Genomic DNA, 112,808 nt, shown 5'->3' with positions numbered 1-112,808 from the left:
ATCGGCCGCATCCCGGTCGACTCGATCTACAGCCCGGTGCTGAAGGTCACCTACAAGGTCGAGGCCACCCGTGTCGAGCAGCGGACCGACTTCGACAAGCTGATCGTCGACGTCGAGACCAAGCCCGCCATGCGTCCGCGCGACGCCATGGCCTCGGCCGGCAAGACCCTGGTGGAGCTGTTCGGCCTCGCCCGCGAGCTGAACATCGACGCCGAGGGCATCGACATGGGCCCGTCCCCGACGGACGCCGCCCTGGCCGCCGACCTGGCGCTGCCGATCGAGGAGCTGGAGCTCACCGTCCGCTCCTACAACTGCCTCAAGCGCGAGGGCATCCACACCGTGGGTGAGCTCGTCGCCCGCTCCGAGGCCGACCTGCTCGACATCCGCAACTTCGGCGCGAAGTCGATCGACGAGGTCAAGGCGAAGCTGGCCGGCATGGGCCTGGCCCTCAAGGACAGCCCGCCCGGGTTCGACCCGACCGCGGCCGCCGACGCCTTCGGCGCCGACGACCTGGACGACGCGGGTTACGCCGAGACCGAGCAGTACTAAGAGATTTGGCCGCGGGGGCGGTTCTTGCGAGGACCGTCCCCGTCGTCGTGAAAGTCGTGCGGGCACCGTGCCCGTACGCCCGCTGCGGTACCTGGTACGGCCGCAGTCGGAGATCCAAGGAGTAATTCCATGCCGCGTCCCACCAAGGGTGCCCGCCTCGGCGGCGGCCCGCACCACGAGCCGCTGCTGCTCGCCGGTCTGGCCCGTGAGCTGTTCCAGTACGGCCGCATCACCACCACCGAGGCCAAGGCCCGCCGCCTGCGCCCGCTGGCGGAGAAGCTGATCACCAAGGCGAAGAAGGGCGACATCCACAACCGTCGCCTGGTGCGCAAGACGATCACCGACATCGCCGTGCTGCACACCCTCTTCACCGAGATCGCGCCGCGCTACGAGAACCGCCCGGGTGGCTACACCCGTATCACCAAGATCGGTCCCCGTCGTGGCGACAACGCCCCGATGGCCGTGATCGAGCTGGTCGAGGCGCTGACCGTCGCGCAGACCGCCGTCGGCGAGGCCGAGGCCGCCACCAAGCGCGCCTCGAAGGAGGCTGCCGCTGAGAGCGCAGCCGCTGCCGTCGAGACCAAGGCCGACGAGGCCGAGGCCGCCGAGCAGGCCTGACACCTCTAGGTGTGTTGCGGGCCCGTTCTCCCAGCGATGGGGGAGCGGGCCCGTTCCTTGTTCTTCGAGGTCCACAGGAGAAGAGAAGCAGTGGTCAACGATTGCGCCGAGCAGCCGCCGGTGAAGGACGGCCCGGCCGACGGGTACGTCCGCGTCCGGCTCGATCTCGCCTACCACGGCGCCGAGTTCTCCGGCTGGGCCCGCCAGAAGGGCGGCCGCCGGACGGTCCAGGAGGAGATCGAGACCGCGCTGCAGATCGTCACCCGCAGCAGCGAGCTGTTCCCGCTGACCGTGGCCGGCCGCACCGACGCCGGTGTCCACGCGCGCGGCCAGGTCGCGCACGTCGACCTGCCGGCCGAGCTGTGGGAGGCGCACCGCGAGAAGCTGCTGCGCAGGCTGGCCGGGCGGCTGCCGGGGGACGTCCGGATCTACCGGGTCGGCGAGGCGCCGGCCGGGTTCGACGCGCGCTTCTCGGCGATCTGGCGCCGCTACGCCTACCGCGTGGCCGACCACCCGGGCGGGGTGGACCCGCTGCTGCGCGGGCACGTGCTCTGGCACGACCGGCCGCTCGACCTCGACCGGATGAACGAGGCCGCGAAGCTGCTGCTCGGCGAGCACGACTTCGCCGCGTACTGCAAGAAGCGCGAGGGCGCGACCACCATCCGCACCCTGCTGGAGCTGCACTGGGACCGCGTCCCGGTGGACACCTACGCGGCCCAGGAGGGCTCGCTCGCGGTCGCCACCGTCCGCGCCGACGCGTTCTGCCACAACATGGTCCGGGCGCTGGTCGGCGCGATGCTGCTGGTCGGCGACGGGCACCGGCCGGTGGAGTTCCCCGGCGAGGTGCTGGCCGGCGGGGTGCGCAACTCGGCCGTCAACGTGATCCGGCCGTACGGGCTCACCCTGGAGGAGGTCGGCTATCCGCCGGACGACCGGCTCGCCGAGCGCAACCGCCAGGCCCGGCGGCTGCGGACCCTGCCCGGGCAGCCGGCCGCCGGGTAATCCGTTTGGGCCAGGGGCGTCCGCTTGCGACAATCGCTCCCATGGGACACGTCGAGATTTCGCACCTTGAGTACTACCTGCCGGACGGGCGGGTGCTGTTCGACGACGCGTCCTTCCGGGTCGGCGAGGGCGCCGCGGTCGCCCTCGTGGGGGCCAACGGCGCCGGCAAGACGACGCTGCTGCGCATGATCGCGGGCGACCTCCAGCCGCACGGCGGCTCGGTGACGATCAGCGGCGGGCTCGGCGTGATGCGCCAGTTCGTCGGCACCACCGGCCGCGAGGACCAGGCGTCCACCCCCGGCGCGCTGCCGGCCGACGCCTCCGTCCGGGACCTGCTGGTGTCCGTCGCCCCCGAGCGGATAGCGGTGGCCGCCCGCGCGGTGGACGCCGCCGAGCTCGCGATGATCGCGCAGGACGACGAGAAGACCCAGATGGCCTACGCCCAGGCGCTCTCCGACTGGGCCGACGTCGGCGGCTACGACTACGAGACCGACTGGGACGTCTGCACCATGGCGGCTCTCGGCGTGCCCTTCGACAAGGCCCAGTGGCGCGGCCTGAACACCCTCTCCGGCGGCGAGCAGAAGCGGCTCGTCCTTGAGGCGCTGCTGCGCGGCCCGGAGGAGGTGCTCCTCCTCGACGAGCCGGACAACTACCTGGACGTCCCCGGCAAGCGCTGGCTGGAGGAGGCCATCAAGGCCACCTCGAAGACCGTCCTGTACATCTCGCACGACCGCGAGCTGCTCTCCAGGACCGCCAACAAGATCATCGCCGTCGAGTCCGGCGCGGCCGGCAGCAGCGTCTGGGTGCACGGCGGCGGCTTCGACACCTTCCACGAGGCCCGCAAGGCCCGCTTCGAGCGCTTCGAGGAGCTGCGCCGCCGCTGGGACGAGGAGCACGCCAAGCTCAAGAAGCTGGTCGTCACCCTGCGTCAGGCCGCCGCCGTCAGCCACGAGATGGCCTCCCGCTACGCCGCCGCCCAGACCCGGCTGAAGAAGTTCGAGGACGCCGGCCCGCCGGAGGCGCCGCCGCGCGAGCAGACCATCACCATGCGGCTCAAGGGCGGGCGCACCGGCGTGCGCGCGTTCACCATGGAGCAGCTGGAGCTCACCGGCCTGATGCAGCCCTTCGACCTGGAGGTCTACTACGGCGAGCGGATCGGGGTGCTCGGCGCCAACGGCGCGGGCAAGTCGCACCTCCTGCGGCTGCTGGCCGGCGACGAGACGGTCGCGCACACGGGGGCGTGGAAGCTCGGCGCCCGGGTCGTACCGGGCCACTTCCGGCAGACGCACGCCCATCCGGAGCTGTTCGGCCGCACCGTGCGCTCGATCGTCGAGGAGGAGCACGCGCTCAGCCGCGGCGCGGCGATGGGCGCGCTGCGCCGCTACGAGCTGGACCGTCAGGAGGAGCAGAAGTTCGAGTCGCTGTCCGGCGGCCAGCAAGCCCGGCTGATGATCCTCAAGCTCGAACTCTCCGGTGTGACGGCCCTGTTGCTCGACGAGCCGACCGACAACCTGGACCTGGAGAGCGCCGAGGCGCTGCAGGCCGGGCTGGAGGCCTTCGACGGCACGGTGCTGTGCGTCACCCACGACCGCTGGTTCGCCAGGACCTTCGACCGCTTCCTGGTGTTCGGGGCCGACGGCCGGGTGTACGAGTCGCCCGAGCCGGTCTGGGACGTCACGCGGGTCGAGCGCGAACGCTGAGTGATGGGCGGGCGGGTGCCGAGGGATTTTTGACCCCTTCCCGCCCGCCCGGTAACCTGGACGCTTGATGTGCGTATTGGCTCGCTCTATCTCACGTGAGAGGTCGGTACGCCGGAGACATCAGGTCGACGACCAGCGGTCCCCCTTGAATTGCGTCCAAGGTTGGCCAGGCTGCTCTTCCGTCCGGGTGCTCCTGTCAGGACTCACTCACTGAAAAGCGAAGGCTACGACCGTGCGTACGTACAGCCCCAAGCCCGGCGACGTCCAGCGTCAGTGGCACGTCATCGACGCGACCGACGTCGTGCTCGGCCGCCTGGCTTCCCAGGCCGCCAACCTCCTCCGGGGCAAGCACAAGGCGATCTACGCGCCGCACGTTGACACTGGTGACTTCGTCATCATCATCAACGCCGACAAGGTGCACCTGTCCGGTAACAAGAAGACCCAGAAGCTGGCCTACCGCCACTCGGGCTTCCCGGGCGGTCTGCGCTCGGTGCGCTACGACGACCTGCTGGCGAACAACCCCGAGAAGGCCGTCGAGAAGGCCATCAAGGGCATGATCCCCAAGAACAGCCTGGGCCGTCAGATGCTCTCGAAGCTGAAGGTCTACTCGGGCGACCAGCACCCGCACGCTGCCCAGCAGCCGGTGCCGTTCGAGATCACCCAGGTCGCGCAGTAATTCGGCCACCAAGCCCCCCAACACTGAAAAGAGCTGAGGAACACCGTGGCCGAGACCACTGAAACCCTTGAGGTCGACTTCGACGAGACCGTCGAGGGCGAGTACACCTCCGAGGAGAGCTACACCTCCGAGTCGCTGGCCGGCCGCTTCGGCGAGGCCATCCCGGGCGCCGGCCTCGGCCGTCGCAAGGAGGCGATCGCCCGCGTGCGCATCGTCCCCGGCACCGGCCAGTGGAAGATCAACGGTCGCACCCTGGAGAACTACTTCCCCAACAAGGTGCACCAGCAGACCGTGAACGAGCCCTTCAAGCTCCTGGAGCTTGACGGCCGTTACGACGTCATCGCCCGCATCACCGGCGGTGGCGTCTCCGGCCAGGCCTACGCGCTGCGCCTCGGCGTGGCCCGTGCCCTGAACGAGGCCGACGTGGACAACAACCGCGGCGCGCTGAAGAAGGCCGGCTTCCTGACCCGTGACGCCCGCGCCGTCGAGCGCAAGAAGGCCGGTCTGAAGAAGGCCCGCAAGGCGCCGCAGTACAGCAAGCGCTAATCGCGTCCCAGGGGGGTGCGTTCCGCTCTGGCGGCGCCGCCCCCTTGGTTGCGCAACCGTCGCCCCGGAGTACCACGTGTACTCCGGGGCGACGCGTTCCCCGGCTACTGTGCGGCGGCCGGGGACCGAGTGGACTTCCGGGACTGGTTGATGGAGGACGGGACAGTGGGACGACTCTTCGGTACGGACGGCGTGCGCGGGGTGGCCAACGAGGGCCTGACGGCGGAGCTCGCGCTCGGCCTGTCGGTCGCGGCGGCCCACGTGCTCGGCGAGGCCGGCGCCTTCGACGGCCACCGGCCGGTCGCGGTGGTCGGCCGCGACCCGCGGGCGTCGGGCGAGTTCCTGGAGGCCGCGGTCATCGCGGGCCTGGCCAGCTCCGGCGTCGACGTGCTGCGCGTCGGCGTGCTGCCCACCCCGGCCGTGGCGTACCTGACCGGGGCGCTCGGCGCCGACTTCGGCGTGATGCTCTCCGCCAGCCACAACGCGATGCCGGACAACGGCATCAAGTTCCTCGCCCGCGGCGGCCACAAGCTGGACGACACGATCGAGGACGCGATCGAGGCCCACTACCGCGCCCACGCCCTCGGCGGCGAGGAGTGGAACCGTCCGACCGGCGCGGCCGTCGGCCGGGTGCGCGAGTACACCGAGGGCTTCGACAAGTACGTCGCCCACCTGATCGGCGTCCTGCCCAACCGGCTGGACGGCATCAAGGTGGTCATCGACGGCGCCCACGGCGCCGCCGCCTACGTCGCCCCCGAGGCCTTCGCCCGGGCCGGCGCCGAGGTCGTCCACACCCTGGGGGCGGAGCCCACCGGTCTCAACATCAACGACGGCGTCGGCTCCACCCACCTGGACCGGCTGCGCACCGCGATGAAGGAGTACAAGGCCGACCTCGGCATCGCCCTCGACGGCGACGCCGACCGTTGCCTGGCCGCCGACGCCGACGGCAACGAGGTGGACGGCGACCAGATCATCGCCATCCTCGCCGTCGCCATGAAGGAGGCCGGCACCCTGCGCCGCAACACCGCGGTCGCCACCGTGATGTCCAACCTCGGCTTCAAGCTGGCGATGGAGCGCGAGGGCGTCGACCTGGTGGAGACCGCCGTCGGCGACCGCTACGTGCTGGAGGCGATGAAGGAGCACGGCTTCGCGCTGGGCGGCGAGCAGTCCGGCCACGTCATCCTGCTGGACCACGCCACCACCGGCGACGGCACCCTGACCGGCCTGATGCTGGGCGCCCGCCTGGCCGCCACCAAGCAGCCGCTGGCCGACCTGGCCGCCGTGATGACCCGGCTGCCGCAGGTGCTGATCAACGTCAAGGGCGTCGACAAGAGCCGAGTGAGGACCAGCGCCGAGCTGGCCGCCGCGGTCGCCGAGGCCGAGGCCGAGCTGGGCTCCACCGGCCGGGTGCTGCTGCGCCCGTCGGGCACCGAGCCGCTGGTCCGCGTCATGGTCGAGGCCGCGGACGCCGTCCAGGCCGAGGGCGTCGCGGCGCGGCTGGCCGAGGCCGTGCGGACGCACCTGGGCTGAGCCCGGACGTGACGATGGCCCCCGCCGCCCCTTGAACTCAAGGGGGCGGTGGGGGCCATCGGGCGTTTCGGGGTTCCCGGGTTCCGGGGTTTCGGGGGGTCAGAGCTTCCGCAGCAGTGCCCGTCGGACCTTGTGGTCCGGGCCCTTCTGCAGGACCAGGGTGGCCCGGCCCCGGGTCGGAAGCACGTTCTCCAGCAGGTTGGGCTTGTTGATGGTGCGCCAGACCTGCCGGCCGTACTCCATCGCCTCCTCCTCCGGCACCTCGGTGAAGCGGCGGAAGTAGGAGTTCGGGTCCTGGAAGGCGGTCTCGCGCAGCTTGCGGAAGCGGTCCAGGTACCAGTGCTCGATGTCGTCGGTGCGGGCGTCGACGTAGATCGAGAAGTCGAAGTAGTCGGCCACCGCCAGGCGGGTCCGGCCGTCGTTGCCGGGCAGGGCGGGCTGGAGCACGTTCAGGCCCTCGACGATCAGGATGTCCGGGCGCTCCACCGTGAGCCGCTCGTCGGGCACGATGTCGTACACCAGGTGCGAGTAGACCGGGGCGCTGACGCGGTCCTTGCCCGCCTTCACGTCCGCGACGAAACGCATCAGCGCGCGGCGGTCGTACGACTCGGGAAAGCCCTTGCGGGCCATCAGGCCGCGCCGGCGCAGCTCGGCGTTGCGCAGCAGGAAGCCGTCGGTGGTGACCAGCTCGACCCGCGGGTGCTCGGGCCAGCGGGCCAGCAGGGCCTGGAGCAGTCGGGCGGTGGTCGACTTGCCGACCGCGACGGAGCCGGCCACGCCGATGATGAACGGCGTGCGGGTGCGCTCGGTGTCCGGCGTGTCGAGGAAGGTGCCCAGCGCGCCGCGCAGCTCGTGCGTGGCGTGGATGTACAGGTTCAGCAGCCGGGACAGCGGCAGGTAGACGTCGCGCACCTCGTCCAGGTCGAGCGCGGTGCCGAGGCCGCGTAGCCGTTCGACCTCCTCGGCGGTCAGCGGCAGCGGCGTACGCTCGCGCAGGGCGCTCCACTCGGCCCGGCTGAGGTCCACGTAGGGGGACGGTGACGGGCCGGGAGTGGTGGCGCCCCGCGTACAGAGTTCGGTCAGCACATGCTCCATTGTGAGCCGTTGCGGCGTTCACGGTGGTTGTGGTGTCGGTCACGCAGTGTTCGCGAAAGGTGGGAAAACGGCCCCAGACCCGCCCTTATGCTGGCACGCATGTGCGGAATTGTTGGATACGTGGGCGCGCAGTCCGCCCTCGACGTAGTAATCGCAGGCCTGCAGCGGCTGGAGTACCGGGGCTACGACTCGGCCGGCGTCGCTGTGCAGGTCCAGGACTCCGCCGGGCAGTGGAGCCTGGCCACCGACAAGCGGGCCGGCAAGCTCGCCAACCTGGAGAAGTCGCTCGCCGAGACCCCTCTGCCCGGCGGCACCACCGGCATCGGTCACACCCGCTGGGCCACCCACGGGGGTCCGACGGACGCCAACGCCCACCCCCACCTGGACGACGACGGCCGCGTGGCCGTCGTGCACAACGGCATCATCGAGAACTTCGCCCAGCTGCGCGCCGAGATCGCCGAGCGCGGCCACACCCTGCGCTCCGAGACCGACACCGAGGTCGTGGCGCACCTGCTCGGCGAGGCGTACCAGGGCGACCTCGCGGAGGCCATGCGGGTGGTCTGCCGCCGGCTGGACGGCGCCTTCACCCTCGTCGCCGTGCACGCCGACGCGCCGGAGGTCGTCGTCGGCGCACGCCGCAACTCGCCGCTGGTCGTCGGGCGCGGCGAGGGCGAGAACTTCCTCGCCTCGGACGTCGCCGCGTTCATCGCGCACACCCGCGAGGCCGTCGAGCTCGGCCAGGACCAGGTCGTCGAGCTGCGCCGGGACGGCGTGACCGTCACGAACTTCGACGGCACGCCGGCCGAGGTGCGCGAGTACCACGTCGACTGGGACGCCTCCGCCGCCGAGAAGGGCGGCTACGACTACTTCATGCTCAAGGAGATCGCCGAGCAGCCGAAGGCCGTCGCCGACACCCTCCTCGGCCGGATCGGCACCGACGGCCGGCTGACCCTCGACGAGCTGCGCATCTCCGACGCCGACCTGCGCTCCGTCGACAAGGTCGTCATCGTCGCGTGCGGCACCGCCTTCCACGCCGGCATGATCGCCAAGTACGCGATCGAGCACTGGACCCGCATCCCCTGCGAGGTCGAGGTCGCCTCGGAGTTCCGCTACCGCGACCCGATCATGGGCCCGGGCACGCTGGTCATCGCGATCTCGCAGTCCGGCGAGACCATGGACACCCTGATGGCCCTGCGGCACGCCCGCGAGCAGGGCGCCAAGGTGCTGGCGATCTGCAACACCAACGGCTCGACGATCCCGCGCGAGTCGGACGCGGTGCTGTACACGCACGCCGGGCCGGAGGTCGCCGTCGCGTCCACCAAGGCGTTCCTCACCCAGCTGGTCGCCTGCTACCTGGTCGCCCTGTACCTGGGTCAGGTCCGCGGCACCAAGTGGGGCGACGAGATCTTCACGATCATCCGCGAGCTCGGCGACGCGCCGAAGCAGGTCGAGCAGGTGCTGGAGACGATGGAGCCGGTGCGCGAGCTGGCCCGGTCGCTGGCCGACGCCCGCTCGGTGCTGTTCCTCGGCCGCCACGTCGGCTTCCCGGTGGCCCTGGAGGGCGCGCTCAAGCTCAAGGAGCTCGCCTACATGCACGCCGAGGGCTTCGCGGCCGGCGAGCTGAAGCACGGGCCGATCGCGCTCATCGAGGAGGGGCTGCCGGTCGTGGTGGTCGTGCCCTCGCCGCGCGGGCGTTCGATCCTGCACGACAAGATCGTGTCCAACATCCAGGAGATCCGCGCCCGTGGCGCCCGGACCATCGTGATCGCCGAGGAGGGCGACGAGGCGGTCGTGCCGTACGCCGACCACCTGATCCGCATCCCGGTCACCCCCACGCTGCTCCAGCCGCTGGTGTCCACCGTCCCGCTGCAGGTCTTCGCCTGCGAGCTGGCCACGGCCAAGGGCCACGAGGTCGACCAGCCGCGCAACCTGGCGAAGTCGGTCACCGTCGAGTAGTGGCGGCGTGGTGCCCCTGCGGTGGCTGTGCCCTACCGCAGGGGCGCCGTGTCGAGCGTGAAGGAGAAGGGGGCGGGCAGGTCGATCGACTTGCCGAAGGGGACCTCGTTGCGGGCCACGTAGTCGTCCCCCTTGGGTTCAGTGAACAGCGTGACCATGCCTTTGCCGCGGTCGATCAGGAGGTAGCAGGGGATGCCGGCAGAGGCGTAGCCCCGGCGCTTTTGCTCGCGGTCCTTGATCGGGTTGGTCGATGTCACCTCGAAGACCAGCAGCACGCCGGACGGGTCCGCCCAGGAATCGGCGTTCAGGAAGTGACCGACCGGGCTGATGGTGCCGTCGGGAATGAACCGGCCGGTCGGCACGATCAGGCCCTTATTGCCGGAAAGGTCGAACTCGACCTCGGCCTTGCGCATGAACTGCCGATTGAGCAGCGAGAACGCGGTCTCGTGCTCTCCGTCCGGCGGCGGTGTCACGACAATGTCCCCTTCGATGAGCTCGGCCTTGAAGCCCGGCGGAGTGTCCAGCCGCAGGAATGCCTGGAGGACTTCCTCCGGGTTCGCTGAGCGCTCGACTGCTGGCATGGCGACCATGGCCCTTCTCCCTCCTGTGGGTCCCGAGCCACACGGTAGGCGTACGGACCGACACCGGCGGGGGATCGAAGTGGTTGTCACCCGAAAGTGTGCCGCAGACCGGGCCGGGGCGGGCGTAGCGTCGGCGGTAGCCGACTGCTGAAGGAGCCCCCGTATGCGTCACGCCCATCGTGTTGAAGTGGTCCGGGCCGCCGAAGGCGAGCTGATGGCCCGGCTGCCCGAGGGGACGCTGATGCAGCGCGCGGCCGCGGGGCTCGCGGCGACGTGCGCGCGGCTGCTGACGGGGCGCCGGGGGCGGGTGTACGGCAGCCGGGTGGTGGTGCTCGCGGGCAGTGGGGACAACGGGGGTGACGCCCTGTACGCCGCGGCCGCGCTGGCCCGGCGCGGTGCGCGGGTGACGGCGGTGCTGCTCGCGCCCGAGCGGGCGCACGCGGGCGGGCTGGCCGCGGTGCGGGCGGCGCGCGGGCGGGTGGTCGTGGAGCAGGAAGTCGGCCTGGCCGACTTCTCGCGCGCGGACCTGGTGCTGGACGGGATCGTCGGCATCGGCGGCCGCGGCGGGCTGCGGGCCGAGGCCCGGCCCTACGCGGAGGCCGCGCGGCGCGGGCTCGTGGTGGCCGTGGACCTGCCGAGCGGGGTGGACGCCGACACCGGCGCGGTGCCGGGGGCCGCGCTGCGGGCTGACGTCACGGTCTGCTTCGGGACGTACAAGCCGGGCCTGCTGGTCGATCCGGGTGCCTCGTACGCGGGGACCGTCCAGCTCGTCGGGATCGGGCTGGAGCTGCCGGCGCCGGACGTGTCCGCCCTGCAGCACGCGGACGTGGCGGCGCTGCTGCCCGAACCGGGCGTCGAGAGCGACAAGTACCGGCGCGGAGTCGTCGGCGTGGCGGCCGGCTCCGCGACGTACCCCGGTGCGGCGGTGCTGGCCGTCGCCGGGGCGCTGCGCGGTGGCGCGGGGGCCGTCCGGTACGTCGGCGCGGCGGCCGAGGAGGTGGTGCGGCGCTTCCCGGAGACGCTGGTGACCGAGGGCGGGCCGCACGGGGCCGGGCGGGTGCAGGCCTGGGTGGTCGGCCCGGGCGGCGGCGAGACCGCACGGCAGGCACTGGCCGAGGCGCTGGCGAGCGACGTCCCGGTGCTGGTGGACGCGGACGGGCTGACCGAGCTGGGCCGCCTCGGCCCGGACGCCCTGGCCGGCCGGACGGCGCCCACCCTGCTCACCCCGCACACCGGCGAGGCCGCCCGGCTGCTCGCGGGCGCCGACGGCACGCCGCCCCCGGCGGCCGACGACCTGGCCGCCACCCGCCTGGCCACCGCGCGCCGACTGGCCGGCGCGTACCGCGCGACGGTCCTGCTCAAGGGCTCCACGACGGTGGTCGCCGACCCGGGTGGCGCGGTCCGGGTCAACCCGACCGGCACCTCCTGGCTGGCGACCGCGGGCAGCGGCGACGTCCTGGCGGGCCTCGCCGGCTCGCTGCTCGCCACCGGCCTCGCGCCCCTGGACGCCGCGTCGGTCGCGGCCTACCTGCACGGCCTGGCGGGCCGCCACGCGGCCGGCGAGCCCGGCGCGCCGGTGACGGCGGTGGCGGTGGCGCAGGCGCTGCCGGCGGTGTGGCGGGACGTGCGGGCGGGGTAGCCGGGGGCGGTTCGGTGGGTTTGCGGCCGGCGGGTGTCTGAAGGGAGGCGGCCCGGGGGCGGTGGGAAGCGGAACCGGGAGCGCCGGGGTGGGCGTCCGGAACAGCGGAGAGCCGGTCCGGCGCAGGTCGGAGCAGCGGGTGGACGGCGGCCGTGGGGCGCCGCGCCGACGGCCCGTTCGGCGAGGACTCCGGGACGTCTGGGAGACTGACCCTGATGACAACTGCGAAGACGGCCGGCTCGGCCACCCTCACCGACGGCGTACGGGCCGAGGCGACCATCGATCTGGGCGCCCTGCGCGGCAACCTCGCCGCGCTGCGCGAACGCGTCGCAAGCGCGGCGGTGATGCTCGCGGTCAAGGCGGACGCCTACGGCCACGGCGCGGTCGCGTGTGCCCGGGAGGCGGTCGCGAACGGGGTCGGCTGGCTGGGCTGCGCGACGCCCGAGGAGGCGCTGGCGCTGCGGGCCGCGGGCATCGGCCCCGAGCAGGCCCGCATCCTGTGCTGGCTGTGGACCCCGGGCGGTCCGTGGCGGCAGGCGCTCCTCTCCGACCTGGACATCTCGGTCAGCGGCCGGTGGGCGCTCGACGAGCTGCTCCCCGTGGTCCGCGAGACCGGCGTCCCCGCCCGCGTGCACCTGAAGGCGGACACCGGCCTCGGCCGCAACGGCTGCCAGCCGCAGGACTGGCCGGCCCTGGTCGACGCCGCCCGCCGCGCCGAGGCCGAGGGGCTGCTCACGGTCGTCGGCATCTGGTCGCACTTCGCCGCCGCGGACGAACCCGGGCACCCGTCGATCCAGGCCCAGTTGGACGCCTTCCACACCGCGCTCGCGTACGCGGAGGCCGCCGGGCTGCGCCCCGAGGTGCGGCACCTGGCGAACTCGCCGGCCACGCTGCTGCTGCCGCAGACGCACTTCGACCTGGTCCGTACCGGCCTGGCCGCGTACGGGCTGTCGCCGGTGCCCGAGGTGGGCTCGCCGGCCGACTTCGGGCTGCGCCCGGTGATGGCGCTGACGGCGCGGCTCGCACTGGTGAAGCACGTGCCGGGCGGGCACGGGGTCAGCTACGGCCACCACTACACCACCCCCGGGCCGACCACGCTGGGGCTCGTCCCGGTGGGCTACGGCGACGGTGTCCCGCGGCACGCGAGCGGCACCGGGCCGGTGCAGATCGGCGGCAAGTGGCGCACGGTGGCGGGCCGGGTCGCGATGGACCAGTTCGTCGTGGACCTCGGCGGCGACACCCCGGCGGTCGGCGACGAGGTGCTGCTGTTCGGCAACGGCGAGCGTGGCGAGCCGACCGCGGAGGACTGGGCCCGGGCCTGCGGCACCATCTCGTACGAGATCGTGACCCGGATCGGCGCTCGGGTGCCGCGCCGCCACCTCGACGGTACGGGCGCCGCATGAGCGAGTGCAGCGAGGTCATCGTTGAGGGGTGCGGGTTTCGCGAAGTGACCGTCGAGCGAAGCGAGGCGGGCGCATGAGCGAGGACGGCCCGGTCGAGGCGGTCGCGAAGGCGGCGTCCGGGGTGAGCCGGGCGGGTGTGATCGGGATCTCGGTCGGCGTGCTGGCGGCCGGGGCCGCGGCCGGTGTGGCGATCGAACGGCTGACGGTCGGCCGGGCGACCCGCCGCCGGGCCCGGGCCGAGCTGGATGCCGGCGCCCCGTACGGCTCGCTGCGCGGGCGCTCGCGGACGGTGGCCGCGCCGGACGGCACCGAGCTCTACGTCGAGCTGGACGGCACCGGCTGGGACGGTCCGGACGGGAACGTCCCCGGGGCCGAGCCGCTGACCGTGGTGTTCAGTCACGGCTACTGCCTGAACCAGGACAGCTGGCACTTCCAGCGCGCCGCGCTGCAGGAGGGCGTGCGGCTGGTCTTCTGGGACCATCGCAGCCACGGCCGTTCGGAGCGTTCCCGCTCCTACCTGGCGGGGGAGCCCGCCAGCATCGACCAGTTGGGCGGGGACCTCAAGGCGGTGATCGACGCCGTCGCGCCGACCGGGCCGCTGGTGCTGGTCGGCCACTCGATGGGCGGCATGACGGTGATGGCGCTGGCCGACCAGCACCCGGAGCTGTTCCGCGACCGCGTGGCCGGGGTGGCGCTGGTGGGCACGCTGGCCGGGAACTGGGACCAGGTCAGCCTGGGCCTGCCGTCGGCGGGCGCGAAGCTGTTCAAGCGGGTCGCGCCCGGGGTGGTGAAGCTGCTGGGCCGCCAGGTGGAGCTGGTGGAGGCGACCCGGCGGTTCGGTTCGGACGTCACGGCGGTCTTCTACCGGAGGTTCTCGTTCGGTTCGAAGGACGTCGACCCGGGCGTGGTGCGCTTCGCCGAGCAGCTGCTGGACGCCACGCCGATCGACGTCGTCGCCGAGTTCTACCCGGTGTTCGGCGCGCACGAGAAGACCGCCGCGCTGGCGGTCCTGAGCGGCCTGCCGGCGCTGGTGCTGGCCGGCGCCAGGGACCTCCTGACCCCGCCCGGGCACAGCGAGGCGATGGCCGAGCAGCTGCCCGGCGCCGAGCTGGTCCTGGTCGAGGGCGCCGGCCACCTGGTGATGCTGGAGCGCCCGGAGCTGGTGGACCGCCACCTGGCCGCGCTGCTCAGACAGGCCGCGGCCTTCGGCGGGGCCGCGGAGCCGCCGTCCTCCGCCGTCGATCCGGCCTGAGGGACCGGGCCCGGCACCGCGGCGCACGCCGCTGCGCGGATGTGGCACGGTAGCGGGGGCGGCCGGTGGTCGGCGCGCCCGGTACGGACCGAAGGGCAAGACACGCGCATGGGCTCGCACGCCACTCTCACCGTCCCCACCCCGGAGCGGATGGGCCGGCTCGGCCGGGAGCTGGCCGCGCTGCTGCGGCCGGGGGACCTGGTGCTCCTTTCGGGCGAGCTGGGCGCGGGCAAGACGACGCTGACCCGGGGCCTGGGGGAGGGGCTGCAGGTGCGCGGCGCGGTGACCTCGCCGACCTTCGTGATCGCCCGGGTGCACCCGTCGCTCGTGGGCGGCCCGGCGCTGGTGCACGTGGACGCGTACCGGCTGGGCGGGGACCTGGACGAGATGGAGGACCTCGACCTCGACGTCTCGCTGCCGGAGTCGGTGATCGTGGTCGAGTGGGGCGAGGGCAAGGTGGAGCGGCTGTCCGAGGACCGTCTGGAGGTGCGGATCGAGCGGGCGGTCGGGGACACCGCCGGCGAGGACCACGACCCGCGCCGGGTGCTGCTGACCGGCATCGGACCGCGCTGGGAGGGCGTCGAGCTGGCGAAGCTCGGGTAGGAGCTTCTCCGACACTTTCCCGACAGGCTGTCGGGAAAGTGTTGCGAGGGGGGCACCGGGCGTGATGGGATGGGTGCTGCGGTTAGGTCTGCCTAACTAGGGAGGCGCCATGTCGAGCACCACCCCCGCCCCGGAGCGCGCCGTGCGCGGCACCGGGGCCGGAGAGTCCGCCCGCTGCGCTCCGGGGGAGCCGATGCGGGCCCTGCTGGCCGCGTGTGCCGCGGCCGAGGCGGTGTCCACCCCGCCCGAACCGGAGCCGGGCCGGGCCGACGACGCCGGGACGGACGCGCCCCGCGCGGCCTGACCGGCGCGCCTCAGGCGACCACGACCACCTTGGTGTCCTTCGACGCGAAGTCCCACAGCAGCTGGCCGTCCTGGCGGGAGCTGCGGATGCCGCCGGTCTTGGCCTTCGGGTCGACGGTCGGCGTCGCGCCGTCCACCGCCGCGCTGAAGCCGAACACCACGCCGTTCTGCTGTGCGAAACGCACCACGTGCTCGATCTGCTTGCCGTCCGTCCCGGTGGTGCTCGGCGTGCGGCTGTACACCGGGTAGGCGCCGGGGGCCGGCTCGACCGTGCCCGGCGCGACCGGGAAGGCGGCGACCACCTGCGGGTTCTTCTTCGGATCGACCAGCCAGACGTAGTGGCCGGAGAGCGAGTAGACCACCCGCGTGCCGGTGCCCGAGGAGGCCGGCAGCGCCGGCGCCGTCGGGGTCGGGGTGGCGCTCGGCGCCGCGGACGTGGACGTGGCCGGTCCGCCGGCCGTCGCGGTGGCGGTCGGACGGGCGGCGCCCGCGCGGTCCTGAGCGCCGTTCGCCTGGAAGGCGAGCAGGCTCACGACCGCCAGGGCCCCCAGGGTCAGCCCCGTGACCACCACTCCAGGACCCATCTTCGCCACTGCCGCTCCCGCTGCCGTCCGCTGTACGTATCGCCCTAATCGTGCCAGGTCCCCGGCGCCGGTCGGCAGCGGCTCGGACGTGTGTTCCGTGTTGGTACGCCCTCTCGGTCAGCCGGTCGGCCCAACGTCGGTCTAACCTTGACCCCGTGCTGCTGCTCGCGTTCGACACCGCCACCCCCGCCGTCACCGCCGCCGTCCACGACGGCACGGCCGTCCTCGCCGAGACCGACCAGGTCGACGCCCGGCGCCACGGCGAACTGCTCCTGCCCGCCATCGACCGGGTGCTGCGGACGGCCGGCATCGACAAGCACCGGCTCACCGGCATCGCGGTCGGCGTCGGCCCGGGCCCGTACACCGGCCTGCGGGTCGGCCTGGTGACCGCCGCCGCGCTCGGCCACGCGCTCGGCCTGCCGGTGCACGGCGTCTGCACCCTGGACGCGATCGCCTTCCAGGCGCGCGCCGAGGGCCTGGCCGGGCAGCCGTTCACGGTGGCCACCGACGCGCGCCGCAAGGAGGTCTACTGGGCCTCGTACGACGCCGACGGCCACCGCACCGAGGGCCCCGGCGTGGACCGCCCGGCCGAGCTGTCGCCGCAGCCGCGTTCGGTCGGCGCCGGCGCGCTGCTCTACCCCGACTCCTTCCCGGGCGCGCACGGCCCCGAGCACGTCTCCGCCGGCGCCCTGGCCGGCTTCGCCGCCGCCGAGCTGGCCGCCGGGCGCGAACTGCTGCCGAACGTGCCGCTGTACCTGCGCCGCCCGGACGCCCAGGTGCCGGCCGCCTACAAGACCGTTCTGGGGGGCAAGGCGGTGCTCCCGGCGTGAACCACGGCACCACCCTGCGCCCGATGCGCTGGTGGGACATCGAGCCGGTGATGGAACTGGAGCTGCGGCTCTTCCCCGAGGACGCCTGGTCCCACGGGATGTACTGGTCCGAACTGGCCGAGGCCCACCCCGGCGGCACCCGCCACTACACCGTGGCCACCGCCGCGGACGGCGCGATCGTCGGCTACGCCGGACTGATGGTGATCGCCGGCGAGGGCGACGTCCAGACCATCGCCGTCGACGAGCGCCACCAGGGCGCCGGCCTCGGCGCGGCGCTGCTCACCGACCTCATCCGGGAGGCCGCCCGGCGCGACTGCGCCGAACTGCTGCTGGAGGTGCGGGTGGACAATCCGCGTGCCCAGCGGCTGTACGAGCGCTTCGGCTTCCAGCCGGTGGGCATCCGACGCGGCTACTACCAGCCCGCCAACGTCGACGCGCTGGTGATGCGCCTCGACCACCCGAGCACTGACAGCACCGACCCGAAGAACATTGAGGACACCCGCCATGGCTGACGAACCGCTCGTCCTCGGCATCGAGACCTCCTGCGACGAGACCGGCGTCGGCATCGTGCGCGGCACCACGCTGCTGGCCGACGCGGTCGCCTCCAGCGTCAACGACCACGCCCGCTTCGGCGGCGTCGTCCCGGAGATCGCCAGCCGGGCCCACCTGGAGGCGATGGTCCCGACCATCCAGCGGGCCCTGGACACCGCCGGGATCAAGGCGAGCGACCTGGACGGCATCGCGGTCACCGCGGGGCCGGGCCTGGCCGGCGCGCTGCTGGTCGGCGTCAGCGCCGCGAAGGCGTACGCCTGGGCGCTGGACAAGCCGCTGTACGGGGTCAACCACCTCGCCTCGCACATCTGCGTCGACCAGCTGGAGCACGGCCGGCTGCCCTCGCCCACGATGGCGCTGCTGGTCTCCGGCGGGCACTCCTCGCTGCTGCTCAGCGAGGACATCACGAGCGACGTCCGCCCGCTCGGCGCGACCATCGACGACGCGGCCGGCGAGGCCTTCGACAAGGTCGCCCGGGTGCTCGGCCTGGGCTTCCCCGGCGGCCCGGTCGTCGACCGCACGGCCCGCGAGGGCGACCGCAGGGCGATCAACTTCCCGCGCGGCCTGAGCGGCAGGAACGACCCCGAGTACGACTTCTCCTTCTCCGGCCTGAAGACCGCCGTCGCCCGCTGGGTGGAGGCCAAGCGCCGGGCCGGCGAGGAGGTGCCGATCGCCGACGTGGCGGCGTCCTTCCAGGAGGCGGTCACCGACGTGCTCACCCGCAAGGCCGTCAAGGCGTGCAAGGACAACGGCGTCGACCACCTGATGATCGGCGGCGGGGTCGCGGCCAACTCGCGGCTGCGCGAGATGGCCCAGCAGCGCTGCGAACGGGCCGGGATCCGGCTGCGGGTGCCGCGTCCGGGCCTGTGCACCGACAACGGTGCGATGGTGGCCGCGCTGGGCGCCGAGATGGTGTGGCGCGACCGCAGGCCCTCCGCGTTCGACCTGTCCGCCGACTCCTCGCTGCCCGTCACCGACGTGCACGTGCCTGCTGCGGCCATCGGGCATGGCGATGTCCACGGCCAGGCGTACGACGCCCTCGGCGGCGGCGCCGCATGACCGTCGCCGTGATGTGGGAGGCCCGCGCCGCCGACCGGCGCGGGGCCGAACTCGCCTCCTGGGTACGGGAGACGGCGATCCCGGCGCTGCGCGGATCGGCGGGCCTGGAGCGCCTCGAACTGCTCGGCGCCCCGGGTGAGCGCGTCCTGCTGGTCACCTGGTGGAGCGGCGAGCCGGTGCCCGTCGCCGACCCGCCGGCCGAGCTGCTCGGCCGGCCGGTGCACCGCTGGTCCTTCACCAGCGAGCACGTCGAGTAGGCCGGTCCGGGAACCGCCCGCCGACCGCTACCGTGCATAGCTGAGAAACGGCGGACGGACCAGGAGCGCGGTGCGGTGAAGCAGGACGGGCGGAACAGGACCAAGGCGTACGCGGCGGGGGCGCTGGCCCTGCTGGCCCTCGCCACTGGGTGCGGCGGCAACGGGGACGGCGCCGGCGCGGCCCCGGCGCCCACGAGCGCGGCCCCGGCCGCGGCCCAGCCCTCCGGCGGCGGCGCGCCGACCGCGGCGGCCACCACGCCGGCCGCGGGCGATGCCGCGTGGGCGAAGTGGAACCTCAAGCCGCTGGCCCCGGCCCCCGCGGCGCCCGCCGACAAGCCCATCAAGCTCGAACGGACCGGCACCGTACCGGTGTTCAGCGACGTGAAGACGAGCGACAAGGTCGTCTTCATCACCATCGACGACGGCGCCGAGAAGGACCCGAAGTTCGTCGAGATGCTGACCGACCTCAAGGTGCCGATCTCGATGTTCCTGACCAAGGACATCGTCAAGAACGACTACGGCTACTTCAAGCCGCTCCAGGCGCTCGGCAACCACATCCAGAACCACACCGTCACCCACCCGGTGATGAGCAAGATCACGCCGGACAAGCAGAAGTCCGAGGTCTGCGACGACCAGGCCGCGCTCACCCAGCAGTACGGCACCGCGCCGCTGCTGTTCCGCCCGCCGTTCGGGGACGGTGCCAACACCCCGACGCTCAACAACTCGGTGCAGCAGTGCGGTCCGCGCGCGATCGTGCTGTGGCGCGAGTCGATGCAGATCCACGACATGCAGTACCAGGCGGGGGACAAGAAGCTGCAGCCGGGCGACATCATCCTGGCCCACTTCCGCGGCCCGAAGGAGCTCAAGGGCGCGACGATGACCCAGATGTTCGGCGAGCTGCTGGCCCGGATCCAGGAGCAGGGATTCTCGGTGGCCCGGCTGGAGGACTACATCCAGGCCCCCGCCTCGTAGGCGCCGCGCAGGGCTCAGACCGGCCGGCCGAGCATCATGAGCGGCCCGTGGTCGGTGCGGCTGAGGATCACCGTGACGGTGTTCGGCCCGGAGGGCTTGAGCTGGCGGCGCAGCTCCTCCGGGGTGATCGCCATCCCGCGCTTCTTGATCACCACCGTGCCGACGCCGCGCTCGCGCAGCAGGGCCTTCAGCTTCTTGATGTGGAAGGGCATGACGTCGGTCAGCTCGAAGGCGTGCGCGTACGGCGTCGGGACCAGCTCGTCCGAGGTCAGGTAGGCGATCTTCGGGTCGATCAGCCGCCCGCCCACCTGCTGGGCCACCTCGGCCACCAGGTGGGCGCGGATCACGGCGCCGTCCGGCTCGTACAGGTAGCGGCCGACCGGTCCGGCCGCGGGGTCGGGCAGGTCGCCGCCGGTGAGGCTCGCGCCGTGCGGCAGGAGGGTCGCGCGGTGCGGGTGGGCCGCCTTGGTGCCGAACCAGAGCACCGCCTCCTTCACGTCCCCGTGGTCGGAGACCCACTCGGCCTCGGCGTCCTCGGGGACGGCCTCGTGCGGGATGCCCGGCGCCACCTTCAGCGCGCCGATCGGGGTCCGGCGGCCGGCCTCGATCGCCCAGGAGAGCGGCGGGGCGTACGCCTCCGGGTCGAACACCCGGCCGCGCGCCGTCCGGCGCGCCGGGTCGGTGAACACCGCGTCGTAGCCGGTGACGTCCACCTCGGCGACGTCCGCGCAGCACACCTCGACCAGGTCGGCGAGGCCCAGCGCGGCGGCGTTGGCGGCGGTGGCCGCGCAGGCGGCCGGGTCCCGGTCAACGGCCAGCACCTCGATCCCGGCCCGGGCCAGCGCCAGGACGTCCCCGCCGATCCCGCAGCACAGGTCGGCCAGCCGGCGCACCCCGAGCTCGGCGAAGCGCCGCGCGCGCCACTCGGCGACGCTGCGCCGGGTGGACTGCTCGACGCCGTTGGGCGTGAAGTACATCAGGTCGGCGTCCGTCCCGAACTTCGCGCGGGCGCGCTGGCGCAGCCGCGCCTGCCCGAACGCCGCCGACACGAGGTCGGCCGGGTGCTCGCGGCGCAGCCGGGTGGCCAGCGCGAGCTCCTCCTCGGGCGTGAACTCGCGCAGTGCGGCGAGCAGGTCCTGCCCCTCGGGGGTCAGCAGCGGCTGGAGGTTCTCGGTGTCCACGGGGCCATTCTCGCCGGTCGGAGCGTGCGGTGACCGGTCCGCCCGGCCGCACGCGGGTTCGGCCGCGCGTCCGCGGGCCGGGACGGCCGGGCGCGCCGTTGGCACTCTGGTTGACTGAGTGCTAACACGGGCCTATGGTCGTCCTTGGCACTCTCCACCAGGGGAGTGCTAATGCGATCACGCATGTCTGACCCCCGCGACGGCAGGCACGCAGGTTCGCCCCTACCCGTTAGAAAACCCCGTAATCTCCGAAGGGGAGCTCGGACGTGACCACCAGCAGCAAGGTTGCCATCAAGCCGCTCGAGGACCGCATCGTGGTCCAGCCGCTCGACGCCGAGACCACCACGGCCTCCGGCCTGGTTATCCCGGACACCGCCAAGGAGAAGCCCCAGGAGGGCGTCGTCCTGGCCGTCGGCCCGGGCCGCTTCGAGGACGGCCAGCGTCTGCCGCTCGACGTCGCCGTCGGTGACATCGTCCTGTACTCGAAGTACGGCGGCACCGAGGTGAAGTACCAGGGCGAGGAGTACCTGGTGCTCTCCGCCCGCGACGTTCTCGCGATCATCGAGAAGTAAAGACGTCCCGACCCGCCCCGGATCCGTGTCCTTTGCGACAGTGGCCCGGGGCGTGGTCGTTGGTTCACGCAGTTCGGCGGCCGGTGGGCCGGCCGCAGCCCCGAGGGAATAGGGAACATGGCGAAGATCCTGCAGTTCGACGAGGACGCCCGCCGCTCGCTGGAGCGCGGTGTCAACAAGCTGGCCGACACCGTCAAGGTGACCATCGGCCCCAAGGGCCGCAACGTCGTGATCGACAAGAAGTTCGGCGCCCCGACCATCACCAACGACGGTGTCACCATCGCCCGTGAGGTCGAGCTGGACGACCCGTACGAGAACCTTGGCGCGCAGCTCGTCAAGGAGGTCGCCACCAAGACCAACGACGTCGCGGGTGACGGCACCACCACCGCCACCGTGCTGGCCCAGGCCCTGGTCAACGAGGGTCTGCGCAACGTCGCCGCCGGCGCCGGCCCGGCCGCCCTGAAGAAGGGCATCGACAAGGCCGTCGCCGCCGTGTCCGAGCACCTGCTGTCGGTGGCCCGCGAGATCGAGGGCAAGGACGACGTCGCCGCCGTCGCGTCCCTCTCCGCCCAGGACGTCCAGGTCGGCGAGCTGATCGCCGAGGCGATCGACAAGGTCGGCAAGGACGGTGTCATCACCGTCGAGGAGTCGAACACCTTCGGCGTGGAGCTCGAGTTCACCGAGGGCATGCAGTTCGACAAGGGCTACCTGTCGCCGTACTTCGTCACCGACGCGGAGCGGCAGGAGGCGGTCCTGGAGGACCCGTACATCCTGATCCACCAGGGCAAGATCTCCTCGATCCAGGAGCTCCTCCCGCTGCTGGAGAAGATCCTGCAGGGCGGTGCCTCCAAGCCGCTGCTGATCATCGCCGAGGACGTCGACGGCGAGGCGCTGTCCACCCTCGTGCTGAACAAGATCCGCGGCATCTTCAACGCCGTCGCCGTCAAGGCCCCGGGCTTCGGCGACCGCCGCAAGGCGATCCTCGGTGACCTGGCCACCCTGACCGGCGGCACCGTGATCTCCGAGGAGGTCGGCCTCAAGCTCGACCAGGCCGGCCTGGACGTGCTGGGCACCGCCCGCCGCGTGACCATCACCAAGGACGAGACCACCATCGTCGAGGGTGCCGGCGACGCCGAGGCCGTGGCCGGCCGCGTCGCCCAGATCAAGGGCGAGATCGCGGGCACCGACTCCGACTGGGACCGCGAGAAGCTGCAGGAGCGCCTGGCCAAGCTGGCCGGCGGCGTCTGCGTCATCAAGGTCGGTGCCGCCACCGAGGTGGAGCTGAAGGAGCGCAAGCACCGCCTCGAGGACGCCATCTCCGCGACCCGCGCCGCGGTCGAGGAGGGCATCGTCGCCGGTGGTGGCGCCTCCCTGGTGCACGCCGCCAAGGTGCTGAACGACGGCCTGGGCCTGTCGGGCGACGAGGCCACCGGTGTCGCCGTGGTCCGCAAGGCGCTGCACGAGCCGCTGCGCTGGATCGCCCAGAACGCCGGCCTGGAGGGCTACGTCATCACCTCCAAGGTCGCCGAGCTGGAGGCCGGCCAGGGCTACAACGCGGCCACCGGCGAGTACGGCGACCTGGTGAAGGCCGGCGTCATCGACCCGGTCAAGGTCACCCGCTCCGCCCTGGAGAACGCCGCCTCGATCGCCTCCCTGCTGCTCACCACCGAGACCCTCGTGGTGGAGAAGAAGGAGGAGGCCGCCGACAACGGTCACGGCCACTCGCACGGCCACGGCCACTCGCACTGAGGCCCTGAAGTAGACCGGAGGCCCGGTCCCGCTCCCGTCCCGGGGGCAGGGCCGGGCCTCCGGCGTTCGGGGCCCGGGATCCGCTTGAAGACTCAACTATCAGCGTAATTTTGCGCATGGCAAAGATTGCCTTATAACTGAGGCATGATCGAGGCCCGCCACCTGCGCGTCCTGCGTGCCGTCGCCCGCACCGGCTCCTTCTCCGCCGCCGCCCGCGAGCTGGGCTGCACGCAGCCCGCCATCAGCCAGCAGATGAAGGCCCTGGAGAAGTCCGTGGACACCCCGCTGGTGGTCCGCTCGGGCCGGGGCATGCAGCTGAGCGAGGCCGGACGGGTGCTCCTCAAGCATGCCACCGGGATCCTGGCCGGGCTGTCGGCGGCCGAGGAGGAGGTCGCGGCGATCGCCGGGCTGCGGGCCGGGCGGGTGCGGCTGGTGTCCTTCCCGACCGCGAGTTCCACCCTGGTGCCGCCCGCCGTCGCCCGCCTGCGGGACAGCCATCCGGGGGTGCGCGTGTCGCTGGTCGAGGCGGAGCCGCCGGAGTCGCTGGCGATGCTGCGCGGCGGCGAGTGCGAGATCGCGCTGGCCTTCCGCTACCCGCAGTCCGCGGGCGCCGCCGCACTCCCGACGCCCGCGCACGGCACGCCGCGCGAGGCGCGGGCCGAGGCGAACCTGGAGGCGCAGCAGCTGAGCGCCGGCACCGACTGGTCCGATCTGGTGGTCACGCCCCTGCTGGACGACCCGCTGGTCGGTCTCCTGCCCGCCGCGCACCCGCTGGCGGGGCGTGGCGGCGCGGTGGGCCTGGCCGAGCTGGCGGGGGAGCAGTGGATCGCCGGCTGCCCGCAGTGCCGCGGGCACCTGGTGGAGCTGTGTGCGGGGGCGGGTTTCGAGCCCCGGATCGACTTCGCGACGGACGACTACCCGGCGGTGGTCGGCCTGGTGGCGGCCGGGCTGGGGGTGGCGGTGCTGCCGCGGCTGGCGCTGGAGTCGGTGCGTCCTGACGGGGTGTCGACGGTGCCGGTGCGGACGGCCTCGGGGGCGCCGGCGGTGCGGCAGGTGGTCGCGCTGACCCTGCCGGATCTGGCCGAGGTGCCGGCCGTGGCGCTGATGCTGGAGCGGCTCGCGGGGGCCGCCGGGGCCCGCTGACACCGGACTGCCCGGGCGGGTGGGGCGGCAGCTGGGGAGCGGATACGACGTCGCTGGGGCTTTCGGCGCCGCGAAGAAACGTTTCTTCACAGCGTGGCGCGGGCGTGGGGCTAGCGCTGAGCGACCGTCGGGGCGACCAGTGGGACCTCGACCAGGCGGTGCCGCGAGCGCCCGAGCATCTCCTCGCGCTCGTCCTCCGTCATCCCGCCCCAGACGCCGTACGGTTCGCGCACCGCCAGCGCGTGCGCCGCACACTCGGCGATCACGGGACAGCGCATGCAGACCTCCTTGGCGCTGGCCTCGCGCGAACTCCGCGCAGCCCCGCGCTCGCCCTCGGGGTGGAAGAAGAGCGAGCTGTCCACGCCACGGCAGGCTGCGGAGAGCTGCCAGTCCCAGAGGTCCGCGTTGGGACCGGGGAGGCGGGAGAAATCTGCCATGGCTCATTCCCTTCAGAGGCTCGTCGGCCGCGGGCCGGCCCCAGCGGTGGTCGCTGCGGGCGTGGCGGGGCGTCGATGCGCTGGTATGGACACCTGGAAATATGACTTAAGGCAACTCCATGGACAAGTCACCCACAGAGTGGCACAACAGTCAATGACCATACGAAAGCTATAAAAACGGGCAAAGTGGGCATGGACTTCCGCGGGCACGGGCGTGGCAATCGGGTGGCCGAGGGGCGCGCGACGCCCCGCACCGGTGTGCGGGTCGTACGCCGACCGCGCGCGAGCTGCACAAAAGTGCGGCGTGTGCACCGCGATGCGGCTGATCGGTAATGAGTTGGCCACGTACAGTGGTGGAGATGGCCCTGAAGGCCGTAACTCATTCGAGTGACGGTCGTTGGAAGTGCGGAGGCGGTTAGCGGGCGCCGGACGTCGGGAACGATCGCGGGAAGTTGAGGCGATCAGCACGGACTCTGTCGCCGATCGGCCGTGTCGGAGAGATTCGTACCAGCCAGGAGGCTCAACGTGACGCGGATCAGCTGCGGAGGACGACGGTCATGACTTCCGTTCTCGTTTGCGACGATTCCCCGCTCGCCCGCGAGGCGCTTCGCCGCGCCGTCGCGACCGTACCCGGTGTGGACCGGGTCACCACCGCGACGAACGGGGAGGAGGTCCTCCGCCGCTGGGTGGCCGACCGCTCCGATCTCGTGCTGATGGACGTCCGGATGCCCGGCCTCGGCGGGGTCGAGACGGTCCGGCGGCTGCTGTCCGCCGACCCGGGCGCGCGGATCATCATGCTCACCGTCGCCGAGGACCTCGACGGCGTCGCGCTCGCGGTCGCCGCCGGCGCCCGCGGGTACCTGCACAAGGACGCCTCGCGCGCCGAGCTTCGGGCCACCGTCACCCAGGCGCTCGCCGACCCGACCTGGCGGCTCGCCCCGCGTCGGCTGCGCAGCCCCGACATGGGCGCCGCGCCGACCCTGACGGCACGTGAGATCCAGGTGCTGGAGGGCATGAGCCACGGTCGCAGCAACGCCGAGATCGGCCGCGAGCTGTTCCTCTCCGAGGACACCGTCAAGACCCACGCCCGGCGCCTGTTCAAGAAGCTCGGGGCCTCGGACCGCGCCCACGCGGTGGCGCTGGGCTTCCGCTGGGGCCTGGTCCGCTGACCGCAGGCGGCGCCGCCGGCCCAGGCGCGCCGCCGGTGTTTCCGGGGACGGGCGCCGCACGGGCGTGTGACGTTACGGTCCCGAGGTTGCACCATGGAGTGGTGGAGCACCTCGGGGACCAGCGGACAGGCACTGCGGCGAACCACGCAGCCGCAGGACACTCGGCGGACGGCGCGACGGACGGAACCACCGACGGCGGCGGGGCGGGAGGCGGCACGGTGCAGGAGGGGCCGGTGGTGCGCGGCGGCACGCCGCGCGGTGCCGCAGCGCATAACGTTCCGGTGCACAACTCCGGACGCGGTGCCGCGTTTTCCCGTTCGACCAGGCACCATGGACCGATGCGTGACGACGTCGCCGGTGCGGCCGGCCAGGCGGACCCGGTGGAGGCCGAACCCTCCGGTCCGGGGCGCGATCCGTCGTACGCCGATTCCGGTGCGGCCCCCGGCGATGGCGTCGGCCCCGGCCGTCCGCCCGTGCTCGGTGGCGGTGGATCGCCGCTGGTGGGCGAGCTGGTCGCGGCCGCCGTCCGCGGCGAGGGGCCGGCCATCGACGCCCTGCTCGCGTACGTCCACCCGCTGGCGCTGCGGTACTGCCGCGGCCGGCTGGTCCGGCTGCCCGGCGGTGCCCGGCACCACGTGGACGACATCGCGCAGGAGGTGTGCGTCGCCGTGCTGTGCGCGCTGCCCCGGTACAAGGACCAGGGGCGGCCGTTCGAGGCCTTCGTCTACGGCATCGCCGCGCACAAGATCGCCGATCTGCAGCGGGCCGCGATGCGCGGGCCCGCCTCGACGGTGGTCCCGCAGGACGACCTGCCGGAGGTGCCGGACGAGGCGCTCGGCCCGGAGGAGCAGGCGCTGCTCAGCAGCGACGCGGCCTGGGCCAAGGAACTGCTCTCCAACCTGCCGGCCCGTCAGCGCGAGCTGGTGCTGCTGAGGGTGGCCGCCGGGCTGTCCGCCGAGGAGACCGGCGAGGTGCTGGGGATGTCGCCCGGCGCCGTCCGGGTGGCGCAGCACCGCGCGCTCAGCCGGCTGCGGGCGCTCGCGGAGGAGTCCTCCTGATCCGTGGCCTGCGGAATGGCTCACGGGGGGCGGGTGTTGTCAAGGGCACACGAGGACCACATTCGCGGTGCCAGTACCATGGGGTATCGGCGCCTGGGCAGGTTGCCAAAGTTTCACGGGTACGAACGGGGTTCCCCTGGAGGATCCTCCAAATTCACCCGGCTTTCGGCGGTCTGCGTAAGTGAGCGATGAACGCGCCCCCACCCTCAGGGCGTGAGCGGATTAGGCCGGCCACGGAAGGTACCCCCAAATGTCTTACAACGCCGCAGGCGTACCCGAGAAGTTCGCGATGCTCGGGCTCACGTTCGATGACGTCCTGCTGCTGCCCGGGGCCTCCGAGGTGCTGCCGAACCAGGTCGACACCTCCTCGCGGGTCTCCCGGAACGTGCGCGTCAACATCCCGCTGCTCTCCGCGGCGATGGACAAGGTCACCGAGGCGCGGATGGCGATCGCGATGGCCCGCCAGGGCGGCGTCGGCGTCCTGCACCGCAACCTGTCGGTCGAGGACCAGGTCAACCAGGTCGACCTGGTGAAGCGCTCCGAGTCCGGCATGGTCACCGACCCGATCACGGTCGGCCCGGAGACCACCCTGGCCGAGGCCGACGCGCTGTGCGCCAAGTTCCGCATCTCCGGCGTGCCGGTCGCGGACGAGGCGGGCAAGCTGCTCGGCATCGTCACCAACCGCGACATGGCCTTCGAGTCGGACCGCAGCCGCCAGGTCCGCGAGATCATGACCCCGATGCCGCTGGTCACCGGCAAGGTCGGCATCTCGGGCGAGGACGCGATGGCGCTGCTGCGCCGCCACAAGATCGAGAAGCTGCCGCTGGTCGACGACGAGGGCCGGATCAAGGGCCTGATCACCGTCAAGGACTTCGTCAAGGCCGAGAAGTACCCGAACGCCGCCAAGGACGCCGAGGGCCGGCTGCTGGTCGGTGCCGCCGTCGGCGCCAGCGCCGAGGCGTTCGACCGGGCCCAGGCCCTGGTCGGGGCCGGCGTGGACTTCCTGGTCGTGGACACCTCGCACGGCCACAGCCACAACGCGCTGGCCTGGATCGAGAAGATCAAGTCGGCCGTCAAGGTCGACGTGGTCGGCGGCAACGTCGCCACCCGCGACGGTGCCCAGGCACTGATCGACGCCGGCGTGGACGGCGTCAAGGTCGGCGTCGGCCCGGGCTCGATCTGCACCACCCGCGTGGTCGCCGGCATCGGCGTCCCGCAGATCACCGCCATCTACGAGGCCGCCCAGGCCTGCCAGGCGGCCGGCGTGCCGGTCATCGGCGACGGCGGCCTGCAGTACTCCGGCGACATCGGCAAGGCGCTGTGCGCCGGCGCCGACACGGTGATGCTCGGCTCGCTGCTCGCGGGCTGCGAGGAGTCGCCGGGCGAGCTGCTGTTCATCAACGGCAAGCAGTACAAGTCGTACCGCGGCATGGGCTCGCTGGGCGCCATGCAGTCCCGCGGCCAGGCGAGGTCCTTCTCCAAGGACCGCTACTTCCAGGGCGAGGTCACCTCCGACGAGAAGCTCATCGCCGAGGGCATCGAGGGCCAGGTCCCGTACCGGGGTCCGCTGTCCGCGGTGCTGTACCAGCTGGTCGGCGGTCTGCGCCAGACCATGGGCTACGTCGGCGCCGCCACCGTCGCCGAGATGGAGAGCAAGGGCCGCTTCGTCCGGATCACCTCGGCGGGCCTCAAGGAGAGCCACCCGCACGACATCCAGATGACCGTCGAGGCGCCGAACTACTCGTCCCGCTGACGCGCTGAACGCAGAAGGGCCCGCCATGGCGGGCCCTTCTCGCATGTCCGCGGACCGGGCCGTCGGGGCGTGCGCACCACCCGTGCGGGATACTGGGGGCGGCCGGGGTGACCCGGCGGGCATGAGCAACACAGCAGAAGGGCTCGAAGTGACTGAGATCGAGATCGGGCGAGGCAAGCGCGGCCGCCGGGCGTACGCCTTCGACGACATCGCCGTCGTCCCCAGCCGCCGTACCCGGGACCCGAAGGAGGTCTCGATCGCCTGGCAGATCGACGCCTACCGCTTCGAGCTGCCGTTCCTGGCCGCCCCGATGGACAGTGTGGTCTCGCCGCAGCAGGCCATCGCCATCGGCCGCCTCGGCGGCCTCGGCGTGCTGAACCTCGAAGGCCTCTGGACCCGCTACGAGGACCCGCAGCCGCTGCTCGACGAGATCGCCTCGATCTCCGACGAGGCCACCGCCACCCGCCGCCTGCAGGAGATCTACGCCGCGCCGATCCGCGCCGAGCTGATCAAGCAGCGGATCCAGGAGGTCCGCGACTCGGGTGTGGTCACCGCCGCCGCGCTCTCGCCGCAGCGCACCGCCGAGTTCTCCAAGGCCGTCGTGGACGCCGGCGTCGACGTCTTCGTCATCCGCGGCACCACCGTCTCGGCCGAGCACGTCTCCAGCGCCGCCGAGCCGCTGAACCTCAAGCAGTTCATCTACGAGCTGGACGTCCCGGTCATCGTCGGCGGCTGTGCCACCTACACCGCCGCGCTGCACCTCATGCGCACCGGCGCGGCCGGCGTGCTGGTCGGCTTCGGCGGCGGCGCCGCCCACACCACCCGCAACGTGCTCGGCATCCAGGTGCCGATGGCCACCGCCGTCGCGGACGTGGCCGCCGCCCGCCGCGACTACATGGACGAGTCCGGCGGCCGCTACGTGCACGTGATCGCGGACGGCGGCGTCGGCTACAGCGGCGACATCCCGAAGGCCGTCGCCTGCGGTGCCGACGCGGTCATGATCGGCGCCGCGCTGGCCCGCGCCACCGACGCGCCCGGCAAGGGCTTCCACTGGGGCATGGAGGCCGTCCACGAGGAGCTGCCGCGCGGCAAGCGGGTGGACCTCGGCACGGTCGGCACCACCGAGGAGATCCTCACCGGTCCGTCGCACACCCCGGACGGCACCATGAACCTGTTCGGCGCGCTGCGCCGCGCGATGGCCACCACCGGCTACACGGAGCTCAAGGAGTTCCAGCGGGTCGAGGTCACCGTCAACCCGGCGCTCGACCACCGCTGAGGTGAGCGTTGACGAGGCCCCCGCCGTTTTGCGGCGGGGGCCCTCGTCGTGTCCGGGGCTCAACCGCGGGCGGCGTGGCGGCGGGTCAGGATGAAGCCGCCGACCAGGGCGATGCCGTAGAAGGCGAGGTCCAGCGGGCGCAGGTCGGCGCGCCACTCGGCCAGGACGTCGTGTGCGAGGGGGCGGAGCGGGATGTCGGCCGGCCCGTACAGGCCGCGGGAGCACAGCTGGCGGCCCTGGATGAGTAACTGGCCGAGGAAGAGCGCGCCGGCCGCGAGCAGCGCGCCCAGCAGCGGCAGCACGCGGCTGCGGCCGCCCAGTCGGCCGAGCGGCCAGGAGACGGCGGCGGCCGGGGCGATGGCCAGCCAGCCGATGCTGTCCTCGGCCCGCAGCGGCGCGCATCCGTAGGCGAGGGCGCCGAGGAACATCGCGCCGACCGCGGCGGTGGCGGCCAGTCCGACGCGCCGACGCGGGCGCCGCCGGCGGGTGGCGGGGGCGGTGGGTTCGTATCCGGCCACCGGGACACCGGGCATTCCCGGCGCGACGTAGCCCTCCGGGGCGCCGACGGCGGGCGCCACCGTGTAGTGCTGGGCGGTTGGCGGCCGGCCCGACCGTTCGTCAGTGCCCCAGGCGGGTGCGGTCATGGGTGTCGGATCCCCCCGGAAAGACGGTGAGCTGCCGAACCGTAACAGTGTTCGGGACGAATCTTGGCGAGTTTTCGATCACAGATCGGGCACGGAGAGCCGGGGCCGTTTCGGTCCGGCGGATCACTGGCCGGGGGCCGGGTGGTCGAGGGCCCGGTGGACAGGGGATGATGGAGGCTTGGCGTTCGGGCCCAGACGCCGGGCCGACGCGCCGTCACCACGACCGCCAGCAGCACATGGGGGAACGTTCCGAATGACCCAGGCGCAGGGTTCCACCGGCCGACTCCTGGCCGGACGCTACCGGCTGGACGCGGTGCTCGGGCGCGGCGGTATGGGCACCGTCTGGCGCGCCGAGGACGAGATGCTGGGCCGGATTGTCGCGGTCAAGGAACTGCGGATGAACGCCAGCGTCGAGGAGGAGGAGAAGCACCGGCTGATCGTCCGGACGCTGCGCGAGGCCAAGGCCACCGCGCGGATCCGGCACAACTCGGCGGTCACCGTCTTCGACGTGGTCGAGGAGGACGACCGGCCGTGGATCGTCATGGAGCTGGTGGAGTCCCGCTCGCTGGCCGACGTCATCAAGGAGGACGGGCCGCTGACGCCCGCTCGGGCGGCCGAGATCGCGCTCGACGTGCTGGGCGTGCTGAGCGCCGCGCACGCGCTGGGCATCCTGCACCGCGACGTGAAGCCGTCGAACGTGCTGATCGGCGAGGACGGCCGGGTGGTGCTCACCGACTTCGGCATCGCCAGCGTCGAGGGCGACGCCTCGGTCACCTCCACCGGCATGCTGGTCGGCGCGCCCTCGTACATATCCCCGGAGCGGGCGCGCGGGCAGAAGCCCGGGCCGCCGGCCGACCTGTGGTCGCTGGGCGGCACGCTGTACGCGATGGTGGAGGGCCGGCCGCCGTACGACCGCGGGTCGGCGCTGGCCACCCTGACGGCGGTGATGACCGAGGACCTCGTCACGCCGCAGAACGCCGGGCCGCTGCTGCCGGTGATCGAGGGGCTGCTGGAGAAGGACCCGGCCGAGCGGCTGGACGCCTCGCAGACCAGGTCGATGCTCAAGCGGGTCGTCGCGGAGGCCACCGCCAAGGCCGAGTCGACGACCGAGCACGCGATGCCGGTCAAGCCGGCCGCCGTGTCGGCGGGTTCGGCCCCGGCCCCGGCCTCGGACCCGGCCACGGCTCCCGCCGCGAAGGACGAGGAGCAGGCCCCGGCCCCCGACGGCACCGCGAAGCGGACGATCGGCGGGCTGCTCGGGACCGTCCGGGTCGGCAGCAGGGCGAAGGCCGAGGAGCCCGTGGCCGCCCCGGTGACGGCCCCCGAGCCGGAGCCGGCCGGGCCCGTCGACCCGGCCGCGGAGCCGATCCGGCCGGTGACCAGCGAGTGGACGATGGGCGCGACGCAGGCGGCCGGCGCCGACCCGCGCAAGGGCCGGCGGCGGCTGGCCGTGGTGACCATCGTCGTGGTGCTGTTGCTGATCGCCGGGATCGTCGCGGTGGTGCAGGCCGTCGACGGTTCGAACGGCAGCACGGCGCACGGCGCGGGCGCCACCTCGCCGGCGGCGGCCACCACGGGCGCGACCCCGAGCGCGGCCGCGCCGACCGCCGCCACCACGCCGACCCCGACGGCCGCCGAGCCGACCCCGGCCGCCACTTCGGCGGCCCCGCCGCCTGCCCCGGCCACCGCGGCGACGACCCCTGCGGCCGCCCAGACGCCCGCCCCGACGCCCACGCCCACGCCGACCCCGGCCGCAACGCCGAGCGCGACGCAGCCGGCCCAGGGGGGCGCGGTGCCCGCCGGGTACCACCTGTACAAGGACCCGACCGGCTTCTCGGTCGTGCTGCCGGACTGGCTCCAGCAGACGGGTTCGGAGAGCATCCGCCGGACCTTCCAGGGCAACGGCAGCACCCTGAAGATCGAGTGGACCACCGACCCCGGCCCGAGCGCGCTCGCCGACTGGCAGGCGGGCGAGTCCTCGCTGCGCCCGACGGTCACCAACTACCAGCGGGTCAACCTCGTGTCCATCAACTACCGCCAGTGGACCAACGCGGCCGACTGGGAGTGGACCAACGGCACGCCGAAGATGCACTCGCTCAACCGCGGCTTCGTGACCGGCACTCCGGCCAAGTACGGCTACGCGATCTACTGGATCACGCCGGACGCGGACTGGAGCGCCCCGGCCAACTCCCAGGCCAGGGACGAGGCCTTCGCCAGCTTCCAGCCCGCGCCGTGAGCGCGGCGGTCAGCCGAGCGGGCGCTCCTCGGCCTTGGCGAACTCCTCGCCGGTGAGCGCCCCGGAGCGGTGCAGGGCGGCCAACCGCTCCAGTCGGCGGTGGAGTTGTTCGCCGGCGCCGGGCTCCTTGGGGGCGGAGCCGGACGGTGCGGCGGCGGGCGCCGCGGGGGCCGGCATCAGGGCGGTCCGGGCGGTCCGGGCGGTCCGGGCGGTCCGGGCGGTCCGGGCGGCAGCCCTGATCTGCTCGCGGACTCCCCGGCCCCGGCCACGTCCTCGAAGCGGTGCGGGCCGGTCAGCGCGACGACCGTCAGCACGTCGCCGTTGAGCCTGGTCCGTGCCACGGCCGCGTCGGTGACGGCGGCAAGCGGAACCGGCACCGGTGGTTTCCCGTCTCTCAGGAAGAGCAGCCGGTGGATGGTCAGGACGAGCGCGCCCTTGCGGAAGCGGTCGGGACGGCGCCCGTCGGTGGAGGTGACAGGCTGTTCGCCGTCGGTCACGGTCGCCTCGACGGTGCGCACGACCTCGGCCCGCGTCGCCTGGTTGCCCCTGCCGTTGCCGGAGACTCGGACGGCGGCGTCGATCGGACCGGTCCAGTCCATGGGATCGAGCCTGAAGGAGCCGCTCAGTAGGCTGCTCGGTGAGCGAGAGGAACTGGCATGCGAGCGGGCCCGGGGCAGGTGCTGGCGGGGCGTTACCGGCTGACGGACCGTCCCGGGCCGCTGCGTGCGGTCGCGGTGGACGAGGGCACCGGCGAGCCGGTGCTGCTGCGCGCCCTGGAGCTGCCCGTGCTGCTGACCGGCGGCCACGACCCGGAGGACGGGACGCCGGCGCAGGCCGACCGGCTGGTCCGGCGGGTCGCGGCGGTCGGCTCGGCGGCGCCGACCTGGCACCCGCGGCTGCTGCGCGGGGTCGGGGCTTTCGTCGACGACGAGTTGCTCTGGACGGTCGAGGAGCGGCCGGCCGGGGTACCGCTGGCCGAACTCGCGGCGGACGGGCCGGTGCCGCCCTACCGGGCGGCCGAGCTGGCGGCGGACCTGGCGGGCGCGCTGCGCTCGCTGCACGAGGCCGGACTCAGCCACGGCAACCTGACCGCCGAGTCGGTGCTGGTCTGCGAGGACGGCGCGGCGATGCTCGGCGGGCTGCTGTCCGGGGTGGCCGAGGAGGTACTGGCCGAGGACCTCGGCGGCCCCGGCGGGCGCCGCCGGTACGAGGTGCGGGCCACCCTGGTCGGCCCGGTGGCGGAGCGCTGGCCGTTGGACGGCGGCCCGGCCGGCGACTGCTGGGCGCTCGGGGTGCTGCTGCAGCGGCTGGTCACCGGGCGCTCGCCGTACCCCGAGGGCGGGGTGCCGGAGCTGGTGACGGCCGTACGGGACGGGCGGCGCGAGCCGTCGGCGCTCTGCGGGCCGCTGGCGCCGGTCGTCGAGCGGCTGCTCCAGCCCGATCCGGTGCTGCGGCCGACCGCCGACGCCGTCCGCCGGGAGCTGGCGGCGCTGCTGGCGGGCGCGCCGGAGCCGACCGGCGGTGAGCGGGCGCCGCGGGACGTCGTGCTGCGGCCGGACGGGCCGCTGGTGAAGTCCTCGCGCGGACGCGGCCGGGGCGCCGCCGCGCCGTCCGCCGGCCGGCCGGAGCGGACGGACGGGGGCCGGCCGCCCCGGATACCCCCCGCCCTGCTGGGGCCGCTGCTGGTCGGAGGCGTCTTCCTGCTGCTGGTGCTGGGGGTGACCGCCGTGGTGCTGTTCGCGGGCTGACGGCCCCGCCCGCTCCGGGTTCGCCGACGCGGTGGACCGGGGAGATTACCGGGGTCGGCGCGGTAGGCCTAATGTGTGCGTGGGATTTGTTCGAACAGTGGTCTGCACCAGGCCCTCCGTCGCAGTGACGGCAGCTTTGAAGCGAGGGGGAGCGGTCGCCGATGGGCGTGCAGGACCGGCCGGAGACGGCCGAGACGGAGCGGCTGCTGGCCGGGCGGTACGAGCTGGGCGAGCGGCTCGGCCGCGGCGGTATGGGCACCGTGTGGCGGGCCTGGGACCGGATGCTGGACCGCGAGGTCGCGGTCAAGGAACTGACCGTCAACCACCTCCCCGAGGAGGAGCTGCAGATCCTGCACGCCCGGATGAAGCGCGAGGCGAGCGCGGCGGCCCGGATCAAGCACCCCGGCGTCATCACCGTGCACGACGTGCTGGAGCAGGACGGCCGGCCGTGGATCGTGATGGAACTGGTCGACGGCCGCTCGCTGGCCGACGTGATCAGCCAGGACGGCACCCTCCAGCCGCGCGCCGCCGCCGAGGTCGGCAGCCAGGTGCTGGCCGCGCTGCACCGCGGGCACCAGCTGGGCGTGCTGCACCGGGACGTGAAGCCGGCCAACGTGCTGCTGGAGCGCGGCACCGGCCGGGTCGTCCTGCTGGACTTCGGGATCGCGACGTACGAGGGCTCCGCCGAGCTGACCCGGCCCGGCGATCTCGTCGGCTCGCCGGACTACCTCGCGCCGGAGCGCGCCCAGGGTGAGCGGCCCGGGCCGGCCTCCGACCTGTGGGGCCTCGGGGCGACGCTGTACGCGGCCGTCGAGGGCCAGTCGCCGTTCCGCCGGACCTCGCCGATCACCACGCTGGCCGCGGTCGTGGGCGAGCCGCTGCCGGAGCCGCGCCGGGCCGGGCCGCTCGGGCCGGTGCTGGCCGCGCTGATGGCCAAGGACCCGGCCGACCGGCCGGGCGCGGACGAGGCGGCCCGGATGCTGGCCGAGGTGCAGGCCGGGCACACGATCGGCCTGAAGCCGGTCGCGCCGGTCCGGACGCCGACGATGTCGGTGCCCGTCGTGGACCGCGGCGACGCGACCGGCGGTACCGGTGACGCCGGTCCGGACGCCGGCGCCGCGGGCGCCGGGTCGGACGATGCCGCGGAGGCGACCGACGCGCGTTCGGAGCAGACGTCCGTCACCACGGCGAACGCCTCGGCCGGCAGCTCGGTGACCGCGTCGCACGCCCCCGTCGCGGGCGCTCAGGCGGGCGCGTCGGTCATGGCGGGGGCGCCCACTGGGCCCGTCGCGCCGGTCCCGCACACCATTACGCCCGCGCGGGGACCGGCCAGACGCCGCAGCATGGCGAAGATCGTCGGCATCGCGGTGGCCGTCGGCCTGATCGCGGCCGTGGCCACCTTCCTCGCCACCCGGCACGCCGCCGGCCCCGGCGGCGACGACCCGGCGACGCCCGCCGTGACCACCCCGGCCGAGCCGGAGCCGAGCGCCTCGGCGAGCGGCGATCCGGCGCCCGCCGGCTATCAGTGGGTGGAGGACCAGGCCGGATTCCGCTTCCCGCTGCCGGCCGCGAACCCGGCCTGGCAGCGCATCCTCGGGACCGACAGCAACCAGATCTTCTACAGCCCCGACGGCAAGGTGCACTACCTGCAGTTCGCGGTCACCGTCGGCCAGTCGGTCAAGCCGCTGGAGCACATGCGGGAGATGGAGGCCAGCGTCTCCAAGGCGCAGAAGGACTACAAGCAGCACAGGATGGCGAGCACCGCGGTGAACGGCCACGAGGCGGCCGTCTGGGAGTTCAGCTACGCGGCCAAGGAGGGCGGCCGCCGACACGCGATCGAGACCGAGTTCATCGACGAGGACGGCACCGCCTACGCGATCTACTCGTCCAGCCCGGAGAAGGGCAACGAATGGAACGAGGCCTACCAGCGCTTCACCACGGTGCTGAACCACTTCACGCCGACCCGCTGAACGCCGGACCCGGGTCGCGCCCGGTCCGTCCGGTACCGGCAGATTGTTGTTACCGACGGGTACCGAACCGGCCGCCGAGCGCCTAGGCTGCGCCGTATGTCGGACCTCACAGCAGACGCAGCGGCCACCGAACACCCCGGCACCGCTCCCGCGGGCGGCAACCCGGCCGCCCCCGGCGGCGGCCGGACCGTCGCCGGCGCCGTCCCGCCGTCCCTGGTGGCCCGGCTGGCCGGCGGTGTCACCGCGACCGGCGAACCCAGCGTGGTGGAGACCGTGGCCCCGCTGACCGGCGAGCGGCTGGCGAGCCTGCCGCGGTCCACCCCGGCCGACGTCGAGGTGGCCTTCCAGCTGGCCCGCCGCGCCCAGTCGGCCTGGGCCGCGCTGCCGGTCCGCCGCCGCGCCGCCGTCCTGCTGCGCTTCCACGACCTGCTGCTCAAGCGGCAGGACGAGGTCCTCGACCTGATCCAGGCCGAGACCGGCAAGGCCCGGCTGCACGCCTTCGAGGAGGTGCTCGCCGTCGCCATGGCCGCCCGGCACTACGGGCGCGCCGCGCACGGGTACCTGCGCGACAAGCGGCACGGCGGCGCGCTGCCGGTGCTCACCCAGGCGATCGAGGCCCGCCGCCCCAAGGGCGTGATCGGCCACGTCTCGCCGTGGAACTACCCGCTGGAGCTGTCCGTCGGCGACGCCCTGCCCGCCTTCGTGGCCGGCAACGCCGTGGTCAACAAGCCGGACACGCAGACCGCCCTCACCGCGCTGTGGGCCCGCGAGCTGCTCGTCGAGGCCGGGCTGCCGGCCGACCTGTGGCAGGTCGTGATCGGCGACGGACCGGTGATCGGCCCGGCCGTGGTCGAGCACGCCGACTACGTCTCGTTCACCGGCTCGACCCGCACCGGCCGCGACGTCGCCCGGCGCGCCGCCGCCCGGCTGGTCGGCGCCTCGCTCGAACTCGGCGGAAAGAACGCCATGCTGGTGCTCTCCGACGCCGACCTCGACCGGGCCGCGGCGGGCGCCGTGCGGGCCTGCTTCTCCTCCGCCGGGCAGCTCTGCATCTCCATCGAGCGCCTCATGGTGCACCGCTCGGTCGCCGACGCCTTCCTGGAGAAGTTCGCCGAGCGCACCCGCAACCTGCGCCTGGGCGGCGGCCTCGCGTACGGCGCCGACATGGGCTCGCTGGTCTCGGCCCGCCAGCTGGACACCACTACCCGGCACGTCGAGGAGGCCGTCAAGGCCGGCGCCACCGTGCTGGCCGGCGGCCGCGCCCGGCCCGACCTCGGCCCGTTCTTCCACGAGCCGACCATCCTCGACGGCGTCACCCCGGACATGGCGGTCTGCGGCGAGGAGACCTTCGGCCCGGTCGTCTCGGTCTACCGCTTCGACACCGAGGACGAGGCGGTGGCCGCCGCGAACGCGACCCCGTACGGCCTCAACTCCAGTGTCTGGACCCGGGACCTGCGCCGCGGGCGGGCGGTCGCGGCCCGGCTGCGCACCGGCACGGTCAACGTCAACGAGGCGTACGCCGCCGCGTACGGCTCGGTCGCCTCGCCGATGGGCGGGATGGGCGACTCCGGGCTCGGCCGGCGGCACGGCGCGGAGGGCATCCTGCGGTTCACCGAGGCGCAGACCATCGCGACCCAGCGGCTGCTCCCGCTCGCGCCCTCGCTCGGGCTCGACGACCGGCAGTTCGCGGCGGTGTTCACCGGCGGGCTGCGGGCGCTGAAGGCGCTGCGCTTCAAGTAGGCGCGGGTCGTGTCGGGACCGACTCGCGGGCACCACAAGCAGGTTCGGACGTTTAAGGAGCAGTGGCAGATGGCGGGGTCCCCGGTACAGGGCGAGTTCGACTACGACGTGGTCGTGGTCGGCTCCGGCTTCGGCGGCTCGGTCGCCGCGCTGCGGCTGACCGAGAAGGGCTACCGGGTGGCCGTCCTGGAGGCCGGGCGGCGCTTCGACCGCGACGAACTGCCGAAGAACTCCTGGGACCTGCCGAACTACCTGTGGGCGCCGGCGCTCGGCCTGTACGGCATCCAGCGGATCCACCTGCTGGCCAACGTGCTGATCCTGGCCGGCGCCGGGGTCGGCGGCGGCTCGCTGAACTACGCCAACACCCTGTACGTCCCGCCGAAGGCGTTCTTCGAGGACCGCCAGTGGCGCCACATCGCCGACTGGCAGGAGGAGTTGGCGCCGTTCTACGACCAGGCGCAGCGGATGCTCGGGGTGCGGCTCAACCCGACCGTCACGCCGTCCGACGTCCACCTCAGGGCGGCGGCCGAGAAGATGGGCGTCGGGGACACCTTCCACATGGCCCCGGTCGGGGTCTTCTTCGGGGACGGCAAGGACACCGACGGCACGGCCAAGGCCGCGCCCGGGGAGGAGGTCGCCGACCCGTACTTCGGCGGCGCCGGCCCGGCCCGCAAGGCCTGCGTCGAGTGCGGCGAGTGCATGACCGGCTGCCGGCACGGCGCCAAGAACATGCTCACCGAGAACTACCTGTACCTGGCCGAGAAGGGCGGCGCGGAGATCCACCCGCTCACCACGGTGGCCCGGATCCGGGAGCACGGCCAGGGCTTCGCGGTGGACGTGCGCCGCACCGACTCCCGCTCGAAGACGGACCGGGTGAAGGCGGGCGCGCGGACCGTCACCGCCGCCCGGGTGGTGGTCGCGGCCGGCACCTACGGCACCCAGTCGCTGCTGCACCGGATGCGCGCGGACGGCCACCTGCCCCGACTCTCGGCCCGGCTCGGCGAGCTGACCCGGACCAACTCCGAGGCGCTGGTGGGCGCGCAGACCACCGACCGGCGGTACGGTGCCCGCGCGGACTTCACCAAGGGTGTCGCGATCACCTCCTCGATCCACCCGGACGCCGACACCCACATCGAGCCGGTCCGTTACGGCAAGGGTTCGAACGCGATGGGCGCGCTGTCGATCGCCCAGGTCAAGGGCGCCGGGCGGATCCCGCGCTGGCTGCGCTACCTGGGCGGCTCGGTGCGCCACCCGGTGACCTTCGCGCGCTCGATGAACAAGCACCGCTGGTCGGAGCGGACGATCATCGGCCTGGTGATGCAGTCGCTGGACAACTCGATCACCGTCTCGCTGAAGAAGGACCTGCTCGGCAAGGCCCGGCTGACCTCCACCCAGGGCCACGGCGCGCCCAACCCGACCTGGATCCCGGCCGCCGAGCAGGGTGCCCGGGCGCTCGCCGAGGAGATCAACGGCTTCGCCGGCAGCTCCGCCGGCGAGATCTTCGACATCCCGATGACCGCGCACTTCCTCGGCGGCTGCCCGATCGGCGACACCGCCGAGACGGGCGTGGTCGACCCGTACCACCGGCTGTACGGGCACCCGGGGATCAGCGTCGTGGACGGTGCGGCCGTCTCCGCCAACCTCGGCGTCAACCCCTCGCTGACGATCACCGCGCAGGCCGAGCGGGCCATGTCGATGTGGCCCAACAAGGGCGACGCCGACCCGCGGCCGGAGCAGGGCGCGGAGTACCGCCGGATCGCCGCCGTGGCGCCGGTGCGGCCGGCCGTGCCGGAGGACGCGTTCGGGGCGCTGTGGCTGCCGCTGCTGCCCGTGCCGGAAGTGCCGAAGAAGCGCGGCTGACGCTCGGCGGGAGATCAACACGCCGGGCTTGGACGCTGGTTGACATCCGTTCGGATCCGATGGGATAAACGGGCTCCCTGGGGACCAGGGAACTCGTCGAGCGGGGGGAACGCGGTTCATGGCCATCTGCGCATCGTGCGGCGCGGCTTCGGTGGAGGGGGCGCCCGCCTGTGCCGCGTGCGGCCGGCCGTCGGCGCCGCCACCGCCGCCGCCACCGCCCGCCGCACCGCCCCCGCCGTCGTACGGACCGTCCGCCGTGCCGCCGCCGCCCCCGCTGCCGCCCGGCTCCGGGGCGCCCTCGCTGGGCGTCTGGGGCGCCGGGCGGCCGCACGACCCGGCGGCCGGGCAGTCGCCCGGCCTGCGCTGGCTGACCGGCACGGACTGGCGCCCGGCGCTCGTCGCGCTGTGCGCGCCGACCGTCGTCCTGCTGGTCGCCGCGCTGATCGCGGCGATCCCGAGCGACTACGGCGACCCCGGTTACGTGGTCCAGGTCCCCGGGTTCGGCGAGCGCTACGGCGCGGCCCTCGCGATGGCGCTCGGCGCGCTCGGCGCCCCGTTCAAGCTCGCCTACGCGATCCACTGGCGGAACACCGACAGCGGCGTCGGGACGACGGCGAGGCTGCTCCCGCTGAGCGTCACCGTGCTCTGGCTGCTCGCGCTCTGGCTCGGCCTGCGGTCGCTCTCCCGCCGTCGGCAGGCGAGGACGGCCCAGCAGATGACCCGCGGCCAGGCGGCCGGCGAGGCGGTGCGCACCGCGGTGGCCGCGGCGGCGGTGACGCTGCTGCTCGGCCTGCTCGCCGGGGCGAGCTGGAGCCCGTACCTGCCCGGCGCCGCCACCGGGTTCGGGCGGCAGTCGCCGATCACGTACACCGCGGACGCCGGCTGGCCGGAGGCGGTCGGCTGGAGCGCGCTGCTCGCCGGGCTGGTCGCGTTCGCCGTGTACGGCACCGACGCGCTGCGCTGGGCGGCCTGGCGCAACCGGACGATCCGCGGCTGGGCGGTGGCGGCGCTGGCGGCCGGCCAGGTGCTCGCGCTGCTGGTCGGGATCGCCGCGGTGGTGGCGTTCATCCTGGTCGCGGCATACGGCGAGGGCTGGCAGACCGCGGTGTCGCTGGCCTTCCTGCCCAACCTCGGGCTGTTGCTGATCGGCATCGGCTCGGGGGCGACGCTCCGGGGCGGGGGCGAGCCCGCCGCCCGGAGCGCGGGCTGGAGCTCCGCGGACGGCGGGTACCCGGGCGTCCAGGAGTTCTCCTTCTTCGACCTGCACGGCGAGACCGTGGCCTGGCGCTTCACCGGCCTGCTGGCCGTCGCCGCGGTGGCCCTGCTGGCCTGGACGGCCCACCGCCGCCGGCTCGACGCGGCCGACCGGATCCGGCTGGCGGTGGTGTACGCGGCCGGACTGACCCTGCTCATGGTGCTGTCCGGCGGCGCGGTCACGGCCCTCGGCGCCGCGCCGACGCGCACCGGCCCGGCCGGCGGCGACTACTCGGTGAGCCTGGTGTTCGGGACGCTGCTCGCGGCCAACGCGATCTGGGCGGTGATCGGCGCGCTGGTGCTGGCGCCGGTGCTGTCCGCCATGGCCGGCGGCCGGGGCGCCGCGGGTGTCCAGTACGGGGCTGCGGTCCCGCCGCAGAGCGCTCCGTACGGGTACGGCGGCGGCGAGCCCGGGCCGTACCGGCCGGAGGCCGGGGTGAGCGACGTGGTCGGCTCGCACGACGGGCCGCTCGCGCCGGCGGCCGGAGCGGGTGAGCCGCCCGTACGCCCCCAGGACGGCGGGAATCCGGTCGACCCGAGCGTCTGGCGCGACCACCCGTAGCGCGGGCCCCGGTCCGGATGGGCCGGGACGGACAGGGCAAAGGGCCCCGCGGGGGAACGGGGCCCTTTGTCGCTCAGCACGCGGCGTCAGGGCTGCGCCGGTGCTGGAGGTGACGGCGCCGGGGGAGGAGCGCCGTCGTTCGGTTGGCTTCGGGGTCGCGCCGGGTGCGGCTCCGGCGTGGGTGGCCGGCGGCGCGGGGCGCGCACGCTCGCGGTGCGGCGGGTCGGCGCGCATGCCTGCGCCGGACATTCGCTCACGGAGCGTGAGGTGAAAACCGCTGCCGCCCCGGGTCGCGGCGGCAGCGGTCCCGGTCTCCGCGGTGAGCCGTCGGCCGCCGGGAGAACCGTTTCCACGAAGCATCGTGCTGGACGGAGGGCTCGGTCTGCAACCGGTTCGGCACACTTCGGCCCGGTCCATTTTGCGGTGGTGAGCTCCGCTTCGCCCCGCAGATGATCACGGTGCGTAGCGGTTCGGTCGGTCGCGGCGCACGGGGACGCGCGTAGCGGCGCGAAACGGTGAGGGGCGTGCGCCCGGGGCGCGCACCCGGGGTCGTGCCGGGGTGCGGCGGCCGGCCCGGGCGTCCCCGGGGCCGGCCGCCCCACCCCGTGCTCCAGTCGCGGCCGGGGTCGCTGTCCCCTGCTGGCCGGCCGCGGCACCCGCGCACGGTCCCACGGCGCGCCGCGCCCGGCCGGGCCGGAACAGCGGCGGCGCCACGTGCGCCGGCGGACTGGAGTGGAGCTCCACGCGTGGTCCTGCGTGACGTGCGGCGGCGCCCCGCGCCCGGGGCGGAGGCGGCGCGTCTGGCGGACGCGGCGCGGTCGTACGTCGTCAGAAGCAACGAAGCGCGGGCCCGCCCGGTCACGGTCGTTTGGACGTGCAGACGAGTGAAACCGGGCAGCCCGGTAGAATCGGTGTTCAGACACCCCCACCCGTCGCCGTCGCGGCCCCGCCAGGGTCGCGCACCGCGCGACACCCTCGATACCGCTGCCGGAAGGCCGTCTGTGTCCGCTGCAATTCCCGTCCAGTCCGTACCTGAGACCGACACCGTGCTGGTCGTCGACTTCGGTGCCCAGTACGCCCAGCTCATCGCCCGCCGGGTGCGTGAGGCCCGGGTCTACAGCGAGATCGTGCCGAGCTCCATGCCGGTCGCCGAGATGCTCGCCAAGAACCCGAAGGCGATCATCCTGTCCGGCGGCCCGTCGTCGGTCTACGAGGAGGGCGCGCCGCAGCTCGACCGCGCGATCTTCGAGGCCGGCGTCCCGGTGTTCGGCATGTGCTACGGCTTCCAGCTGATGGCCAAGACGCTCGGTGGCACCGTCGACAACAGCGGCGCCCGCGAGTACGGCCGCACTCCGCTGACCGTCAGCCGCACCGGCTCCACCCTGTTCGAGGGCGTCCCGGCGAAGCACTCGGTGTGGATGTCGCACGGCGACGCCTGCTCCGCCGCGCCCGAGGGTTTCACGGTCACCGCCTCCACCGACGTGGTGCCGGTCGCGGCCTTCGAGAACGACGAGGCCCGGCTCTACGGCGTCCAGTACCACCCCGAGGTGCTGCACTCCGACCACGGCCAGCAGATCCTGGAGCACTTCCTCTACCGCGGCGCGGGCATCGCCCCGACCTGGACGACCGGCAACGTCGTCGAGGAGCAGGTCGCGCTGATCCGCGAGCAGGTCGGCACCAAGCGCGCGATCTGCGGCCTGTCCGGCGGCGTGGACTCCGCGGTCGCCGCGGCCCTGGTCAACAAGGCCATCGGTGACCAGCTGACCTGCGTCTACGTCGACCACGGCCTGATGCGCAAGGGCGAGACCGAGCAGGTCGAGAAGGACTTCGTCGCGGCCACCGGCGTGCAGCTGAAGGTCGTCGACGCGTCCGAGCGCTTCCTGAACGCGCTGAAGGGCGTCACCGACCCCGAGGAGAAGCGCAAGATCATCGGCCGCGAGTTCATCCGGGTCTTCGAGCAGGCCCAGGCCGAGATCATCGCCGAGGCCGGCGAGCACGGCGAGTCGGTCGACTTCCTGGTCCAGGGCACCCTGTACCCGGACGTGGTGGAGTCCGGCGGCGGCACCGGCACCGCCAACATCAAGTCCCACCACAACGTCGGCGGTCTGCCCGAGGACCTGCAGTTCCAGCTGGTCGAGCCGCTGCGCAAGCTGTTCAAGGACGAGGTCCGGATGGTCGGCCAGGAGCTCGGCCTGCCGGAGGAGATCGTCCAGCGCCAGCCGTTCCCGGGCCCGGGCCTCGGCATCCGGATCGTCGGGGAGGTCACCAAGGAGCGCCTGGACCTGCTCCGCGAGGCCGACGCGATCGCCCGCGAGGAGCTGACCGCGGCCGGCCTGGACCGCGAGATCTGGCAGTGCCCGGTCGTGCTGCTCGCCGACGTGCGCAGCGTGGGCGTGCAGGGCGACGGCCGCACCTACGGTCACCCGATCGTGCTGCGTCCGGTCTCGTCCGAGGACGCCATGACCGCCGACTGGTCGCGCCTGCCGTACGACGTGCTGGCCAAGATCTCCACCCGCATCACCAACGAGGTCCGCGACGTGAACCGCGTCGTCGTGGACGTCACCAGCAAGCCGCCGGGCACCATCGAGTGGGAGTGAGCACTCCCGCCGGCCGCCCGGCCGGAGCCTGAACGGCCGCGCCGTCGTTCCCGTGGTCGAGGGAGCGGCGGCGCGGCCGTTCGGGGTTCCGGGGGTTCCCGAAGGGCGGACCTCCCACCGAAAGCGTTCACGAGCGGGCAGAATGCGGACCGGACCTGTCAGGAGCGGCAGGCGCGAGGGAAGGTGTGAGGCATGTCGGAGGCCAGCAACTCCGTGGCGGCCGACGGGGGAGTGGCGGACCGGGCGGCCCGGTGGCGGGCGTTCGCGACCCGGTTCGCGATGGTGCCGCTGCGGCTCTTCCTCGGCGTCACCTTCGTGTACGCGGCCCTCGACAAGCTGTCCGACGCGCACTACCTGGCCGGGGCGGGCGATCCGGCGTCGTTCGTCTCGCAGACCGAAGCGGTCAGGGCCGCCAGCCCGATCTCCTTCCTGCTCGGCCCGGCCCTGGACGCGCCGACCCTGTTCGCGCTCGTCATCGCCTTCGGAGAGCTCGCGGTCGGCCTCGGCACGCTGCTCGGTCTGTGGGGCCGGGTCGCGGCGCTCGGCGGCGCGGCGATCAGCCTCAGCCTCTGGCTGACCGTCAGCTGGAACGTCTCGCCGTACTACCTCGGCAACGACCTGGGCTACCTGCTGGCCTGGACGCCGCTCCTGCTGGCCGGCACCCCGGAGCTGTCGGTGGACGGCTACCTCGCGCGGCGCGCCGGGCTGGACCGCGAGCGCGGGCTGAGCGAGGAGCACGTGCGGCGCCGGTCCCTGATGGACGGCGGGATCGCCGCCGTCGCGATCGGCGGCGCCGGGCTGCTCACCGGCTCGCTCACCCGGACCTTCGGACGGGACAGGACGGCGGCGCCGAAGCAGTCCGCGGCCCCGGTCGCCACCCCTTCCGTGTCCGCCGCGCCGACCCCTTCCGTGTCCGCCGCGCCGACCCCTTCCGTGTCCGCCGCGCCGACCCCTTCCGGGCCCGCCGCGCCGACCCCTTCCGGGCCCGCCGCGCCGACCCCTTCCGGGCCCGCCGGTCAGGCCCCCTCGGTGCCCGCCGCGAACGTGCCGGTCGGCGGCTCGGCCCAGGTCAAGGACCCGGCGACGGGCGACGCCGTCTACATCGTCCAGCCCAAGGCCGGCCAGTACTGCGGCCTCTCGTCGGTCTGCACGCACTCCGGCTGCGCGGTGGACGCCCCGAAGAACGGCCAGCTGTACTGCCCGTGCCACGGCTCCCGGTTCGACGCGGCCACCGGCGCGGTGGTCAACGGGCCGGCCAGGAAGCCGCTCACGAAGTACACCGTCACGAGGAGCGGCGACACGCTGAACCTCGGCCCGCAGCAGAGCTGAGCCGCCCGCGGACCGGGCCCTTCCCGGGACTTGCGGGCTACTCCTCGCCGTTGGACCGGCCGCGGCGGGCCACCGCCGCGACCGCGCCGGCCAGGCCGCCGGCGCCGAGCACGATGAAGGCGACGGGGATGACGATCCGTCCGTTCACCGACTGGTCGTTGACCGCCGCGGCCAGGTAGACCACCGCGATCACGGTGAACAGCGCGCCCGCGATCAGCGAGAACAGGTCGATCCGGTGCTTCCTCACTGCTGGACCACCTTGATGTTGCCGAGCCCGACCTCCAGCATGAGGTCGAGCGTGCCCTTGGACGGCCGGTCGGTGCCGGGGTGGATCTCGTAGGTGTGCCGGCCGGTGCTGTCGTTCCGGTCGCTGCCGGGGATGGTGATGTTGCCGAGCGCCATCCGGGTGACCACGTTCACGGTGACGTCGGACGGCACCACGACCGTCAGGTCGCCCGCACCGATCTCCACCCGGCTGGAGAGGTCGGCCCCGGCGGGGTCGAGCTTGCTCAGGTCGAGCCGGGCCTGGCCGGCGCCGAGGCCGTACCCGGCCTTCAGCTGGGATGCCGAGGCGACCGTCCAGGTGCGGTCGCCGAAGGCGTTCTGCAGCGAGTCCGGCGAGCGGCCGACGAAGGCCAGCGCCAGGGTGAGCAGCAGGCCGATCGCGGCCAGCTTGCGAGCCCGGCCGAACTTCGCGCCGACCAGCAGGGTCAGACCCACCACCAGCAGCGCGGTCGCCATGACGGTCGCGCCCACCACGGTGACGCTGGTGTGCCCGGCGGTGGCGGACCACACCGCGGCGCCCGCGCCGATCGCCAGCAGGAAGCCGAAGAAGCCGAGCGCCGAGCGCTCCTTCGGGTGGCGGACCACGACCGGCTCCGGCGGCGCAGCGGGGCGTTCCTTGCGCAGCGGGTCGCCCTCCGGCAGGTCGGTGCGCTGCCACCAGGGCTGGGCCGGCCCGCCGGGCGGCGGCACCGGGGTGCCGTACGGGGGCGTCGCGCCGGTCTTCGGCTGCGCGCTCGTGGCGCCGTACGGGTTGCGCTCGGGGTGGCGCGGGTCCCACAGGTAGCCGGTGGGGCCGGGAGCCGGGGTGTCGGCGGGCACCGTCCCGGCGGCCCGGTCGGCGGCGTGCCGGGCGCGCGCCGCCTCGTCCTCGGGCGCGTCCGGCCGGGGCCAGACGTACGGGGCGCCGGCCGCCTCGGCCTCGGGGTAGTAGCGGTCGTACGGGCCGCCGCGGCGGCGTCCACGGGCCCGGCCCCGGCGGCGCTCCGGGTCGTACCGCACCGCCAGGAAGACCAGCCCGGCGAGCAGCAGCAGCGGGGACATCTGGTCGCCGTCGCCCATCGAGGAGAAGAACACCCCGGTGCCGATGACGGTCAGGAGGACCGCGCCGACCGACTGGCCGTCCACGCGGCCGGTGAGCACCCGCTGGAGCTCGGTGCGGCCGCCGCGGCCGGCGCCCCTGCCGTCCGGCGAGCCCTCGGTCGGGACGATCAGCCAGGCCAGGCCGTACAGGAACAGGCCGAGCCCGCCGGAGAGGCAGAGCACGACGGTGACGACGCGGAAGACCACCGGGTCGATGTCCAGATGCCGCCCGAGGCCGCCGCAGACGCCGGCCACCACGCGGTGGTGCTCGGCCCGGGTCAGCGGCGGGCGGTCCGGTTCCGGCGGGGCGGCGGGCCCGGCGTCCTGGATGCGGTGGTCCTCGGTCATGGGCACCATCCTCCCGGGCCGCGCCGCCGCGCCCAACCGGTGCCGGCCCTGTCCGCACCCTGACTTGTCCCTGATAAGGGGTAGGGACCCACCCTGATGCGCCCGCGGTCGCCCGCGTGGAACCATCGGTGGCGTGGCAGCACCCGGTACCGATCCCCGTCCCCTCGCCCCCGACGCCCCGCCGCCGGGCGGCGACCCGAACGCGTCGGACGGCGGCCGTCCGCCGTACCGCCGGCTCTACCGGAGCCCGCACGGGCGGATGCTCGGCGGTGTCGCGCACGGCCTCGCGGTGCACCTCGGGCTGCCGGTGCGGTGGGTGCGGCTGGCGTTCGTGCTGCTGTTCTTCGCGCAGGGGATCGGCGGGCTGCTGTACGCGGCGTTCTGGTTCGTCGTGCCGATCGGCATCGGCGAGCCCTCGCAGCGCGGCGGCGCGCACTGGCTGTACGTCAACGGCACGTTCGTGCCCGCCTCGCAGTGGCAGGGGCCGAGCGCGCCGCTGACCAAGTCCGGGAGCGAGACCGGCTGGAGCGGCTGGGTCGGCCGGCTGCGCGAGCTGCTCCAGCACGCCCTCCAGGGCGAGCCGGTCGTCCAGAGCGCCGTCGCCGAGGGCGAGGCCGCCACCCGGCCGGCCGCCAAGGGCGGGCTCGGCCAGCTCGCCGCACTGGTCATGCTCGTGATCGGCGTGATCGCCCTGCTCAACGTCCTCGGCTGGCAGACCGCCAAGCCGTACACCTGGCCGCTGCTGGCGATCGGCGTCGGCGTCGCGCTGGTGTGGCGGCAGGCCGACGACTCGCGGTGGCAGCGCTGGTTCGGCCTGGAGGAGGGCGAGAAGCGGCGCGGCGCCTACACCCGGGTCGGCGCGGGCGTCCTGCTCGCGGTCGCCGGTACCATCGCCCTTCTCGCCATGCAGGGCAGCGGCTCGACGCTCGGCTCGGTCATCGAGGCCTCGATCGCGGTGCTGGCCGGCGTGCTCGTGCTGCTCGGCCCGTACGGCCTGCGGCTGTGGCAGGACCTCGGGGCCGAGCGCACCGCCCGCATCCGCGCCCAGGAGCGCGCCGAGATCGCCGCGCACATCCACGACTCGGTGCTGCACACCCTGACCCTGATCCAGCGCCGGGCCGAGGACCCCAAGGAGGTGCTGCGGCTGGCCCGCTCGCAGGAGCGCGAGCTGCGGCTCTGGCTGTACCGCCCGGAGGCCGCCGCCGAGGCCGCGCCGGAGACCATGGCGGAGACCCTGCGCGCGGTCGTCGCCGAGGTCGAGGACCGGCACGGCGTCCCGGTCGAGCTCGTGATCGTCGGCGACTGCCCGATGGACGAGAAGATCGCGGCGCAGATGCAGGCCGCGAGGGAGGCGACCGTCAACGCGGCCAAGTACGGTGGCGGGGGACCGGTCCAGGTCTACGCCGAGGTGGAGGGGAGGACGGTGTCGGTGTTCGTCCGCGACCACGGCCCCGGCTTCGACCCCGACACGGTGCCCGAGGACCGGATGGGCGTACGGGAGTCGATCATCGGCCGGATGAAGCGCAACGGCGGCACCGCCCGGGTGCGGCCCGCGCCGGACGGCGGCACCGAGGTCGAGCTGGAGATGGGGAGAACGAATGACTGAGGCAGCGCCGGACCGCATCGCGCGGGTCGTGCTGGTGGACGACCACCGGATGTTCCGGACCGGGGTCCGGGCCGAGATCGGGCGCACCGCGGAGACCGGCATCGACGTGGTCGGCGAGGCGGACGACGTCGAGTCGGCGGTCCGCGTGGTCGCCGAGACCAGGCCGGACGTCGTGCTCCTCGACGTCCACCTGCCCGGCGGCGGTGGTGTCGAGGTGCTGCGGCGCTCGGCCGGGGTGATGGGCGAGCAGGGGGGAGTGAAGTTCCTGGCGCTGTCCGTCTCGGACGCGGCCGAGGACGTCATCGGCGTCATCCGCGGCGGTGCGCGCGGCTACGTCACCAAGACGATCACCGGGACCGACCTGGTGAACGCGATCTTCCGGATCTCCGACGGCGACGCGGTGTTCTCGCCCCGGCTCGCCGGCTTCGTGCTGGACGCCTTCGCCGCCACCGACACCCCGCCGGTCGACGAGGACCTCGACCGCCTCACCCAGCGCGAGCGCGAGGTGCTGCGGCTGATCGCGCGCGGGTACGCGTACAAGGAGATCGCCAAGCAGCTGTTCATCTCGGTGAAGACGGTCGAGAGCCACGTCTCCGCCGTCCTGCGCAAGCTCCAGCTGAGCAACCGGCACGAGCTCACCCGCTGGGCCACCGCGCGCCGCCTGGTCTGATCCCCTCCCGTCGAGCCCGCCCGGCCGGCCCCGCACGAACGGGGCTGCCCGGGCCGGGCGGGCTTGTCGGTGCGGGGCCATAGACTCGGAGTGCCATGAGTAGCCTCTTTGACGACCTCCCGCTCCCCGGTTTCGAGGCCCCCGCCGCCGGGTCGAAGCAGCCCGCCGCCCCCCTCGACGAGGAGCCCCCGCCGTTCGAGGACGACGTCCCGTACGACGCGTACGAGGAGGCCATCCCGGAGGGGCTCTTCCAGACCGACCACGCGGCCGAGACCGAGCGGGACGCCTGGTACCGCAACGGCGCCGCCCGTACCGTCGTCGACCCGGCGCAGCTGCTGGAGGGCATGAACGACCCGCAGCGCGACGCCGTCCTGCACGCCGGCTCGCCGCTGCTCATCGTGGCCGGCGCCGGCTCCGGCAAGACCCGGGTGCTGACCCACCGCATCGCCCACCTGCTCGGCGCCCGTGGGGTGCAGCCGGGCGAGATCCTGGCGATCACCTTCACCAACAAGGCCGCCGGCGAGATGCGCGAGCGCGTCGAGCAGCTGGTCGGCCCGCGCGCCCGGGCGATGTGGGTGTCCACCTTCCACAGCGCGTGCGTGCGGATCCTGCGCCGCGAGTCCAAGGTGCTGGGCTTCACCTCCAGCTTCTCGATCTACGACTCGGCCGACTCGCAGCGGCTGATGTCGCTGGTCTGCCGTGACCTCGACCTGGACCCGAAGCAGTTCCCGCCGAAGTCCTTCACGGCGAAGGTCAGCAACCTCAAGAACGAGCTGATCGACGAGGAGACCTTCGCCGACCAGGCCGCCAACCCGATGGAGAAGAAGCTCGCCGAGGCGTACGCGCTCTACCAGCGGCGGCTGCGCGAGGCCAACGCGCTCGACTTCGACGACATCATCATGACGACGGTGAACCTGCTCCAGGCCTTCCCCGACGTCGCCGAGCACTACCGCCGGCGCTTCCGGCACGTCCTGGTCGACGAGTACCAGGACACCAACCACGCCCAGTACACCCTCGTCCGGGAGCTGACCGGCGGCTCGGTGGCCGGCGCCCCGAAGCGCACCGTGGACGGGGAGCTGGTGAACCCGGCCGCCGGGCGGCTCGCCGAGGTGCCGCCGGCCGAGCTGTGCGTCGTCGGTGACGCGGACCAGTCGATCTATGCCTTCCGAGGCGCGACCATCCGCAACATCCTCCAGTTCGAGGAGGACTACCCGAACGCGACGACGATCCTGCTGGAGCAGAACTACCGCTCCACGCAGACGATCCTGAGCGCCGCCAACGCCGTCATCGAGCGCAACGCCAACCGGCGCGAGAAGAAGCTCTGGACGGCCGGCGAGCACGGCGAGAAGGTCGTCGGCTACGTCGCCGACGACGAGCACGGCGAGGCCCAGTTCATCGCCGACGAGATCGACCGGCTCACCGACAAGGGCGAGGCCAAGCCCGGCGACGTCGCGATCTTCTACCGCACCAACGCCCAGTCCCGGGTGTTCGAGGAGGTGTTCATCCGGGTCGGACTGCCGTACAAGGTCGTCGGCGGGGTGCGCTTCTACGAGCGCAAGGAGGTCCGGGACGTCCTCGCGTACCTGCGGGTGCTCTCCAACCCCGAGGACACCGTGCCGCTGCGCCGGATCCTCAACGTGCCCAAGCGCGGCATCGGCGAACGGGCCGAGGCGATGATCGACGTGCTGGCCGCGCGGGAGCGGATCTCCTTCGCCCAGGCGCTGCTGCGGGTCGACGAGGCGTACGGGATGGCCGCGCGCTCGGCCAACGCCGTCAAGAAGTTCAACACGTTGATGGCCGGGCTGCGGCAGGTCGTCGCGTCGGGCGCGGGCCCGGCGGCGGTGCTGGAGGCCGTCCTGGAGGAGACCGGCTACCTGGCCGAGCTCCAGGCCTCCACCGACCCGCAGGACGAGACCCGGGTGGAGAACCTGCAGGAGCTCGCCTCGGTGGCCCTGGAGTACGAGCAGGACCCGGGCGAGCGGCCGGACGCCGGCGAGGAGGGCGCGCCGCCGGTCGGCTCGCTGGCCGACTTCCTGGAGCGGGTCGCGCTGGTCGCCGACTCCGACCAGATTCCCGATGAGGACGAGGAGGGCCAGGGCGTCATCACGATGATGACCCTGCACACCGCCAAGGGCCTGGAGTTCCCGGTGGTCTTCCTGACCGGCATGGAGGACGGGATCTTCCCGCACATGCGGGCGCTCAACCAGGTCAAGGAGCTGGAGGAGGAGCGCCGCCTCGCCTACGTCGGGCTGACCCGGGCGCGCGAGCGGCTCTACCTGACCCGCTCGGTGCTGCGCAGCGCGTGGGGGCAGCCCGCGTACAACCCGGCCTCGCGGTTCCTGGAGGAGATCCCGGAGCACCTGGTGGAGTGGAAGCGGACGGGGGCGGCGCAGGCGCCGGCCGCGCGCGGCTTCTCCTCGGGCTCCTCGTGGGGCAAGTCCTCGTCCGGGGGCGGGAGTCCGCGGACCGGCTCGTCCTCCTCGGCCTCGCCGAAGGCGGGCTGGGGGCAGTCGGCGCGGCGCTCGGGCAGGCTCGTGGAGCGGGAGGCCGTCTCGCTCGCGGTCGGGGACCGGGTCACCCACGACACCTTCGGGCTGGGCACGGTGGTCGCCGTCACCGGTGCCGGCGACCGCGCCCAGGCCACGGTGGACTTCGGCTCGGAGGGCCGCAAGCAGCTGCTCCTCCGCTACGCGCCGGTGGAGAAGCTCTAGCCCGCTAGCGCGGGTCCAGGCCGTTCGAGAGGAACCACGGCAGCGGGTCGACCGGCCCGCTGCCCGGCGGCCGGATCTCGAAGTGCAGGTGCGGACCGGTGCTGTTGCCGCTGCTGCCGACGAAGGCGATGACGTCGCCCTGCTTCACCGGGCCCTTGCGCACCTTGTAGCCGCGCAGGTGGCAGAACCAGGCCTCGGTGCCGTCGTTCATCTTCAGTATCGACATGTAGCCGTAGAACGGGTTCCACTGCGTGCGGATCGTGCCGTCGGCGACGGCGTAGACCTCGGAGCCGCCGTCCACCGGGAAGTCGATGCCGGTGTGGCGGTTGGCCCAGTGGGTGCCGGCCGCGCCGAACAGCTCGCCGAGGCCGTGCTGGGCGACCGGCATGACGACCTTCGGCTGCGGGGCGGCCGGTGGCGCGGGCTGGGCGGTCGGGGCGTCCGTGGGCTGGGCGCCGGCCAGCGGCTGACGGGCGTCGCCGCGCGAGGCCTGGGCGTGGTCGCCGCCGACCGTGACGGCCTGCTGGGCGGCGGCCTCGGCGGTGATGGCGGCGCCGTCCGGGGCATCGGCGGCCGTCGCCTGCGGGGGCACCCGGCCGGCTCCGTCCTGCACCACCGTGATCGCCGCGGCGGCGGCGACCCCGAGCGCGGCCACCGACGGCACCGCGACCCGGAACAGCGCGGCCCGGGTGGCCGCCCTGGCGGCGCCGCGCCGCTGCGCGCGGGACTGTTGGCGGGCGGTCACGCGGAGCTCCGCACGGGTCGGACGGGCGGCTGCGTCGGGAGCCATCGGGGGCTGCCTCCTCGGTGGGCCTCGGTCACGTCGTCGGGCGGGGGGAAACAGGCGTGACTGTAGCCGCACGGCCGGTGCCCCCGGAAAACCTCCGGTTGTCAAGGGGCCGGGCGCAGGCCCGTGTGGTTGGCCGGAGGTGGGTATACCCACTGGTAGCAGGGGGTGGGGCTGTGATTTTGCCCTCCTCTTGAGGGGTGGCACGGCCAACCGGCCCGGGTGGCGCTAACCTCCCCTCAGGTTGGTTATTGACCGTTAACGCGCCCACGGCCCACGAGGTCGGGTGGGTTGGTGGACGACGAGGTCCAGGAGGCAGTGATGGGTGTGTCAGGGCCGATCCGTGTGGTGGTGGCCAAGCCGGGGCTGGACGGTCACGACCGCGGCGCCAAGGTCATCGCGCGCGCCCTGCGCGACGCCGGCATGGAGGTCATCTACACCGGGCTGCACCAGACGCCCGAGCAGGTCGTGGACACCGCGATCCAGGAGGACGCGGACGGCATCGGGCTCTCGATCCTCTCGGGCGCCCACATGACGCTGTGCGCGCGGGTGCTGGAGCTGCTGAAGGAGCGCGACGCGGCGGACATCAAGGTGTTCTGCGGCGGGATCATCCCGGACGAGGACATCGCGGAGCTGAAGGCGATGGGCGTCGCGGACATCTTCACCCCGGGCACGCCGACCCGGGACGTCGTGGCCTGGGTCGAGGCCAACCTCCGCGCGGCGGGCTGAACTTCGGGCTTCCAGCAGCGGGCCGGCCCCTCGGGGGCCGGCCCGCTGCTCAGTTCCCGAGCTCGGCGAGCATCGCCTCCCGGAAGCGGAGCGTCCCGGCGAGGCGGGCGAAGGTCTCGGACCACGCGGAGTCCGGCGCGGCCCCGACGGCCAGTTCCTCGACGGCGCCGGCCGTCTCCGGGGCGAGCGCGCGCTCCGTCATCCCGAGCACGCCGCTGTGGCTCCACGGGTACGCCCCGGAGGCGGCGGCCCGGGACAGCGCGGTGACGACCGCGGTGGACAGCGGTGGCGTCCACGGTGTGGTGCACGCGCCGAGCAGCTGGAAGGCCTCGCCCAGGCCGTGCACCTCGATGAACGCGGCCGTCCAGGCGGCCCGTTCGGCGGGCGGCAGGACGGACAGCAGCTTGGCGGGCGCGCCGGTGGCGCGTGGCGCCCGTGCCCGGCCGGCGCCGCGGACGGGCGGGACGGGCGCCGGGCCGAGCAGCGCGCGGGCCCAGTCGGCGTCGTGCTGGCGGACGGCGGCGCGGGCCCAGGCCTCGCGGAGGTCGTCGGCCCAGCTGCTGCTGGTCTCGTCGATGCTGTCGCCGACCCGCAGGGCGAGCAGCTGGTCCGGTGTCAGCCCGGTCGTCCCCGGCCAGACGGACAGTGGCGCCGCCGCGACCACCTCGCCGAACCACCAGGCCCGTTCGCCGCGCCCGGTCGGGGACTTGGGGGGTATGCCGTCGCGCTGCATGGCCGCGTCGCACTCGGCGGGCGGGGTGACCAGCAGGTGCGTCCCCGGCTCGGCGAGCCGGACGGCGGCGGTGGCGCGGGCGGCCATCCGGCGGGCGAGCGCGGAGCCGGGGAGGGTGGAGAGCAGTTCGGCGGCCGTCGCCCGGACGTTCTTGCTGCGGTCGCCGAGGGCGGCCTCCAGGAACGGCTCGTCCTCGGCGGAGAGGCCGTCCTGGAGGGCGTCCAGGAACAGCAGCCGGTCCTCGGCGCGCTCGGTCGGCCACGTGCTCCGCAGCAGGGCGAGGCCGGCCGCCGGGTCGCGGCGGCGCAGCAACGTCAGGTGGGTGACGCGCTCGGCGAACAGGCCCTCGTGCCACGGGCGGTCGTCCGCGGGCTGCCGCGGCGCGTCGGGCGCCGTGGTGCGCAGGACGTAGCGCCAGTCCGGGTTCTGCAGGGCCAGCCAGCGGCCGAGCGGCCCGGCCAGGGCGACGCCGTCCGGGCGCAGTTCGCTGCGGGCGCGGGCGGCGTCGAGCAGGGCGGGCACCAGGGCGGCGGGCGGGCGCAGGCCCCGGTCGCGGGCGGCGGTGAGCCACTGCGGCAGCAGCTCGGTGAGGTTGGCGAGGGTGCCCGTGGCGCCGCCGGCGCGGCCGGCGAGCAGGACGGCGAGCCGGCGGGCCGCCGCCGGGGGCAGCTCGGGGCGGCCGTCCTCGGGGGCCGGCGGCCCCGGCGGCTCCGCGGCCGGGACGGGCAGGGCGCCCGCGCGGCGGCGGACGGTGGCGAGCGCGGCGAGCTCCAGCAGGGCGGTGGCCGGGTCGTCCCGGTCCACGGACTCGGTGAGGGGCAGGGCGGTGTCCGGGAGCGCGCGGCGGTCGGTGCCGAGCAGGGCGGCGGTGTGGAGGGTCTCCCACGGATCCTGGGTGGTCGTCATGATGTTCGTTGCTCCTGGGAGGTGTTTCGTGGCTCAGGTCGGAGGGCCGCGGCGTCAGGGTGCGTGCATCGCAGGCGGAGGACGGGGGCACCTCCCCGGCCGTCAGGCCGGGGGAGAGTCACGGATCCTGGCCCGAGCCACAGGACACCCCCCTAGGCGGTGGTCAGGCCGATCGGGCGGTGATCGCCGGCCCAGGCCGTGACCGGGGCGAAGCCCTGGTGGCCGTACTCGCCGAAGACGGTGAGCGGGCGGCCGGTGGACACGGCGGCGAGCCGCCACAGGGCCGGCTCCGGGACGGCCGAGGGGCGGACGGGGACGGTGTGGTGGCCGTCCGTCAGGCGCCAGCCGTCCGGGGTGCGGACCGGGACGACGCCGGCGAGGACGGTGGGCCAGGCGTCCAGCCACGGGTCGTCGGCGACGGCGGTGCCGTAGCCGGCCACCGCCTCGGCGACGGAGAGGCCGTCCGGCGGGGCCGCCGGACCGGGCGCGGGGGCGCCGTGACGGGTGCCGAGGGCGGCGCGCAGCGGGCGGGCGCCGGGGTGGAAGGCGAGCTCGGCCTCCAGCACGTGGCCGGTGGGCAGGGCGAGGTCGGGGGCCAGACCGGGGCGGCCGAAGGCGAGCAGCAGGGCCGGGCGGCCGGTCTTGGCGCCGCGCAGCCAGACCCGGCGGGAGGTGAGCCGGTCGTCGGCGCCCCCGTCCATCGGTGCGGTCCGGCTGCCGAGGACGAGCCAGCGGTCGCGGACCGTCGGGCCGGCGAGCAGGTCGGCGGCGTCGGTGGTGTAGCCGACCCGGGTCCGTACCGTCGCCGCCAGTTCGGCGGGCAGCTCCTCGATCCGGGTGGCGGCGGTGGCGAGCAGGTGGAGCATCGCGTACTCCTCCAGGAGCCGCTCCTGCGGGAGGCCGTCGAGCTCGCGGACCCGGGCGGCGAGGCCGGGCGCCTGGGCGTCCACCATCCGCGCGGCCACCTCCTCCCACGGTCCGGCGGTGGACCGGTCGGCCAGGCCGTGCCGGATCCGGTCGGCGAGCCGCAGCCGCAGCTCGGCCGCGCCGGCGGCCACCCGGGCGCCGCGCCGCTCGGCCCGGCGGCGCGCGGCGGCCGGGTCGGCGGGGACGGCGTCGGCGGGGGCCGCGGCGCGCTGCTCGGCGCGCTCGCGGCGGGCCGTGAGCCAGTCGGCCGCCCAGTCGGCGGGCTCGGCGGCGGGGACGGCCTGCGGGGTGCCGCTCCACAACAGGAGGAGTCCGAGCGCGTGCTTGCACGGGAACTTCCGGCTCGGGCAGCTGCACTGGTAGGCGGGCGTGGCGAGTTCGACCACGGTGCGGTACGGCGTGCTGCCGCTGCCCTCGCATTCGCCCCAGACCGCGGCGCCGTCGGTGCCCGGGGCCGACCAGGGCGCGGGCGTGGAGAGCTTGCCGGCCGCCTTCCGCGACGCGGCGTCGGGCGCCAGGGACAGGACGTGTTCGGTGCTCCAGCGTTCCTCCATGGCACCGACCGTAGGCGGCACCACTGACACTCCCTCATGGCAGGCCGGTGAGTGTCAGTGTCCCGGTGCAGGGTGGTTCCCGCAGGCCCGATCACCTCGCCGCCCGCCGCCCGTGCGTCCGGCGGCCGACCCGAAGGAGCCACCATGACCGACGTTCTGCGGCAGCACGCCGAGGACGCCTTCGCCGGTGAACTGGCCGCCCTCGCCGCGCAGGACGACCGTCCGCGCCCCGAGCGCTGGAAGCTCTCGCCCTGGGCCGTGGCGACGTACCTGCTCGGCGGCGAGCTGCCCGACGGCACCCGGATCACACCCAAGTACATCGGCCCGCGCCGCATCGTGGAGGTGGCCGTCACGACCCTGGCGACGGACCGCGCGCTGCTCCTGCTCGGCGTCCCCGGCACCGCCAAGACCTGGGTGTCCGAGCACCTGGCCGCCGCGATCAGCGGCGACTCCAAGCTGCTCGTGCAGGGCACCGCCGGCACCCCGGAGGAGGCCGTCCGGTACGGCTGGAACTACGCCCAGCTGCTCACCCGCGGCCCCAGCCGGGACGCCCTGGTGCCCTCGCCGCTGATGCGGGCCATGGCGGACGGTAAGCTCGCCCGGATCGAGGAGCTGACCCGGATCCCCGCCGACGTGCAGGACAGCCTGATCACCGTCCTGTCCGAGAAGACGCTGCCGGTACCGGAGTTGGGCACCGAGACGCAGGCCGTCCGGGGCTTCAACGTGATCGCCACCGCGAACGACCGCGACCGCGGCGTCAACGAGCTGTCCAGCGCGCTGCGGCGCCGGTTCAACACCGTCGTGCTGCCGCTTCCGGCCTCGCTGGAGGAGGAGGTCGACATCGTCACCCGCCGGGTGAACCAGCTCGGCCGCTCCCTGGAGCTGCCCGAACTGCCCGGCGGCGCCGAGGAGATCAGGCGGGTCGTCACGGTCTTCCGCGAACTGCGCGCCGGGATCACGGCCGACGGCCGGACGAAGGTCAAGACGCCGAGCGGCACGCTCTCCACCGCCGAGGCGATCTCGGTGGTCACCAACGGCCTCGCCCTGGCCGCCCACTTCGGCGACGGCGTGCTGCGCGCCGCGGACGTGACGGCGGGCATCCTCGGGGCCGTCGTCCGTGACCCGGTCGCGGACCGGGCGGTGTGGCGCGAGTACGTCGAAGGGGTGGTGCGCGAGCGCGACGGCTGGAAGGACTTCTACCGCGCCGCCCGCGAGGTGAACGGATGACCACCCGGGACGTGACCCTGCTCGGCATCCGTCACCACGGCCCCGGCTCGGCCCGGGCCGTGGCCGCCGCGCTCGCGCGGCTGGCGCCGGACGCGGTGCTGGTCGAAGGCCCGCCCGAGGCCGACGGCATCGTCGGGCTGGCCGCCGAGAAGGACATGGTGCCGCCGGTCGCGCTGCTCGCCCACGCGGTGGACGACCCGGCGCGGGCCGCGTTCTGGCCGTACGCCGCGTTCTCCCCCGAGTGGGTGGCGATCCGGTACGCGGTGGAGCGGGGGGTGCCGGCGCGCTTCATCGACCTGCCCGCCGCGTACGGCTTCGCCGACCACGCCGTCGACGGGCCCGAGGCCGGCGACGCACCCGAGACCGCCGGGCCCGAGTCCGCCGAGCCCGTGGCCGACCCGATCGCCCTGCTCGCCGAGGCCGCCGGCCACGACGACCCGGAGCGCTGGTGGGAGGACGTGGTCGAGCACCGCGCGCCCGGCGCGGACGCCCTGGCGCCGTTCGCGGCCGTCGCCGAGGCGATGGCGGCACTGCGCGCGGAGGGCCTCGGCGAGTCCCGCCGGGACCTCCTGCGCGAGGCGTACATGCGGCAGCAGATCCGCGCCGCCCGGCGGGCCGGGCACCGGCGGATCGCCGTCGTCTGCGGGGCCTTCCACGTGCCCGCGCTCGCCGACCTGCCGACCGTCGCCCACGACCGGGCGCTGCTCGCGCAGCTGCCGAAGAAGACCAGGACGGACATCACCTGGGTGCCCTGGACGCACCGCAGGCTCACCCGGTCCGCCGGCTACGGCGCGGGCATCGAGTCGCCCGGCTGGTACCACCACCTGCACGCCGCCGCGGGCGATCCGGTGCCGCACTGGCTCGCCCGGGCCGCCGACCTGCTCCGGGCCGAGGACCACCCGGTCTCCTCCGCGCACGTCATCGAGTCGGTCCGGCTCGCCGAGGCCCTGGCGGCCCTGCGCGGCCGCCCGCTGGCCGGGCTCACCGAGACGCTGGACGCCGTTCGCGCGGTCATGTGCGACGGCTCCGACGTCGCGCTGGAGCTGGTCCGCGACCGCCTGGTGATCGGCGACGTCCTCGGCGAAGTCCCGGACGCCGCACCGGCGGTGCCGCTCCAGCGCGACCTCGCCCGGCTCCAGCGCACGCTGCGCCTCAAGCCCGCGGCCGCGTCCCGGGACCTCGACCTCGACCTGCGCAGGGACACCGACGCCGCCCGCTCCCGCCTGCTGCACCGGCTGCGGCTGCTCGGCATCGACTGGGGCGTGCCCGCGCGCTCCGCCGTCGCCTCGACCGGCACCTTCCGGGAGAGCTGGCGGCTGTGCTGGCAGCCCGAGTTCGCGGTCCGGATCGCCGAGGCCGCCCAGTGGGGCACCACCGTCGAGGGCGCGGCCACCGCCAAGGCCGTCGCCGCCGCCCGCGCGGCCACCGAACTCGCCGAGCTCACCGGCCTGGTGGAGACCTGCCTGCTGGCGGGCCTGTCCGCCGCCCTGCCGGCCGTCATGCGGGTGCTCGCCGACTGCGCCGCCCTCGACACGGACGTCGCCCACCTGGCCGGCGCCCTGCCCGCCCTCGTCCGCGCGCTGCGCTACGGCGACGTGCGCGGCACCGACCACGGCGCGCTCGGCGAGGCCGCCACCGGCCTGGCCGACCGCATCTGCGTCGGCCTGCCGCCCGCCTGCGTCGGCCTGGACGCCGAGAGCGCGGCGGCCATGCGCGGCCGGCTCGACGAGGTGCACGGCGCGATCGGCCTGCTCGCCGGGCCGGCCGGTACGGACGGCACCCCGAACGGCCTCGCCGACCGCTGGGCCGCCGCCCTGCACGCGCTGGCCCGCCGCGAGCCCGCCGGCGGCCCGGCCACCGGAGCCCCCGGTCTGTTGCGCGGGCGTGCCGTCCGGCTTCTGCTGGACGATGGGCGGCTCGACTCCGACGAGGCCGGCCGCCGCCTGCGCCTGGTCCTCTCCGCGGCCAACGCCCCGGCGGACGCAGCCGGTTGGATCGAGGGCCTGCTCACCGGCGGCGGCGCCCTGCTGCTGCACGACCCCCGGCTGCTCGCGCTGCTCGACGAGTGGCTGACCGGCGTCTGCGGCACGACCTTCACCGACGTCCTGCCGCTGCTGCGCCGCACCTTCAGCGGTCTGGAGGCGGGCGTCCGCAGCACCGTCGGCGCCCGGGTCGCGGCCGGCCCGCTCGATGCCGAACCGCCCGGCGAGCCCGCCGGCGGCGAGCTCGACCGAGCCCGGGCCGACGCCGCCGTGCCGGTGGTGGCCCTGCTGCTCGGCGTCCGCCCGTTCATCCCCCGGCAGGCCGCCGACCGCAACACCTGAGTCCCAGCCTCTGAAGAGGTCCCCTGAAGAGGCCGTTGAAGAAGCCCCTGAAGAAGCCCCTGAAGAAGGAGGAGCGCATGACGACCGCGACCGACGAACGCCTCCGCCGGTGGCGCCTGGTGCTCGGCGGCGAGGCCGACGGCACCGGCTGCACCCTGCGCGGCCGCGACGCCGCGATGGACGGCGCGCTCGCCGCGCTCTACCGGGCCGCTCCCGAGGAGGCCGGTCGGCCCGGCCGCGGCGGCCGCCGCGGCGCCGGGCTCGGCGGCTCGGCCCCGCAGGTGGCCCGCTGGCTCGGCGACATCCGCAGCTACTTCCCGACCACCGTCGTGCAGCTGATGCAGCAGGACGCGATCACCCGGCTCGGCCTGGACCGGCTTCTGCTGGAGCCCGAGATGCTCGCCGCCGTCGAGCCGGACGTCCACCTCGTCGGCACCCTGCTCTCGCTCAGGCACGCCCTGCCGGAGACCACCCGGGAGACGGCCCGCGCCGTCGTCGGCCGGGTCGTGGCCGACCTGGAGCGCCGGCTCGCCGACCGGACCAGGGCCGCCCTGGGCGGAGCCCTCGACCGCAGCGCCCGGGTGAACCGGCCGCGCCACCGCGACATCGACTGGGACCGCACCATCCGGGCCAACCTGAAGAACTTCCTGCCCGAGCACGGCACGGTCGTCCCCGAGCGGCTGGTCGGCCACGCCCGTGCCCGGCGTGCGGTCAAGAAGGACGTCATCCTCTGCGTCGACCAGTCAGGCTCGATGGCCGCCTCGGTCGTCCACTCGGCCGTCTTCGGCGCCGTCCTCGCGTCGATGCGCACGCTCGACACCCGGCTGGTCGTCTTCGACACCTCGGTGGTCGACCTCACCGAACAGCTCGCCGACCCGATCGACGTCCTCTTCGCGACCCAGCTCGGCGGCGGCACCGACATCAACCGCGCTCTCGCCTACTGCCAGTCGAAGATCACCCGTCCGGCCGAGACGATCGTGGTCCTGGTCAGCGACCTCTACGAGGGGGGCATCCGGGACGAGATGCTGCGGCGGGTCGCCGCGATGAAGGCGGCCGGCGTCCAGTTCGTCGCCCTGCTCGCGCTCTCCGACGAGGGCGCCCCCGCGTACGACCACGCCCACGCCGCCGCCCTGGCCGCTCTCGGCGCGCCGGCCTTCGCCTGCACCCCCGACGCGTTCCCGGAGATCATGGCGGCGGCGATCGAGAAGCGGCCGGTACCCGTCCCCGACCAGGGGGCCTGACCAGCAGGGCGGGTGGATTCACCCGGACGCGCGAATCCGCCCGACCGGTGGACCGGGCGTTTGTCACGCCCCTCTAGGCTGTCTGTGACGGTTCTCACCAAAGACGGGCCGGTCCCGGGCGAAAGAGTCCCGTCCCACGGGGATAACCTGCCAGACGGACGTGACGCGCGTGTTGATTGACGTGTGCGCCCGTGGCTGTGTGGGCCGCAAGGCCGTACCTCTGCGTACCCGCACCGCCCCGACGACCCGCAGCGAAGATCCTGCCGTGGCACGCTCGTAGAGACACAATCCGAGACCACGAACAAGGACAAACACGTGGACCTGTTCGAGTACCAGGCGAGGGACCTCTTCGCCAAGCACGGCGTGCCCGTGCTTGACGGCGACGTCATCGAGACCCCCGAAGCGGCTCGCGCCATCGCCGAGCGCTTCGGCGGCCGCGCCGTCGTCAAGGCTCAGGTGAAGGTGGGTGGCCGTGGCAAGGCCGGTGGCGTGAAGCTCGCCGCCGACCCGGCCGACGCCGTCGCCAAGGCCGAGGCGATCCTCGGCATGGACATCAAGGGCCACACCGTCCACAAGGTGATGCTGGCCCAGACCGCCGACATCAAGGACGAGTACTACGTCTCGTTCCTGCTGGACCGCACCAACCGCACCTTCCTGGCCATGGCCAGCGTCGAGGGCGGCGTGGAGATCGAGGTCGTCGCCGAGGAGAACCCCGACGCGCTCGCCAAGATCCCGGTCGACGCCAACGAGGGCTGCACCCCGGAGAAGGCCGCCGAGATCGTCGCCGCGGCCAAGTTCCCGGCCGAGGTCGCCGACCAGGTCGCCGAGGTCCTGCAGAAGCTGTGGAAGGTCTTCATCGCCGAGGACGCCCTCCTCGTCGAGGTCAACCCGCTGATCAAGTCCGGTGACGGCAAGATCATCGCGCTCGACGGCAAGGTCTCCCTGGACGAGAACGCCGAGTTCCGCCAGCCCGAGCACGAGGCCCTGGAGGACAAGGCCGCGGCCAACCCGCTGGAGGCCGCCGCCAAGGCCAAGGGCCTGAACTACGTCAAGCTCGACGGCCAGGTCGGCATCATCGGCAACGGCGCGGGCCTCGTCATGAGCACCCTCGACGTGGTCGCCTACGCCGGTGAGAACCACGGCGGCGTCAAGCCCGCCAACTTCCTCGACATCGGCGGTGGCGCCTCCGCCGAGGTCATGGCCAACGGCCTGGAGATCATCCTGGGCGACGAGGACGTCAAGTCCGTCTTCGTCAACGTCTTCGGCGGCATCACCGCCTGCGACGCGGTCGCCAACGGCATCGTGCAGGCCCTCGCGCTCCTGGAGAGCAAGGGCGAGAACGTCACCAAGCCGCTCGTCGTCCGCCTGGACGGCAACAACGCCGAGCTGGGTCGCAAGATCCTGACCGACGCCAACCACCCGCTGGTCCAGCAGGTGGACACCATGGACGGTGCCGCCGACCGCGCCGCCGAGCTGGCCAACAAGTAAGGAAGGGGACTTTCACACCATGGCTATCTTCCTTACCAAGGACAGCAAGGTCATCGTCCAGGGCATGACCGGCTCCGAGGGCATGAAGCACACCCGCCGCATGCTCGCCTCCGGCACCCAGATCGTCGGCGGTGTCAACCCGCGCAAGGCCGGCACCACGGTCGACGTCGACGGCACCGAGGTGCCCGTCTTCGGCACCGTCGCCGAGGCCATGAAGGAGACCGGTGCCGACGTCACCGTCATCTTCGTGCCGCCGAAGTTCACCAAGGACGCCGTCGTCGAGGCCATCGACGCCGAGATCGGCCTGGCCGTCGTCATCACCGAGGGCGTCCCGGTGCACGACACCGCCGCCTTCTGGGCCTACGCCGGCTCCAAGGGCAACAAGACCCGCATCATCGGTCCGAACTGCCCCGGCCTGATCAGCCCCGGACAGTCGAACGCCGGCATCATCCCGGCCGACATCACCACCTCCGGCAAGATCGGTCTGGTCTCGAAGTCCGGCACCCTGACCTACCAGCTCATGTACGAGCTGCGCGACATCGGCTTCTCCTCGGCCGTGGGCATCGGCGGTGACCCGGTCATCGGCACCACCCACATCGACGCCCTCAAGGCCTTCCAGGAGGACCCGGAGACCGAGATCATCGTCATGATCGGTGAGATCGGTGGCGACGCCGAGGAGCGTGCCGCGGCCTACATCAAGGAGCACGTGACCAAGCCGGTCGTCGGCTACGTCGCGGGCTTCACCGCCCCCGAGGGCAAGACCATGGGCCACGCCGGCGCCATCGTCTCCGGCTCCTCGGGCACCGCCCAGGCCAAGAAGGAGGCCCTCGAGGCCGCCGGTGTCAAGGTCGGCAAGACGCCGTCCGAGACCGCCCGCCTGGCGCGCGAGATCATCGCCGGCTGACCCCTGCCCGGCTGACGAGTGCCCCCGTCCGGTTCGCCGGGCGGGGGCACTCGCCGTTTCGTCAGTGCGCCGGGGTGCAGGGCAGCGGCGCCCAGCGGGCGCACTTCGGCGGGCCCTGCGGCGGCGGGGCTCCCGCCTCCCGGGCCGCCGCCGGCAGCTGCCACAGCGCGGCCGCCCGCGGCGGCGGATCCATCACCACCGCCGGCAGCCCCGGCGTCGGGCTGCACCACAGGCTGCTGATCCCACCGGGCGGCCGGCCCGGCGCCACCAGCGCCACCGGCGCCCTGGGCTCGTCCGCGTCCGGCGCCCGGACGCACACGGACGGCTCCGGCGACTCCGGTTCCCGGAACAGCGCCGCCGGCCGGCCGCCCGTCAGCGTCAGCATCGCGGCCCCGCCCAACGACGCCATCAGCAGCGCCACCGCCCCCGTCAGCGCCGCGCTCCGCAGCCCGTGCCGGGCCCGCAGCACCGGCACCGCCGGCCGGTGCGGCTGCGGGCATCCCCGCACCGCCGCCCCGTGCAGCAGCCGGCTCAGCCGGTCCGCGAACCCCGGAGCCCCCGGATCCGACCCCACCAGGTTGGGCACCCACTGCGCCAGCGAGGCCCGCGCCACCCACACCCGCCCCTCCGCGGCCGCCAGCGTCGACTCCACCTCCACCGCCACGGCCGCCGCCGGCAGCCCCAGCCCGTCGTGCAGCACCAGCGCCCACCGCTGCGGCCGGGACAGCCGCTTCAGCGCCTTCAGCAGCGCCCGGTCCCGGTCGGTCAGCCGGTCGTGGTCCGGCAGCACCGCCTGCGACTCGTCGGCCGGGCGCACCCTGATCCGCCGGTGCGGCAGCCGCCACGCGTGCGCCTGCCGCGGCCCGCTCCTGTGCCACGGCGACAGCGCCAGCTCGCACGCCCGCACCCGTACCCACCCCTCCGGATCCCCGGACCCGGCCACCGCGCCCCATCCGCGCCGCGCCTGCGCGAACGCCCGCCGGACACAGTGCGCCGCCCGGTGCCGGCACGCCGTCAGCAGGAACACCTGCTGCACGAGCCGCGCGTGCGAGCTCTCGTACAGCTCCTCGAACGTCCCCGCGCCGGCGTTGTCGCGCCCGCCGACCCGCGGCCCGGGGCCGGCCCGCCTCCCGTCGGCCCGCTGCTCCGCGTCGTCCCCGCTGCGCCTTCCGGGGATCCGTCCCTGGCCGGCCGCGGTCCGGCCGTCGGTCCGGGACATGTGCCGGACGGCTGACAGCGGCTCGGCCGGGCCCTCGCGGAGGTGCTTCGCGAGGGCCGCGGCCTCGGCCTCGGTGGCGACGCCCAGCTTCTTCATGGCCCGCCGGAGGCGGCCGCGGGCGCTGCGGGGGAGGGGGTGGCCGGCGGCGAGGTGGGCGAGGGCCCCGGTCTCACGGGACGTCAGTTTCCGCGTGCGCGGTGGCGTGGTCATCAGACGCTCCGGGCCGGGACGCCGGCGGCTTTGGGGGCAGGGTCTGAAAATGCGCATAAGCCAATAATCTGGGACACGACGGCGGTTTACCGCTTCACGGAGCATGGCGAGTCGCCTTGGCACCATGAGGCGCATGACGCAGCTGATGGGCCGTCCGATCCTGGAGGTGCCGGGCGAACTGGGCGGTCGCCCCGCTCTGGCCGACCTCCTGACCGGGGTGCGGACGGCGCTGGTCGGCCTCGCGGTGGTCGGGGTGCCCGTGCTCGGGCTGTGGGTGGCGACGCCGTACGCGGACAACGGCGCGACCGGTGCGACGCGGCTCGCGGGGGCGCTGTGGCTGCTGGGGCACGGCGCGCCGCTGCTGCGCGGGCACGCGGGGGCGCCGCTGACCGTCACTCCCTTGCTGCTCGCCGTGTTGCCGGTGGTTCAGCTGTTCCGGGCAGGCGCCCGGGTGTCGGCGCGGCGGGGGCTGCGGTCGTGGTGGGGCGGCCCGGTGGCGGTGTGGGCGGGGTACTGCGGGGTGGCGGTCGCGGTCGTGGTGCACTGCGCGGGCGCGGGGCTGTTCCGGACCCGGGTGCTGCCGGACGTCCTGGTGGTCGGCCTGCTGGCCGCGCTCGCGGTCGGCGCCGGGGCCCGGTCGACGCGTGAGGCCGGCGAGCCCGTGGAGCCGTACGAGCCGTACGAGCCGTACGAGCCGTACGAGCCGTACGGGTCCCACGCGCCCTACGAACTCGGCGATCCCGATGTGTCCGGGGCCGCGTTCCTCGACCGTCTCCTCGACCGCCTTCCCGAGCGCGCCCGCCCGGCGGACTGCGCGGAGGCCGTCCGCCGTTCGGCGCTCGCGGCCGGTGCCGGGCTGGTGGCGGCGGGCGGAGTGCTGGTCGCCGTCGCGGCGGTGTCGGACGCGACGGTCGGCGGCGGCCGGGGGATGGCCGTGCTGGGCCGGGGGTCGACGGCCGTGGTGGGGCTGGTGCTGCTGGCGGTGGTGCTGTTCCCGAACGCCGTCCTGTGGGGTGCGGCGTACGCACTGGGGCCGGGGTTCGCCGTGGGGGAGGGGACGGTGGTGGCGCCGGGCGGCGCGGCGCTCGGGCCGGTGCCGGACTTCCCGTTGTTCGCGCTGCTCCCGGAGCCGGGCCCGGGCGGCTGGCGGCTGACGGCGCTCGTGCTCCCCGTCCTGGCCGGGGTGGTCCCGGCGGTGCTGCTCGGGCGGGCCGCGGCGCGGCGTGCGTGGCACCCGGCCGCGACGGCGGTGGCGGCCGTGCTGGCGGCGCTGCTGACGGGCGCCGGGGCGGCCGTGCTGGGCTGGCTGTCCGGTGGCGCGCTGGCGGGCGGCCGGATGGCCCGGCTGGGGCCGGTGCCGTGGTGGGCGGGTCTGGCCGCGGCCGGCTGGTTCGTCGTGGTGGTGGTGCCGGGGGCGCTGCTGGTGCGGTACCGGGCGATGGGCCCGGCCGGTGCGGCACCGGGCGTCCTCGCGGGCCTGGCCGGCCACGCCCGCCGGAGCGGCTGGCAGTTGCGCGCCGGCGTGCACGCCGCGGTGCTGTGGTTGGGCGGACGCGCCGGGGAGGACGGGGGCCGAGGCGTGTCCCGCGGATCGGGCCGGCTGCCGCGACGCCGGTAGGCCCTAGTTCCTGCCGTTCCCGACCAGGTCGACGTACCACTGCGGCGCGAGCCGACTGCAGTTGTCGGCGCCGACCGTCGTCAGCGAGTCGCGGACGCAGGTCACGTAGTTGTCGTAGTAGAGCCCGAGGCCGATCACCGAGGACGCGACCACGACCGTCATCGCGCCGGTGAGCACCCCGGCGAGCGCGGCCGGCGTGAGCGGGTTCGGTCCACCGGGCGCGACGCCCACGGCGGTGGACGGCCTGGGGGCGCGCATCGCGCCGATGCCCCACACGATGCCGAGCGCGCCGGCGAGCAGCGCGACCCAGGTGAACCCGGCGAGCACGCAGATCAGCGCGAACAGTCCGGCGAGTGCCGCGTTGCGGGCCTTGCGCTGGGCCGGATCGGTGGGGTCGAGCCGGGGCGGCTGCGGGGCCGGCGGGCGAGGCTGCCAGCCGTCGCCGCCGGGCCGGCCGGGGCCCTCGCCGCCGGGGTGGTCGCCACCGTCGCCGGGCCGGGGAGTGCGCGGCTGCCACGGCTGGTCCGGGGCATCCGCCGGCGGCGGCGCGAAGGGGTTGCGTTCGCCGGTGTCGTCACCGCTGCTCATGGTTCGGCCATTCCTTCTCGATCGGTGGGGCGGGTGCCCGCGCCCCCTATGATCCCGCAGCGGTCCGACGGCCCCCCGGTGGCCTGCCGCGCCGCCCGCGGGGAGATCCCCGTCTCAACTACGCGCGTAGCCCCGCCCGGAGCGTTCGGAGGCCGTCCGACCAGCCGTTATCGTGGTGACGGTCAGCAGCTCACATCGGTTCCCGGGGGCCCGCGTCGCGGCGGGTTGTCCTGGTGTTCCCCCTCGCTCGACCTGCCGTTCGTAGTGGCCCCACCGCCGGTGGACGTACCAGCGGGCGGCGCCCGACCTACGGAGAATCGCGCAGTGGCCGCCGCCCCCGCCCAGCTCTTCCCGCCCCGTACGCCCGGACCGGCCCGCCTGGTGGTGCTGGTCTCCGGCTCGGGCACCAACCTCCAGGCGCTGATCGACGCCGTCGCCGATCCGGCCTACGGGGCCGAGATCCTCGCCGTGGGTGCGGACCGCGACGGCACCGCCGGCCTGGAGCGTGCGCAGAGGGCGGGCCTGGCGACCTTCGTCCACCGGGTGAAGGACTTCCCGGACCGCGCCGACTGGGACCGCGCGCTGACCGCCTCGGTCGCCGCCCACGAGCCGGACCTGGTCGTCACGGCCGGCTTCATGAAGATCCTCGGCCCCGAGTTCATCGCGGCCTTCGCGGGACGGATCGTCAACACCCATCCCGCACTGCTGCCGTCCTTCCCCGGCGCCCACGGCGTCACCGACGCGCTCGCGTACGGGGTCAAGGTCACCGGCTGCACCGTCCACCTGGTCGACGCCGGGGTGGACACCGGGCCGATCATCGCGCAGGGCGTCGTCGAGGTCGCCGACGCCGACCACGCCGATGGCGGCGAAGCGCTGCACGAGCGCATCAAGACTGTCGAGCGCAAGCTGCTCGTCGACGTCGTGGGCCGGCTGGCCCGCGAGGGTCACCGCATCGAGGACCGAAAGGTATGGATTCCGGCACATGAGTGAGCGCAGCATGGGGGTCCCCCCGGCCGGAGGCTGGGGGAGAGTCGTCGAGGAAGGTGCCTGGCGCGCAACGCCCGCCGAGCGCAGCGAGGTGGGAGCATGAGTGCCGGCTCCACCACGCCCCCCGTTTCGGAGAACATCCGTCCGATCCGTCGCGCGCTGATCAGCGTGTACGACAAGACCGGTCTGGAGGAGCTGGCCCAGGGCCTGCACGGCGCCGGGGTCGCCATCGTCTCCACCGGCTCCACCGCCGGCCGGATCGCCGCCGCCGGCGTCCCGGTGACCGAGGTCTCCGAGCTGACCGGCTTCCCGGAGTGCCTGGACGGGCGCGTGAAGACGCTGCACCCCCGCGTGCACGCCGGCGTGCTCGCCGACCTGCGCCTGGAGTCGCACCGGGCGCAGCTGGCCGAGCTGGGCATCGAGCCGTTCGACCTGGTCGTCGTGAACCTCTACCCGTTCAAGGCCACCGTCGCCTCCGGTGCCACCCCGGACGAGTGCGTCGAGCAGATCGACATCGGCGGCCCGAGCATGGTCCGCGCCGCCGCCAAGAACCACCCGTCGGTGGCCGTCGTGGTCGACCCGGCCCGCTACGGCGACGTGCTGACGGCCGTCCGCGAGGGCGGTTTCGACCTGGCCACCCGCAAGCGCCTGGCCGGTGCCGCGTTCGCCCACACCGCCGCCTACGACGTGGCCGTCGCCTCCTGGTTCGAGGCCGGCTACGCCCCGAGCGACGAGCGTTTCCCGGAGTTCCTGGGCGCCACCTGGGAGAGGCAGAACGTGCTGCGCTACGGCGAGAACCCGCACCAGGGCGCCGCGCTGTACACCGACGGCACGGGCGGCCTGGCCGGCGCGCAGCAGCTGCACGGCAAGGAGATGTCGTACAACAACTACGTCGACACCGACGCCGCCCGCCGTGCCGCGTACGACCACGCCGAGCCGGCCGTCGCGATCATCAAGCACGCCAACCCGTGCGGCATCGCGACCGGCGCCGACGTCGTCGAGGCGCACCGCAAGGCGCACGAGTGCGACCCGGTCTCCGCGTACGGCGGCGTGATCGCGGTCAACCGCCCGGTCACCGTCGAGCTGGCCGAGCAGATCGCCCCGATCTTCACCGAGGTCGTCGTGGCCCCCGGTTACGAGGAGGGCGCGGTCGAGGTCCTGGCCCGCAAGAAGAACCTTCGCGTGCTGCTCGCCCCCGAGGCGCCGGTCAACCGCCAGGAGGTGCGCCCGATCTCCGGCGGCGTGCTGCTCCAGGACGCCGACCGGGTCCAGGCCGAGGGCGACGACCCGGCGAACTGGACGCTGGCCACCGGCGAGGCGCTGTCCGAGGCGGAGCTGGCCGAGCTGGCCTTCGCCTGGCGGGCCTGCCGGGCCGTCAAGTCCAACGCGATCCTGCTGGCCAAGGACGGCGCCTCGGTCGGCGTCGGCATGGGTCAGGTCAACCGCGTGGACTCGTGCAAGCTCGCGGTCGAGCGGGCCGGCGAGCGGGCCAAGGGCTCGTACGCGGCCTCGGACGCCTTCTTCCCGTTCCCGGACGGTCCGGAGATCCTGATCGCCGCTGGCGTCCGGGCGATCGTCCAGCCGGGCGGTTCGATCCGCGACGCGGAGGTCATCGAGGCCGCCGCCGGTGCGGGCGTCACGATGTACTTCACCGGCGCCCGGCACTTCTTCCACTGATCTCCCGTCCACCGGTCCTCGGGCCGGGTGACGGCATGACGGTGTGACAGAGCGGCCCGGTCCCCTCCACCGAGGGGACCGGGCCGCTCTGTCGTCCGGTGCGCGTTACTTCTTGATCACCAGGGTGCCGGCGGCCCGGTCGTGCCAGCCCTGCAGCTTCCCGGAGTTGTCGAAGAACGGGGACAGGTAGACCAGCGCGGCGCCGATGTAGCAGAGGAACACGCCGACGATCGGGATGATGAAGCGGATGAAGCCGCCGCCGAGGCCCGGGACCTGACCGGTGCTCTCCTTGACCACGCGCAGGCCCATGGCCAGCTTGCCGAGCGTGGCGCCGGCGAAGGCCACCATCAGCCACTCGTAGAGCAGGTTGAACACCGCCAGCACGCCCATCATGATCATCATGGTGGTCAGGAAGCTGGTGGCGGCCTGGGTCTGCTCGTTGAGGCAGGACGCGTACTGCGCACTGTCGGCGTGGATGCCGCCGTAGGCGTACTGCGAGCAGTCCTTGGTCTTCTGGCTGATGCCCAGCACGCTGGCCATGCCGAGCGCCATGACCACCCCGATGACCGCGGTGACCGCCAGGCCGTCGATCAGGCGGGCCACGAACCGCTGGCCCATGGTGGCCAGCTTCACCGTGCCCAGGGCGGCGATGTTGATGTAGCCGTTGTTGGCCTGGAGGGTGCCGGGCTGCGGCGCGTAGCCCGGGTACGCCTGCTGCTGCGGGACGCCGTACGCCGGCGGCTGCTGCGGGTAGCCGTACCCCGCGGGCGGCGGGGCCTGCTGCGGGTAGCCGTACCCGGCGGGCGGCGGGCCCTGCTGCGGGTAGCCGTAGCCCTGCTGCGGCGGCTGGTTGTACGGGTTGTTCGGGTCGGGCGGGTAACTCATTTGTGCCTCCGGGCAGATACTTGGACGTGGGGACGGGACGGCGGAGGACCGGATCCGGCCGACGGTCGGGTTTGCGGGACGGACGGGACGCCGGGCCCGCTGAGGGTTCGGCCCTTCGGGCCGCACGACCGGGCGCCCGGCGTCGGTGGCTCAGGAGCGGGCCGGGTGCGGAGCGAGCGGAATCATCGACGGCCCCGCAGCGGGAACCGCGCCGCCGCGAACGCGGTCGGGCGGCACGGTCACATGTGGTCGGTTCAACGCTCTTCCCCCGGGTACGCCCCGCCGTGGTGTCCGTCGGCCCGTCACCGGGCCGGTCGCGGCAGGGGATGCCCGCATATCGTCGACCGGACGGCATCGTCGTGTCCAGCCGCTCGGGCACGAGGGACCGTACTGTGGCGCAACCGCAATGCGGTACGGACCTTCCGTGCCCGTCCCGTTCCTCCGGGGCCCCCGGCGGACCCGCCGCGGAGCGGGTCGGGCGCCCTGGTGCGGCAGCTTGCCGCGATCCGGGAGAATGGGGTCATGACTGCCCAGATTCTCGATGGCAAGGCCACCGCCGCCGCGATCAAGTCCGAACTCGCCGTCCGCGTGGCGGCCCTCAAGGCGAAGGGCGTCACGCCCGGCCTCGGCACCGTCCTGGTCGGCGACGACCCGGGCAGCCGCTGGTACGTCAACGGGAAGCACAAGGACTGCGCCGAGGTCGGCATCGCCTCGATCCAGCGCGAGCTGCCCGCCACCGCGACCCAGGAGGACGTCGAGAACGTCGTCCGCGAGCTCAACGCCGACCCCGCCTGCACCGGCTACATCGTCCAGCTGCCGCTGCCCAGGGGCCTGGACCAGAACCCGGTCCTGGAGCTCATGGACCCGGACAAGGACGCGGACGGCCTGCACCCGACCTCGCTCGGCCGCCTCGCCCTCGGCATCGAGGGCCCGCTGCCCTGCACCCCGCTGGGCATCGTCGAGCTGCTGCGCCGCCACGGCGTCGAGATCAACGGCGCCGAGGTGGTCGTGGTCGGCCGCGGCATCACCGTCGGCCGCTCGATCGGCCTGCTGCTGACCCGCCGCTCCGAGAACGCCACCGTGACCCTGTGCCACACCGGCACCCGGGACCTGGCGTACCACCTGCGCAAGGCCGACATCGTCGTGGCCGCCGCCGGCGTGCCGCACCTGATCAAGCCGGAGGACATCAAGCCGGGCGCGGCCGTCCTGGACGTGGGCGTCAGCCGCAGCGAGGGCAAGATCGTCGGCGACGTTCACCCGGGCGTGACCGAGGTGGCCGGCTGGATCTCCCCGAACCCGGGCGGCGTGGGCCCGATGACCCGCGCGATGCTGCTCAACAACATCGTCGAGGCGGCCGAGCGCCGCGCCGGCATCTGACTCCTCGGGAGACGGCGGACATGAGTGACCCACGACCCGCGGCACGGTCCCGGCGCCGGCCGGTCAAGACCACCGGCACCATCCCGCCCGAGGGCTCGGCCGCGGCCCTCGGGCGCGAGCACGCCCTGCCGGTCCGGCAGTGGCCGATAACGCTGGTCCTGCTGGTGGTCGGCGCCGGACTCGCGGTCACCTGGTTCGCCGACTTCAAGGACGGCTTCAAGTACGGGCTGCTGATCCTCGGCGCCGGCGTGCTGCTCGGCGCCGCCCTGCGGCTGGTGCTGCCCGAGGTCGGGATGCTCGCGGTGCGCAGCCGCTTCACCGACGTGATCGTGCTGGGCTTCCTGGGCTCGGCGATCATCCTGCTGACCCTGGTGGCGCAGCCGAACCCGTGGCTGGAGTTCCCGCTGCTCGACAACATCGGGCAGTTGATCGGACGTCCCAAGCACTGATCCGCGGCACCGCCCGCACCACGGCCCCCGTCCCGGCCCCCGGGCGGGGGCCGTCGGCTGTGACGCATCAGCCATGCCCGCACACGCGGCGTACGCTTCCCTTTGCGATAACCTGACGCCGGTCTCTCGATGTCGAGAGACCATCCTCGGCTCCAGTGCCGGTGTGCCTGGGGCACCTGGCGATTTTGCTGGAGAAGGTAGAAATGACCCGCACCCCCGTCAACGTCACCATCACCGGAGCGGCCGGCCAGATCGGCTACGCGCTGCTCTTCCGCATCGCCTCGGGCCACCTGCTCGGTGCCGACGTGCCGGTGAACCTGCGCCTCCTGGAGATCCCGCAGGGCCTGAAGGCCGCCGAGGGCACCGCCATGGAGCTCGTCGACTGCGCCTTCCCGCTGCTGCGCGACATCACGATCACCGACAACCCGAACGAGGCCTTCGACGGCGCCAACGTCGCCCTGCTGGTCGGCGCCCGTCCGCGCACCGCGGGCATGGAGCGCGGCGACCTGCTGCAGGCCAACGGCGGCATCTTCGGCCCGCAGGGCAAGGCCATCAACGACCACGCCGCGGACGACATCAAGGTCCTGGTCGTCGGCAACCCGGCCAACACCAACGCCCTGATCGCCCAGCGCAACGCCCCGGACGTCCCGGCCGAGCGCTTCACCGCGATGACCCGCCTGGACCACAACCGCGCGGTCGGCCAGCTGTCCGCCAAGACCGGCGCCCTGGTCTCGGACATCAAGCGCGTCACCATCTGGGGCAACCACTCCGCGACCCAGTACCCGGACATCTTCCAGGCCGAGGTCGCCGGCAAGCCGGCCTTCGAGGCCGTCGGCAGCGACCAGGCCTGGCTGGAGAACGACTTCATCCCGACCGTCGCCAAGCGCGGCGCCGCCATCATCGACGCCCGCGGCGCCTCCTCGGCCGCCTCGGCCGCCAACGCCGCCATCGACCACGTGTACACCTGGGTCAACGGCACCGCCGAGGGCGACTGGACCTCGATGGGTGTCGTCTCCGACGGCTCCTACGGCGTCCCGGCCGGCCTGATCTCCTCCTTCCCGGTCACCACCAAGGACGGCAAGTTCGAGATCGTCCAGGGCCTGGAGATCTCCGACTTCTCGCGTGCCCGCATCGACGCCTCGGTCAAGGAGCTGACCGAGGAGCGCGACGCGGTCCAGGAGCTCGGCCTGATCTGACGGCCCGAGTTCCTCGGCCGGTCTGATTTCCTCCGACGGCCCGCCGCCTCCCTCCCCGGGAAGCGGCGGGCCGTCGCCTTACACTGGCGCGCTGTGAACGAAACCATCGGGGACGCGGCGCTCGTCCTCGTCTTCATCCTGCTGGGCGGCCTGTTCAACGTCGCCGAGATCTCGCTGATCTCGCTGCGCGAGGGCCAGATCCGGACGCTGGAGGCGCAGGGCACCCGGCGGTCCGCCCGGGCCGCGCACCTGGCCGCCGACCCCAACCGCTTCCTCGCCGCCGTGCAGGTCGGCGTGACCTGCATGGGCTTCCTGTCGGCCGCCTTCGGCGCGGACACCCTGGCGGGCAAGGTCGCCCCGCTGTTCGTGCGGGCCGGGCTCGCCGAGGGCGTCGCCGACGCCGTCGCCCTGGTCGGCCTCACCCTGGTGATCAGCTACGTCTCGCTGGTGCTCGGCGAGCTCACGCCCAAGCGGATCGGCCTCCAGCGCGCGGAGTCGATCGCCGTGACCGCCGCGCCCGTCGTGGACGTCATGTCCTCGGTGCTGCGGCCGGTGATCTGGCTGCTCGGGCACTCGACCAACCTGATGGTCCGGCTGCTGGGCGGCGACCCGGCCGCCGGCCGCGGCTCGATGAGCTCCGAGGAACTCCGCGGTCTGGTCGCCGCCAACACCGAACTCGGCAGCGACGAACGGGCGTTGATCGCGGACGTGTTCTCCGCCGGGGAACGGCAGCTGCGCGAGGTGATGGTCCCGCGCACCGAGGTGACCTTCCTGGACGCCGAGCGCCCGCTGGCCGCCGTCCGCCACCAGGCCGAGACCTCGCCGCACTCGCGCTACCCGGTGGTCGAGGGCAGCGCGGACGCGGTGGTCGGCTTCGTCCACGTCCGCGACCTGTACGGCGCGCGCGGCGAGCAGGCCGCCAAGGTCCGCGACCTGGCCCGCCCGGTCAAGCTGCTGCCCGGCACCAAGCTGGTGCTGGAGGCGATGGGCGAGATGCGGCGCGAGGGCCACCACCTGGCGATCGTGGTAGACGAGTACGGCGGCACCGCGGGCATCGTCACCCTGGAGGACCTCGTCGAGGAGGTCATCGGGGAGATCCGGGACGAGTACGACCGCCCGGAGACCGCCGCCACCCGCCGGCTGGCCGGTGGCGGCATGGAGCTGGACGGCCTGCTCAACCTCGGCGACTTCACCGAGGAGACCGGTGTCACGCTGCCCGAGGGCCCGTACGAGACGGTGGCCGGCTGCCTGGTCGCCTCGCTCGGCCGGCTGCCCAGGGAGGGCGACCAGGTGCGCGTGCCGGTCGACGGCGACGCCGGGGTGCTGCTGACGGTGGCCAAGCTGGAGGGCCGGCGGATCGCCCGGGTCAGGGTGAGTGCCGTCACACTGGCGGAACCTCCAGGGGCAGAGGTTTCCTGACCGACCGGTGGAACTGGAACAATGGCCCGCATGGTCAACGCAGCGGTCACTGGTCCGGTCAAGGACCGTCCCCGGGTGCTCTCCGGGATCCAGCCCACCTCCGGCTCGTTCCACCTCGGCAACTACCTGGGCGCGGTGCGCCAGTGGGTCGACCTGCAGAAGGACAACGACGCCTTCTACATGGTGGTCGACCTGCACGCGATCACGGTGCCGCAGGACCCCGCGACCCTGCGCGAGAACACCCGGATCTCCGCCGCCCAGCTGCTCGGCGCCGGTCTGGACCCGGAACACTGCACGCTCTTCATCCAGTCGCACGTGCCCGAACACGCGCAGCTGGCCTGGGTGATGAACTGCCTCACCGGCTTCGGCGAGGCCTCCCGGATGACCCAGTTCAAGGACAAGTCCGCCCGGTACGGCGCCGACAGCACCACGGTCGGCCTGTTCACCTACCCGATCCTCCAGATCGCGGACATCCTGCTCTACCAGGCGGACGCCGTCCCGGTCGGCGAGGACCAGCGCCAGCACGTGGAGATCACCCGGGACATCGCGGAGCGCTTCAACTCCCGCTACACCCCGACCTTCACGGTGCCGAAGGCGTACATCCTCAAGGAGACGGCGAAGATCCAGGACCTCCAGGATCCCGGCGTCAAGATGAGCAAGTCGGCCTCCTCGCCCAAGGGCCTGGTCAGCCTGCTGGACGACCCGAAGGTCAGCGCCAAGAAGTTCAAGAGCGCCGTCACCGACACCGGCACCGTCGTCTCCTACGACGAGGACGGGAAGCCCGGTGTCTCCAACCTGCTGCGGATCCACTCCGCGCTCAGCGGCCGGTCGGTCGAGCAGCTGGTCGCCCACTTCGAGGGCAAGATGTACGGCGCCCTGAAGACCGAGCTGGCCGAGCTGTTCACCGAGTGGGTCACCCCCTTCCAGGAGCGCACCCGCACCTACCTGGACGACCCGGCCGAGCTGGACCGGGTGCTGGCGCTCGGTGCGGAGAAGGCCCGCGAGGTGGCGTCGCGGACGCTGGAGACGGTGTACGACCGGATCGGCTTCCTCCCGGCCGCCAAGCGGTGACTGCCCTCACACGCCTGCCCGGTGGTGGCGACCTCCCGGAGGTCGTCACCATCGGCGTGTCCGTGAGCGTCCCGGACCCGTACGGCGCGCAGATCCAGGACGCCCGGGCCGGGCACGGCGATCCGCTCGCCCGGTCGATACCGACGCACGTCACGCTGCTGCCGCCGACCGAGGTGCCGGCCGAGGAGCTGCCGAAGATCGAGGAGCACCTGGCGGCGGTGGCGGCGGCGCACCGGCCGTTCGGGATGCTGCTGCGTGGCGGCGGCACCTTCCGCCCGGTCTCCCCGGTGGTGTTCGTCCGGGTCGAGGAGGGCGCGCAGGAGTGCCGGCTGCTGGAGGCGGACATCCGCTCCGGCCCGCTGGCCCGCGAGCTGGCGTTCCCGTACCACCCGCACGTGACGGTGGCGCACGGCCTGCCGGACGACGTGCTGGACCAGGCGTACGAGCAGGCGCGCGGCTTCCGGGCGGCGTTCCCGGTGCCGGGCTTCGGCCTCTCCCGGTTCGACGCGGACGAGGTCTGGCGGCCCTGGCGGAGCTACACGTTCTCGTGAATCAGTTCTCGTGACCCGCTTGCCGTGACTCGGTTGTCGTGACCCGGTTCTCGCGGATCAGCTTGCCGTGCGGGTGAGTTCGAGCATCCGGTCGACCACCCGGCGGGCCGCGCCGCCGTCGTCCAGCCCGCAGTGGGTGGCCCGGAAGCGGCGGTAGCGCTCCGCGTACTTCGCGGTCGACCCGGTGCCGCCGGCGGCGAGTTCGCGCAGCGCGCCGATCAGCTCGGCCGAGCTCGGGACGAGCGGGCCGGGGGCCTCGGTGTCGAAGTCGAAGTAGAAGCCGCGCAGGGTGTCGCGGTAGTGCTCCAGGTCGTAGGTGAAGAAGAGCACCGGGCGGCCGGTGATCGCGAAGTCGAACATGATCGACGAGTAGTCCGTCACCAGCACGTCCGCGACCAGCAGCAGCTCCTGGACGTCCGGGTAGTCCGCGCAGTCGTACAGGAAGCCGTCTCCGGCGCCCGGCAGCGGCTCGCGGACGTGCGCGTGCGGGCGGATCAGCAGCACGTGGTCCGGGCCGAGGGCGCGGCGCGCCTGGTCGAGGTCGAGCCGCAGGTCGAGGCGGAAGCCGTCGCCGTCGCCGCGCTGCTGGTCCTCGCGCCAGGTCGGCGCGTACAGCACGATCCGCTTGCCGTCGGGGATGCCGAGGCGGCGGCGGACGGCCGCGGCGGTGCGCTCGCTCGGCCGGGCCAGCACGTCGTTGCGCGGGTAGCCGGCCTCCAGGATCTCGCCGCCGTACCGGAACGCCCGGCGCAGGATCGGGGTGGCGAACGGGCTGGGGGAGACGAGCAGGCTCCACTGCGGGGTCTCGCGGTCGAGCGCGTCCAGGTAGCCGTGGTCGGCCAGCCAGGGGTTCTCGACGTCGTGGGCGATCCGCTTCAGCAGCGAGCCGTGCCAGGTCTGCACGACCACCTGGCCGCGGCGGCGCTCCAGGAAGTCCGGGAAGTGGGTGTTGCCGACGAGGTACCGGCAGGTGGCCAGTGCCCGGTACCACTCGGGGCTCCAGATCCGCACCGCGGTGACCCCGGGCGGCAGGTCCGCCTGGGCGTCGTCGACCACCCACAGGTGCTCCAACGGCAGCCCGCGGCGGACGAGTTCGGCGTGCACCGCGCGCGGGGAGTCGGCGTAGCCGCGGCCGCCGAACACGTCGTACAGCACGGCCTCGCGCAGCGGCTCGCGGCGGGCGGCGGGGTAGCCGGAGGTCCGCAGGCGGGACTGCGTCCAGGCGCTGCGCTCGGTGGCGCTGAGCACCGGCGTCGAGTCCACCAGCAGGGTGTCGTGCCAGCGGCGCTGGAGCAGGACGGGCTTGCCGCCGGCCTGGGTGGCGGCCGGCAGGCCGGCCAGCGCGGCGGGCGCGGCGAGCAGCGGGCGGGTCGGGCCGCGGCGGTCGGCCGGTTCCAGCGCGGCCTCCCAGATGCCCTTGCGCAGCGGCAGCGCGACGCCGTCCGAGCCGGTGCGGGTGGCGGGCACCCGCACCCGGAACCGGCCGTCGGAGCAGGCCTCGACCGGGCGGCGGACCTCGCCGGCCGTACCGGTGTGCCGCAGCACCAGCTCCAGCCGGCCGGCGGCCGGGCCGGGGCAGTGCCCGGCCAGCTCGAAGCCGCCGGCCCGGACGGTGATCCGGTCGACCAGGCCGGCCGCGGGCTGGACGCAGACCTGGAGCCGCCCGTCGGCGAGGTGCTTGAGGTAGAGCGCCCGGTCCGCGGTGCCGGGCAGCCGGTGCTGGGCGGCCACCGGGCCGCCGCGCTCGTCCATGACGAGCTGCTCGGTGCGGCCGTCGGGGCGCCGCAGTTCGGCGTCCCAGTGCTCCAGGTCGCCGGCGCCGCGTCCGTCGGCGGTGAACGGCCGGTAGGGCAGGTGGACGGCGAAGGTGTTGCCGGTACGGGCGACGGGCTGCTCGACGACGGCGTCGCTCTGCCGGTGGCGCAGCCGCAGCACGGTGCCGGACGGGCAGTGGTCGGCGGTGCCGCGCAGGTCGACGCCCCCGTCGCCGGGGGAGGCCTGGGTGAGCCGGACGCCGGGGCGTTCGAGCAGCAGGCTCAGCCGGCCGTCTGCGAAGTGCGGCTGGAGGCGGACGTCGCGGCCGACCCAGCGGGCCGGCGGGTACTCGCCCGAGCCGCACCAGTGCGGGGCGAGCGTGCCGTACTGGCGGCGCACCCGGGTGGGGCGGGGGCGGGTGAAGAGGGTGGTCTCGATCTGCCAGTCGCCGAGCAGCCACGCGCCGCCGCGGCGCAGCCGGCCGGGCTCGATCACGGCGGTGAAGCCGGACCAGTCGTGGTTGTGCTCGGGCTGGGCGCTCTCGTCGGTGACCTCGGGCAGGCGCCGGGGCCTGGTGCGCACGTGGACGGGCGGCTGCGCGCGGTCGGGGTGGCGCAGGGTGAGCCAGGTCCAGGCGGAGCCGGCCCGGCCGGTGTCCTGGCCGTGCGGGCGGGCGAAGCCGGTGAGTTCGAGGCCGCGGCCGGTCCAGCGGGCGCGCAGCAGACCGAAGACGGCGTCCTCGGACCCGGTGGGCAGTGCGGTGGTCACACGGGGGTCGGCGTGCGGCAGGACGAGCCGTGTGAGGACTGGCATTCGGGTGGAGCCCTTCGGGGACGGAAGCCCGGCTGTGGCGCTGGGCCGGGAAGCTGCCGACCGGCGGGAGCCGGAGCGCTGACAGCCGAATTGACATCCCATACCGGGACGACACCCGGGGTCAACTGTACGGTTCGTAGAATTTCCTGAGAAATTTGCCGACGAAACGCCAGTTCGAGTGCAATGCGGTCGTAAAGGCCAGGGTGCTCCCAGGTAACTGTCAAAAAAGCCGAGGCGCCCGACGTGGAATCACGTCGGGCGCCTCGGAGCGTTCGAGGAAAATTACTCCTTTCGGAGCATGGCGTCGACGACGCGGGCGGAGGCCTTGCCGTCGTCCAGGTCGCAGTAGGCCTCGCGGAAAGCGGCGGCCTTGTCGGCGTACTCGGCGGCGATCTCGTCCACCCGGCCGAGCGCGTCGACCAGTTCGGCGGAGGTGGCCAGCAGCGGGCCGGGCACCTCCGACTCGAAGTCCAGGCTGAAACCGCGCAGGTTGTCCCGGTAGTGCTCGAGGTCGTGGGTGAAGAACAGCATCGGCTTGCCGGTCGAGGCGAAGTCGAAGACCGAGGCCGAGTAGTCGGTGACCAGCACGTCGGCGATGAGCAGCAGCTCCGCCATGTCGGGGTAGCTGCCGACGTCCCAGATGTAGCCGTTGCCGGCGCCCGGGATCTGGCCGCACATCATGCTGTGCCGGCGCACCAGCAGCACCTGGTCCTCGCCGAGCGCGGCCTTGGCCGCCTCCAGGTCGAGCCGCAGGTCGATCTGGTAGCCGCCGTTGGGCCGGCGCCGGTCCTCGCGCCAGGTCGGCGCGTAGAGCACGACCTTCTTGCCCTCGGGCAGGCCGAGGCGCTCGCGGACCTGCTCGGCGGTCTTCTCCCGGTCCGGGGCGAACAGCAGGTCGTTGCGGGGCGAACCGCTCTCCAGGATCTCGCCCTTGTAGTCGAAGGCGCGCTTGAGCACCGGGGCCGCCCAGCTGTTGCCGGCGACCAGCAGGCTCCAGTTCGGGACCTCCCTGGCGAGGCCCTTCAGGTAGTTGGAGTCGGTGAACCAGACCTTCTCGAAGTCCAGGCCGATCTGCTTCAGCGGCGTGCCGAGCCAGGTCTGCACGACCACCTGGCCGGGGCGGCGGACGAAGAAGTCGGGCAGGTGGGTGCTGGTGACGATGTACTTGGCGGTCGCCAGCGCCTCGAACCACTCCGGGCTCCACAGCCGGATCGTCTGCGCGGTCTGCGGCAGGTCGGCCTGGAGGTCGTCGCTGCCCCACAGGTGCTCCAGCGGCAGCCCGCGGCGGACGAGCTCCTCGTGGATCGCCCGCGGCGAGTCCGCGTAGAGGCCGCCGAGGCCGACGTTGTACAGCACGGTCTCGCGCACCGGGTGCCGGCGGGCGGCCGGGTAGTCGGCCGTCCGCAGCTGGCGCTGGCGGTAACCGCTGCGCTCCTCGGGCAGCAGGGCCGAGTGCGACTCCAGCGACAGAGCGTCGTGGTGGCGGCGCTCCAGCACTATCCGCTTCCCGCGGGACTCCACCTCCAGCGGCAGCGTGCCGAAGCAGTCCGGCGAGATCAGCGCGTGCTGGACCACGGCGTCGTCGACCGGGGTGCCGACCGGACGGAAGAAGACGTTCCAGGTGCCCTGGGCGAGCGGCACGCGCCCGGCGAAGGAAGCGGTCGGCACGGCCGGCATCGCGGTGCGGAAGTGGCCGTCGGCGATCTCCACCGGGTAGACGTGTTCCTCCTCGCGCCAGCCGTGCCGGACGACGAGCTCCCAGCGGTGCGCACCGGGCAGCGGGAACGAGCCGCTCAGCAGGAAGCCGTCGGCGCCGCGCGAGGCGACCTCGTCCACGATCGGCTGGAGCAGCTGGTCGGAGAACTGCAGGTAGCCGCCGGGGGAGGGCTTGGAGTAGAGCGCCCGGCGGTCCCCGGTCGAGGCCTCCGGGTTGAGGACGATGTGCAGCTGCTCGGGCGCGTTGCGGTCGTCCCAGACCAGCGGCAGGGTGCTGCCGTCGGCGAGCAGCAGGGTGGTGTCCCAGCGGTCGCGGGAACGCTCGGCGGCCACCGGGTCCAGCTCGGCCCAGGCCTCACGGAGGGCGGTCAGCTCGGCCGTCGGGAAGGAGGCGGTGAACGGCTGCAGCGTGCCGACCGGCGTGCCCAGCTCCAGCGGGAAGGCCAGCTCGCGGTCGGACTCCACGTGGGTGAGCTGGAGCCGGGCCCCGGCGAAGCTCGCGCCGGAGCGGGCCGCGCCCGCGACCTCCACCCGGCCGGCGTGCGCGGCCAGGCCGGTCACCCGGGCCGTGACGGTCTCCACCTTCAGGTAGACGAAGTTGTCCCGCACCCACGGCACGATCCGCACGTCCGGCTCGACCCAGTGCGCCGGGATGTACTCCGCGGTGTCGCTCCAGCCGGCCGAGACCCGGCCCTTGTACACGCCGCCCTTGCCCGCGCCGGCCACCAGGACGCGCCAGTGGCCGTCCTTCCACTGGCCGCGGTGCCTGAGCTTCTTCGGGTCGAGGGCGACGGTGAAGCCGGCCCAGTCGCAGTTGTACAGGTCGTGGTTGCAGCTCGCGGTGGCCTCGGGGCTGTACTGGGTCTTCATCGGAACGGCGACGACCCGGCGGCCCTTGGTCTCGCGCAGCACCAGCGTGCGGACCATGTCGTGCTTGCCGGCCGCGCCCAGCTGCTCCGGGTACGCGTGCCCGGTGAGCAGCAGCTTGCCGCCGACCCAGGCCGACTCGTACAGCCGGCTGCGCATGACCAGCGAGTTGTCCAGCTTCAGCACGCCGGCCGGGACGCTCTTGCGGCCCCCGCGCAGGAACGGGTAGTCGGCGTACGGGCGCAGCAGGCCGCGGGCCTGGACACCGCCGTTGCTCTCGCCCTCGTACTTGATCTGCTCGACGAACTCGTCGATCCGGCCCTGGAGGGTCAGGTGGTACTTGAGCCGCAGCGGCGCGCGCAGCTTGCGGACCTGCTCGGGGCCGATCGCGCGCAGCAGCCGGCTGACGTGCTTGACGTAGGCGTCCCGGTACTCCTTGTCGCCGTCCACGACGGACCAGAAGAACATCGGGATCTCCTCGACGAGGGTGTTCTCGTCGTAGGAGTGCAGGTACTGGGCGAAGCGCGGCTCGGTCTGCTTCTTCAGCCAGCCGCGGACCAGCTCGACCGAGGTGACGCGGTCGATCAGGCCCTTCGGGTTGGTGCGCATCTGTGTGATCGACATCTCGCCGACCTCGCGCTCGCGCCAGTGGTAGATCGGCTCGGCGAGCACGTCCACGCTCTTGGCGAGGTAGTGGTGCGGCACGCTGACCGGGGCGTCCTCGTACAGGATGCCCTCGGGGTACAGCAGGTCCGCCGCGTCGAAGAAGGAGCGGCGGTACACCTTGTTCCACGCGGTGCGGTCGGTGACCAGCGCGGGGATCTCGGTGATGTGGGTCTTGAGCCTGGTCTCCTTGAACGGCTTCACGTGGCCGCCGGACTGGTAGTAGCCGACCGCGCGGAAGCGCAGCACGTTGCCGGTGGCGAAGTCGGAGCCGGTCTCGTCGAGCGTGTTGATCATGAGCTCGTACGCGCTCGGCGGCATCGAGTCGTCGCTGTCCACGAAGCACAGGAACTCGGAGTCCGGGCTGATGTGCCGGATGCCGGTGTTGCGGGCCGCGCCGAGGCCCTTGTTCACCTGGCGGACCAGGCGGAACCGCGAGTCCTTGGCGGCGTAGGCCTCGGCGAGTGCCGCGCTGCCGTCCTTGGAACCGTCGTCGACCATCACGCACTCGAAGTCGGCGAAGGTCTGGGCGGCGATCGAGTCGAGGCACTCAACGAGGTAGCGCTCGACGTTGTAGATCGGAACGACGATGGAGAGGCGGGGAGCCATCGGCTACGCAGGCCTTTCTCGGGAATCAGCGTGGCAGCCCGGTTCGGGGTCTGGCCGCACTTTGAATCGGTGCGTACGTGCACCGCGATCCTACCGCCCGGGCCCAGGCGACCCCCGGGGCCCACTACTCTGGGCCCGTGCCCCGCTTCAGCGTGATCGTTCCCGTGTACCAGGTCCAGGACTACCTCGCCGAGTGCCTCGACTCGGTCCTCGGCCAGGGCGGTCCCGACATCGAACTGATCGCGGTGGACGACCGCTCCCCGGACCGCTGCGGTGCGATGCTCGACGAGGCCGCCGCCAAGGACCCCCGCGTCCGGGTGCTGCACCTGCCGGAGAACGTCGGCCTCGGCCGCGCCCGCAACGCCGGCCTGGAGGTCGCCACCGGCGAGTACGTGATCTTCCTCGACAGCGACGACACGCTCACCCCGGGCCTGCTGGAGGCCGTCGACGACCGGCTCGCCGCCACCGGCGACCCGGACGTCCTGGTCTACGACTACGCCCGCACCTACGTGGACGGCCGGATCACCCGCGCCGCCTCCGCCCACGTCTTCGGCGCCGCCTCCCCGGACGTCTTCGACCTCGCCGCCCGCCCGGACCTGCTCGACCTGCTCCAGGTCGTCTGGAACAAGGCCTACCGCCGCGGGTTCATCGCCGAGCAGGAGCTGGTCTTCCCGGCCGGCTACTACGAGGACACCCCCTGGACGTACCCGGCCCTGCTCGCGGCCGCCAGCATCACCCTGCTCGACCGGGTCGGCGTGCACTACCGCCAGCGCCAGGAGGGCGGCAACATCCTGGCCACCGCCAGCCGCAAGCACTTCGACGTCTTCGCCCAGTACGACCTGGTCTTCGCCTTCCTCGACCGCCGCCCCGACCTCGGCCGCTGGCGCCCGGTGGTCTACGGCAAGATGCTGCACCACCTCAACACCGTGGTCGCCAAGCCCGGCCGGGTCCCGCCCGGCGACCGCCGCGAGTACTTCCGCCGCGCCGCCGCGCACTGCGCCCGGCTGCGCCCGGCCGGCTACCGTCCGCCCGCCGGGGTGGACGGGGTGCGCACCGAACTGCTCAGCCACGGTCGCTACGGCGCGTACCAGGCCGTCCGCGCGCTCGCCCGGGCCCGGCGGCTGGTGAAGCGTTAGGGGCTGTCGCCGGACTCCCGCCTGCGCGGCGGCGCCGGGGCGCACGCCGAGCCTGACGGCCCGGGGGACAGGCCGGTATAACCGGTCGCGTGGACTTCCTGACCCGCCTTCCGGTCGTCGGCCCGCTCGTCGCCCGGGTGCTGCGCAGCCGCCCGTACCGGGTGTACGAGTACTTCACCGCCGCCCGTGGCAACCGGCTGGCCGGCGCGGTCACCTTCTACGGCTTCCTCGCGCTGTTCCCGCTGCTCACCGTGGCCCTGGCGATCGCCGTCGCGACCCTCAGCGACAGCCGGGTCGCCGACCTGCAGAAACGCATCGCCGACCAGCTGCCGGGCATCTCCGACGCGCTCAACCTGCCGTCCCTGGTGGCCAACGCGGGCGCCGTCGGGCTGGTCGGCGGGGCGCTGCTGCTGGTCTCCGGCCTGGGCTGGGTGGGCACCATGCGCACCTCGGTCCGGGACGTCTGGCAGCTGCCCGAGGAGGAGGGCAACGCGATCCTGTGCAAGGCCAGGGACTGCGTGGTGCTCGGCGGCCTCGGCCTGGTGTCGCTGGTCTCGCTGGGCGCCTCCGCCGCCGGGACGACGCTGGCCGGGCGGATCGCCGACGCGATCGGCCTGCACAACGGCTACCTGCTCACCGGGGTCGGCCTCGTCATAGCGGTCGCCTGCGACACCCTGCTGTTCGCCTACCTGCTCGCGCCGTTCCCGGGGATCCACGGCCAGCGCCGGCGCGACGTCCTCCAGGGCGCGCTGATCGGCGCGGTCGGATTCGAGCTGCTGAAGATCCTGCTCGCGTCCTACCTCGGCTCGGTCGCCGGGAAGAGCATCTACGGCGCCTTCGGCGTGCCGGTGGCGCTGCTGCTCTGGATCAACTTCTTCTGCCGGCTGCTGATGTACTGCGTCGCCTGGACGGCCCTGGCCGACCCGGTCGCCGCCCGCGAGCGGACCCGCGAGCACGGGCGGGCGCTGCTGGCGGCGGCGGACGAGATGGAAGCGGCCCGGCCTCCCGCGTGAGGCCGGGCCGGGGCAGGGCGATCCTCAGCCGTTCGAGGGCTAGTCCGTCCGGCGCCGCAGCACCACCAGGGCCCACGTGCCCACCACGGCCCCGACCGCGACGACCGCGAGCCAGCCGCCGACGCCGATCCCGTCGTCCCCGTCACCCGATGCGGCCGATGCCGCCGGGGCGGACGGCGACGGGTGCGGCGGCGGCTCGGGCAGTGCGGAGGCCTCGCCCGCCTGGCCGGTCGGTTCGGCGGTGCCGGCCGGCAGCTCGTCCACCAGCCGGCCCACCGGCTGGACCTTGCCGGCCGCCGAGAAGCCCCAGTCCAGCAGTTCGGCCGTCTCGTCGTAGACCTTCTGGTACGACGCGGGGTGCATCACCGTCACCAGCAGCGTGCGGCCGTCTCGCTCGGCGGCGCCCACGAAGGTCGAGCCGGCGTTGGTGGTGGTGCCGTTCTTCACGCCGATCAGGCCGGGGTACTTGCCCAGCAGCCGGTCGGTGTTGGCGATCCCGAAGCTGCCGCGCTGGCCGGTGTTGCGGTCCACCGCGCCCGGGAACATGGCGGACCGGGTCGCGCAGTACATCCGGAAGTCGGGGTTGCGCAGGCCGGCCCGGGCGAACAGCGTCAGGTCGTAGGCCGAGGAGACCTGGCCGTCCATGTCGTAGCCGTCCGGGGAGACCACCTTGGTGTCCCGCGCCTGGAGGGCGTCCGCGCGCGCCTGCATGTCGGCGACGGTCTGCTGGATGCCGCCGTTCATGTGCGCGAGGACGTGCACGGCGTCGTTGCCCGAGCTGAGGAACACCCCGCGCCACAGGTCCTCGACGCGGTACTCGAGGTTTTCCTTGATCCCCACCAGGCTGCTGCCGGGCCCGATCCCCTGGATCTCCTCGTCCGCGACCTTGTGCACCGCGTTGCGGTCGAACTTGGGCAGCACGGTGTCGGCGAAGAGGATCTTCAGGGTGCTGGCCGGCGCCAGCCGCAGATGGGAGTTGTACGCCGCCAGCACGTCCCCGGTGGCGGCGTCGGAGACTATCCAGGACTGACCGGTCAGATCCCCCGGGAGCGCCGGCGCGCCGGCCAGCGGCGAGACCTGGACCCCGGACTGACCGAGCCGGCCGCCCCCGACCACGGTCGGCGGGGCCGGCTCCGACGGGGCCGCGACCGCCCCCGGGGCGGTGAGCAGCGCAGGAAGGACGGCGGTGGCGGCGACGAGCCGGTGCGCGAGCTTTCGATGGCGTGCAGTCACCCGCAGACCGTACCCACTCAGCGCCCCTGCCGTTCGCCACGCCGCACCTGTCCTCCGCAGGAGGGGCCTGCCCTACGCCGATCGGCGGCCCGCGCATACTGGGGGTGCCGCACACCGCCTCCACACCGTCGCCGAGGACCCCGCATGAAGCTCAGCCGCCGCACCTCCTGGTTCCTGACCGCCTTCGGCGTCTGGTCGGTCATCATCTGGACGACCTTCGTCAAGAACCTGTGGAAGGACTCCGGTGGCCAGGCCTTCGTCAACGGCGACCACTCCCAGCCCACCGCCTTCTTCTGGATCCACCTCCTGCTCGCCGTCACCTCCTTCCTCCTCGGCATCGCCGTCGGCACCATCGGCCTCCGGGGCCTCCGCGCCACCCGCCGCACCCCGGCCACCGACTGAATCCCCGTTGCCCCTGTCGGTCCCCGGTGGCAAGATCCTCACCGCTCGATCACGAATCGAACTCGTTCCGGGGTGGGGAAACTTGATGAAGCACACGCATGCCCGGCGGCTGGGGGCGGGCGCGGCGTTCGCCGTGGCCGCGGGCCTGCTCGCCGCACCGACGGCGGCCGCGGCCGACACCGCGCCGGCCGTCCTCGGCACCGGCCAGGGTGGGGACCGCTACCACGTCGCCGCCTGTGACCCGGCCGGCGACCCGACGTGGATCGGACGGTCCATCGACGGCCCGGCGCTCAACGCCAAGGTCACCGGCACCGGGGCCCGGTTCGGCGTCTGGGACGTGACCACGGGCGCGGAGGACCCGGTGTTCACCGGCGAGGCCCAGACCTACGGCCAGCCGACAGCAGGCCTCAACGTCCCAGGCCTGGTGGACGGCCACAGCTACGCCTGGCACGCCTGGGCCCTGCAGGGCACGCAGCTCTCCGCCCCGTCGGCGGACTGCCACTTCACGATCGACACCACGGGCCCGACCGTCACGGTCTCCTCGCCGGACTTCCCGGCGGCCGGCTCGGGCGGCAAGCCCGCCAAGTACGCGGGCCAGTCCGGCACTTTCGTCCTGAAGGGCGCCGACCCGGCTCCGGCGGGCGGCGAGGCGTCCGGCATCGCGTGCTTCCGGTACGGCTTCCGCATGCTGGGCGTAGGCGGCTGCGACTCGCCCGACGCCGTCACACCGGAGGACGACGGCACGGCGACCGTCAGCGCGCGGGTCCTGGACTGGGGCACCAACAACCTCAACGTCCAGGTGATCGACAGCGCGGGCAACGTCACCACGGCGACCTATTCGTTCTACGCGCCGTCGAACCCGAACCCGCCGAAGACCCTCGGCGACGTCGACGGTGACGGCATCGCCGACATCCTGCTGCCCGACGCCCAGGGCAACCTGCAGTACATCAGCGTCAACGCGGCCGACACGACGCCGAACGCCGTCATCTCGGCCGACCGCTCTCCTTCCGGGCAGAGCTGGGCGCCCTACCAGGTCGCCCACCGGGGCTGGGACAACGTCCACGCGCCGTCCTCGGACGACCTGTTCATCCACAAGCCGGGCGACGCCTACCTGACCGTCTACCGGAACTTCGACTACGGAGCCATGACCAAGGGCTTCACGGGTTCGAGCAACCGCGTGTGCGGCGACCCCTTCAACCCGTCCTGCCCGGACGGCTTCGCCGCCGACTGGTCCAAGACCGACCAACTCGTCGCCCTCGGCCCGGTGAGCGGCGGCACCTCGCCGTCGCTGCTGACACTGGAGGGCGGGAACCTCTGGCTGCTCGACGGGGCCGCCTCCGATTTCGACAGGGTCACCAAGCTCACCACCTCCGGCGCCTGGAACGGCTACGACCTGATCGCCCCCGGACCGGACGCCTCCGGCAACCTCGCCCTCTGGGCGCGCGACCGGGCCACCGGCGAGCTGCACGCCTACCCGATCCCGAAGAAGGCCGACGGCACCTTCGACTTCTCCGCCCTCGCGGACCCGAAGGCCGACGTCGTCGCCACCGGCTTCACCGTGGCCGCCTACCCGACGCTCGGCAGCTCGGGTGACGCGGACGGCGACGGCAAGCCCGACCTGTGGGCCGTCACCGCCGACCGGCACCTGGTGATGTACAGCGGCTGGGCGGAGCCGAACGACCTCGGCGCCCTGCACTGACCCTGGGACGCCCGAAGGCCCCGTCCGAGTGGTCGGACGGGGCCTTCGGGCTGTCAGGCGGGGATCAGAAGCGGCGGGTGACCAGCGCCCGCTTCACTTCCTGGATCGCCTTGGTGACCTCGATGCCACGCGGGCAGGCCTCGGAGCAGTTGAAGGTGGTGCGGCAACGCCACACGCCCTCACGGTCGTTGAGGATCTCCAGGCGCTGCTCGGCACCCTCGTCGCGCGAGTCGAAGATGAAGCGGTGCGCGTTGACGATGGCGGCCGGGCCGAAGTACTGGCCGTCGTTCCAGAAGACGGGGCAGGACGACGTGCACGCGGCGCACAGGATGCACTTGGTGGTGTCGTCGAAGCGCTCGCGGTCCTCGGCGGACTGCAGGCGCTCGCGGGTCGGCTCGTTCCCCTTGGTGATGAGGAACGGCATGACGTCCTTGTACGCCTGGAAGAACGGGTCCATGTCCACGACCAGGTCCTTGAGGACCGTCAGGCCCTTGATGGCCTCGATCGTGATCGGCTTCTCCGGGTTGACGTCCTTGATCAGGGTCTTGCACGCCAGCCGGTTGCGGCCGTTGATCCGCATGGCGTCGGAGCCGCAGATGCCGTGCGCGCAGGAACGGCGGTAGGTGAGGGTGCCGTCCTGCTCCCACTTGATCTTGTTGAGCGCGTCCAGGACGCGCTCCTTCGGGTCCATCGTCAGCTGGTAGTCGACCCACACCGGGTCCGGGTGCTCCTCCGGGTTGAACCGGCGGATCCGGAAGGTGACGGTGATCAGCTGGACGGCACCGTTCTCAGCCGCGTCCAGAGCGGCCGAGTGCTGCTCCATGGTCGGAGTGCTCATCAGTACTTACGCTCCATCGGCTGGTAGCGGGTCGTGACGACCGGCTTGTAGTCGAGGCGGATGGAGGTCGTGCCGTCGGCGGCGACCTCCTGGTACGCCATGGTGTGCTGCATGAACTTCACGTCGTCACGGGTCGGGAAGTCCTCGCGGTAGTGGCCGCCGCGGGACTCCTCGCGGGCCAGCGCGGAGACGGCCAGCACCTCGGCCAGGTCGAGCAGGTTGCCCAGCTCGACGGCCTCCAGCAGGTCCGTGTTGTACCGGAAACCCTTGTCCTGGATGGAGACGTTCTTGTAGCGCTCCTTCAGCGCGGCGATGTCCTCGACAGCCTGCTTCAGGGTGTCGCCGGTGCGGTACACCATGGCGTTGGCGTCCATGGTCTCCTGCAGCTCCTTGCGGATCTGCGCCACGGACTCGGTGCCGGTGGACTCGCGCAGGCCGTCGACCAGGGCCTGGACCTTCTCGGCCGGGTTCTCGGGCAGCTCGACGAACTCGTGCGCGTTGGCGTAGTCGGCGGCGGCGATGCCCGCGCGACGGCCGAACACGTTGATGTCCAGCAGCGAGTTGGTGCCCAGGCGGTTGGCGCCGTGCACGGACACGCACGCGACCTCGCCGGCCGCGTACAGGCCCGGGACGATGTCGGTGTTGTTGCGCAGGACCTCACCCTCGACGTTGGTCGGGATGCCGCCCATGGCGTAGTGCGCGGTGGGCTGGATCGGGATCGGGTCCGTGTAGGGCTCGATGCCGAGGTAGGTGCGCGCGAACTCGGTGATGTCCGGCAGCTTGGCGTCCAGCTGCTCCGGCGGCAGGTGGGTGAGGTCCAGGTAGACGTGGTCGCCGTCCGGACCGCAGCCGCGGCCCTCGCGGATCTCGGTGTAGATCGCGCGGGAGCAGACGTCACGGGACGCGAGGTCCTTCATGACGGGGGCGTAGCGCTCCATGAAGCGCTCGCCGTCCTTGTTGCGCAGGATGCCGCCCTCGCCGCGGGCGCCCTCGGTGAGCAGGATGCCCATGCGCCAGATGCCCGTCGGGTGGAACTGGAAGAACTCCATGTCCTCCAGCGGCAGGCCGCGGCGGTACACCAGGGCCTGGCCGTCACCGGTGAGGGTGTGGGCGTTGGAGGAGACCTTGAAGAACTTGCCGGTGCCGCCGGAGGCGAACACGACCGACTTGGCCTGGAAGACGTGGATCTCGCCGGTGGCCAGCTCGTAGGCGACGACGCCGGCCGTCTGGCCCTCGTTGATCAGCAGGTCGAGGACGTAGAACTCGTTGAAGAACTCGACGCCGTGCTTGACGCAGTTCTGGAACAGCGTCTGGAGGATCATGTGGCCGGTGCGGTCGGCCGCGTAGCACGAGCGGCGGACCGGGGCCTCGCCGTGGTTGCGGGAGTGGCCGCCGAAGCGGCGCTGGTCGATGCGGCCCTGCTCGGTGCGGGAGAAGGGCAGACCCATCTTCTCCAGGTCGAGGACGGCGTCGATGGCCTCCTTGCACATGATCTCGGCGGCGTCCTGGTCGACCAGGTAGTCACCGCCCTTGACCGTGTCGAAGGTGTGCCACTCCCAGTTGTCCTCCTCGACGTTGGCCAGGGCGGCGCACATGCCGCCCTGGGCCGCGCCGGTGTGGGACCGGGTCGGGTAGAGCTTGGTCAGGACCGCGGTGCGGCTGCGCTGCGTCGACTCGATGGCCGCGCGCATGCCGGCGCCACCGGCGCCGACGATGACGGTGTCGTACTGGTGAATCTGCATGGGGGGTTAACTCGCCTCTGGCCTCTGCCGATGGTCGATGGTGCTCGCGGCTCAGATGTTGGGGTCGAAGGTGAAGATCACCAGGGTGCCGAGCAGCACGGTGAAGACCGTGGCGGTGCCCATGAGCCCCTTGAGCCAGAGCCGGGTCGAGTCCTTCTCGGCGTAGTCGTTGATGACCTGACGCATGCCGTTGGCGCCGTGCAGCATGGCGAGCCAGAGCATCGTGAGGTCCCAGACCTGCCAGAACGGGGAGGCCCAGCGGCCGGCCACGAAGGCGAAGCCGATCTTGGAGACGCCGCCGTCGAGCACCAGCATGATCAGCAGGTGACCGAGGATCAGCACGACCAGGACGATGCCGGACAGGCGCATGAAGAGCCAGGCCAGCATCTCGAAGTTGGTCCGGGTGCGGCGCGGCGTCTTCTTGGTCCGCTGGCGCGGCGGCTCGATGACGAACGCGTCGGCCGGGTTGCCGGTGCCGAGGCCCTTGCCGGTGTGCGCCTGGGCGGACGGGACCACCACAGCGTCGGAGATTTCCGTGGACATCAGTCAGCTCACTTCCCGAACCAGTCGACCAGCGTGTGCTGCAGGATCGGGTAGAAGGCGCCGGCCATCAGGACGACCCAGATTCCCACCACGCTCCAGAGCATCTGCTTCTGGTACTTCGGGCCCTTGGACCAGAAGTCCACGGCGACGACCCGCAGGCCGTTCAGGGCGTGGAACAGGATGGCGGCCACCAGGCCGTACTCCATCAGGTTCACGAGGGGAGTCTTGTACGTCTGAATGACGGTGTCGTAGGACTCCGGCGACACTCGCACCAGTGCGGTGTCCAGGACGTGGGCGAACAGGAAGAAGAAGATGAGGACGCCGGTGACTCGATGAGCCACCCAGCTCCACATGCCTTCCCGGCCGCGGTACAGCGTTCCAGCCGGCACGGAAAAACCCTCCGGAAGCGATTGGGGGCTCGGCCGGCTTCGGTGTCGGTCAGCCCGGCCGGGTACGGTCCACCGGCCGCGAGCATCCTATCGACGCCTTCTCGGGAACCGCCTCCGGGGGCCCCAGGTGTGATCAATCAGGCACGACTGGCCTAGTTGGGCGGGAACCAAACCCGGATTGCTCACTCTGGGTGATTGGATTGCTGCGCTACGGTGGCGCACCCCGTCCCCGACCACTCTCCCGAGGCACCCGTGCGACCTCGCCCCGCCCGGCCGTCCGCCGTCCTCCTCCTCTGCGTGCTGCTGCCCGCCACGGGGTGTACCACGGTCGGCGGGCCGTCCGCCGACCGGGCCGCGCCGGGGCGCGAACTGTCCGCGGCCGAGATCCGGTCGGCGGCGGTGACCGGTGCCGACCTCGGCGCGGGTTACACGGTGACCGTCATGACGCCCGGTCACGGCGGCACCGGGCAGGGCGCCGGGCGGGAGACGTCGGACGTCCGGGCCTGCCAGCCGCTGCTGGACACGGTGGCCCCCGGCGGCGGCGCGGGCCCCGGCACGGCCTCGCCGGGCCCGGGTCTGCCGTACGCGGAGACCGATCTGAGCGTGGCCCGGGCGGCCGACCCCAGGAGTACGGCGTACGGCGCCCTGGTGGGCTACCGCTCCGGGCGGGCGGTGCAGGTGCAGGCGGAGCTGGAGAAGCTGTTCGGCCCGTGCGCCGTCTTCACCTCGACGGCACCGCCGCCACCTGCGGAGCGGGGGAAGAAGGGGGCGCAGGCGACGCACACCCGGCACCGGCTCGCCCAGGTCGACACGACCACGCCCGAGGGAGCGGACGCGGCGACCGGATTCACCCTCACGAATGAATCGGGTACCGCCGTGCTCTCGCAGCGTGCGGTGCTCGCGCGGGTCGGTCCGGCGCTCGCGGTGTTCACCACCTTCGGCGTCGCCACCGAGCCGGCCGCGGCGCCGGACGAGCGGATCGTCCGGCAGCAGGTGGCGAAGCTGCGCGCGGCCCAGTCGAAGAAGTGACGGAGGCGGGCGGCGGCTCAGTGCGCGCCGGCCTCCGAATGCGTGGCGACGAGGTGCTCCAGACGGGTGAGGGCGATCCGGCGCAGCTCGTCCGCCGCGATCAGGCGCTCCTCGTCCGGGTCGTTGGCGAGCCGGGTGCGGATCGAGGAGAGCACGGTGTCGAGCATCTCCTCGGGCGCGACGCCCTCCAGGCAGACCACGAAGACGTGGCCGAACCTGGCCTCGTACGCGGCGTGGGCCGCCCGCAGCGCGGTGTGCGCCGCCTGGCTGCCGGGGGCCCGCATGCCGAGCAGCGGCTGCGGCATCCAGCTCTCGTCCGCGAGGGCCTCGGCGAGGTCGGCCGGGCGGAGGTCGTAGGAGGCCTCGCTGGCGGCGGCCAACAGGGACGCTATGTCGGGGTACGGCCGGTGCGCGGTGAGCCGCAGGGCCCAGCGGTGGCTGCCGCAGCAGGCCAGCAGGGCCTCCTCGGCGGCGCCGGCGTCGGCCTCGTTGAAGCGGTGCAACCCGAGGAGGGTCGGCTCGGAGCTGGGTTCGAGCCGCTGTGACGGGATGTCGCTGGCCAGCGGGTCCTCCTCGTGAGGGCGGGAAGGTGCCGGTGAAGTGGGTGGGTGGAGCAGGTGAAGTATGGGGCTGCGGGGCGGCGTCCAGCGCCCGCCGGGCAGCGGCTCAACGGTAGTTGAGCTGTCATCAGTTGGGGAGGGCGCACGCGGATTTCATCCGAACGAGCTATCAAGTTGTGACGTTGCCACCTTCGTGTCAGCGCCCTCCCCGCCCTCATCTGCTAATACGCCGCGCGCACTCAGCTGCAGCGCGTCCCGGCGGCCGGCATCGTGCCCTCGACCAGGTAGGCCTCCAGGGCCTGGTCGATGCAGGCGTTGCCCTTGCCGAAAGCGCCGTGGCCCTCGCCCACCCGGGTCAGCAGGGTGGCGTTGGCGAAGCCCTTGGCCAGCGCCTCGGCGGCGGCGTACGGGGTGGCCGGGTCGCCGGTGGAGCCGACGACCAGGATCGGGTCGGCACCCTCGGCCCGGATGGTGTGCGGCTTCTCGGGGCTCTGGAACGGCCACCCGTTGCACGACGACTCGGTGAAGTCCTGCACGTCGACACCCTTGGTCAGCAGCGGGGCCTGCTCCTGGAGCTGCTTCACGGTCTGCTGGGCGCGCTCGGCCGAGGGGGCCGGGGCGGAGCCGTCGGCGCAGGAGATCGCCGCGTGCGCCGCGTCCATCGGGGAGTAGTGGCCGCTCTCGTCGCGCTCGTTGTAGTCGTCGGCGAAGGCGAGCAGGACATCGCCCTTGTCGTTCTTCATCGCGACGGAGAGCGCGACGCGCAGGTACTGCCAGGTGGTGTTCTCGTCGCCGTAGAGCGCGCCGCGCACGCCCGTCCAGGCGAGGTCGCTGCCGACCTTGCGGCCGTCCTTGGTGGGCAGCGGGTGGTCCCGCAGGCCGTCCAGGAAGTCGGCGGCCTTCTTGGCGGCCTGGCTCGGGTCCTTGCCCAGCGAGCACTCGCTCGCGTGCTTGTCGACGCAGTCGGCGGCGAACCGCTCGAAGGACTGCTCGAAGCCGGCCTGCTGCTTGATGACCGAGTCGAGCTCGTCGGCGGCCGGGTCGACGGCGCCGTCCAGGACGAGCCGGCCGGCGTTCTTCGGGAACTCCTCGGCGTAGAGCGAGCCGAGGTAGGTGCCGTAGGAGACGCCCAGGTAGTTGAGCTTCTTGTCGCCGACGGCGGCGCGCAGCACGTCCATGTCGCGGGCGGAGTTGCGGGTGCCGACGAAGGGCAGCAGCTTGCCGGACTTGGCCTGGCAGGCGGCGATGAACTGGGCGTTCTGCTGGTCGGACTGAGCCTTGCGGGCGGCGGGGTCGAGCGGCGCGTCGACCTGCTCCTCGGCGTCGCGCTGCTTGTCGTCGAGGCAGGCGATCGGGGAGCTAGCCCCGGTGCCGCGCGGATCGAAGCCGATCACGTCGAAGCGGCTGTGCAGGGCGCCGGTGAAGTCCTTGGCACCGTCCTTGACCATGTCGACGCCGGAGGCGCCCGGACCGCCGGGGTTGACCACGAGGGAGCCGACCCGCTGGTCCGGCTTGGTGGCCGGGAGCTTGATCAGCGCGAGGTCCAGCGCGTCCTTGGCCGGGTCGGCGTAGTCCAGCGGGACGTGCAGCTTGCCGCACTGCATGCCGGAGGTGTCCGCCTTGGTCTGCTGGTCGGCCTTGGGGTCGGGCGGGCACGGGGCCCAGGCGATCTGCTGGGCGTAGAAGGACTTGAGCGCCGGGTCGTCCGCCCCGGTGGGCTTCGGCGTCGGGGTGGCGGACGCCGAGGGGGTGACGGTGGCCTTGTCCTGGGCCGTCGTGGCGGTGTCGTTGCAGGCGGAGGTGAGCAGGAGGGTGCCGGCTGCCAGGGCGGTCAGCAGGACCCGTGGGCGGGCGGCCCGGTTGATGTTCATCGCACGTGTGTATCACTGTCGGGTGACACCGCCGATCAAGGGGTGCCGGGCTGCCCGCCGGGGGTCTGATCAGGCGCGATGCACCTTGTGGTTGGCCGCCTGGGCGCGCGGGCGGACGACCAGCAGGTCGATGTTCACGTGCGACGGACGGGTGACCGTCCAGGCGACGGTGTCGGCGATGTCCTCCGACGTCAGCGGCTCGGCCACGCCCGCGTAGACGGCCGCCGCCTTGTCCTCGTCGCCGCCGAAGCGGGTGAGCGCGAAGCCCTCGGACTTCACCATGCCGGGGGCGATCTCGATCACCCGGATCGGCTCGCCGCACAGCTCCAGCCGCAGCGTCGCCGCGATGGTGTGCGCGGCGTGCTTGGCCGCGACGTACCCGCCGCCGCCCTCGTACGCGGCCAGCGCGGCCGTCGACGAGAGCACCAGCACGGTGCCGTCGCCGGTGGCGCGCAGGGCGGGCAGCAGCGCCTGCGTCATGTGCAGCACGCCGAGCACGTTCACCTCGTACATGGCGCGCCAGTCGGCCGGGTCGCCGTGTTCGACGGAGTCGGCGCCGAGCGCACCGCCGGCGTTGTTCACCAGGACGTCGACCCGGCCGACCTCGGCGGCGAAGGCGTCGACGGCCGCCCGGTCGGTGACGTCCAGGGTGTGGGCGCGGCCGCCGATCTCCTTGGCGAGCGCCTCGATGCGCTCGGTCCGCCGGGCGGTCAGCACCACGTCGAAGCCCTCTGCGGCCAGTCGGCGGGCGGTCGCCGCGCCGATCCCGCTGCTGGCACCGGTGACCACGGCCACCTTCTGCTCGGTCATTGCCACTCCCTGGGGGCTCGTCGGTGAGGGGATGCACATCGGTCGTTGGTCCGATCATCTCAACTACGTCGGCTCCCCGTTCTTCCGGCCGGGCGCCACTACATTGCGAGCACGAGCCCCAGCCCGCCGAATCCCCGTGGAGGGACCCATGGCAGCCGAGCCGCGTCGCGCCGAGTCAGGCTTCCCGATCGAGCCGCTGTACGGCCCGGAAGCGTTGGCCGGGTGGGATCCGGGGGACCGGCTCGGGAGGCCGGGCGAGTTCCCGTACACCCGGGGCGTCTACCCGTCGATGTACACCGGCCGGCCGTGGACGATGCGCCAGTACGCGGGCTTCGGCACCGCCGCCGAGTCCAACGCCCGCTACCGGCAGCTGATCGCGGGCGGGAGCACCGGGCTCTCGGTGGCCTTCGACCTGCCCACCCAGATGGGCTACGACTCGGACGCGCCGCTCGCCGCCGGGGAGGTCGGCAAGGTCGGGGTGGCGGTCGACAGCGTCGAGGACATGGCGGTGCTGTTCGACGGGATCCCGCTGGGCGAGGTGTCCACGTCGATGACCATCAACGCGCCGGCCGGCCTGCTGCTGCTCCTCTACCAACTCGTCGGCGAGGCCCAGGGGGTGGCGCCGGCCCGGCTCACCGGCACGATCCAGAACGACGTGCTGAAGGAGTACATCGCGCGCGGCACCTACATCTTCCCGCCCGCCCCCTCGCTGCGGCTGGTCGCGGACGTGTTCCGGTACTGCCGGGCCGAGATCCCGCGCTGGAACACCATCTCGATCTCCGGCTACCACATGGCCGAGGCCGGAGCCGGCCCGGCGCAGGAGATCGCGTTCACGCTGGCCAACGGCATCGCGTACGTGCGCACCGCGCTCGCCGCCGGGATGGCCGTGGACGACTTCGCGCCCCGGCTCTCGTTCTTCTTCGTGGCCCGCACCACGCTGCTCGAAGAGGTCGCCAAGTTCCGTGCCGCGCGCCGGATCTGGGCCCGGGTGATGCGCCAGGAGTTCGGCGCGCGGGACCCTCGCTCGCAGATGCTGCGCTTCCACACCCAGACCGCCGGGGTGCAGCTGACCGCCCAGCAGCCCGAGGTCAACCTGGTCCGGGTCTCGGTGCAGGCGCTCGCCGCGGTGCTCGGCGGCACCCAGTCGCTGCACACCAACAGCTTCGACGAGGCGATCGCGCTGCCCACCGAGAAGGCCGCCAGGCTCGCCCTGCGCACCCAGCAGGTCCTCGCGTACGAGACCGACGTGACCGCCACCGTCGACCCGTTCGCCGGCTCCTACGTCGTCGAGTCGCTGACCGACGAGGTGGAGGCCGCCGCCCTCACCCTGATGGCCCGGGTGGAGGAGCTGGGCGGCGCGGTGGCCGCGATCGAACGCGGCTACCAGAAGACGGAGATCGAGCGCACCGCCTACCGAGTCCAGCAGGAGACCGACGCCGGCGAGCGGACGGTGGTCGGCGTCAACCGCTTCCAGCTGGACGCCGAGGAGCCGTACCAGCCGCTGCGGGTGGACCCGGCGATCGAGCGGCAGCAGGCCGGGCGCCTCGCCCGGCTGCGCGCGGAGCGCGACGCGTCGGCGGTGGGCCGGGCGCTGAACGCGCTGCGTCGGACCGCCGAAGGAGGGGAGAACGTGCTCTATCCCATGAAGGAGGCGCTGGCGGCACGCGCTACCGTCGGCGAGGTGTGCGACGCGCTGCGCGAGGTGTGGGGCACCTACTCGCCGGTGGAACGCTTCTGATGATCCGTCAAACATGCAATGGCCGTGACCGCCGCCTATGGTGATCGTTGCACAGGACAAGCAATCCGGGGAAGGCGGCTGAAAAAGAAATGTCATACCCACCTGTCCGGCCGGTATGCGCCCATCCGGGGACTAATTTTCCGGAAGCCGGGCCAAAACCCCCCAACAGGCCTACGCTTGGGGAGATGAACCGTCCTGAGCCCGCTCAGCCGGGCGCCACTCTGGCCGCTGCCCGCCCCGCCGCCGAACTGCGCGCCCGGGTCAGGAGGCTGGAGCCCGAGCTGATCGCCTTCCGCCGCGATCTGCACCGGCACCCGGAGCTGGGCCGCCAGGAGTTCCGCACCACCGGTCTGATCCGCGACCGGCTGGTGACGGCCGGTCTGAACCCCCGGGTGCTGCCCGGCGGCACCGGCCTGATCGTCGACATCGTCCCGGCCGGGACGGCCTCCGCCGCCGGGATCCTCGCCTTCCGCGCCGACATCGACGCGCTGCCGATCGACGACGCCAAGACCGACGTCCCCTACCGCTCGACCGTCCCGGGCCGGGCCCACGCCTGCGGCCACGACGTGCACACCTCGGTCGTGCTCGGCACCGCGCTGGTGCTGGCCGAGGCCGCCCGCACCGGCGAGCTGCGCCGCCCGGTCCGGCTGGTGTTCCAGCCGGCCGAGGAGGTCATGCCCGGCGGCGCGCTGGACGTCATCAAGGCGGGCGGGATGGACGGCGTCGACCGCATCTTCGCGGTGCACTGCGACCCGAAGGTCGAGGTGGGCCGGATCGCGCTGCGCACCGGGGCCATCACCTCCGCCTGCGACCGCCTGGTGCTCCACCTGGACGGCCCCGGCGGGCACACCGCCCGCCCGCACCTGACCACCGACCTGGTGACCGCGATCGCCCGGATGGCCGCCGACCTGCCGGCCGCGCTCGCCCGCCGGATGGACCCGCGCTGGGGCGTCAGCCTGGTCTGGGGCCGGATCGCCTCCGGCTCCGCCCCCAACGTCATCCCGCAGCACGCCGAGCTGGAGGGCACCGTCCGCTGCCTGGAGCTGGACGGCTGGCGCGAGGCGCCGGACCTCCTGCACGACCTGATCGCCAAGCTCTCCGAGACCTACCGGGCGAAGTGGACGCTCGACTACCACCGCGGGGTGCCGCCGGTGGTGAACGAGGCGGTCTCCGTCGCGCTGCTGGAGGAGGCCATGACGGCCCGGTTCGGCCGGGACGGCGAGCAGGTGGTCGAGGGCACCGAGCAGAGCCTGGGCGGCGAGGACTTCTCCTGGTACCTGGAGCACGCCCCGGGCGCGCTGGCCCGGCTGGGCGTCCGCGCCCCCGGCGACACGTCCGTCCGCGACCTGCACCAGGGCCGCTTCGACGTGGACGAGCGGGCGATCGGGATCGGTGCGGAGCTGTTCGCCGCGCTGGCCCTGGAGGTGGACGGGAGCTGATCCGCATCCGGGAGCGTGCGGCCGTCGCGTGACGGATTCCGCGGGATCCGGGGTTTTGGCGCTGTTCCGTAAACTGGAGTGCACCAGTTCCGGATCACCGTCCGCGTACGGGAAATGGGCGCCGGGGTGACCCTCAGACCACGGTTTGATAACAACCCGAAGGCTCCCGGATCCCGTAACACAACCGTGTTCTACGCGCGTTACGGTGGCGTCCGACCACGCTAAACGGGTGCGTGTGAGAAGGAGATACTCCCTTGCGCCGTTCAATGAAGCTCGCCGCGGTTGTGCTCTCGGGTTCCCTGGGCATGGCCTCGCTCGCCGCTTGCGGCGCAAAGAGCACTGACAACACCTCCTCCGGCTCGTCGTCCGACGGCGGCCTCAAGGTCGGCATGGCCTACGACATCGGCGGCCGCGGCGACCAGTCGTTCAACGACTCCGCCGCCCGCGGTCTCGACAAGGCCAAGTCCGACCTCGGCGTCTCGGTCACCGAGGCCGAGGCCAAGGCCGGCGAGGCCGAGGCGGACAAGGAGACCCGCCTCAAGAACCTGATCGACGGCGGCTACAAGACCGTCATCGCGGTCGGCTTCGTGTACCAGCAGGCGGTCGACAAGGTCGCCAAGGACAACCCGGACGTCAAGTTCGCGATCATCGACTCGCACGACGACGCCCAGCCGGCCAACGTCACCTCGCTGGTCTTCGCCGAGCAGGAGGGCTCCTACCTCGCCGGTGTGGCCGCCGCCCTGAAGAGCAAGGCCAAGCACGTCGGCTTCATCGGCGGTGTGCAGACCGAGCTGATCAAGAAGTTCGAGGCCGGTTACAAGGCCGGTGTGAAGTCGGTCGACCCGAACATCGCGGTCGAGACCACCTACCTCACCACGCCCCCGGACTTCTCCGGCTTCGCCTCGCCCGACAAGGGCAAGGAGGCCGCCCAGGGCCAGCTCGACAAGGGTGCGGACGTCATCTACTCCGCCGCCGGCTCCTCCGGCAACGGCGCCATCGAGGCCGTCGCCAACAAGCAGGGCGCCCTGGCCATCGGTGTCGACTCGGACCAGGCCACCCAGCCGGCCCTGGCCAAGTACAAGAACAGCATCCTGACCTCGATGGTCAAGAACGTCGACAACGCTGTCTACGCCTACATCCAGTCGGTCAAGCAGGGTTCGCCGTTCACCGGCGTCAAGCTGTTCGACCTGAAGGCCGAGGGTGTCCAGCTCGCCACCACCGGTGGCAAGATCGACGACATCAAGACCCAGCTCGACGCCGCCGCCAACGCGATCAAGACCGGCGCCACCACCGTCCCGACCGCGCCCGCCCAGTAAGGCTCCGCGCGTCCCGGACGTCGTAGCGGCTGCCGCCTGCCCGGCAGCGCGATGATGGGCACAGCAACACGGGAGGGGCCCGGCAGGGTGCGCTCAACGCGTACCCCCGGGCCCCCTTCCGTCCCCCCGTTTCCCCCCTTTTGGCCCTCCCAGCGCAACGACGCGCCTCCAGACCACCAGGAGATCGCCATCACCGCATCCGATCCCGTCCCCCTGCGCAAGGACGGCAACCCCAGCGCGGGGACGGCGACAACGGCCGTCGAACTGCGCGGTATCACCAAGCGCTTCCCCGGCGTCGTGGCGAACCACGACATCAACCTCACCGTCCGCAGCGGTACCGTGCACGCCCTCATGGGCGAGAACGGCGCCGGCAAGTCGACGCTGATGAAGATCCTCTACGGCATGCAGAAGCCGGACGAGGGCACCATCGCGATCAACGGCGAGCTGTGCGAGTTCAATTCCCCGGGCGACGCCATCGCCCGCGGCATCGGCATGGTGCACCAGCACTTCATGCTCGCCGACAACCTCACCGTGTGGGAGAACGTCGTCCTCGGCGGCGAGCACCTGTACGGCATCGGTGCCAAGGCCAAGGCGAAGATCAAGGAGATCTCCGAACAGTACGGTCTGGGCGTGCGCCCGGACGCGCTGGTCGAGGACCTCGGCGTCGCCGACCGCCAGCGCGTCGAGATCCTCAAGGTGCTCTACCGCGGCGCCCGGATCCTGATCCTCGACGAGCCCACCGCGGTCCTCGTCCCGCAGGAGGTCGACGCGCTGTTCGACAACCTGCGGGAGCTGAAGTCCGAGGGCGTCACCGTCATCTTCATCTCGCACAAGCTGCACGAGGTGCTGGCGGTCGCCGACGCGATCAGCGTCATCCGGCGCGGCACCACGGTCGGCGACGCGGACCCGAAGTCCGTCACCGCCCGCCAGCTCGCCGAGATGATGGTCGGCGCCGAGCTGCCCTCCCCGGAGAGCCGCGAGTCGACCGTCACCAGCACCGAGATGCTCAACGTCCAGGGCCTGCGGATCGCCAAGACCGACGCCGAGGGCATCGAGCGCGTCGTGCTCGACGACATCTCGCTGAGCATCCGCAAGGGTGAGGTCCTCGGCATCGCCGGTGTCGAGGGCAACGGCCAGGCCGAACTGGTCGAGGCCATCATGGGCATGCTCCCGCTGGACGCGGGCAGCGTCGTCCTCGACGGCAAGGACCTGTCCGGCACCCTGACCCGGGCCCGCCGCGAGGCCGGCATCGGCTACATCCCCGAGGACCGCCACCGGCACGGCCTGCTGCTGGAGGCTCCGCTCTGGGAGAACCGGATCCTCGGCCACGTCACCGAGAAGCCGAACTCCAACGGTCCGCTGCTCGACCTGGCCGCGGCCCGCAAGGACACCCTGCGGATCGTCGAGGAGTTCGACGTCCGCACCCCCGGCATCGAGGTCACCGCGGCCTCCCTCTCCGGCGGCAACCAGCAGAAGCTGATCATCGGCCGCGAGATGGCCCACGACCCCAAGCTGCTGATCGCGGCCCACCCCACCCGCGGTGTGGACGTCGGCGCGCAGGCGCAGATCTGGGAGCACATCCGGGTCGCGCAGCGCAACGGCCTGGCCGTGCTGCTGATCTCCGCCGACCTGGACGAGCTCATCGGCCTGTCCGACACCATCCGGGTCATCTACCGCGGCCGCCTGGTCGCCGACGCCGACCCGGCCACCGTCACCGCCGAGGACCTGGGCACCGCGATGACCGGTGCGGCCCGCGGCCACATCGAGTCCGAGCCGGAGGCCGTCGCCGAGGCGCAGGCCGTCGCCGCCGAGGGCACCGAGGCCGAGGCCGAGCACCCGCACACCGACACCGCCGACGACGCCGAGGCGGGGGAGTAACCACATGACCAGTCCCAACCCCCCTGCCGCCAAGCGCAGCCTGGCGCAGCGGATCAGCGGTGAGCGGATCGTGTTCGCACTGGCGGCGCCGGTGCTCGCGGTCGTGCTCTCGGTGACGATCTGCTCGATCCTGCTGGCGACCTCGGGCAAGAACCCGTTCGACGCGTGGAACGTGATGATCACGTACGCCACCAAGTCGGACGGCCAGGTGGCGATCCTCAACCGGGCCACCACCTACTACCTGGCCGCCGCGGCCGCCGCGTTCGGGTTCCGGATGAACCTGTTCAACATCGGCGTCGAGGGCCAGTACCGCGTCGCGGCGCTGTTCACGGCGTACGTCGGCAGCCAGATGGACCTGCCGTCGTTCATCCAGATCCCGCTGCTGCTGATCACCGCCATGCTGGCCGGTGGTCTGTACGCGGCCATCGCCGGTGCGCTGAAGGTCTTCCGCGGCGTCAGCGAGGTCATCGCGACCATCATGCTGAACGCGATCTCGATCGCGATCGTCGGCCTGCTCCTCGTCCCGGGCATCTTCGCCCCGAAGGCGAGCAGCACCAGCAACTCGATCCAGACCGACCCGGTCTCGCAGTCCAGCCACTTCTTCTCGATCAGCACGGCCGGCGGCGACCTCTGGGGCTTCCTGTTCGTCGCCGTCCTGGTCGGTGTGGCGTTCCAGTTCGTGCTGAGCCGCACCCGCTTCGGCTTCGACCTGCGCGCCACCGGCCGCTCGGAGAGCGCCGCGACCGCGTCCGGCGTGAACGTCAAGCGGATGGTCATGATCTCGATGGCCGTCTCCGGCGCCATCGCCGGTCTGATCGGTCTGCCCGAACTGCTCCAGAACTCCTACTACTTCGGCCAGAGCTTCCAGAGCGGCCTCGGCTTCCTCGGGATCTCGGTCGCGCTGCTGGGCCGCAACAGCCCGCTCGGCATGGCCTTCGCGGCGCTGCTGTTCGCGTTCCTGGACTCCACCGGCTCCCAGCTGCCGCTGCCGAAGAACGGCGGTTTCCCGTTCGAGATCGTCGCGGTCATGCAGGGCACCATCGTCATCTGCGTCGTCGTCGCGTACGAGCTCGTGCGCCGCTACGGCCTGAAGCGCCAGCAGCAGAAGGTCGGTGCCCAGCTCGCCGCCCAGCTCGCGGCCACTGAGAAGAAGGAGGTGTCCGCATGAGCACGGCTACTGCTGCTCGGCCCAAGGCGGCGGGCGCGCCCGCCAAGAAGCGCAAGCTGTCCTGGCAGATCGTGCTCCTGCTGATCGCGGGCGCCCTGGTGCTCTTCTCCGCTGTGGGCATGGCCACCGGCAACCACTCGCTGACCTCCTCCGGGCAGATCACCGCCGCGCTCAGCGCCGCCGTGCCGATCGGCATGGCGGGTCTCGGCGGTCTGTGGTCCGAGCGGGCCGGCGTGGTCAACATCGGCCTCGAAGGCATGATGGTCGCCGGCACCTTCTGCGGTGCCTGGGCCGGCTACCTGGTGAACCCGTGGGTCGGTCTGCTGGCCGGTATGGCCGGTGGCGCGCTCGGCGGCCTGCTGCACGCGATCATCACCGTCACCTTCGGTGTCGACCACATCGTCTCCGGCGTCGGCATCAACCTGCTGATCCCCGGCATCTGTGCGTACGTCAACCGGATCTACTACAAGGACTACGTCTCCGCCGGTGCCGGCGCGGGCCAGTCCCCGCCGGCCGACCCGCTGCCGTACGTCACCATCCCGGGTCTGTCGCCCTGGCTGGATGGCATCGAGAAGCACCACTGGTTCTTCGTCTCGGACCTCGCCGGCATCGTGGGTGGCGTGGTCACCAACATCTCGGTGGTCGTGCTGCTGGCCGGCGCGCTGATCGTGGCCAGCTACTTCGCGCTCTGGCGCACGGTGTTCGGCCTGCGGCTGCGCTCCTGCGGTGAGAACCCGACCGCGGCCGAGTCGCTGGGCGTCAACGTCTACAAGTACAAGTACATGGCGGTCATCGCCTCCGGCGCCTTCGCGGGCCTCGGTGGTGCGTACCTCTCGCTGGTCGCCGCGCACTTCTACAAGGACGGCCAGACCAACGGCCGGGGCTTCATCGGCCTCGCGGCGATGATCTTCGGCAACTGGATGCCGGGCGGACTCGCCACGGGCGCCGGGCTGTTCGGCTTCACCGACAGCCTCCAGCTGCGCGACCCGGAGTCGGTGCACGTGCTGATCCTCATCGTCTCCATCGCGATGGCGCTCCTCGCGCTGTGGCAGCTGTACCGCCGCAAGTTCACCGGCGTGGTGATCTCGCTGGTGGTCGCCGGCGGTCTCGGCGCCTGGTACGCGCTCACCGACCAGGTGCAGCGCCCGCTGATCGTCGCGACGCCGTACGTGATCACCCTCGTGGTGCTCTCGCTGGCCTCGCAGCGACTGCGGATGCCGAAGGCGGACGGCCAGATCTACCGCAAGGGCCAGGGCAAGTGACGGCCCCCGCGATCGACTGGGAGCGGCTGCGCGAGGCGGCGCGCGAGGCGATGAGCCACGCGTACGCGCCGTACAGCAAGTTCCCGGTCGGCGCGGCCGCGCTGGTGGACGACGGGCGGCTGGTCACCGGCTGCAACGTCGAGAACGCCTCGTACGGGCTCGGGCTGTGCGCCGAGTGCGGCCTGGTGTCCGCGCTGCACGCCAGCGGCGGCGGCCGGCTGACCGCGTTCACCTGCGTGGACGGTGCCGGTGAGCTGCTGATGCCGTGCGGGCGCTGCCGCCAGCTGCTGTACGAGCACGGCGGGCCCGACCTGCTGATAGACCTGGCTTCCGGTGTGAAGCCGATGAGCGAGGTCCTGCCCGACGCGTTCGGGCCGGAGCGGCTCTAGCATCTGCATTTGTTACGCGCGTAGAGTGTCGCGAGTGGGCCGAAAACCGGCCATCTCGCGACACTCTTCGCTTTTCGAACCCCTCTTGGAGCACGCATGGACGCCATCTCCGTCATCAGGACCAAGCGAGACCGCGGAGAGCTGAGCGACGCTCAGATCGACTGGGTGATCGACGCCTACACCCGCGGCGAGGTCGCCGACGAGCAGATGTCCGCCCTGGCCATGGCCATCCTGCTGAACGGCATGAAGCCGCGCGAGATCAGCCGCTGGACCGAGGCCATGATCCGTTCCGGCGTCCGGATGGACTTCTCCTCGCTCCCGCTGCCCACCAGCGACAAGCACTCCACCGGCGGCGTCGGCGACAAGATCACCCTTCCGCTCGCCCCGCTCGTCGCCGCCTGCGGCGCCGCCGTCCCGCAGCTCTCCGGCCGCGGCCTCGGCCACACCGGCGGCACCCTCGACAAGCTGGAGTCCATCCCCGGCTGGCGCGCGCTGCTCTCCAACGACGAGATGATGGACGTGCTGCGCGACGCGGGCGCCGTCATCTGCGCCGCCGGCGACGGCCTCGCGCCCGCCGACAAGAAGCTGTACGCGCTGCGCGACGTCACCGGCACCGTCGAGGCCATCCCGCTGATCGCCTCGTCGATCATGTCCAAGAAGATCGCCGAGGGCACCGGCGCGCTCGTCCTGGACGTCAAGGTCGGCTCCGGCGCGTTCATGAAGAACCTCGACGACGCCCGCGAGCTCGCCCGCACCATGGTCGGCCTCGGCACCACCGCCGGCGTCAACACCGTCGCCCTGCTCACCGACATGTCGACCCCGCTCGGCCTCACCGCGGGCAACGCGCTGGAGGTCCGCGAGTCGCTGGAGGTGCTGGCGGGCGGCGGCCCGGCCGACGTCGTGGAGCTCACGCTCGCGCTCGCCCGCGAGATGCTCGCCGCGGCCGGCGTGCACGGCAAGGACCCGGCGGACGCGCTGCGCGACGGCTCGGCGATGGACCACTGGCGCCGCATGATCGCCGCCCAGGGCGGCGACGTCGACGCCCCGCTCCCGGTCGCCCGCGAGCAGCACGTCATCCCGGCCCCCGCCTCCGGCGTGCTCACCGCGCTCGACGCGTACGCCGTCGGCGTGTGTGCCTGGCGCCTGGGCGCCGGCCGCGCCCGCAAGGAGGACCCGGTCCAGGCGGGCGCCGGCGTCGAGATGCACGCCAAGCCCGGCGACACCGTCGTGGCCGGCCAGCCCCTGCTGACCCTGCACACCGACACCCCCGAGCGCTTCGACTACGCCATCGAGGCCCTCGCCGGCGGCATCGACGTCGCCCCGGCGGGCACCGAGTTCACCCCGAACCCGATCGTCCTCGACCGCATCGCCTGATGCGCGTGGCGTGCTGCGGGCGTGCGCTCAGGCGTACGTCCGCAGGACGCTGGTGTCGAGGGTCCACGGGCCGACGGTGATCGTGTCGCCGAAGGCGAACTTCTCGCGGGACGCGTAGCCCGGCTCCGAAAAGACCATCAGATCCGGGTTGCGCAGCTGGCCGAGCCCCGTGTCCTCCAGATCCGCACCGTGGTATGCGATGTGGCCGGGGTGTGTGGTCGGCAACTGGGCGTTGAGCTGTCTGGCGATGCGCAGCACGGCGAGCTCGTGGCGCTTCACCGGCGACATCATCATGATGATCTCGCCGTCGGCGATCTCGACCTTCCCTATCCCCGGCACCTGCGGCAGCATGTCCGCGATCTCTCGCAGCCGGGCGTACACGGCAGGATCGATGCTCATATCCCGGAGTGTATCGGCGGCGGCTGTCAAGCGTCCGCGACCGCTCGGCGTGTGGTAGAAGCCTGGTGCGTGGCGTAGAGGGTGACGGCGGCGGCGAGGGTCATGGCGGTGAGGCCCACGGTGGCGGCGCCGGGCCAGCCGGTGGAGTGGTAGGCGTCGGCGCCGATCGTGCCGCCGAGGCTGTTGCCCAGGTAGTAGGCGATCAGGTACAGGGCGGAGGCCTGGGCGCGGCCCTCCGTCGCGGTGCGGCCCACGGCCGACGAGGCGGTGGCGTGGCCGGCGAAGAAGCCGGCGGTGATCAGGACCAGGCCGAGCAGGGCGCAGACCAGGGAGTCGGCCAGGGAGAGCAGCAGCCCGGCGGCCGTCACGCCGATGGAGACGTACAGGGCGCCGCGGCGGCCCAGCCGGGCGGAGAGCCGGCCGGCCGCGGCCGAGGTGCCGGTGCCGACCAGGTAGACGACGAAGATCGAGGCGGCGACCGACTCCGGCAGGTGGAAGGGTGCGGCGATCAGCCGGTAGCCGACGGTGTTGTAGACCGCGCCGAACACGGCCATGAACAGCAGTCCGAGCGCGTACAGCCGCACCAGCAGCGGGTTGCGCAGGTGCCGTCCGACGGTGCGGGCGAGGGCGCGCGGGTCCACCGGGGCCGGGGTGAAGTGCCGGGCGGCGGGGATGAGCAGCCGGAACGCGAGCACCGCGAGCAGCGCGAGGACGGCGGCGGCGGCGAGCCCCCAGCGCCAGCCGAGGGCGGCGGCGGTCCAGCCGGAGAGCAGCCGGCCGCCCATGCCGCCGATGCTGTTGCCGGCCACGTACAGGCCCATCGCGGAGGCCAGCGCGCTCGGGTGGACCTCCTCGGCGAGGTAGGCCATCGCGGTGGCCGGGAGCCCCGCGAGGGCGGCGCCCTGGAGGACGCGCAGCACCACGAGGGTGGTGAGGCCGGGTGCGAACGGCAGGGCGAGGGCGAGCGCGGAGGCGGCGAGCGTGGAGGCCGTCATCACGGCGGTGCGGCCGTGCTTGTCGGACAGTGCGCTCGCGGGCAGGAGGCCGAGGGCGAGTCCGAGGGTGGCGGCGGAGGCGGTCCAGCTGGCTTGACCGGGTGTGAGGTCGAGGTCGGCGGAGAGGACCGGTAGCAGGCCCTGGGTGGAGTAGAGCAGGACGAACGTGGCGACCCCGGCGGCGAACAGGGCGAGGTTGGCGCGGCGGAACGCGCGCTGGCCGGGGCGGTGGCGGCCGTCGTGGGTCGGGGCGTCGGCGGCGGGGGCATCCGGGGCGGGCACGGATGCCCTGGTATCGGCGGGCTGCATGTCTTCGACGTTAGGCCTGCCGGGTTGATGCGTCCAATGCATGAGCAGTGGATTATTGATGCACTGGCGCATGAGTCGAGGGTGGTGGCGCGATGTCCGCGGCGGAAGCGGCGAACGGCACGGAGCAGTCCCGGTACCGGCCGGCCGAGCTGGGGCCCGACCTGCCGGCCGTCCAACTGGCGCCCCGACTGGCCCAGTTCGCGGCCGTGGCCCGGCTGGAGCACGTGACGCAGGCGGCGGCGGTGCTCGGCATGCCGCAGCCGACGCTGTCGCGGTCGGTGGCGCGGCTGGAGGAGGAACTGGGGGTGGAGCTGCTGGCCCGTCAGGGCCGGACGGTCCGGCTGACCAGGGCCGGCCGGCTGCTGCTGGCCTCGGTGGAGCGGGCGCTGGCCGAGGTCGAGCGCGGCGCCGAGGCGGCCCGGGCGGAGGCGGACCCCTCGGTGGGGCGGGTGGCGTTCGGCTTCCTGCACACGATGGGGACGGACGCGGTGCCGGCGCTGCTGCGCGACTTCCGGGCGGCGCACCCGCAGGTGCGGTTCCAGCTGGTGCAGGACTACGTCGGCGCGATGCTGGAGCGGCTGCTGGACGGCGAGTTGGACCTGTGCCTGGTGGCGCCGCTGCCGGACGACCCGGCCTTCGCGGCCCGCCCGCTGGACGAGCAGCGGCTGTACCTGGTCGTCCCGGCCGACCACCGGCTGGCCGGGCGGCGGCGGATCCGGCTGGCGGAGGTGGCGGAGGAGACGTTCGTCGGGCTGGAGCGCGGGTACGGGTTGCGGGCGATCACGGACGGGTTCTGTGCGGAGGCCGGGTTCGTGCCGCGGCTCGCCTTCGAGGGGGAGGAGGCGCAGACGCTGCGCGGCCTGGTGGCGGCCGGGCTGGGGGTGGCGCTGCTGCCGCCGGCGCTGGTGCCGCGGCCGGGGGTGGTGGACCTGGAGGTGACGGCGCCGCGGACCCGGCGCGCGATCGGGCTGGCCTGGGCGGCCGGGCGGCCGCTGACCCCGCCGGTGCGGGCGTTCCGGGACTTCGTGCTGTCTCGGCGCGGGCGGCTGCTCCAGCACGACTGAAGCGCCGGGGTGGCCGGATGCCGAACTCCCGGGAGGGGGGCCGCGGAATCCGGGATGTGTGACGCGACTGACCCGGCCGGTGGAATTCCCGATGGACTTTTGACGAACCGGCCGTGTTGCCAGTGGTGGGTCTACGCGCGTAGGGGCTATATTTCCGCAATGGAGAAGCAGATCCCTGTCACCACCGCGGGCACCGGCCCGCGCATCCCCACCCCCGACCAGATCCGCCGTGCGCCGAAGGTGCTCCTGCACGACCACCTCGACGGCGGGCTGCGCCCGGAGACCATCGTCGAGCTGGCCGCCGCGGTCGGCTACGAGGGCCTCCCCACCACCGACCCCAAGGAACTCGGCGAGTGGTTCCGCGAGGCCGCCGACTCCGGCTCGCTGGTCCGCTACCTGGAGACCTTCGCGCACACCTGCGCCGTCATGCAGACCCGTGACGCCCTGATCAAGGTCGCCGCCGACTGCGCCGAGGACCTGGCCGCCGACGGCGTCGTCTACGCCGAGGTCCGCTACGCCCCCGAGCAGCACCTGGAGGCCGGCCTCACCCTCGACGAGGTCGTCCAGGCCGTCAACGAGGGCTTCCGCCTCGGCGAGGCCAACGCCCGTGCCGCCGGCCACCGCATCCGCGTCGGCACCTTGCTGACCGCGATGCGCCACGCCGCCCGCTCCACCGAGATCGCCGAGCTGGCCAACCGCTACCGGGACCAGGGCGTCGTCGGCTTCGACATCGCCGGTGCCGAGGCCGGCCACCCGCCGACCCGCCACCAGGCCGCCTTCGACTACCTCAAGGGCGAGAACAACCACTTCACCATCCACGCGGGCGAGGCCTTCGGCCTGCCGTCGATCTGGGAGGCCCTGCAGTGCTGCGGCGCCGACCGGCTCGGCCACGGCGTGCGGATCGTCGACGACATCACGGTGAACGAGGACGGCAGCGTCGAGCTCGGCCGCCTGGCCGCGTACGTGCGCGACAAGCGCATCCCGCTGGAGATGTGCCCGACCTCGAACCTCCAGACGGCCGCCGCCGCCTCGTACGCCGAGCACCCGATCGGGCTGCTCAGCCGGCTGAAGTTCCGGGTCACCGTGAACACCGACAACCGCCTGATGAGCGGCACCAGCATGAGCCGGGAGTTCGGTCACCTGGTGGAGGCCTTCGGCTACACGCTGGGCGACATGGAGTGGTTCACCGTGAACGCGATGAAGTCGGCGTTCCTGCCGTTCGACGAGCGGCTCGCGATGATCAACGACGTGATCAAGCCGGGCTACGCCGAGCTCAAGGCCGAGTGGCTGTTCAGCGCGGGCGTCGGCGAGGGCTGAGCCGGTCCGGGGCGGGTCTGATGAACGCCACTGCCCTGCAAGGCAGTTGGCGTTCATCAGACTACTCACTCGGGCGAGTGACTCCCTTTTGATCCTCGCGTGACCGGCTCACTACGGTGTGCCAGTCATCGCCGACGGGCCGTGGCGACGGCCGGTCGTCCGTCCCCGCGCACCGCGTCGGCCACCGACGAGGACTCAAGGGGACGAACTCATGAAGCAGGCTCTCAAGGCCGCCGGTACCGCGGCGCTCGGCATCGCCATCGCGGCGGTGGGCGTCGGCACCGCGTCCGCCGACGCCCCCGCGCCCGGCGGCGTCGGGCTGCCCACCACTGCGCTGCAGAACCCCGCGGTCACCGGCGCGGTCACCGACACCGCCAACAAGCTGCCCGGCGGCGACAAGGTCACCAGCACCCTCGGCCCCCTGGCCCCGAGCGCGGGCCAGGCCCCGGCGGGCGACGCCGCGCCGATCGCCGGCGTCACCCAGTCGCGTGCCGGCCTGCCGAGCATCCCCGGTGTCGACAAGACCCCGCTGGGCGGGCTGACCGGCGCGCTGCCGGGCCTCGGCGGCTGAGCCGTCCACCCGGCACGGCGACGGGCCGCGCGCCCCGGGGATCCCCGGGGCGTACGTCGTCGCGATCCAGACCTTCAGCACGACCTTCAGCATCCTGCTGTCGGTGGTCGCCGCGCTCGGCGTCTTCAACACCCTGCTGCTCACCATCC

At 73.1% G+C, this 112,808-nt stretch carries 95 protein-coding genes and 1 pseudogene (1 of these 96 running past the window's edge); 68 read left to right on the top strand and 28 right to left on the bottom strand.

Going from position 1 to position 112,808, the window contains the following annotated elements:
* The 7 genes from ACWCXH_RS16810 to glmM form a co-directional block, all read left to right on the top strand.
* A protein-coding gene (locus tag ACWCXH_RS16810; protein WP_030055844.1) for a DNA-directed RNA polymerase subunit alpha crosses the window boundary here: on the top strand, positions 1-549 show its 3' portion. The gene continues 474 nt to the left of window position 1, outside the view; 549 of the gene's 1,023 nt are visible here — the last part of the coding sequence; the start codon falls outside the window, past its left edge; its stop codon occupies positions 547-549.
* Positions 550-678: 129 nt separating this feature from the next.
* Positions 679-1,167: a 50S ribosomal protein L17 gene (gene rplQ / locus ACWCXH_RS16805; protein WP_449802185.1), complete on the top strand. Its 489-nt coding sequence runs from the start codon at positions 679-681 to the stop codon at positions 1,165-1,167.
* Positions 1,168-1,257: 90 nt separating this feature from the next.
* Positions 1,258-2,169, top strand: a complete 912-nt coding sequence (gene truA / locus ACWCXH_RS16800; protein ID WP_449802184.1) for a tRNA pseudouridine(38-40) synthase TruA — start codon at positions 1,258-1,260, stop codon at positions 2,167-2,169.
* A gap of 41 nt (positions 2,170-2,210) precedes the next feature.
* Positions 2,211-3,869, top strand: a complete 1,659-nt coding sequence (locus ACWCXH_RS16795) for an ABC-F family ATP-binding cassette domain-containing protein (RefSeq protein WP_449802183.1) — start codon at positions 2,211-2,213, stop codon at positions 3,867-3,869.
* Between the two features lie 232 nt (positions 3,870-4,101).
* Positions 4,102-4,545, top strand: coding sequence for a 50S ribosomal protein L13 (gene rplM / locus ACWCXH_RS16790; RefSeq protein WP_030055846.1), 444 nt, complete (start codon positions 4,102-4,104; stop codon positions 4,543-4,545).
* A gap of 45 nt (positions 4,546-4,590) precedes the next feature.
* Positions 4,591-5,091 carry a 30S ribosomal protein S9 gene (gene rpsI, locus ACWCXH_RS16785; RefSeq protein ID WP_449802182.1) on the top strand — a complete coding sequence of 167 codons (501 nt, stop codon included), beginning with the start codon at positions 4,591-4,593 and terminating at the stop codon, positions 5,089-5,091.
* A gap of 165 nt (positions 5,092-5,256) precedes the next feature.
* The gene (glmM, locus tag ACWCXH_RS16780; RefSeq protein WP_449802181.1) at positions 5,257-6,621 is read left to right on the top strand and encodes a phosphoglucosamine mutase; all 1,365 of its coding nucleotides are present in this window, start codon (positions 5,257-5,259) and stop codon (positions 6,619-6,621) included.
* Between the two features lie 99 nt (positions 6,622-6,720).
* Here the strand turns inward: glmM and coaA are convergent, their stop codons facing one another.
* A complete protein-coding gene (coaA, locus tag ACWCXH_RS16775) occupies positions 6,721-7,716 on the bottom strand; it encodes a type I pantothenate kinase (protein WP_449802180.1) in 996 nt (331 codons plus the stop codon).
* A gap of 99 nt (positions 7,717-7,815) precedes the next feature.
* Between coaA and glmS the strand changes: the two genes are divergently transcribed.
* On the top strand, positions 7,816-9,672 hold the full coding sequence (gene glmS, locus ACWCXH_RS16770) for a glutamine--fructose-6-phosphate transaminase (isomerizing) (RefSeq protein WP_449802179.1): 1,857 nt from the start codon (positions 7,816-7,818) through the stop codon (positions 9,670-9,672).
* A gap of 32 nt (positions 9,673-9,704) precedes the next feature.
* Here glmS and ACWCXH_RS16765 read toward each other — a convergent pair whose 3' ends face one another.
* On the bottom strand, positions 9,705-10,262 hold the full coding sequence (locus ACWCXH_RS16765) for a Uma2 family endonuclease (protein WP_449802178.1): 558 nt from the start codon (positions 10,260-10,262) through the stop codon (positions 9,705-9,707).
* A 154-nt stretch (positions 10,263-10,416) separates the two neighbouring features.
* On the opposite strand from ACWCXH_RS16765, the gene ACWCXH_RS16760 reads away from it, so the two are divergent.
* The 5 genes from ACWCXH_RS16760 to ACWCXH_RS16740 all read left to right on the top strand — a co-directional run bounded on the left by ACWCXH_RS16760 (position 10,417) and on the right by ACWCXH_RS16740 (position 15,454).
* Positions 10,417-11,892, top strand: coding sequence for an NAD(P)H-hydrate dehydratase (locus ACWCXH_RS16760; RefSeq protein ID WP_449802177.1), 1,476 nt, complete (start codon positions 10,417-10,419; stop codon positions 11,890-11,892).
* A gap of 215 nt (positions 11,893-12,107) precedes the next feature.
* The gene (gene alr / locus ACWCXH_RS16755; RefSeq protein WP_449802176.1) at positions 12,108-13,295 is read left to right on the top strand and encodes an alanine racemase; all 1,188 of its coding nucleotides are present in this window, start codon (positions 12,108-12,110) and stop codon (positions 13,293-13,295) included.
* A 73-nt stretch (positions 13,296-13,368) separates the two neighbouring features.
* Positions 13,369-14,547 carry an alpha/beta fold hydrolase gene (locus ACWCXH_RS16750; RefSeq protein ID WP_449802175.1) on the top strand — a complete coding sequence of 393 codons (1,179 nt, stop codon included), beginning with the start codon at positions 13,369-13,371 and terminating at the stop codon, positions 14,545-14,547.
* A gap of 108 nt (positions 14,548-14,655) precedes the next feature.
* Positions 14,656-15,150 (top strand): tRNA (adenosine(37)-N6)-threonylcarbamoyltransferase complex ATPase subunit type 1 TsaE, encoded by a 495-nt coding sequence (gene tsaE, locus ACWCXH_RS16745; protein WP_449802174.1) that lies wholly within the window; start codon positions 14,656-14,658, stop codon positions 15,148-15,150.
* A gap of 109 nt (positions 15,151-15,259) precedes the next feature.
* A complete protein-coding gene (locus ACWCXH_RS16740; protein ID WP_449802173.1) occupies positions 15,260-15,454 on the top strand; it encodes a hypothetical protein in 195 nt (64 codons plus the stop codon).
* Between the two features lie 10 nt (positions 15,455-15,464).
* Here the strand turns inward: ACWCXH_RS16740 and ACWCXH_RS16735 are convergent, their stop codons facing one another.
* Positions 15,465-16,037, bottom strand: a complete 573-nt coding sequence (locus tag ACWCXH_RS16735) for a hypothetical protein (protein ID WP_449802246.1) — start codon at positions 16,035-16,037, stop codon at positions 15,465-15,467.
* A 155-nt stretch (positions 16,038-16,192) separates the two neighbouring features.
* Here ACWCXH_RS16735 and tsaB point away from each other — a divergent pair, with 155 nt between their 5' ends.
* From tsaB to ACWCXH_RS16710, 5 genes are all read left to right on the top strand, one after another.
* Positions 16,193-16,867 (top strand): tRNA (adenosine(37)-N6)-threonylcarbamoyltransferase complex dimerization subunit type 1 TsaB, encoded by a 675-nt coding sequence (gene tsaB, locus ACWCXH_RS16730; protein ID WP_449802172.1) that lies wholly within the window; start codon positions 16,193-16,195, stop codon positions 16,865-16,867.
* Positions 16,868-16,890: 23 nt separating this feature from the next.
* Positions 16,891-17,379, top strand: a complete 489-nt coding sequence (gene rimI / locus ACWCXH_RS16725) for a ribosomal protein S18-alanine N-acetyltransferase (protein ID WP_449802245.1) — start codon at positions 16,891-16,893, stop codon at positions 17,377-17,379.
* Positions 17,372-18,478, top strand: coding sequence for a tRNA (adenosine(37)-N6)-threonylcarbamoyltransferase complex transferase subunit TsaD (gene tsaD / locus ACWCXH_RS16720; protein WP_449802171.1), 1,107 nt, complete (start codon positions 17,372-17,374; stop codon positions 18,476-18,478). The genes rimI and tsaD overlap by 8 nt, the downstream gene beginning before the upstream one ends.
* A complete protein-coding gene (locus ACWCXH_RS16715; protein ID WP_449802170.1) occupies positions 18,475-18,735 on the top strand; it encodes a hypothetical protein in 261 nt (86 codons plus the stop codon). Before tsaD ends, ACWCXH_RS16715 begins: the two co-directional genes overlap by 4 nt.
* 75 nt (positions 18,736-18,810) lie before the next feature.
* On the top strand, positions 18,811-19,707 hold the full coding sequence (locus ACWCXH_RS16710) for a polysaccharide deacetylase family protein (protein ID WP_449802169.1): 897 nt from the start codon (positions 18,811-18,813) through the stop codon (positions 19,705-19,707).
* Between the two features lie 14 nt (positions 19,708-19,721).
* Here the strand turns inward: ACWCXH_RS16710 and ACWCXH_RS16705 are convergent, their stop codons facing one another.
* Positions 19,722-20,888, bottom strand: coding sequence for a THUMP-like domain-containing protein (locus ACWCXH_RS16705; RefSeq protein WP_449802168.1), 1,167 nt, complete (start codon positions 20,886-20,888; stop codon positions 19,722-19,724).
* Between the two features lie 266 nt (positions 20,889-21,154).
* Here ACWCXH_RS16705 and groES point away from each other — a divergent pair, with 266 nt between their 5' ends.
* From groES to ACWCXH_RS16690, 3 genes are all read left to right on the top strand, one after another.
* The gene (gene groES / locus ACWCXH_RS16700) at positions 21,155-21,460 is read left to right on the top strand and encodes a co-chaperone GroES (protein ID WP_014136232.1); all 306 of its coding nucleotides are present in this window, start codon (positions 21,155-21,157) and stop codon (positions 21,458-21,460) included.
* 117 nt (positions 21,461-21,577) lie between these two features.
* Positions 21,578-23,209 (top strand): chaperonin GroEL, encoded by a 1,632-nt coding sequence (gene groL / locus ACWCXH_RS16695; protein WP_449802167.1) that lies wholly within the window; start codon positions 21,578-21,580, stop codon positions 23,207-23,209.
* 144 nt (positions 23,210-23,353) lie between these two features.
* Complete coding sequence (locus ACWCXH_RS16690) at positions 23,354-24,352, top strand: LysR family transcriptional regulator (protein ID WP_449802166.1); 999 nt, start codon at positions 23,354-23,356, stop codon at positions 24,350-24,352.
* A 110-nt stretch (positions 24,353-24,462) separates the two neighbouring features.
* Here the strand turns inward: ACWCXH_RS16690 and ACWCXH_RS16685 are convergent, their stop codons facing one another.
* Positions 24,463-24,789: a WhiB family transcriptional regulator gene (locus ACWCXH_RS16685; protein ID WP_449802165.1), complete on the bottom strand. Its 327-nt coding sequence runs from the start codon at positions 24,787-24,789 to the stop codon at positions 24,463-24,465.
* A 557-nt stretch (positions 24,790-25,346) separates the two neighbouring features.
* Here ACWCXH_RS16685 and ACWCXH_RS16680 point away from each other — a divergent pair.
* From ACWCXH_RS16680 to ACWCXH_RS16665, 4 genes are all read left to right on the top strand, one after another.
* Positions 25,347-25,958: a response regulator transcription factor gene (locus tag ACWCXH_RS16680; protein WP_014136228.1), complete on the top strand. Its 612-nt coding sequence runs from the start codon at positions 25,347-25,349 to the stop codon at positions 25,956-25,958.
* Between the two features lie 338 nt (positions 25,959-26,296).
* Positions 26,297-27,016 (top strand): RNA polymerase sigma factor ShbA, encoded by a 720-nt coding sequence (gene shbA / locus ACWCXH_RS16675; protein WP_449802164.1) that lies wholly within the window; start codon positions 26,297-26,299, stop codon positions 27,014-27,016.
* 250 nt (positions 27,017-27,266) lie between these two features.
* A complete protein-coding gene (guaB, locus tag ACWCXH_RS16670; RefSeq protein WP_449802163.1) occupies positions 27,267-28,769 on the top strand; it encodes an IMP dehydrogenase in 1,503 nt (500 codons plus the stop codon).
* Between the two features lie 148 nt (positions 28,770-28,917).
* Complete coding sequence (locus ACWCXH_RS16665; RefSeq protein ID WP_449802244.1) at positions 28,918-30,045, top strand: GuaB3 family IMP dehydrogenase-related protein; 1,128 nt, start codon at positions 28,918-28,920, stop codon at positions 30,043-30,045.
* Positions 30,046-30,104: 59 nt separating this feature from the next.
* Here ACWCXH_RS16665 and ACWCXH_RS16660 read toward each other — a convergent pair whose 3' ends face one another.
* Positions 30,105-30,689, bottom strand: coding sequence for a hypothetical protein (locus ACWCXH_RS16660; RefSeq protein WP_449802162.1), 585 nt, complete (start codon positions 30,687-30,689; stop codon positions 30,105-30,107).
* A 253-nt stretch (positions 30,690-30,942) separates the two neighbouring features.
* Between ACWCXH_RS16660 and ACWCXH_RS16655 the strand changes: the two genes are divergently transcribed.
* Positions 30,943-32,925 carry a protein kinase domain-containing protein gene (locus ACWCXH_RS16655; RefSeq protein ID WP_449802161.1) on the top strand — a complete coding sequence of 661 codons (1,983 nt, stop codon included), beginning with the start codon at positions 30,943-30,945 and terminating at the stop codon, positions 32,923-32,925.
* 9 nt (positions 32,926-32,934) lie between these two features.
* Here the strand turns inward: ACWCXH_RS16655 and ACWCXH_RS16650 are convergent, their stop codons facing one another.
* Complete coding sequence (locus tag ACWCXH_RS16650; RefSeq protein ID WP_449802160.1) at positions 32,935-33,102, bottom strand: hypothetical protein; 168 nt, start codon at positions 33,100-33,102, stop codon at positions 32,935-32,937.
* The gene (locus ACWCXH_RS16645) at positions 33,102-33,524 is read right to left on the bottom strand and encodes a hypothetical protein (RefSeq protein ID WP_449802159.1); all 423 of its coding nucleotides are present in this window, start codon (positions 33,522-33,524) and stop codon (positions 33,102-33,104) included. Before ACWCXH_RS16645 ends, ACWCXH_RS16650 begins: the two co-directional genes overlap by 1 nt.
* A gap of 57 nt (positions 33,525-33,581) precedes the next feature.
* Between ACWCXH_RS16645 and ACWCXH_RS16640 the strand changes: the two genes are divergently transcribed.
* From ACWCXH_RS16640 to ACWCXH_RS16605, 8 genes and pseudogenes are all read left to right on the top strand, one after another.
* Positions 33,582-34,673, top strand: coding sequence for a protein kinase (locus ACWCXH_RS16640; RefSeq protein ID WP_449802158.1), 1,092 nt, complete (start codon positions 33,582-33,584; stop codon positions 34,671-34,673).
* Positions 34,674-34,834: 161 nt separating this feature from the next.
* A complete protein-coding gene (locus tag ACWCXH_RS16635) occupies positions 34,835-36,643 on the top strand; it encodes a protein kinase domain-containing protein (RefSeq protein ID WP_449802157.1) in 1,809 nt (602 codons plus the stop codon).
* Between the two features lie 96 nt (positions 36,644-36,739).
* Positions 36,740-38,383 (top strand): succinic semialdehyde dehydrogenase, encoded by a 1,644-nt coding sequence (locus ACWCXH_RS16630; RefSeq protein ID WP_449802156.1) that lies wholly within the window; start codon positions 36,740-36,742, stop codon positions 38,381-38,383.
* Positions 38,384-38,452: 69 nt separating this feature from the next.
* A complete protein-coding gene (locus ACWCXH_RS16625; RefSeq protein ID WP_449802155.1) occupies positions 38,453-40,243 on the top strand; it encodes a GMC oxidoreductase in 1,791 nt (596 codons plus the stop codon).
* A 256-nt stretch (positions 40,244-40,499) separates the two neighbouring features.
* Complete coding sequence (locus ACWCXH_RS16620) at positions 40,500-42,059, top strand: hypothetical protein (protein ID WP_449802154.1); 1,560 nt, start codon at positions 40,500-40,502, stop codon at positions 42,057-42,059.
* A 1,001-nt stretch (positions 42,060-43,060) separates the two neighbouring features.
* Positions 43,061-44,656, top strand: a complete 1,596-nt coding sequence (guaA, locus tag ACWCXH_RS16615; protein ID WP_449802153.1) for a glutamine-hydrolyzing GMP synthase — start codon at positions 43,061-43,063, stop codon at positions 44,654-44,656.
* A 192-nt stretch (positions 44,657-44,848) separates the two neighbouring features.
* A pseudogene (locus ACWCXH_RS16610) lies at positions 44,849-45,355 on the top strand (DoxX family membrane protein); the annotation flags it as partial.
* Positions 45,356-45,412: 57 nt separating this feature from the next.
* The gene (locus tag ACWCXH_RS16605) at positions 45,413-45,985 is read left to right on the top strand and encodes a Rieske 2Fe-2S domain-containing protein (protein WP_449802243.1); all 573 of its coding nucleotides are present in this window, start codon (positions 45,413-45,415) and stop codon (positions 45,983-45,985) included.
* Between the two features lie 37 nt (positions 45,986-46,022).
* Here ACWCXH_RS16605 and ACWCXH_RS16600 read toward each other — a convergent pair whose 3' ends face one another.
* Positions 46,023-46,232 (bottom strand): hypothetical protein, encoded by a 210-nt coding sequence (locus tag ACWCXH_RS16600; protein ID WP_449802152.1) that lies wholly within the window; start codon positions 46,230-46,232, stop codon positions 46,023-46,025.
* Entirely contained in the window at positions 46,229-47,698 is a 1,470-nt protein-coding gene (locus tag ACWCXH_RS16595) for a PspC domain-containing protein (protein ID WP_449802151.1), read from the bottom strand. The genes ACWCXH_RS16600 and ACWCXH_RS16595 overlap by 4 nt, the downstream gene beginning before the upstream one ends.
* Before the next feature lie 259 nt (positions 47,699-47,957).
* On the opposite strand from ACWCXH_RS16595, the gene ACWCXH_RS16590 reads away from it, so the two are divergent.
* From ACWCXH_RS16590 to pcrA, 3 genes are all read left to right on the top strand, one after another.
* Complete coding sequence (locus ACWCXH_RS16590; RefSeq protein ID WP_449802242.1) at positions 47,958-49,304, top strand: ATP-binding protein; 1,347 nt, start codon at positions 47,958-47,960, stop codon at positions 49,302-49,304.
* Complete coding sequence (locus ACWCXH_RS16585; protein ID WP_449802150.1) at positions 49,297-49,974, top strand: LuxR C-terminal-related transcriptional regulator; 678 nt, start codon at positions 49,297-49,299, stop codon at positions 49,972-49,974. The genes ACWCXH_RS16590 and ACWCXH_RS16585 overlap by 8 nt, the downstream gene beginning before the upstream one ends.
* Positions 49,975-50,069: 95 nt before the next feature.
* On the top strand, positions 50,070-52,685 hold the full coding sequence (pcrA, locus tag ACWCXH_RS16580) for a DNA helicase PcrA (RefSeq protein ID WP_449802149.1): 2,616 nt from the start codon (positions 50,070-50,072) through the stop codon (positions 52,683-52,685).
* Between the two features lie 4 nt (positions 52,686-52,689).
* On the opposite strand, the gene ACWCXH_RS16575 is transcribed toward pcrA, so the two are convergent.
* Complete coding sequence (locus tag ACWCXH_RS16575) at positions 52,690-53,475, bottom strand: M23 family metallopeptidase (protein ID WP_449802148.1); 786 nt, start codon at positions 53,473-53,475, stop codon at positions 52,690-52,692.
* A 318-nt stretch (positions 53,476-53,793) separates the two neighbouring features.
* On the opposite strand from ACWCXH_RS16575, the gene ACWCXH_RS16570 reads away from it, so the two are divergent.
* Positions 53,794-54,201, top strand: coding sequence for a cobalamin B12-binding domain-containing protein (locus ACWCXH_RS16570; protein ID WP_153460947.1), 408 nt, complete (start codon positions 53,794-53,796; stop codon positions 54,199-54,201).
* Between the two features lie 49 nt (positions 54,202-54,250).
* On the opposite strand, the gene ACWCXH_RS16565 is transcribed toward ACWCXH_RS16570, so the two are convergent.
* The gene (locus ACWCXH_RS16565; RefSeq protein ID WP_449802147.1) at positions 54,251-55,840 is read right to left on the bottom strand and encodes a DUF5691 domain-containing protein; all 1,590 of its coding nucleotides are present in this window, start codon (positions 55,838-55,840) and stop codon (positions 54,251-54,253) included.
* Positions 55,841-55,992: 152 nt separating this feature from the next.
* A complete protein-coding gene (locus ACWCXH_RS16560; protein WP_449802146.1) occupies positions 55,993-57,321 on the bottom strand; it encodes an SWIM zinc finger family protein in 1,329 nt (442 codons plus the stop codon).
* 144 nt (positions 57,322-57,465) lie between these two features.
* Here ACWCXH_RS16560 and ACWCXH_RS16555 point away from each other — a divergent pair, with 144 nt between their 5' ends.
* The 5 genes from ACWCXH_RS16555 to sucD all read left to right on the top strand — a co-directional run bounded on the left by ACWCXH_RS16555 (position 57,466) and on the right by sucD (position 64,505).
* On the top strand, positions 57,466-58,548 hold the full coding sequence (locus ACWCXH_RS16555) for an ATP-binding protein (protein ID WP_449802145.1): 1,083 nt from the start codon (positions 57,466-57,468) through the stop codon (positions 58,546-58,548).
* The gene (locus ACWCXH_RS16550; protein WP_449802144.1) at positions 58,545-60,872 is read left to right on the top strand and encodes a DUF5682 family protein; all 2,328 of its coding nucleotides are present in this window, start codon (positions 58,545-58,547) and stop codon (positions 60,870-60,872) included. Before ACWCXH_RS16555 ends, ACWCXH_RS16550 begins: the two co-directional genes overlap by 4 nt.
* Positions 60,873-60,949: 77 nt before the next feature.
* Positions 60,950-62,113: a VWA domain-containing protein gene (locus ACWCXH_RS16545; protein ID WP_449802143.1), complete on the top strand. Its 1,164-nt coding sequence runs from the start codon at positions 60,950-60,952 to the stop codon at positions 62,111-62,113.
* A gap of 315 nt (positions 62,114-62,428) precedes the next feature.
* Positions 62,429-63,601 carry an ADP-forming succinate--CoA ligase subunit beta gene (sucC, locus tag ACWCXH_RS16540; RefSeq protein WP_449802142.1) on the top strand — a complete coding sequence of 391 codons (1,173 nt, stop codon included), beginning with the start codon at positions 62,429-62,431 and terminating at the stop codon, positions 63,599-63,601.
* Between the two features lie 19 nt (positions 63,602-63,620).
* A complete protein-coding gene (sucD, locus tag ACWCXH_RS16535; RefSeq protein ID WP_449802141.1) occupies positions 63,621-64,505 on the top strand; it encodes a succinate--CoA ligase subunit alpha in 885 nt (294 codons plus the stop codon).
* A gap of 61 nt (positions 64,506-64,566) precedes the next feature.
* On the opposite strand, the gene ACWCXH_RS16530 is transcribed toward sucD, so the two are convergent.
* Positions 64,567-65,934: an RNA polymerase sigma factor gene (locus ACWCXH_RS16530; RefSeq protein WP_449802140.1), complete on the bottom strand. Its 1,368-nt coding sequence runs from the start codon at positions 65,932-65,934 to the stop codon at positions 64,567-64,569.
* Between the two features lie 133 nt (positions 65,935-66,067).
* On the opposite strand from ACWCXH_RS16530, the gene ACWCXH_RS16525 reads away from it, so the two are divergent.
* Positions 66,068-67,552, top strand: coding sequence for a cell division protein PerM (locus tag ACWCXH_RS16525; RefSeq protein ID WP_449802139.1), 1,485 nt, complete (start codon positions 66,068-66,070; stop codon positions 67,550-67,552).
* A 3-nt stretch (positions 67,553-67,555) separates the two neighbouring features.
* Here the strand turns inward: ACWCXH_RS16525 and ACWCXH_RS16520 are convergent, their stop codons facing one another.
* Positions 67,556-68,140 carry a hypothetical protein gene (locus tag ACWCXH_RS16520; protein ID WP_449802138.1) on the bottom strand — a complete coding sequence of 195 codons (585 nt, stop codon included), beginning with the start codon at positions 68,138-68,140 and terminating at the stop codon, positions 67,556-67,558.
* A 324-nt stretch (positions 68,141-68,464) separates the two neighbouring features.
* Here ACWCXH_RS16520 and purN point away from each other — a divergent pair, with 324 nt between their 5' ends.
* Positions 68,465-69,130: a phosphoribosylglycinamide formyltransferase gene (gene purN, locus ACWCXH_RS16515; RefSeq protein ID WP_449802137.1), complete on the top strand. Its 666-nt coding sequence runs from the start codon at positions 68,465-68,467 to the stop codon at positions 69,128-69,130.
* A gap of 96 nt (positions 69,131-69,226) precedes the next feature.
* Positions 69,227-70,804, top strand: a complete 1,578-nt coding sequence (gene purH / locus ACWCXH_RS16510; protein ID WP_449802136.1) for a bifunctional phosphoribosylaminoimidazolecarboxamide formyltransferase/IMP cyclohydrolase — start codon at positions 69,227-69,229, stop codon at positions 70,802-70,804.
* Positions 70,805-70,909: 105 nt separating this feature from the next.
* On the opposite strand, the gene ACWCXH_RS16505 is transcribed toward purH, so the two are convergent.
* Positions 70,910-71,689, bottom strand: a complete 780-nt coding sequence (locus tag ACWCXH_RS16505; RefSeq protein ID WP_449802135.1) for an RDD family protein — start codon at positions 71,687-71,689, stop codon at positions 70,910-70,912.
* Positions 71,690-72,211: 522 nt separating this feature from the next.
* Between ACWCXH_RS16505 and ACWCXH_RS16500 the strand changes: the two genes are divergently transcribed.
* The 6 genes from ACWCXH_RS16500 to ACWCXH_RS16475 all read left to right on the top strand — a co-directional run bounded on the left by ACWCXH_RS16500 (position 72,212) and on the right by ACWCXH_RS16475 (position 77,752).
* Positions 72,212-73,066 carry a bifunctional methylenetetrahydrofolate dehydrogenase/methenyltetrahydrofolate cyclohydrolase gene (locus ACWCXH_RS16500; RefSeq protein ID WP_449802134.1) on the top strand — a complete coding sequence of 285 codons (855 nt, stop codon included), beginning with the start codon at positions 72,212-72,214 and terminating at the stop codon, positions 73,064-73,066.
* A 20-nt stretch (positions 73,067-73,086) separates the two neighbouring features.
* Positions 73,087-73,515 carry a DUF3017 domain-containing protein gene (locus ACWCXH_RS16495; RefSeq protein ID WP_449802133.1) on the top strand — a complete coding sequence of 143 codons (429 nt, stop codon included), beginning with the start codon at positions 73,087-73,089 and terminating at the stop codon, positions 73,513-73,515.
* Between the two features lie 203 nt (positions 73,516-73,718).
* Positions 73,719-74,711: a malate dehydrogenase gene (locus tag ACWCXH_RS16490; RefSeq protein ID WP_449802132.1), complete on the top strand. Its 993-nt coding sequence runs from the start codon at positions 73,719-73,721 to the stop codon at positions 74,709-74,711.
* A gap of 93 nt (positions 74,712-74,804) precedes the next feature.
* The gene (locus ACWCXH_RS16485) at positions 74,805-76,130 is read left to right on the top strand and encodes a hemolysin family protein (RefSeq protein WP_449802131.1); all 1,326 of its coding nucleotides are present in this window, start codon (positions 74,805-74,807) and stop codon (positions 76,128-76,130) included.
* A 30-nt stretch (positions 76,131-76,160) separates the two neighbouring features.
* The gene (gene trpS / locus ACWCXH_RS16480) at positions 76,161-77,201 is read left to right on the top strand and encodes a tryptophan--tRNA ligase (protein ID WP_449802130.1); all 1,041 of its coding nucleotides are present in this window, start codon (positions 76,161-76,163) and stop codon (positions 77,199-77,201) included.
* Positions 77,198-77,752 (top strand): 2'-5' RNA ligase family protein, encoded by a 555-nt coding sequence (locus ACWCXH_RS16475; protein WP_449802129.1) that lies wholly within the window; start codon positions 77,198-77,200, stop codon positions 77,750-77,752. Before trpS ends, ACWCXH_RS16475 begins: the two co-directional genes overlap by 4 nt.
* A gap of 57 nt (positions 77,753-77,809) precedes the next feature.
* On the opposite strand, the gene ACWCXH_RS16470 is transcribed toward ACWCXH_RS16475, so the two are convergent.
* Together ACWCXH_RS16470 and ACWCXH_RS16465 are read right to left on the bottom strand one after the other, a co-directional pair.
* Positions 77,810-80,320, bottom strand: a complete 2,511-nt coding sequence (locus ACWCXH_RS16470) for a CDP-glycerol glycerophosphotransferase family protein (RefSeq protein ID WP_449802128.1) — start codon at positions 80,318-80,320, stop codon at positions 77,810-77,812.
* 282 nt (positions 80,321-80,602) lie between these two features.
* Entirely contained in the window at positions 80,603-84,175 is a 3,573-nt protein-coding gene (locus ACWCXH_RS16465; protein WP_449802127.1) for a bifunctional glycosyltransferase/CDP-glycerol:glycerophosphate glycerophosphotransferase, read from the bottom strand.
* Between the two features lie 137 nt (positions 84,176-84,312).
* On the opposite strand from ACWCXH_RS16465, the gene ACWCXH_RS16460 reads away from it, so the two are divergent.
* Entirely contained in the window at positions 84,313-85,311 is a 999-nt protein-coding gene (locus tag ACWCXH_RS16460; protein WP_449802126.1) for a glycosyltransferase family 2 protein, read from the top strand.
* 89 nt (positions 85,312-85,400) lie between these two features.
* The gene (locus tag ACWCXH_RS16455; RefSeq protein ID WP_449802125.1) at positions 85,401-86,324 is read left to right on the top strand and encodes a YihY/virulence factor BrkB family protein; all 924 of its coding nucleotides are present in this window, start codon (positions 85,401-85,403) and stop codon (positions 86,322-86,324) included.
* Between the two features lie 39 nt (positions 86,325-86,363).
* On the opposite strand, the gene ACWCXH_RS16450 is transcribed toward ACWCXH_RS16455, so the two are convergent.
* Positions 86,364-87,557, bottom strand: coding sequence for a D-alanyl-D-alanine carboxypeptidase family protein (locus ACWCXH_RS16450; protein ID WP_449802124.1), 1,194 nt, complete (start codon positions 87,555-87,557; stop codon positions 86,364-86,366).
* Positions 87,558-87,701: 144 nt separating this feature from the next.
* On the opposite strand from ACWCXH_RS16450, the gene ACWCXH_RS16445 reads away from it, so the two are divergent.
* Both ACWCXH_RS16445 and ACWCXH_RS16440 read left to right on the top strand, forming a co-directional pair.
* Positions 87,702-87,959: an SCO4848 family membrane protein gene (locus ACWCXH_RS16445; RefSeq protein WP_449802123.1), complete on the top strand. Its 258-nt coding sequence runs from the start codon at positions 87,702-87,704 to the stop codon at positions 87,957-87,959.
* Between the two features lie 85 nt (positions 87,960-88,044).
* Complete coding sequence (locus tag ACWCXH_RS16440; protein WP_449802122.1) at positions 88,045-89,658, top strand: hypothetical protein; 1,614 nt, start codon at positions 88,045-88,047, stop codon at positions 89,656-89,658.
* Between the two features lie 64 nt (positions 89,659-89,722).
* Here the strand turns inward: ACWCXH_RS16440 and ACWCXH_RS16435 are convergent, their stop codons facing one another.
* From ACWCXH_RS16435 to sdhC, 4 genes are read right to left on the bottom strand one after another with little or no spacing between them, the layout of a single operon-like run.
* Positions 89,723-90,496 carry a succinate dehydrogenase iron-sulfur subunit gene (locus ACWCXH_RS16435; RefSeq protein WP_449802121.1) on the bottom strand — a complete coding sequence of 258 codons (774 nt, stop codon included), beginning with the start codon at positions 90,494-90,496 and terminating at the stop codon, positions 89,723-89,725.
* Positions 90,496-92,238: a succinate dehydrogenase flavoprotein subunit gene (sdhA, locus tag ACWCXH_RS16430; RefSeq protein WP_449802120.1), complete on the bottom strand. Its 1,743-nt coding sequence runs from the start codon at positions 92,236-92,238 to the stop codon at positions 90,496-90,498. The genes ACWCXH_RS16435 and sdhA overlap by 1 nt, the downstream gene beginning before the upstream one ends.
* 51 nt (positions 92,239-92,289) lie before the next feature.
* Complete coding sequence (locus ACWCXH_RS16425) at positions 92,290-92,781, bottom strand: succinate dehydrogenase hydrophobic membrane anchor subunit (protein ID WP_449802119.1); 492 nt, start codon at positions 92,779-92,781, stop codon at positions 92,290-92,292.
* An 8-nt stretch (positions 92,782-92,789) separates the two neighbouring features.
* Positions 92,790-93,170, bottom strand: a complete 381-nt coding sequence (gene sdhC, locus ACWCXH_RS16420; RefSeq protein ID WP_449802118.1) for a succinate dehydrogenase, cytochrome b556 subunit — start codon at positions 93,168-93,170, stop codon at positions 92,790-92,792.
* A gap of 252 nt (positions 93,171-93,422) precedes the next feature.
* On the opposite strand from sdhC, the gene ACWCXH_RS16415 reads away from it, so the two are divergent.
* Positions 93,423-94,199 carry a hypothetical protein gene (locus ACWCXH_RS16415; RefSeq protein ID WP_449802117.1) on the top strand — a complete coding sequence of 259 codons (777 nt, stop codon included), beginning with the start codon at positions 93,423-93,425 and terminating at the stop codon, positions 94,197-94,199.
* 17 nt (positions 94,200-94,216) lie between these two features.
* Here the strand turns inward: ACWCXH_RS16415 and ACWCXH_RS16410 are convergent, their stop codons facing one another.
* From ACWCXH_RS16410 to ACWCXH_RS16400, 3 genes are all read right to left on the bottom strand, one after another.
* Positions 94,217-94,702, bottom strand: coding sequence for a 2-oxo-4-hydroxy-4-carboxy-5-ureidoimidazoline decarboxylase (locus ACWCXH_RS16410; RefSeq protein ID WP_449802116.1), 486 nt, complete (start codon positions 94,700-94,702; stop codon positions 94,217-94,219).
* Between the two features lie 296 nt (positions 94,703-94,998).
* Positions 94,999-96,630, bottom strand: coding sequence for an alpha/beta hydrolase (locus ACWCXH_RS16405; protein ID WP_449802115.1), 1,632 nt, complete (start codon positions 96,628-96,630; stop codon positions 94,999-95,001).
* 69 nt (positions 96,631-96,699) lie between these two features.
* Positions 96,700-97,440: an SDR family oxidoreductase gene (locus ACWCXH_RS16400; RefSeq protein ID WP_449802114.1), complete on the bottom strand. Its 741-nt coding sequence runs from the start codon at positions 97,438-97,440 to the stop codon at positions 96,700-96,702.
* A 148-nt stretch (positions 97,441-97,588) separates the two neighbouring features.
* On the opposite strand from ACWCXH_RS16400, the gene ACWCXH_RS16395 reads away from it, so the two are divergent.
* The 8 genes from ACWCXH_RS16395 to ACWCXH_RS16360 all read left to right on the top strand — a co-directional run bounded on the left by ACWCXH_RS16395 (position 97,589) and on the right by ACWCXH_RS16360 (position 108,004).
* Entirely contained in the window at positions 97,589-99,178 is a 1,590-nt protein-coding gene (locus ACWCXH_RS16395) for an acyl-CoA mutase large subunit family protein (RefSeq protein ID WP_449802113.1), read from the top strand.
* Between the two features lie 185 nt (positions 99,179-99,363).
* Positions 99,364-100,617: an amidohydrolase gene (locus ACWCXH_RS16390; RefSeq protein ID WP_449802112.1), complete on the top strand. Its 1,254-nt coding sequence runs from the start codon at positions 99,364-99,366 to the stop codon at positions 100,615-100,617.
* 254 nt (positions 100,618-100,871) lie between these two features.
* The gene (locus ACWCXH_RS16385; protein ID WP_449802111.1) at positions 100,872-101,933 is read left to right on the top strand and encodes a BMP family lipoprotein; all 1,062 of its coding nucleotides are present in this window, start codon (positions 100,872-100,874) and stop codon (positions 101,931-101,933) included.
* A 351-nt stretch (positions 101,934-102,284) separates the two neighbouring features.
* The gene (locus ACWCXH_RS16380; RefSeq protein ID WP_449802241.1) at positions 102,285-103,811 is read left to right on the top strand and encodes an ABC transporter ATP-binding protein; all 1,527 of its coding nucleotides are present in this window, start codon (positions 102,285-102,287) and stop codon (positions 103,809-103,811) included.
* A gap of 4 nt (positions 103,812-103,815) precedes the next feature.
* The gene (locus ACWCXH_RS16375; protein ID WP_449802110.1) at positions 103,816-104,979 is read left to right on the top strand and encodes an ABC transporter permease; all 1,164 of its coding nucleotides are present in this window, start codon (positions 103,816-103,818) and stop codon (positions 104,977-104,979) included.
* Positions 104,976-106,241 carry an ABC transporter permease gene (locus tag ACWCXH_RS16370; RefSeq protein ID WP_449802109.1) on the top strand — a complete coding sequence of 422 codons (1,266 nt, stop codon included), beginning with the start codon at positions 104,976-104,978 and terminating at the stop codon, positions 106,239-106,241. The genes ACWCXH_RS16375 and ACWCXH_RS16370 overlap by 4 nt, the downstream gene beginning before the upstream one ends.
* On the top strand, positions 106,238-106,630 hold the full coding sequence (locus ACWCXH_RS16365; protein ID WP_449802108.1) for a cytidine deaminase: 393 nt from the start codon (positions 106,238-106,240) through the stop codon (positions 106,628-106,630). The genes ACWCXH_RS16370 and ACWCXH_RS16365 overlap by 4 nt, the downstream gene beginning before the upstream one ends.
* Before the next feature lie 96 nt (positions 106,631-106,726).
* On the top strand, positions 106,727-108,004 hold the full coding sequence (locus ACWCXH_RS16360) for a thymidine phosphorylase (protein ID WP_449802107.1): 1,278 nt from the start codon (positions 106,727-106,729) through the stop codon (positions 108,002-108,004).
* Positions 108,005-108,031: 27 nt separating this feature from the next.
* Here the strand turns inward: ACWCXH_RS16360 and ACWCXH_RS16355 are convergent, their stop codons facing one another.
* The gene (locus tag ACWCXH_RS16355) at positions 108,032-108,403 is read right to left on the bottom strand and encodes a Uma2 family endonuclease (protein WP_449802106.1); all 372 of its coding nucleotides are present in this window, start codon (positions 108,401-108,403) and stop codon (positions 108,032-108,034) included.
* Positions 108,404-108,429: 26 nt separating this feature from the next.
* Positions 108,430-109,707, bottom strand: coding sequence for an MFS transporter (locus tag ACWCXH_RS16350; RefSeq protein ID WP_449802105.1), 1,278 nt, complete (start codon positions 109,705-109,707; stop codon positions 108,430-108,432).
* Positions 109,708-109,799: 92 nt separating this feature from the next.
* Between ACWCXH_RS16350 and ACWCXH_RS16345 the strand changes: the two genes are divergently transcribed.
* The 3 genes from ACWCXH_RS16345 (at position 109,800) to ACWCXH_RS16335 (ending at position 112,659) form a co-directional block, all read left to right on the top strand.
* Entirely contained in the window at positions 109,800-110,771 is a 972-nt protein-coding gene (locus ACWCXH_RS16345) for a LysR family transcriptional regulator (RefSeq protein ID WP_449802104.1), read from the top strand.
* A gap of 159 nt (positions 110,772-110,930) precedes the next feature.
* Positions 110,931-112,088 (top strand): adenosine deaminase, encoded by a 1,158-nt coding sequence (locus ACWCXH_RS16340; protein WP_449802103.1) that lies wholly within the window; start codon positions 110,931-110,933, stop codon positions 112,086-112,088.
* Between the two features lie 211 nt (positions 112,089-112,299).
* A complete protein-coding gene (locus tag ACWCXH_RS16335) occupies positions 112,300-112,659 on the top strand; it encodes a hypothetical protein (protein WP_449802102.1) in 360 nt (119 codons plus the stop codon).
* The last annotated feature ends 149 nt before the right edge of the window (positions 112,660-112,808 follow it).

This window comes from Kitasatospora sp. NPDC001660 (assembly GCF_053596725.1).
This window is presented reverse-complemented; position numbering and strand designations above follow the sequence as displayed.

What these genes read in the sequence shown, in the direction of transcription:
- rplQ (WP_449802185.1), top strand. Translation starts at nt 679, where the DNA reads ATGCCGCGTCCCACCAAGGGTGCCCGCCTCGGCGGCGGCCCGCACCAC.
- ACWCXH_RS16795 (WP_449802183.1), top strand. Translation starts at nt 2,211, where the DNA reads ATGGGACACGTCGAGATTTCGCACCTTGAGTACTACCTGCCGGACGGG.
- coaA (WP_449802180.1), bottom strand. Translation starts at nt 7,716, where the DNA reads ATGGAGCATGTGCTGACCGAACTCTGTACGCGGGGCGCCACCACTCCC.
- glmS (WP_449802179.1), top strand. Translation starts at nt 7,816, where the DNA reads ATGTGCGGAATTGTTGGATACGTGGGCGCGCAGTCCGCCCTCGACGTA.
- ACWCXH_RS16765 (WP_449802178.1), bottom strand. Translation starts at nt 10,262, where the DNA reads ATGGTCGCCATGCCAGCAGTCGAGCGCTCAGCGAACCCGGAGGAAGTC.
- ACWCXH_RS16760 (WP_449802177.1), top strand. Translation starts at nt 10,417, where the DNA reads ATGCGTCACGCCCATCGTGTTGAAGTGGTCCGGGCCGCCGAAGGCGAG.
- alr (WP_449802176.1), top strand. Translation starts at nt 12,108, where the DNA reads ATGACAACTGCGAAGACGGCCGGCTCGGCCACCCTCACCGACGGCGTA.
- ACWCXH_RS16750 (WP_449802175.1), top strand. Translation starts at nt 13,369, where the DNA reads ATGAGCGAGGACGGCCCGGTCGAGGCGGTCGCGAAGGCGGCGTCCGGG.
- tsaE (WP_449802174.1), top strand. Translation starts at nt 14,656, where the DNA reads ATGGGCTCGCACGCCACTCTCACCGTCCCCACCCCGGAGCGGATGGGC.
- ACWCXH_RS16740 (WP_449802173.1), top strand. Translation starts at nt 15,260, where the DNA reads ATGTCGAGCACCACCCCCGCCCCGGAGCGCGCCGTGCGCGGCACCGGG.
- ACWCXH_RS16735 (WP_449802246.1), bottom strand. Translation starts at nt 16,037, where the DNA reads ATGGGTCCTGGAGTGGTGGTCACGGGGCTGACCCTGGGGGCCCTGGCG.
- rimI (WP_449802245.1), top strand. Translation starts at nt 16,891, where the DNA reads ATGCGCTGGTGGGACATCGAGCCGGTGATGGAACTGGAGCTGCGGCTC.
- tsaD (WP_449802171.1), top strand. Translation starts at nt 17,372, where the DNA reads ATGGCTGACGAACCGCTCGTCCTCGGCATCGAGACCTCCTGCGACGAG.
- ACWCXH_RS16715 (WP_449802170.1), top strand. Translation starts at nt 18,475, where the DNA reads ATGACCGTCGCCGTGATGTGGGAGGCCCGCGCCGCCGACCGGCGCGGG.
- groL (WP_449802167.1), top strand. Translation starts at nt 21,578, where the DNA reads ATGGCGAAGATCCTGCAGTTCGACGAGGACGCCCGCCGCTCGCTGGAG.
- ACWCXH_RS16690 (WP_449802166.1), top strand. Translation starts at nt 23,354, where the DNA reads ATGATCGAGGCCCGCCACCTGCGCGTCCTGCGTGCCGTCGCCCGCACC.
- ACWCXH_RS16685 (WP_449802165.1), bottom strand. Translation starts at nt 24,789, where the DNA reads ATGGCAGATTTCTCCCGCCTCCCCGGTCCCAACGCGGACCTCTGGGAC.
- ACWCXH_RS16680 (WP_014136228.1), top strand. Translation starts at nt 25,347, where the DNA reads ATGACTTCCGTTCTCGTTTGCGACGATTCCCCGCTCGCCCGCGAGGCG.
- shbA (WP_449802164.1), top strand. Translation starts at nt 26,297, where the DNA reads ATGCGTGACGACGTCGCCGGTGCGGCCGGCCAGGCGGACCCGGTGGAG.
- guaB (WP_449802163.1), top strand. Translation starts at nt 27,267, where the DNA reads ATGTCTTACAACGCCGCAGGCGTACCCGAGAAGTTCGCGATGCTCGGG.
- ACWCXH_RS16660 (WP_449802162.1), bottom strand. Translation starts at nt 30,689, where the DNA reads ATGACCGCACCCGCCTGGGGCACTGACGAACGGTCGGGCCGGCCGCCA.
- ACWCXH_RS16655 (WP_449802161.1), top strand. Translation starts at nt 30,943, where the DNA reads ATGACCCAGGCGCAGGGTTCCACCGGCCGACTCCTGGCCGGACGCTAC.
- ACWCXH_RS16650 (WP_449802160.1), bottom strand. Translation starts at nt 33,102, where the DNA reads ATGCCGGCCCCCGCGGCGCCCGCCGCCGCACCGTCCGGCTCCGCCCCC.
- ACWCXH_RS16645 (WP_449802159.1), bottom strand. Translation starts at nt 33,524, where the DNA reads ATGGACTGGACCGGTCCGATCGACGCCGCCGTCCGAGTCTCCGGCAAC.
- ACWCXH_RS16640 (WP_449802158.1), top strand. Translation starts at nt 33,582, where the DNA reads ATGCGAGCGGGCCCGGGGCAGGTGCTGGCGGGGCGTTACCGGCTGACG.
- ACWCXH_RS16635 (WP_449802157.1), top strand. Translation starts at nt 34,835, where the DNA reads ATGGGCGTGCAGGACCGGCCGGAGACGGCCGAGACGGAGCGGCTGCTG.
- ACWCXH_RS16630 (WP_449802156.1), top strand. Translation starts at nt 36,740, where the DNA reads ATGTCGGACCTCACAGCAGACGCAGCGGCCACCGAACACCCCGGCACC.
- ACWCXH_RS16625 (WP_449802155.1), top strand. Translation starts at nt 38,453, where the DNA reads ATGGCGGGGTCCCCGGTACAGGGCGAGTTCGACTACGACGTGGTCGTG.
- ACWCXH_RS16605 (WP_449802243.1), top strand. Translation starts at nt 45,413, where the DNA reads ATGGACGGCGGGATCGCCGCCGTCGCGATCGGCGGCGCCGGGCTGCTC.
- ACWCXH_RS16595 (WP_449802151.1), bottom strand. Translation starts at nt 47,698, where the DNA reads ATGACCGAGGACCACCGCATCCAGGACGCCGGGCCCGCCGCCCCGCCG.
- ACWCXH_RS16590 (WP_449802242.1), top strand. Translation starts at nt 47,958, where the DNA reads ATGCTCGGCGGTGTCGCGCACGGCCTCGCGGTGCACCTCGGGCTGCCG.
- ACWCXH_RS16585 (WP_449802150.1), top strand. Translation starts at nt 49,297, where the DNA reads ATGACTGAGGCAGCGCCGGACCGCATCGCGCGGGTCGTGCTGGTGGAC.
- pcrA (WP_449802149.1), top strand. Translation starts at nt 50,070, where the DNA reads ATGAGTAGCCTCTTTGACGACCTCCCGCTCCCCGGTTTCGAGGCCCCC.
- ACWCXH_RS16575 (WP_449802148.1), bottom strand. Translation starts at nt 53,475, where the DNA reads ATGGCTCCCGACGCAGCCGCCCGTCCGACCCGTGCGGAGCTCCGCGTG.
- ACWCXH_RS16570 (WP_153460947.1), top strand. Translation starts at nt 53,794, where the DNA reads ATGGGTGTGTCAGGGCCGATCCGTGTGGTGGTGGCCAAGCCGGGGCTG.
- ACWCXH_RS16565 (WP_449802147.1), bottom strand. Translation starts at nt 55,840, where the DNA reads ATGACGACCACCCAGGATCCGTGGGAGACCCTCCACACCGCCGCCCTG.
- ACWCXH_RS16560 (WP_449802146.1), bottom strand. Translation starts at nt 57,321, where the DNA reads ATGGAGGAACGCTGGAGCACCGAACACGTCCTGTCCCTGGCGCCCGAC.
- ACWCXH_RS16555 (WP_449802145.1), top strand. Translation starts at nt 57,466, where the DNA reads ATGACCGACGTTCTGCGGCAGCACGCCGAGGACGCCTTCGCCGGTGAA.
- ACWCXH_RS16550 (WP_449802144.1), top strand. Translation starts at nt 58,545, where the DNA reads ATGACCACCCGGGACGTGACCCTGCTCGGCATCCGTCACCACGGCCCC.
- ACWCXH_RS16545 (WP_449802143.1), top strand. Translation starts at nt 60,950, where the DNA reads ATGACGACCGCGACCGACGAACGCCTCCGCCGGTGGCGCCTGGTGCTC.
- sucD (WP_449802141.1), top strand. Translation starts at nt 63,621, where the DNA reads ATGGCTATCTTCCTTACCAAGGACAGCAAGGTCATCGTCCAGGGCATG.
- ACWCXH_RS16530 (WP_449802140.1), bottom strand. Translation starts at nt 65,934, where the DNA reads ATGACCACGCCACCGCGCACGCGGAAACTGACGTCCCGTGAGACCGGG.
- ACWCXH_RS16525 (WP_449802139.1), top strand. Translation starts at nt 66,068, where the DNA reads ATGACGCAGCTGATGGGCCGTCCGATCCTGGAGGTGCCGGGCGAACTG.
- ACWCXH_RS16520 (WP_449802138.1), bottom strand. Translation starts at nt 68,140, where the DNA reads ATGAGCAGCGGTGACGACACCGGCGAACGCAACCCCTTCGCGCCGCCG.
- purH (WP_449802136.1), top strand. Translation starts at nt 69,227, where the DNA reads ATGAGTGCCGGCTCCACCACGCCCCCCGTTTCGGAGAACATCCGTCCG.
- ACWCXH_RS16505 (WP_449802135.1), bottom strand. Translation starts at nt 71,689, where the DNA reads ATGAGTTACCCGCCCGACCCGAACAACCCGTACAACCAGCCGCCGCAG.
- ACWCXH_RS16500 (WP_449802134.1), top strand. Translation starts at nt 72,212, where the DNA reads ATGACTGCCCAGATTCTCGATGGCAAGGCCACCGCCGCCGCGATCAAG.
- ACWCXH_RS16495 (WP_449802133.1), top strand. Translation starts at nt 73,087, where the DNA reads ATGAGTGACCCACGACCCGCGGCACGGTCCCGGCGCCGGCCGGTCAAG.
- ACWCXH_RS16490 (WP_449802132.1), top strand. Translation starts at nt 73,719, where the DNA reads ATGACCCGCACCCCCGTCAACGTCACCATCACCGGAGCGGCCGGCCAG.
- trpS (WP_449802130.1), top strand. Translation starts at nt 76,161, where the DNA reads ATGGTCAACGCAGCGGTCACTGGTCCGGTCAAGGACCGTCCCCGGGTG.
- ACWCXH_RS16470 (WP_449802128.1), bottom strand. Translation starts at nt 80,320, where the DNA reads ATGCCAGTCCTCACACGGCTCGTCCTGCCGCACGCCGACCCCCGTGTG.
- ACWCXH_RS16465 (WP_449802127.1), bottom strand. Translation starts at nt 84,175, where the DNA reads ATGGCTCCCCGCCTCTCCATCGTCGTTCCGATCTACAACGTCGAGCGC.
- ACWCXH_RS16445 (WP_449802123.1), top strand. Translation starts at nt 87,702, where the DNA reads ATGAAGCTCAGCCGCCGCACCTCCTGGTTCCTGACCGCCTTCGGCGTC.
- ACWCXH_RS16440 (WP_449802122.1), top strand. Translation starts at nt 88,045, where the DNA reads ATGAAGCACACGCATGCCCGGCGGCTGGGGGCGGGCGCGGCGTTCGCC.
- ACWCXH_RS16435 (WP_449802121.1), bottom strand. Translation starts at nt 90,496, where the DNA reads ATGAGCACTCCGACCATGGAGCAGCACTCGGCCGCTCTGGACGCGGCT.
- sdhA (WP_449802120.1), bottom strand. Translation starts at nt 92,238, where the DNA reads ATGCAGATTCACCAGTACGACACCGTCATCGTCGGCGCCGGTGGCGCC.
- ACWCXH_RS16425 (WP_449802119.1), bottom strand. Translation starts at nt 92,781, where the DNA reads ATGTCCACGGAAATCTCCGACGCTGTGGTGGTCCCGTCCGCCCAGGCG.
- ACWCXH_RS16405 (WP_449802115.1), bottom strand. Translation starts at nt 96,630, where the DNA reads ATGAACATCAACCGGGCCGCCCGCCCACGGGTCCTGCTGACCGCCCTG.
- ACWCXH_RS16400 (WP_449802114.1), bottom strand. Translation starts at nt 97,440, where the DNA reads ATGACCGAGCAGAAGGTGGCCGTGGTCACCGGTGCCAGCAGCGGGATC.
- ACWCXH_RS16395 (WP_449802113.1), top strand. Translation starts at nt 97,589, where the DNA reads ATGGCAGCCGAGCCGCGTCGCGCCGAGTCAGGCTTCCCGATCGAGCCG.
- ACWCXH_RS16390 (WP_449802112.1), top strand. Translation starts at nt 99,364, where the DNA reads ATGAACCGTCCTGAGCCCGCTCAGCCGGGCGCCACTCTGGCCGCTGCC.
- ACWCXH_RS16380 (WP_449802241.1), top strand. Translation starts at nt 102,285, where the DNA reads ATGGGCGAGAACGGCGCCGGCAAGTCGACGCTGATGAAGATCCTCTAC.
- ACWCXH_RS16375 (WP_449802110.1), top strand. Translation starts at nt 103,816, where the DNA reads ATGACCAGTCCCAACCCCCCTGCCGCCAAGCGCAGCCTGGCGCAGCGG.
- ACWCXH_RS16370 (WP_449802109.1), top strand. Translation starts at nt 104,976, where the DNA reads ATGAGCACGGCTACTGCTGCTCGGCCCAAGGCGGCGGGCGCGCCCGCC.
- ACWCXH_RS16360 (WP_449802107.1), top strand. Translation starts at nt 106,727, where the DNA reads ATGGACGCCATCTCCGTCATCAGGACCAAGCGAGACCGCGGAGAGCTG.
- ACWCXH_RS16355 (WP_449802106.1), bottom strand. Translation starts at nt 108,403, where the DNA reads ATGAGCATCGATCCTGCCGTGTACGCCCGGCTGCGAGAGATCGCGGAC.
- ACWCXH_RS16350 (WP_449802105.1), bottom strand. Translation starts at nt 109,707, where the DNA reads ATGCAGCCCGCCGATACCAGGGCATCCGTGCCCGCCCCGGATGCCCCC.
- ACWCXH_RS16345 (WP_449802104.1), top strand. Translation starts at nt 109,800, where the DNA reads ATGTCCGCGGCGGAAGCGGCGAACGGCACGGAGCAGTCCCGGTACCGG.
- ACWCXH_RS16340 (WP_449802103.1), top strand. Translation starts at nt 110,931, where the DNA reads ATGGAGAAGCAGATCCCTGTCACCACCGCGGGCACCGGCCCGCGCATC.
- ACWCXH_RS16335 (WP_449802102.1), top strand. Translation starts at nt 112,300, where the DNA reads ATGAAGCAGGCTCTCAAGGCCGCCGGTACCGCGGCGCTCGGCATCGCC.